Here is a 100,867-nt window from a genome sequence, read left to right on the forward strand (position 1 = left end):
ACCATTAAATCCGTATACCCGAAACCATTAAGGGGGCATTTTGACCAACTCAAACACCCCGCGAACCATCTCAAAGCAAGTCAATAGGTTAATATCAAAATTAAACCTGAAGGCACCACCGGTTTATGTAAAAGTGCAGCCTGAATCAGGCGCGATAGTGAGCGAATGCTTTCCGAATGTAGAACGCAAAGTTCTCTCAAGTGGCGGGAAAATGCTTTGCGGGTGGCAGATTTGGGAGTGGCCAAATGTCATGATAGAAGCAGAGTTTCATGCTATTTGGCAAAGCCCGGAAGGGGACTGGGTCGATATCACACCGAAGCAAGATGAAGAACAGACTATTTTGTTCGCTCACACTCCAAAGCGGCCATATGACGGCAAACGTGTTGACAATGTAAGACTCGCGTTACGTGATGACACCATCATTCATCACTTTATCCAAATATCTGAACTTATCAGCAAAGCTTTACAGGATGGCCGCGAATTCGAGTACGGTTTTATAACTGTACCTGAAGCAAAAATGAAACCACTTATGGAAGCCAAAAGATTTCTATTGGGGGCGCTAAAAGCGGGGTATAGAGATCACGATACGTGTTGTTGCAAGAGTTCTATTAAATACAAGCGATGCTGCGGAAAGGAAATTCAGAAATATATTTCTGAATCAGTTAGATAATATACTTTTCATGAGAAATTTCCAGAATCCCGGCAAACCCTCTTTTAGTATTGTGCTGTATTCTATAAGTTTATCGCCAGCACATTCTTTGTAACCACTTTCGCTGATAAAGTCATGGTTCGAGTGCCTTGATACCCACCTGGATAATAATGCCGTTTTCATCTAGTTCACGCACGGTCAGCACAAGTTGATCTAACCTCACCTGGTCACCAATAACCACCCGGCGGTGGAATCGTTCGCTGATATAAGATGACAGACTTTGTTTTTTATTCTGATCATCCATATTAATGGTATAAAATGCGTCTAAATCTGCCAGACTTACTTCGCCATTCAATACAAAGTCGCCAAAGAAGTTGCTGTTAGTCAAGCCGGAAGTATCCGCTTCACTGGCGAGCACTTCACTAATTTTCTTAACGTCTTTCAGCCTCGCCAACACCATCACGGTATCGCGACTGTTGAACACCGGTTCGTTCACAGGTAGCTGCCATTCGCCATCACGAATGATACCTAAAAACTGCACATCCACGCTGAATTTAAGGTCCTGCCAGCATACGCCACGGATCGGTGACTGATCTTCAACCGCAAACGCTAACACCTCCATCACATCTTTACTGGGGATGGCATCTAACGGCATCGCCTGATCCGGTTCGAGTTCACCTGGCACTTCCAGTTTTAACCACCGGGCTACCGGTACCAGCGTCCAGCCTTGCAATACCAATGAAACAATGACCACCACAAAAGCAACGTCAAAATACAAATGCTCGTTTGGTGCGCCAGCCAGCCAGGGAAACAGTGCAAGAATAATAGGTACGGCACCACGTAAACCGACCCAGCTGATAAAAATCTGATCTTTAATCGGGAATCGAAATGGGATTAAACTAATGAGTACCGCCAATGGCCGGGCAATAAAAATTAATATGCCGGCTAAAATTAGCGCATCAATTAAATGTTCTTTTAAGTTAGATGGTACAACCAATAAACCGAGCATCAGAAACATGCTGATCTGGCTTATCCAGGCCAGGCCATCGTGCATTCTTAAGATATGAATAATTTGCGGTAACCTGGCATTTCCCACCAGATACCCCATCAGATAAACAGCTAAAAAACCGCTACCACCAAAACTATTAGTAATGGCATAGATAAAGATACTACTGGCAACGGCGAGCAAAGGAAAAAAAGCAAAACTTAACGGCAGTCTGCGGCATAAAAACACAAAAACCCGCCCTGCTCCATACCCCATGGCACCACCAACAACAGCTTGCTGTAGAAATGACAACAAAACCAGCCAATCAAGTGTTGCATCCTGGGCTAACACACTAACTAAGGTAAGAGTTAGCATTACCGCCATCGGATCATTACTGCCCGACTCTATTTCCAATGTTGATGCAACCCGTTGTTTTATTCTCAGTCGCTGGGACTGAAATATTGAAAACACCGCTGCAGCATCGGTAGAGCTTAGTATTGCACCCAGCAGAAGCCCTTCAACAACAGAAAGGTTAAGCAAATAGGCTGCTGATAAGCCCACAACGCCACATGTTATAACTACGCCAAGGGTTGCCAACATGGATGCGGGTGCCAACGCCACCCTGAAGCGTTCAGGATGCGTTCGCATGCCACCGTCGAACAGAATAATAACCAGCGCTATAGACCCTATCAGAAATGCGGTTTGCGGATCATCAAACTGAATACCAACGATGCCATCTTCGCCGGCCAACATGCCGACGATAAGAAATATGAGTAGCATTGGCGCGCCCAATCGCGCCGAGATTAAAGTCGCTATAATACTAACGAAGAATAATAACCCGCCAATTAAGATGGTGAGGTTTATCGTGTCCATAAAAACCTCCTTATTTCTTTTTAGCTCTACGCTTTAGCGTTGATTACTTCGTTGACAATAGCTTGTAGCGCCAATAACGGCGAAGTGGCCTGCGTGATTGGCCGACCGATAACCAGGTAGTCGACCCCTGCCTGCACTGCTGCTGCAGGTGTCATAATTCGTTTCTGATCATCTGCATTAGCACTTGCCGGGCGAATGCCAGGTGTCACTAACTGAAAATTTTTGCCAAATTGTTGTTTTAATGCAACCGCTTCCTGGGCCGAACACACGACACCATCTAAACCACTGTTCGCGGCTAATGTTGCCAGTTTTTGTACTTGCTGTGCCGGGGTCAGTGTGATGCCCATTTCAGTCAAATCACTTTGCTCCATGCTGGTCAGCACGGTTACTGCAATAAGTTTTGGTTTGTTGATACCAAAACGTTGTAGCGAGTCTCTGGCAGCCGACATCATTTTACTGCCGCCGCTGGCATGAACATTGACCATCCATACCCCAAGATCTGCGGCTGCCTGCACAGCTTTAGCTACCGTATTAGGAATATCATGAAATTTGAGATCAAGAAATACTTCAAAATGACGACGCTGTAGTTCTGTTACAAACGCAGGTCCAAAATGGGTAAACATTTCTTTGCCCACTTTTAACCGGCACAGCGCTGGATCAAGCTTGGCCACTAGATTAAGGGCTTCAGTCTGATTAGCGTAATCAAGCGCGACCACAACAGGCGTGTTACAAGACATCGGTGTTCCTTTTGCACAGGTAAAATTCTAACGGCCGTCAATACCGGTAATTGGCTCTACTGTCTCCCATTGCTGGCAAGATGGACATAACCAGTATTGCTGACGGGTCTTAAAACCGCAATTGCGGCAACTGTATAACACTTTGTTAGCAAGGTAAGCTTGTACCAGCTCCTCGACGGAAAGCAACGCTTCTGCCGCCGCAGTTGATTGATGCTGACGAACCTGCAACAGTTTCTGAAACAACCGGATACTGGGTTGTTGTTGTAACTTGTCCAGTAAAAACTGTTCTGCTGCCTTAGCTGAGCCATGCTCTGCCAGCCAGTCGGCCAGTAAACCACTTGCCGTCACATTGTGCTGTTTATTGGCTAGCTGGCTAAGCAACTGATACCACTGATCACCTGAAAATTCGCACTGTTGTAACAGTGGCAGTATTTCAGCGCTCCATTGGGGCTTCTGTTTAATAATACTGAGTAATGGTTCCTTTGCCAGATCGCCCTGCTCTGCCGTTAAATAAAACGTAGCCAGAGCAAAACGCGGCCGGATCGCAAGTGGATTAGTTTGAATCAGTTGTTGTAAACGCGCAACGTCGGGTTCGTTATGCATTGCCTCAACGGCCATATTTGCCAGCGCGATTTTCAAAGAGCGTGATTCGCTATTGTTTACTTCAGTCTCAAATGCCCGCGTTTTGTGCCAGTCATGGCTGGCCGTAAAAATACTAAATAATTGCTTTAACGCCGGCTCACGCCAGCGATTGCTGTTTACCAGTGGCGTTGCCAGACTTTCCGCTCGATCATATAGCCCGGCAGAAAAATAATCTTTTGCCAGTTCGTACTCAATTTGCTGTGCCTGAGGTTTAGCTAACTTTAACTGATGAAGCTTTTCATGAATGCGAATGGCCTTGTCCCAATCACCTTTACGGCGAAACAGGTTTGCCAGCGCTAAATAGGTTTCAATGGTAGCCGCTTCGATATCAAGCAGTTCCAATAACTGCTCAATAGCCTTATCTTCCTGATCTGTCAGTAAAAAGTTAAGGCCGGAGGAAAGGTTTCGGGTAACGCTGGCACGGTCTTTTAATTCAGTATGTTTGACGCTATTTCTACCCATAAACCAGCCGTAAGCGGCGGCAACAGGAAGTAACAAAAATAGCAATTCCAACATAAAAGTCAGGTTTTCTCTGGGGTAGTTTTAAGCCAGTTTTTGGTTCGACGGATCATCCTTAACCAGGCCGCAATTATAAGCCCAAGAATGACACCGGTAACTAAAAAAATTATTGCAATATCAACGACTCGCAACTGCAGTTTAATAATAAGAAAATGGATATCTGTTACTTGCTGGTTAATAGCACCAAATACAAACCCTATTACCAGAAAAGCAATAATCAGTATCAGATACAGTAATCTGCTCAAAAGACACTCCGTGTACTGCAATAGCCCTGATTAGGGATCAGGTATTATCTTTGACCCGATCGCGTAACTCTTTACCTGGCTTAAAGTGCGGGACGTGTTTACCGTCTAATTCTACTTTATCACCGGTTTTAGGATTGCGACCAATGCGGGGAGCACGGTAATGCAGTGAAAAACTGCCAAAACCGCGAATTTCAATACGTTCATTCGCTGACAGTGACTGGGCCATCTGTTCCAGAATTTCTTTAACAGATGCTTCGACATCCTTGACTTGAATATGCGGGAAATCGGTTGCTAATTTTTCAATCAATTCAGACTTGGTCATAGACCCTCCTGCAAAACCCAAATGGTAAAGCAAGGGGCAGATGCCCCCTGCTTCGCTAGCAATTAATCCTGCTTCTGAGCAGCTTTAAATGCTTCGGCCATAGCGTTACCACCGAAGTCAGCTTCTTGCTGCTTGGTATTAACGGTATCCATAGCTTCTTTTTCTTCAGCTTCGAATTTCGCTTTGATTGACAGGCTGATTACGCGGTTCTTGCGATCAACACCCATTAAACGAGCTTCAACTTCTTCGCCTACTTTCAGTACTGTTGAGGCATCTTCAATACGCTCACGCGCGATATCAGAAACCCGGATGTAACCTTCAACTGCGCCTTCTAACATCACAGCAGCGCCTTTAGCGTCAACGGCAGTAACTTCACCTTTAACGATAGCACCTTTTTTGTTGTCAGCAAGGTAACCATTGAACGGATCTTCATCCAGTTGTTTGATACCTAAAGAAATGCGCTCACGCTCTGGGTCAACTTGTAACACAACCGCGTGTACTTCGTCACCTTTCTTGAATTCACGAACCGCTTCTTCACCAGTCGCGTTCCAGCTAATATCAGATAAGTGAACCAAGCCATCAATGCCGCCGTCTAAGCCGATAAAGATACCGAAGTCGGTGATTGACTTGATCTTACCGCTAACCCGGTCGTTCTTGTTGAAACCTTTAGCAAACTCTTCCCATGGGTTAGCTTTACACTGTTTCAGGCCTAAAGAAATACGACGACGTTCTTCGTCAATTTCCAGTACCATCACTTCAACAGTGTCACCTAAGTTAACCACTTTAGATGGGTGAATATTTTTGTTAGTCCAGTCCATTTCTGAAACGTGAACTAAGCCTTCAACGCCTTCTTCGATTTCCACGAAGCAGCCGTAGTCAGTTAAGTTGGTTACGCGACCAGTGATGCGAGCACCTTCTGGGTAACGTGAGGCAATAGCGGCCCATGGATCTTCACCCATTTGCTTCAGACCTAAAGATACACGTTGCTTCTCGCGGTCAAATTTCAGTACTTTAACTGGAATTTCGTCGCCAACATTAACAATTTCGCTTGGGTGCTTAACACGCTTCCATGCCATATCAGTGATATGCAGTAAGCCGTCTACGCCACCTAAATCAACGAATGCACCGTAGTCAGTCAGGTTCTTAACGATACCTTTAACTTCCATGCCTTCTTCTAAAGTTTCTAGCAGCTGATCACGTTCCTGGCTGCTTTCTGACTCGATCACCGCACGACGTGAAACCACCACGTTGTTACGCTTCTGATCCAGCTTGATAACTTTGAATTCAAGTTCTTTGTTTTCCAGGTGCAAGGTGTCACGTACTGGACGGACATCTACTAATGAACCTGGCAGGAAGGCACGAATACCGTCGACTTCAACCGTAAAACCACCTTTAACTTTACCAGTGATAACACCAATAACAGTTTCTTTATCTTCGCAAGCTTTTTCCAGGCGAACCCAGGCCTCATGGCGCTTAGCTTTTTCACGAGATAACAAGGTCTCACCGAAACCATCTTCAATAGCGTCTAACGCTACGTCAATGATGTCACCAACGCTAACTTCGATTTCACCGCTTAGCGATTTGAACTGCTCAACAGGGATCGCAGCTTCTGATTTAAGACCGGCGTCAACCATAACAACGTCTTTCAGAACAGCAACAACGGTACCTTTAACAATGGCACCTGGGCGGGTTTCGATGGTCTTGAGGCTTTCCTCAAATAATTGTGCAAAATTTTCAGTCATAGTCACTTTTTCAGTTAAGTGCTCCACTTCGCGTCATGCGTTATGGGGTTGCTAAGTTTACCGGCAACAATCCGTGTTACTGGCTGTCCAAAATGCGGGTTCGGTGTATTAGCTTACTTTAAGCAGCGTATTGCTGTTAATGTAATTAATAACCTCTGCCAGCACTTGTTCAATGGCTTTATTTGTCGAATCCAGCATATATGCATCGGCAGCGGGTTTTAACGGCGCTGTTGCCCGGTTCATATCGCGCTCATCACGCGCCTGGATCTCGTGCAAAAGGGCGTCGATGTTAACATCCAGACCCTTTTGTTTCAACTCTAAATATCTGCGGTTGGCGCGTTCCGCAGGGTCAGCAGTTAAAAATATTTTAACTTCTGCCTGAGGGAACACAACTGTGCCCATATCACGGCCATCTGCTACCAAACCGGGTGCCTCAGCAAAGGCACGTTGCCGACGTAACAGTGCTTCACGAACCCGGGGCAATGAAGCAATTTTTGATGCTTCGTCTGCCACTTCCTGAGTACGGATAGTGTGTGATACATTTTCGCCTTCCAGGGTAACTTTGGTATTACCCTGTTCGTCTGCACTAAACTGCACATCCAGGTGCGCCGCCAGTGGTTGTAATGCTTCTTCGTCATCTGCAGAAATTTGATGATGCATTGCCGCCAGTGCCAGTACCCGATAGATAGCGCCACTGTCGAGTAATTGCCAACCTAACTTCTGAGCCAGTAAACGGCTTAATGTGCCTTTACCTGAGCCTCCCGGGCCATCGATGGTAATTACTGGTGCATGTTGCGGCATCCTACCTCCTAAAGAGCATTAATTTGCTATTTCAAATTTTAAAACCGCCATATTATACAGGTTTTTGCGACAAAAGCTGTGTTTAGTTACGATAAAGATACTACTCAGGGCGCAGTTTGAACAACTGCGCCTGTTCCTATTAACTTTGTATTAGCATTGCAGACTTTTAAATAAGGAAAAATAACCGGGAAATGTTTTTGCCGTGCAATCCGGATCTTCTATGGTCACACTGGTCTCGCTCAATGCCACTAAAGAGAAACACATCGCCATCCGGTGATCGTTATAAGTTGCAATACTGGCGTGCTTAAGCATAGCCGGCGGCGTTACTTTAAGGTAGTCATGGCCTTCTTCTACTTCGGCGCCCACTTTTCGAAGCTCAGTTGCCATAGCAGTCAGGCGATCGGTTTCTTTGACCCGCCAGTTATACACATTTCGAATAACCGATGGCCCACTGGCAAATAACGCTGTGGTAGCGATAGTCATGGCGGCATCCGGAATAGCATTGTAGTCGCGATCTATACCCTTCAGCTCACTACGCGTAACCATAATGTAGTCATCGCCCCACTCGACCTCAGCGCCCATTGCTTGTAGTGCATCGGCAAAATGAATATCACCCTGCACCGCATGTTTACCAATACCGGTAACCTTTATGCTGCCGCCTTTAATCGCTGCCGCCGCCAGAAAATAAGATGCCGATGAGGCATCGCCTTCTACCAGCCAATGGCCCGGCGAGCGGTATTGCTGATTACCTCTGATGTTAAAGCGCGTGTAATCATGGTTTTGCACCTCAACGCCAAAACGTTTCATCAGCGCCAATGTAATATCAATATAGGGCTTGGATACCAGCTCGCCGGTAATGTCTATTTCGCTGTCACCATCAAGCAGCGGCGCTACCATCAGCACAGCCGTTAAAAACTGACTGGAAATACTGCCGTCAATTTGCATGCTGCCACCCTGCAATGCTTTGCCTCTGACGTGTAATGGCGGAAAATTTTCACTGCCGATATAACCAATATCAGCCTGCCATTGACGCAGCGCATCCACCAGGTGGCCAATCGGCCGCTCGTACATTCGTGGCTCGCCAGTTAAGGTAACATCGACATTGGATGCCGCCAGAGCAGCAGTTAGGGGCCGCATTGCGGTACCGGCGTTGCCGAGAAACAGGGTTAACGCCTGCGGATGGTCAAACAGGCCGCCAATGCCATGCACGTCGCACTTAGTGCGACAGGCAGACAATGTGTAGCGGATACCCAGTGCCGTTAATGCATTGAGCATATGTTTAATATCATCGCTATCAAGCAAGTTAGTAATGTGCGTGGTACCTTCTGCCAGCGCCGCTAACAGCAAGACCCGGTTAGAAATACTTTTGGAGCCGGGTAAATGTACTTCACCGGCCATTTTTGCAATAGGCTCAATGGTTAATGTCTTCATCCGTTTACCCGCTCAAATTCCTGCATAAAACTGACCAGTGTCTGGACACCTTCCAGCGGCATGGCATTGTAAATACTGGCCCGCATTCCCCCGACCATTCTATGCCCCTTCAATGCCAGCAAGCCATGTAACTCAGCCTGCTCGACAAACATGTCGTTTAAACGCTCATCAGCCAGGAAAAACGGTACGTTCATCCATGACCGATATGTTTTTGCTACATCATTACTGTAAAAATAACTTTTATCAATATAATCATACAGTAAGCTTGCCTTTATTTGGTTACGCGTTGCCATTTCAGTAACGCCACCCTGCTGTTTCAGCCATTTGAATACTAAGCCGGCTAAATACCAGGCGAACGTGGGCGGAGTATTAAACATGCTGTCATTTTCAGCCGCCAGACGATAATCCAGTACCGCAGGGATAGCCGCAGCTGATGACGGCAGTAAGTCGTCCCTGACAATCGCCAGGGTTAATCCTGAGGGGCCTATATTTTTCTGTGCGCCAGCGTAAATAACGCCATAGCGGCTGATATCTATGGGTCTTGATAAAATAGTGGATGACAAATCTGCAACAATCGGTACTTCCGTTTCAGGTAATCCGGTAAATTCAATACCATCGACTGTTTCATTTGGACAGCAGTGTATAAAGGCGGCGTTGCGGTTAAGTTGCCACTGCTCCGGGTCAATAAGCGTGCGTAGCTTGTCATCGGTATTAGTCCGGATATCCTGCACATTCAACTGGCCGTATTTATGCCCTTCTTCCACCGCTGCTTTAGACCAGGCACCAGAGATAATATAATCCGCAGTGCGGTTACCGGCACTTTCCCTGGCATTAAACAGGTTAAGCGGTACCGCAGAGAACTGACCGCGTCCACCGCCATGCATAAACAGCACTTTATAATTGGCTGGAATAGACAGCAGATCACGTAAATCCTGCTCAGCCTCGGCGGCCACTTTAATAAACGCTTTACTGCGATGGCTTACCTCCATTACCGAGCAACCCTGCTGTTGCCAGTTAATAAATTCCTGCTGTGCCTGCTGCATTACAGCGGTGGGTAACATGGCCGGTCCGGCACAAAAATTAAAGGTAGTCATGTGTTACGGCTCTCTATTCTATTCTCAACAAAGATTTAAAATCAGCTAAAAAAAACGAGCGCTACTGCGCCCGTTTTCGGATGAATTATGACTGCTCAGGATCGTTATCTTGTGCTAACTGACTGTCCTGTAGATCAGGGCCTGCCACATCTGCACTGTTTGCCGTATCTGCAGAGTCTGCATTTTCAGCAGCGGCCGAAATTAAGCCTGCATCATCTTCACTATCATGGGGTAAGTCTTGCTCCTGAATTTCGTCGACTTTCGCTACCCCAACCACTTTCTCCTGCTCCTGAGTGCGGATCAGGATAACGCCCTGGGTGTTACGGCCAACTTCAGACACTTCTTTAACCCGCGTTCGTACCAGGGTGCCACGGTTTGAAATCATCATAATTTCGTCCGTTTCGCTAACCTGTACTGCGCCGACTACCAAGCCATTACGTTCTGACACTTTAATAGACACTACGCCCTGGGTGGCCCGACTCTTCGCCGGATACTCGGTTAGTGATGTCCGTTTGCCATAGCCATTTTCAGTTACCGTTAATACGGCGCCATCCCCTTTTGGAATGATTAATGATACAACTGAGCCACCTTCGCGCAGACGAATACCACGTACCCCGGTAGCCGTGCGTCCCATACCCCGAACTTGATCTTCGGTAAAGCGCACCACTTTTCCATCATCAGAGAACAGCATAATTTCATTGCTGCCATCGGTGATATCGACACCAATCAGGTGATCGCCTTCGTTCAGGTTTACCGCAATAATTCCGTTTGAGCGTGGCCGTGAATAATCGGTAAGCGCCGTTTTCTTAACGGTACCGTTAGCCGTTGCCATGAACACGTATTTACCTTCTTCATACTCACGTACCGGCAGAATTGCGTTAATCCGCTCGCCCTGCTCCAGCGGCAACAAGTTAACAATCGGCTTACCGCGGGCGGTACGACTGGCCAATGGTAACTGATATACCTTCATCCAGTACAAGCGACCCCTGTTAGAGAAACACAAGATGGTGTCATGGGTGCTGGCAACAAGCAGTTTATCGACAAAATCTTCGTCTTTAACCGTGGTAGCCGCTTTACCCTTGCCACCGCGACGCTGTGCTTCATAATCTGACAGTGGCTGATATTTGGCATACCCCAGATGCGAAAGAGTGACGACCACATCTTCTTCAGTGATTAAGTCTTCCATATTAATATCCAGCATATTGTCCTGGATATCAGTACGGCGCGCATCGCCGTATTGGGCTTTGGCCGCCTCTAACTCTTCACAAATCACTTCCATTAATCGCTCTGGGCTAGCCAGAATGTGTAATAACTCAGCGATTACTTCTAATAATTGCTTATATTCGTCCAGAATTTTCTCATGCTCTAAGCCGGTCAGCTTATGCAAACGTAAATCCAGAATAGCTTGTGCTTGCTGTTCCGTTAAAAAATAGAAATTGTCACGAATACCGAAATGCTCTTCCAACCATTCCGGCCGGGCTGCATCTTTGCCAGCGCGTTCAAGCATGGCGCTGACATCACCCAGCTGCCAGCCGCGTTCAACTAGGCCTGCTTTTGCTTCTGCCGGGCTGGCTGAGGTTTTAATCAGTTCAATGATTTCATCGATATTCGCCAGCGCAATCGCCAGACCTTCCAGAATGTGAGCGCGGTCACGGGCTTTGCGTAAGTCGTAAACCGTACGGCGGGTTACCACTTCGCGGCGGTGCAGCACAAAGCATTCCAGCATTTGCTTTAGGCTAAGCAATTTCGGCTGGCCATCATCCAGCGCCACCATGTTAATGCCAAACACCGTTTGCATCTGCGTATTGGAATATAACTGATTAAGCATCACGTCAGATGATTCGCCGCGTTTCAGCTCGATAACAATGCGCATACCGTCTTTATCAGACTCATCACGCAAGGCTGAAATACCTTCAATCCGCTTTTCTTTAACCAGCTCAGCAATTTTTTCAATTAAACGTGCTTTGTTAACCTGGTAAGGCAGTTCGTTAACGATAATGGTCTCTCGACCCGTTTTCTCGTCTGTCTCGATACAGGTTTTACTGCGAATGTATACCTTGCCACGACCGGTACGATAGGCTTCTTCTATCCCTTTACGGCCATTAATTATGGCAGCTGTCGGGAAATCAGGGCCTGGAATAAATTGCATCAGTTCATGCAGCTCAATGTCCGGGTTAGCAATTAACGCCAGACAACCATCAATTACTTCGTTCAGGTTGTGCGGCGGAATATTGGTTGCCATACCAACGGCAATCCCTGAAGAACCGTTGATAAGTAAATTGGGGATCTTAGTTGGCAATACCGCCGGAATTTGTTCCGTGCCGTCATAGTTTGGCACAAAATCGACGGTTTCTTTATCTAAGTCAGCCAGCAGTTCATGCGCTATTCTGGCCATTCTGACTTCGGTGTAACGCATCGCTGCAGCTGAGTCACCGTCAATCGAACCAAAGTTACCCTGACCATCCACCAGCATATAGCGCAATGAAAACGGCTGAGCCATCCGGACTATAGTGTCGTATACGGCACTATCACCGTGGGGGTGATATTTACCGATAACGTCGCCCACTACCCGGGCAGATTTTTTATAGGCTTTATTCCAGTCGTTGCCTAATTCCTTCATGGCAAACAGCACGCGACGGTGAACCGGCTTTAAACCGTCCCTAACGTCAGGTAAAGCCCGGCCAACAATTACGCTCATTGCGTAATCGAGGTAGGAGTTTTTTAATTCCTCTTCGATATTAATCGGAACTATTTCTTTGGCCAGATCTGTCATATAACGCTAATTTCCCTTAAATCAGATAGATAACTCGCTTTTTTCGATGTTATAAACCGCGAGACAACGCAGGATTCTACCACATAAAATGGCAGTTGCCATGCCTGTTATGCTTGCCAAAACCCGTCAGCTATTTGCTGAAACAGATCAAGGCTTTATAATGGCAAAAATTTTTTAAGGCCTGAACCATGACACAAAATACAAATGTTGATCCAGCTGAAATTGCAAAATTTAATGATATTGCCGCACGCTGGTGGGATCAGGAAGGGGAATTTAAACCGCTGCACCTGTTAAACCCTACCCGGCTTGGATATATCAGCGATATGGCCAGTGGTGTTTTTGGCAAATCCATCGTCGATGTAGGATGTGGCGGCGGTATTCTGGCAGAAAGTTTGGCGCGCAGCGGTGCAATAGTTACCGGTATTGATATGGCTGACGATGCCTTGGCTGTGGCCAGGCTGCATGCCCTGGACACAGAAGTTAATGTCAGCTACCAGCAGAGCACGGCAGAACAGTTCGCTGCCAGCCAGCCAGCGGCATTTGATATCGTAACTTGTATGGAAATGCTGGAACACGTTCCGGAACCTGCGTCAGTGGTGCAGGCCTGCGCAGATTTAGCCAAACCCGGTGGTTTATTATTTTTCTCTACCATTAATAAAACGGTAAAAGCCTTTGCGATGGCCATTGTCGGTGCAGAGTATTTATTGCGCCTGGTACCTAAGGGAACTCACGAATTTAATAAGTTTATCCGGCCATCGCAATTGATGCGGGATATTGAGCACGCTGGTCTGGAACTGGTCGATGCTACCGGATTGCATTTTAACCCGTTCAACAATACCTTTAAGACTGGTCCGGGCCTGGATGTAAACTATTTTGTGGTCGCCAGAAAACATGCTAATCACGGTTAGCGCCGGTAATCCTCGTTGATAAGACGTTGGTGCTCACACCAACGTCTGTCAAATAGCCAGTTAAACTTAAAAGCAGCTGCTTAGAACAAATAATTTTATAGGCCAGAAAAAGCTTGCTTCATTTTTGCATTTTCCCCGACAGGCGCTAACAGGTTAGTAGCTACTAACCGAGAATAATACCGGCTTTTTTTTCAACAAACGCTACCCTTGCAAAAGCCCCCAATCCACACTATCTTGTGATCAGTTTTTAATTTACACCTATATGTTGTGCAAAATGGCAGCATCAAGGTACATGTAATGGGCCGTGCGCAAACGGGCTGTCAGTTAATAATAATTATTGAAACGGAACTCTTCAGCGATGACGCAAAAACTCTTTGTCACTAAACGTGATGGACGCCGTGAACCCCTCGACTTAGATAAAATTCACCGGGTTATAACCTGGGCAGCCGAAGGCCTGCACAATGTGTCGGTATCGCAGGTTGAATTAAAGTCTCATATTCAGTTTTATGATGGTATTAAATCTGCTGATATTCATGAAACGATTATTAAAGCGGCAGCGGATCTGATTTCAAAAGAGAGCCCGGATTATCAGTACCTTGCTGCCCGGCTTGCTGTGTTTCATTTGCGTAAAAAAGCGTACGGTCAGTTTGAACCACCGCATTTGTATGATCAGCTGGTTAAGATGGTAGAAGCGAAACGTTATGATCAGCATATTCTGGCCGATTACAGCCGGGAAGAGCTCGACACCATTAACAGCTATATCGACCACAGCCGTGATTTAAACTTCAGTTACGCTGCCGTTAAACAACTGGAAGGCAAATACCTGGTTCAAAACCGGGTAAGCGGCGAAATATACGAAAGCGCCCAGTTTTTATATATCCTGGTGGCGGCCTGTTTGTTCGCTAACTATCCAAAGAGCACCCGCTTAGACTTTATCCGGCGGTTCTATGATGCAACTTCACTGTTTAAATTGTCGCTGCCTACCCCAATTATGTCAGGAGTACGAACGCCAACCCGTCAGTTTAGTTCCTGTGTGTTGATTGAGTGCGGCGACAGTCTTGATTCTATTAATGCGACGTCCAGTGCCATTGTAAAGTATGTGTCGCAACGTGCCGGTATTGGCATTAATGCCGGACGTATTCGTGCCCTTGGCAGCCCAATCCGCAACGGCGAGGCTTTTCATACCGGCTGTATTCCGTTTTACAAGCATTTTCAAACCGCGGTAAAAAGCTGCTCGCAAGGTGGCGTTCGTGGCGGTGCAGCAACCTTGTTTTTCCCGCTATGGCATTTAGAGGTTGAGTCGCTACTGGTACTTAAAAACAACCGCGGTGTAGAAGAAAACCGGGTTCGTCACCTCGACTATGGCGTGCAGTTTAACCGGTTAATGTATACCCGTTTAATCAAGGATGACTACATCACGTTATTCAGCCCCTCAGATGTACCTGGCTTGTACGATGCGTTTTTCCAGGATCAGGAGCAATTTGATAAGTTATATGTGCAGTATGAAGCAGATAGCCGTATTCGCAAAAAACGAATTAAAGCATTAGAGCTTTTTACGTTGTTTATGCAAGAGCGCGCCAGCACCGGTCGTATTTACCTGCAAAACGTTGATCACTGCAATACTCACAGTCCATTTAACCCGAAACTGGCGCCGGTACGCCAGAGTAACTTGTGTCTGGAAATTGCATTGCCAACCAAGCCACTGGAACATGTAAATGATCCAAACGGCGAAATTGCCTTGTGTACTTTGTCCGCCTTTAACCTGGGCACCATAACAGACCTTGCAGAACTGGAAGAATTAGCCGAGTTAGCAGTGCGCTCGCTCGATAGCTTACTGGATTATCAGGATTATCCTATTCCGGCGGCTTACCATGCATCTATAAGTCGTCGTACCCTGGGAGTAGGTGTTATTAACTATGCGTACTACCTGGCTAAAAATGGCGTGAAATATTCAGATGGTTCAGCCAATGGCTTAACGCACCGTACCTTTGAGGCCATTCAGTACTACTTGTTAAAAGCATCAAATAAACTGGCGCAGGAGCAAGGCCCCTGCCCTAAATTTAATGAAACAACCTATGCCGAAGGTATTTTACCGATCGACAGCTATAAAAAAGATCTTGATAAAGTCTGTGCAGAACCATTGCAGCTTGACTGGGAACAGCTACGTAAAGATATTCTGCAATTTGGTTTGCGTAATTCTACCTTGTCGGCCCTAATGCCATCAGAAACGTCGTCGCAAATTTCTAATGCCACCAATGGTATTGAGCCACCGCGCGGTCATATCAGCATTAAGGCCAGCAAAGACGGCATCTTAAAGCAGGTCGTGCCTGAGTACGATCGACTGAAAAATCAGTACGAGTTGCTGTGGGATATTCCATCAAATGATGGCTATCTGAGCCTGGTCGCTATTATGCAGAAGTTTGTCGACCAAACCATTTCCGCCAATACTAATTATGATCCGAATAAGTATGATGGTGGCCGGGTTCCGATGAAGTTATTACTAAAAGATCTGCTGACTGCGTACAAACTTGGGGTTAAAACCATGTATTACCACAACACCCGGGATGGTGCAGCAGATATGCAGGAAGATATTAAACCTGAGCCGGAAGACGACGGCTGTGCAGGCGGCGCCTGTAAAATTTAACATGGAAAAGTCATCGCTCCGTTAAGTTGGAGCGTAATAACAACAGGTTGTGTTTAGTTAGGATATTTACAGCAATGGCGTATACCACCTTTAATCGCGAAATTAATGATCAACTAAAAGAGCCAATGTTTTTTGGCAATGCGGTCAACGTGTCGCGATACGATCAGCAGAAGTACCCTATATTTGAGAGACTGATTGAAAAACAGTTAAGCTTTTTCTGGCGCCCTGAGGAAATCGACGTCAGCAAAGACAGGATTGACTTTCAGAATTTGCCAGACCATGAGAAACATATATTTCTGAGCAATCTGAAGTATCAGACCCTGTTAGATTCTGTGCAGGGACGCTCCCCTAATGTGGCGTTTTTACCTATTGTTTCTATTCCAGAGCTAGAAACCTGGATTGAAACCTGGGCCTTTAGTGAAACGATCCATAGTCGAAGCTACACCCATATCGTCCGGAACATTACGTCTGAACCGCATAAAGTGTTTGATGACATTATGCTTAATGAAAAAATTCTGGAACGTGCTGATGATGTCACCCGCTATTACGATAGCCTGATTGATGGTATTAACCTGTATCAACGCTGTGGTGAAGGCGAGCATCAGATTAATGGCCAGACTGTCAGTATTACCCTGCGGGAACTTAAAAAGCGGCTGTATCTGTGTATGTTATCGGTTAACGTACTCGAGGCGATCCGCTTTTATGTCAGTTTTGCCTGCAGTTTTGCCTTCGCTGAACGCGAACTGATGGAAGGTAACGCCAAGATCATTAAACTGATTGCCCGGGACGAAGCTCTGCACCTGACGGGTACTCAGCATATTCTTAATATTATGGCTGCCGGTGAAGATGATCCGCAAATGGCGGAAATTGCCAGGGAATGTGAAGAACAAGCCTATGCTATTTTCTTAAAAGCCGCAGAGCAGGAAAAAGACTGGGCGCAATATTTGTTTAAAGACGGGTCAATGATTGGTCTTAACAAAGATATTTTGTGTCAATACGTTGAATACATTACTAACAGCCGGATGCAGGCAATAGGCTTAAAGGCTCGCTTTAGTACGACTCAGAACCCCATTCCCTGGATAAACTCCTGGCTGGTGTCAGATAATGTGCAGGTGGCACCACAAGAATCTGAAATCAGTTCATATCTGGTTGGCCAGATAGACAATGAAGTTGATGGTGCTGAGTTCGGCGACTTCGATCTCTGAACTGTAATGCCTGAAATTACGGTTATCGGCCAGGCTGCTATTCAATTCGATGGCAGCCAACCGACCATTTTGCATAGTCTTGAACAGCAGAAACAGGATATAAGCTATCAGTGCCGAGAAGGTTACTGTGGTGCTTGTCGCTGTAAACTGCTCAGTGGCAGCATTCACTATTTACATGAGCCGCTGGCGTTTGTCCGAAAAGGTGAATTTTTACCCTGTTGTAGTATTCCTACCACAGATATTAAAATTGAAATCCCCTGAACCACTGGTATTTTCTCACGTTATATCGCACACTTATCCGGTATTTATCTTGCTTTGAGGCGGGTTTCAATGAAAGTTGCGTTTATGGGTTTATTGTTCAGTTTTTCTGCTTTTGCTATTGAGCCGGAGCAGGCAAACAGCTGGTACGAACAAGCTCAATATCGAAAAATCATCACTGAAATTGATCAGCAGCCCGACTTGAAGAGCAATCCGGATTTGACGGCTGTTTATGTCCAGGCCATGTTCAATTTACGCCAACGCGAAGAAGCAAATACGCTGCTAAATCAGCTCATCGTAGCGTATCCCCGGCATAGTGAGCTACTGTATCTGGCCGGGATCAATAAAATTGTGCTGGCGTCTGATGGCAATATTTTTAATGCCCGGCAACGGACCAGTGATGGCTTGCAATTGTTAGTAAGAGCAGTAACCGAAAATCCGGACAATTATCCGGCGCAACATGCGCTGATCAGTTTTTATCAATCGGCACCGCCTGCGGCGGGAGGCAGCAAAACATTAGCGGCAGAGCAAGCCACATTGCTTGCCAGTGTCAATCCGCTGCAGGGAGCCTTAGCTGAGATCCAACTGTTGATTTTAGAAGCCCGCTTAAGTGAGGCAGTTGCCTTAATTGATAAACATTTGAAAAAAATGCCAAATCAGCCTGATTTACTCGCCACCAAAGCCAGTATTCTGGCCAGACAGGATGCGCATATTGTTGCTCAGCAACTCTACAGTAAGACCGCTGAATTTAGTACTAAGCCAACGCAACGTTACAATGCTCTCTATCAGGTTGGTCGGCTGGCTGTCCTGACCAACGACAATGTGTTGGAAGGTATTACTGCACTGTCAGAATATATTGGTTATTACAAGGATAGTGATCAAAGCCGGCTTAATTGGGCTAAATTGCGTTTAGTTCAACTATTTATGCTGGCTGGTAGTGAGGGACGGGCTGAACTGCTGTTTGCCGATATAGCCAATACAACCAGCGCAGATCAAGACTTTATGGATCTGAAAGATCAGGTGAAAGTTCAGCTTACCACTCCATTGTAACAGCGCTAATAAACGTAATAATCTGCCAGCTACCTGCGATGACTTAGTGTCGGGCAAGGCAGCTGGCGAGTGCCTAGTTTACTGACGGATACCCTCTACAGTGAGATCAAGATAAACCATTGATGCAGCCGGGCCCAGATCATAATTAATACCAAAATCTTTTAAAGCAAAAGAGGTACTTCCGGCAAAACCCGCCCGGTATCCTCCCCAGGGATCACTGCCCTCGCCTATTTTCTTCGCTGCAATAACAACCTCTTTTGTTACGCCATTGAGAGTCAGCGTGCCGTACAAGTCGAAATTTTCACCCTCTTTAGCAACAATTTTAGTGCTGTTAAAAGTGGCTTTGGGGAATTTACTGGCATTAAGAAAGTCGGCACTGCGCAAGTGCTTATCTCGTTCGGCGTGATTTGAATCTACACTGGCAGTATCAATCACAAGGTTAATTTTTGAGTCAGTCAGTTTGTTAGCATCGTAGCTAAACTGGCCATCAAACGTATTAAAACGGCCATACAACCAGCTATATCCCAAGTGGCTGATTTTAAACTGAATAAACGCGTGAGCACCGTCGGTATCAATTTTATAATCTGCGGCATGCGCAGACACACTAAAACCGGCTGTAACAGCGGCAGCAAGTAACAGCTTCTTCATCTTTAAGCTCCTGTTTAATCGTTTTGGGTCAATGGTCGTAATTCGTAGCAACTGCATCATTCGCTATAAGGGCTTAACACTGGCCACGTAAAAGCACGTTTAACACATTATGATCAGCTGACAGAGGTAGTGAACTATTCCGCCCTTGCGTGTAAAGGCAGAATAGCTCAACTTAAAAGAATTAAAATAGCATTTTACGACAGATATCTTTCTACTTTATAGAATAGATCAGAAGGGGATTTAGCACTACGTATCGAGTTTACCGTCACGAATATGTTTTTCACCGCGGGCTTTTGCCAGCGTGACTTGTTTTTGCCGCTCTGCAAACGCTGCTTTTTGTTCTATGGTGGTTTGCGCGACGCAATGAGGACAACTTAAACCCTTAACGTAGTCTGGCGAAGCCATCTCCGCAACCGATAACGGCATCCGACACGCATAGCACTGGTCATAACTCCCCTGCTCCAGCCCATGTTTCACCGCTACCCGCTGATCAAACACAAAACATTCTCCTTGCCACAAACTTTGCTCGGCAGGCACTTCTTCAAGGTATTTTAAAATTCCGCCATCAAGATGATAGACCTCGTCAAAACCCTGCTCTTTTAGAAACGCAGTAGATTTTTCACAGCGAATACCACCGGTGCAAAACATCGCCACCTTTTTATGTTTGTTTGAATCAAGATTTTCGGCTGCCCACTGTGGAAATTCGCGAAAAGTGGTCGTGTTCGGGTTGATGGCATTTTTAAAAGTGCCGATAGCAACTTCGTAATCGTTTCGGGTATCAATTAACAAGGTATCCGGATCGCTGATAAGTTGATTCCAGGCATCGCCTTTCACATAAGTACCAACAATATGCGCCGGGTTTATCCCCTCAACCCCCATCGTCACAATTTCAGTTTTTAGTTTTACCTTAGTACGGTAAAAAGCCGGTTCGTCGGCAAAAGACTCTTTGTATGAAAGGTTGGCGAAACGCGGATCAGATGCAAACCATTGGTTTACCGCATCAATGCCTTCACGGCTGCCACAGATAGTGCCATTTATTCCCTCGGCAGCCAGAAGCAAGGTACCTTTAACTTCGTTTTCGGCCATAACTTGATAAAGTGGCTGACGTAAATCCTGATAATCAGGCAAATTGACAAATTTATATAGTGCTGCAACAACAAACATAATTAACCTCTTGCAACGCTGGATCGTAAATCCAGAGCAAATTAATGACGGCCGGTATTATAGCGATCCTTAACCAGCAGGCCAAGCCGGCCTGCTAAATTAACCGCCCTTAGCTCCGCCAAAACTACTGAGCAGCAACTGCGCCGCCAATAGCAGCAACAACACCCCCATCAGCCGGTCAAACCAGTAACCTTTCAGTAATAGAAAACCGCGGATTTTGCTATTAGTCAGCACAAAAGACAGCAGACAAAACCAGGCAGCGGTTGCTAATGCCATATAAACACCATAAATCAACTTGAAGCTAAAGGGGGTTTCGGCAGAAATGACCACGGCAAACAGAGAAAGAAAAAACAAGGTGGCTTTGGGATTTAATCCATTGGTAATAAAACCCGCACTGAATGCCTTAAGACTTGCGGGCGTGGCTTGCCGTTCAAGTTCAATAACGTCCTTGCCCACCGGCGCCTTAGCGCGAAGCGCGCCCTGAGCCAGATACAGCAAATAGCACGCCGCTAATACCGTGAGCAGTTGAAACAACCAGGGGGTGGTTTTAATTAACACACCGATCCCTACCAGAGAGTATGTAACATGCAGCAAAATAGCCACACCAATACCAAGGCTGGCAAAAACAGCGGCCCTGCGACCATAGCGCACCGCATAACGAAGCACAATTGCAAAATCTGGTCCCGGGCTGGCAACCGCAAGCAAATGTACCGAAGCAATAATTAAAAATTCCGGCCAGAAAGACATGCTAACCCTGCATCAAAAAAAGCCCATTGTAAGCAACACATCAGCTTAACTCCAGCAAACCATTAGCGAAACGGCTATAAAAAGCGATCTTTAAAGCGCCCCCACTGGTAAAACATCTGCTGCCCCTGTCGTCGCAATGCTGACATCGGGAAAGCAGGCAACGTGCTTTGATAAATGGGCAATGCAGGTAACGTTTCCCCGGCAACCAATTGGGCCAGTCGTTCTCCTGCTAGTGCACTGAATGATAGCCCACTTCCGCAATAACCCGCAGCATAAAACAGATTGGGCTCTACAGCACAGACTCTGGGTAAATCATCAAAAGACACGCCAACCCAACCACTCCATTGATATTGATAAGTAAGATTTTCCAAACCAGCAAAGCAATGTTTTAACGCCCTCAGCAACCGACGGGGGTATACAGGGTCGGAAGCAGCTTTGCCAGTAATGGCTCCCCGGCCACCAAATAAAATCCGGTTATCCGGCAGCAACCGATAATAGTACTTCAGCATGCGGGTATCCATTATAATGCTGTTTTGCTGCCAGTTGAGCTGCAGTAACTGGCTGGTACTCAGTGGTTCGGTTACGATTACGCTGCTAAGCACCGGCAAGCAGCTCTGATTAATACCGGGGTACAATCCTCTTGCGGTGTAAGCGTTGGTGGCTAATACCAGGTTACGGGCAGAAATAACTGCCTGCGGAGTGATCACTTCAAAACCTTTGCTAACGCGTTTAAAGTGGGTTACCGGGGTTTGCCCAAACAGGGCTACGCCAGCTTCAACAGCCATTTTTGCATAGCCCTGCACTAAGGCAAGTGGATTTACACCATAGCAATCCGGAAAATATAGCGCAGCATCTGCCTGCTGATGATTCACTATCTGTTGCAACAATTGTGATTTATCAAAAAACTGCACCGGATAGTCAAAATTCTGGTTTAAAAAATCCGCTTGCTGCCTCAGTGTTCTGGCCATACCGGATTTATGGGTCAATTTATAATAGCCGCCAGCTTGCGGTTGACAGTCAATATTTCCCAGCGCAATAAGCTGGTTTACCCGCGATATCGCCGCGCCATATTCCTGGTGAAACACTCTGGCGGTGTCAATACCAAATCTACTGGCCAGCTGAGCTAAACCCAGTCTGCCTGTTCCCCTGAGCACAAAACCACCATTACGACCACTGCATCCCCAACCTGGCTGCAGGGCATCGACCATCACAACATCACGCTGATACTTTTTTGCCAGCTCATATCCACAGTTTAACCCGGTGTAGCCGGCGCCAATCACTAATGTATCGCAACGGATATCTCGCTTAAGTGCCGGATAGTCTGGGCTTGCCTGTGTTGCAGCTTGCCAGTAGCTACCGATATCAGGTTGGTTGCTGTTAAGTGTGGTATCAATATAGGGGTCGTACATCAACTCAGCTCCGCGAAGGGCAATACCATTTCTGCTGCGGTGCAGTGGCATTGGTTTCCACATATTGGACACAGATAACCGGTAGTCTGGCTCAAATGCAGCCAACGATCTGCATGAACCTGCAAAAGTGCTGCGCCGGCCTTAGTAAAATAGCGTTGGGCGGCATTGCCTGGGCTTTGCTGCCAAATGTGAGCGAGGCCTGCAGTCGCACCCTGCTGCTGTAATGACTTAACAGATGCACGCAATAGCTGTGTGCCAAGGCCTTGTCCTTGTAACTCAGGGGCCACTGCAACAGACTTAAAATAGGCCATTTGTGTTGGGGAAACTGGCCATAGCGGAACTGAACACCACTCATCTAAAGGCCATTGTCCCGCAGCAAAACTTAGTCGATATCCCACTACCCTGTTGTCAATCAGCGCGACATAACTGGCATTAATATTGTGCTTAATGCCCCGTTGACGCAACTCAGTTAATTTAGTCAGATCAAGATAATTCTCACCATGAACCTGATTTGCAAGTAACACCACTTGCGACAGGAACACCTCGTCCATAACGGCTATCGATTTCATAAAACTCCGTTACAGCTGACCAGCAGCTGAGTATTTTAACAATCCGTTCCCAATTACTCGACCAACCGCCGGTAAACTGCGATGGACAATAGCATCATTTTAAAATATGGTTAATTTAGCGCTATTGTGCAGTAAGCGTTATCTAGTGAAACTCAAAAAAATAATCCAGGAAAACACTATGAAACACAACAATAAATACCACCCGGTTGCGCATGCAGTTAAGTATGCCATAGCAACCACGTTTGCGTTAGGTATAGTCAGTGGTGCCGTTGTTGCACAGGAGACCAGTGACACTGCGACAAAAGAGCAGAAAATTGAAAAAATTGCAGTAGTTGGCAGCCGTTCAGCTCCCCGCTCAATTGGTGACTCACCGGTACCTGTTGATATTATTGGTGGTGATGAACTCACTAAAAGCGGCAGTTCAGATATGCTGAACATGATAACAACTACGGTTCCTTCATTAAACGTACATTCCAACCCGATCAGCGACGCCGCTACACTGGTTCGTCCGGCCAACCTGCGAGGTTTGTCAGCTGACAGTACCCTTATTTTGACCAATGGTAAGCGTCGCCACAAAGCTTCAGTTATTGCCTTTTTAGGCGGTGGTATAAATGATGGCGCCCAGGGCGCTGATATTTCTGTTATTCCGGGCATAGCACTAAAGCAGGTAGAGATATTGCGGGATGGCGCTGCAGCGCAATACGGCTCTGATGCCATTGCCGGGGTCATCAATTTTGTATTAAAAGATGCGGCTGACGGCGGAAGTTTTGAAGTTAAGCATGGCGAATATTATGAAGGTGACGGTACCTCTACCGAATACGCCGCTAATATTGGTATGCCATTAACTGACGACGGTTTTGTCAACATCAGTGCTCAGTATAAAAACTCAGACGCGACCAGTCGCAGTGTGCAACGCCCGGATGCTTTAGGCTTTATAGCTGCTGGCAATAACTTCATTGCCCCATTAACTCAGATTTGGGGCTCTCCTGAAATAAAGGATGATATTACCATTTTTGTAAACACCGGCCTGGATTTGGGCAACGGTGGCCAAGCATATATGTTTGGTAACTACTCAGAGCGCGATGTGACTGGTGGTTTTTATTACCGTAATCCACATAACCGGCCCGGTGTGTTCTCTAATGACGGTGGCGAAACCCTGCTAGTGGCGCAACTTGACCCTAACATCGCTTGCCCAACGGTAAATATTACCACTGGCAACGTGCTGAATCAGGCTGACTATGCGCTGATTGCGGATCCTAATACCCCTGTAGGACAAAACTGTTTTGCCTTTAACGAATTATTCCCGGGCGGTTTCACTCCGACTTTTGGTGGTAATGTTACTGATACTGCCCTGACCGCAGGTACCAAAGGTGAATTTAAAAACGGTTGGCTAAAAGACATTATGTACGACTTTAGTGGCTCGGTTGGCCGCAATGAGTCAACGTACGAAATGACCAATACAGTCAATGCCTCTCTTGGCCCGGATACCCCTACAGAATTTAACCCAGGTAAGTATATCCAGCTTGAAAAAACCTTCAGTGCAGATTTTGTCAAGTTTGTTCCTGCAGGCTTATACGAAGATTTAACCGTTGCTTTCGGTGCGCAGTGGACAGAAGAAAGCTTTGAAGTCGTATCAGGGGATGTCGCGTCCTTTACAGTAGGTCCTTATGTTGATCAGGGCTTTAGTATCGGTTCGAATGGCTTCCCGGGTTTTAAACCGGAAGATGCCGGCGTTTATACCCGCAGAAACTATGCTGCCTATGTTGACATGGAAGCAGAAATGACTGAGGAGTTGTTGCTTGGTCTGGCACTTCGTTATGAAGACTATGATACTTTTGGTGACACCACCAATTATAAAATCACCGGCCAATATCGCTTAAATGATGACTGGGCATTACGGGGCTCTACCAGCACGGGTTTCCGGGCGCCAACCGTCGGTCAATCTAACGTTAGTAACGTGCAAACTAACCTTGAATCTGGTGTGCTGGTAGATTCAGCATTGCTGCCTCCAACCAACCCTATTTCGTTACAGTTAGGCGGAAAGGAGTTAACGCCTGAAGAGTCAACCAGTTATGCATTTGGTGTGGTTTACAGTGGTAATAGCTTCTTTATCACGCTGGATTATTACAATATTGAAGTGACCGATCGGATCAGTCAGTCCAGTAAAATTAACCTGACTGATGACGATCGTGACGACTTACGCGCTGCCGGAGTCAGAAACGTTGACTCTATCCAGCAGGTCAGCTTTTTTACCAATGACTTTGATACCACCACACAGGGTATCGATTTAGTGGCAAACTATGCAATGGACCTGCTGAATGGCCGAAGCACTTTCAGTCTGGCTTATAACTGGAACGAGACAGAAGTAGATCGGATCAGTACGCCACCGGAGGGTCGACCTGCCATTACCGGGCCTGACAAAGTCTCACGTCTTGAGAATGACCTGCCCAACCACAGGGCTACTCTGAGCTGGAACCAGAGCTGGGACGACTGGAGCTTTTTTGCACGGGCTAATTATTATGGTGAATATCAAGGCGTCCACGTAGACTGGGTCGGCTCACCTGAAGAGCCTGGAACTGAAGTAAATGCAGCAGCCAAGGTAACGTTCGATGCTGAGGTAAGTTACTACTTTACCGACAACATCATGCTTTCGGCTGGCGCTCAAAACCTGTTTGACGCAGAGCCAGAGAAATTGCAGTTAACCCAGGCGGGTGTTGCCAACAATGAATTTGGTGGTAAATACTACGAAACATCACCTATGGGTATTAATGGTGGCTATTACTATATCCGTGCAACGTATAAATTCTAATTGAATTTTATACGGTAAATAAAAAACGCCCTCAGCTGAGGGCGTTTTTTTATTAGATCATTCCTGTGGTAACGCTTGTAACAGTGCCTGTAACGGATGTCTGGGTTTATCGCCAACCAGCCGCTTTACCTGGCTTCGACAGGAAAAGCCTGTCACCAGTGTATTGGCAACACCATAATGTTCAATCGGTGAGCGCCAGCTCATGTCAAACAAGGTTTTGCTGTTGTTCAGGTTTTGCGCTTCATGACCATAAGTCCCCGCCATACCACAACACCCAACACTTACCGGCTTTAGACCAAGCCCTGCCTTATTGAATATTTGCTGCCAGGATTTTTCTGTTTCGGGTAATGCCGTTTTTTCAGTACAGTGCGCCAGCAGCGCAAAATCGCTCGCGGTATCAGCTTTTGGAAGTGTTTGGTTTACCAGCCACTCGTGTAACAGTTGCACGTTAAAATCGCCGCGTTTATCAGCAAGCGTTTTGGTATATTCATCCCGATATACCAGAACCAGAGAGGCATCTAATCCGAGCATGGGCACGTTAAGCAGCTGTAGCTGGTTTAAAAACTGTGCTGCGTTGCTCGCCGTGTTAGCAAACTCGCGTAAAAAGCCTTTGACGTGTTGTGGTTTACCATTAGGTAAAAACGGCAACAGCACAGGATCAAAGCCAAGCTTTTCCAGTAATCGCAAGGCATCGGCCACTAATTCAGCTTCATAAAAGCTGGTAAAAGGATCCTGAACCAGCAATACCGTTTTCGCGTTGGCCGCCGGCGGGTTTTGCTGTAAGCGGGTTAAATCAAACCGGTATTTTTCGCCGATCTGCTGTGCCAAAGTAGGCACCGACAGTAATGGCGTGTCTACGTAACCTACTGTTTTCTTCAATATCACTGCAGTAACATCACGTTTTATTACAAAGTTAACCAGTTTAGGAAATTTAGCCAGTACGGGTGCGGTGCGTTCAATATTGCCGACAATATAATCTTTAGCCGGACGCAGATAACGACTGTGGTACAGCTGCAGAAAGCGCGATCGAAACGATGGCACATCAACTTTAACCGGACATTGACTGGCGCAGGCTTTACAGGCCAGACATCCTTCCATCGCCTCCATTACCTCATGAGAAAAATCCGGCTCACCCTGATTTTTGGCCAGGCTATTTTTAACTTTTTGCCACAACTCACCAAAACTCTGTTTTTTAACAGTCAGTTGCCGCTCGTTTGCCAGTACATCAAAACCCTGCTGCTCGGTTAGGCGTAACCATTCGCGCATCAACCCAGCCCGGCCTTTTGGACTGTGACGCCGATCTTTGGTTACCTTGCTTGATGGACACATCGGCGAGCTTTCTTCATAGTTAAAACACAAGCCATTGCCGTTGCAGTTTAAACTACTGTCAAAGCTCTGCTTAACATTGACTGGTATTTGTCGATCAAACCAGGCTCTTTTCTGACCATCAACGGATACGAGCTGGTCGGCACTATAATAAGGTGTACAGATTTTTCCGGGATTCACCCGATTACGTGGATCAAAAGCAGCTTTAATTTTTCGTAATTCATTAAACAACTCATCACCAAAAAAAGCTGGCCCATATTCGCTTCGATAGCCTTTACCATGTTCGCCCCACATCAGGCCACCATACTTGGCCGTGAGCGCGACAACCTGGTCTGAAATGGTCCGCAACAGCTTTTCCTGTTCAGGATCGCACAAATCCAGCGCCGGGCGCACGTGCAGCACCCCGGCATCAACATGGCCAAACATGCCGTAATGCAGGCCGTGGCTGTCGAGCAATTGGCGAAATTCCATGATAAAGTCTGCCAGGTTTTCTGGTGGTACTGCGGTGTCTTCAGCAAAAGCAATTGGCTTTTGACTGCCCTTGGTATTTCCCAGTAAGCCTACTGCTTTTTTGCGCATGGCATAAATGCTACCGATCGCGGCGGCATCGTATGTGAGCTGATAGCCAATGATGCCATCGGTTTTATTGGCGATAGCAAGATCCAGTTTTGCGATCAGAGCTGCTACTTTTTGTTCAATATCGGCGCTATCCTCACTGTTATACTCAACCATATTCAGGCCTTGCATATCAGTGTCGGGTACGTCGGCAATTAATTCCTTTACCTGATGCCAGATAATATCGTTACGCGCTAAATTCAGTACTTTACTATCGACCGTCTCAACCGAGGTCGCCTGAGCGGCCACCAGAAAAGGCGCGTTTCTCAGGGCACTTTCAAACCGGTCATATTTGACATTTAACAGGCATTTAAATTTAGCGATGGGCGTAATGTTTAACTTTGCTTCAGTAACGAAACCCAGTGATCCTTCAGAGCCAGTGATAATTCTGGAGAGATCAAATTCGCTTAAATCATCATTAAACACATGCTCTAAATCATATCCGGTTAAAAAGCGGTTTAATCGTGGAAATTTTTCCAGGATTTGCTCCCGGTAATCCCGACAACTCGCCAACACCTGACGATAAATATGACCAATGCTGTTAGGCATCTGTGCCCGGTGCTCAGCTTCAAAAGTGGCCATTTTATGCGTTTTTAGCACATTACCATCGATAAGTACCGTTTTAAGCGCCAGCACATGGTCACTGGTTTTGCCGTAGACCAGAGAGCCCTGACCGGACGCGTCAGTATTAATCATGCCACCAATAGTGGCCCGGTTAGAGGTTGATAGGTCGGGTGCAAAGAAGAAGCCGTAGGGCTTTAAAAACGCATTAAGCTGATCCTTAATCACCCCAGCTTGTACCCTTACCCATCGCTCTTCAACGTTAATTTCTAAAATGGCGCGCATATGCCGTGACAAGTCTATCACCACATGCTCGGTCAGGGCCTGGCCATTAGTGCCAGTGCCGCCGCCACGTGGACTGAACTTTATATGGCAAAAACTGGAAGTTTGTGCCAGCGAAGTAAGGATCACAATATCGTCGGTTGTTTTGGGTAGCAGAACTGCCTGCGGTAACGCCTGATAGACACTATTATCAGTGGCTACTGCTAAGCGACTGCCGTAACTGGTCTCTATATCACCGTTAAAACCAGCCGCCAGCAGCGCTCTGCCAAAGGCGACGATGCTGGCGTCCAGCGCCAATTCCGGGTTTAACTTAGGGATCATTAGCTGTTCGTTACTCCATATGGCCCATTTTCGCGGCTTTGGTTGCCAGATAGCGATGGCTGTGGGCGGTGGTTTTTACCCGATGCTGTACTCGCTCCAGGATATTCACCCCCGCATCGCTTAAGGCTTTTAATTTGCGTGGATTATTGGTCAGCAAACGTATTTGCTGGATACCCAATTGGGTAAACATTTGCGCCGCAATATCATACTCCCGCATATCAGGTAAGAAACCAAGAATTTCATTAGCTTCAACCGTATCCAGACCTTTGTCCTGCTCAGCATATGCCCTGATTTTATTAATAAGACCAATACCCCGGCCTTCCTGACGCAGATACAATATACAGCCCCGGCCTAAATCGGCAATTTTGCGCATTGCGGCTTCCAATTGCGGACCACAATCGCAGCGCAGACTAAACAGGGCGTCACCTGTTAAGCATTCTGAATGAACCCGCGCTAACAGCGGTTCATGTGTTGTAACATCCCCCAGCGTTAAAGCAACGTGTTCTTTGCCATTGTCAGCGACAAAACCATGTAGTCTGAACTCTGCAAACGGTGTTGGTAAAATAGTGGAGGTGACAAGTTTAATAGTCATTTTACATCTCAGCGACAAAGGCGCGGTAACAAAGATAAATTGGGCCTGAGCTTGATTAATCCAAGTGGCGATCTACGCAGATTATAACAGGCTGGTTTAACCTAGCTACAGCAATATGTCGTTATATTATCACAGGAGCGCAGGGGGATCCGTCAGAAAACAGCAACTGGCCGCTCAATTAAAGGATTAGCCTGATCCAAAGCCACAAACTCGGGTACAATACTGCGCGCTATTACTTCATTATTCACTCAGGACTTTTCATGCTGCGTTTTTTTGAGCGACTTACCAAACCCTTCCCTGCGGCTGAGCCGGGCCAACCACCCCGTGGTTTATTGGCATTTTGCCGACATTACACCAAGGGAATGGAACGTTCGTTGCTTTTTATGTCACTGTCTTCAGCTATTCTGGCCATTTTGGAAGTGTCACTTTTTAGTTTTATGGGCCAGCTCGTTGACTGGTTGGTGGCCAATGATCCTGATAATTTTTTTACTGATGAACGCGCTACACTAATCTGGATGGCGCTGGTGACTCTGGTTTTACTGCCCCTGATGACGTTTATTCACTCTGCCATTGTCCACCAGACGCTGCTAGGCAACTATCCTATGTCTATTCGCTGGTTGGCACATCGTTATTTACTGCGCCAAAGCGTCAGCTTTTATCAAAACGATTTCGCCGGACGAATCGCTACTAAAGTAATGCAGACTGCGCTTTCTGTGCGGGAAACGGTAATGAAACTGCTGGATGTGATGGTATACGTGCTGGTTTACTTTGGTGCCATGTTGTTCTTTGTTGCTGATGCCGATCTGCGCTTAATCTTGCCGATGCTGCTCTGGCTGGTGCTCTATATTGCACTGCAGTTCTATTTTGTACCGCGGCTTAAACGGGTTTCTACTGCACAGGCTGATGCCCGCTCAGAAATGACCGGTCGAATCGTTGATAGCTACACCAATATCACCACCATTAAATTGTTTTCGCATACCAACCGCGAAGAAAGTTACGCTAAAGACAGCATGGATGTTTTTTTGCAGCCTGTTTACCAGCAAATGCGGCTTGCCACCGGTCTTAGCGTCTCGGTGCAGAGCCTTAATTACATTTTGGTGTTCAGTGTTGCGGCCTTATCCCTATATTTATGGGCCGGCAGCGCGATTACCGTAGGTGCTATTGCTATCGCCATAAGCCTGGCGCTACGTTTGAATGGTATGGCGCAGTGGATTATGTGGGAAGTCAGTTCGCTATTTGAAAACATTGGCACCGTGGCTGATGGTATTGCCACCCTGTCACGGCCGATTGAAGTAAATGATGCAACCAATGCCGGTAAATTAATCGTACCTCAGGGTAAAATCGAGTTTAAACAGGTTGGCTTTAATTATGGTAAACAACCGGTCGACGGCGGTAAATCGGCCGTGTTGCAGCAACTTGAGTTAACCATTAAACCCGGCGAAAAAGTCGGCTTAGTCGGCCGCTCCGGCGCGGGAAAATCTACTTTAGTGAACCTGTTGCTGCGCTTTTATGATATTGAAAGTGGCACTATCCTGATCGATGGTCAGGACATCAGTACCGTCAGCCAGGAAAGTTTGCGCCAGCATATTGCGATGGTAACTCAAGATACCTCGTTGTTGCATCGCTCTGTGCGGGAGAATATTGCTTATGGTAAGCCCGATGCCACTGAAGAAGAGCTGATATTAGCTGCAGAGCAAGCCGAAGCCACTGAATTTATCAGTGACTTAACCGACCCTAACGGCAATAGTGGTTTTGATGCCCAGGTTGGCGAGCGTGGCGTAAAACTCTCAGGTGGCCAGCGCCAACGCATTGCGATTGCCAGAGTATTACTGAAAAACGCGCCTATTCTTATTCTGGATGAAGCGACTTCGGCGCTGGACTCTGAAGTTGAAGCCGCTATTCAGGCCAGCTTAAATAAACTGATGGACGGCAAAACCGTCATCGCTATTGCGCACCGCTTGTCAACTATTGCTCAAATGGACCGATTAATCGTGCTGGATCAAGGTAATATCGTTGAACAAGGTAGCCACAGCGAACTTATCGCCAGTGGTGGCATTTACGCCCAGCTGTGGGCGCATCAAACTGGTGGTTTTATTGGTATCGATTAAGCGGTGCCCTGCACCGCTGTATTGGCAAACCGTTATTGAATTTCTAAATCATTGTTGACAGCGTGCACGCCTGGCGTGCCTCTGGCAATGGCTTCAGCAAGTTGTCGTTGCTCCTCGGTAGCGACGTTACCATGTAATCTGACATCGCCTTTATCAGTTTCGACCTGAATATTAAGGTTTTCAAGACGCTGCTCAGCTCGAATCGACGTCGACACTGCCGTGGTTATATTCAGATCATCATACATGCCTTTCTCGGGTGCTATGGTCAGCCCCGCTTCATCAGTAGGCGCTTCAATACTTTGGCGCTCCCGCTCACAACCTGTCAGCAATGCTGCACTTACCAGCAGTGTGGCCAGCATACCCAATGTGTATTTAGCTGCCTGCATAATTAACTCCCTCTGTTTAGTCGTGTTGTCGCTTTGCCTGTTAAGTATGGTTTAATCACAATGACTTCGCAAAGTTAATGCAGCTTTGTCGCCTGAGTATAAAAAACCCGGCTAGATAGCCGGGCATTTTTATGATGCGAGTTGTCGTTCATTAGTTTATTTTATTTTGACTCTGACGATTTTAGCGCTTGCTGATCTGCCAGCCGCTTTTCCCAGAAAGTCGCATTTTTGATACCCAGCTTCACCGGATCAAATGTTACCGGACCACCCGCTTTCTTTTGATCTTCATAATCGCGTAAACAGAGGATTGCAGGCTTAGCCACAAAAAAGATAGCCAGAATACCCAGAATGTTAATCCACGCCATTAAACCGACCCCAATGTCGCCAATACCCCAAATGTAGCCTGAGCTGTTAACCATACCATATGCCACCATTGCCATAATAACCACTTTAACCGCCACTAACGGAATGGTGCCCTTAAAATAGCGGTTTAAATACGACACGTTGGTCTCGGCAATGTAGTAGTACGCCAGAATAGTAGTAAAGGCAAAAAAGAAAATCGCCACGCCAACGAACGCCTGACCAAACTGACCAAATACATTATTTAAGGCCATTTGGGTAAAGGCGGGTGAAGCGACCTCGGTTGCAGCATCAATATTCTGAACAATAATACTTCCGGCGCCGGTAGCAGCGTTAAAATCTTCAGTCTGAATATTATATTGCGAGGTAATTAGAATCATCAACGCCGTAGCGGTGCAGACGAACAAGGTATCGACGTAAACAGAAAATGCCTGAACCAAGCCTTGTTGCGCCGGGTGATCTACCTCTGCTGCTGCAGCAGCATGCGGTCCGGTGCCCTGACCTGCTTCGTTAGAATAAATTCCTCGTTTTACACCCCAGCCAATCGCGGCGCCCATGCCGGCCTGAGCGGTAAATGCATCAGAAATAATTAAACTGAAAATACCCGGAACTTTATCCAGGTTTAAAAATACAACAATCAGTGCCATGACAATGTAACCCAGCGCCATAAAGGGCACGACTATCTGCGTGAAGTGGGCAATACGTTTAATGCCACCAAAGATAATGAACGCCAGTACAATCAGGATTATTGCCAGTGCCACCAATTTAAAGGTACCCACCTCACCAAAACTGGTTACCACCATATTGCCTTCACCAAATACCTGGGTAAACGCATTGCCAACGGCATTCGCCTGTACGCCTGGTAAAAATACGCCACAGGCAATAATGGCAGACACGGCAAATAATATCGCCAGCCACTTCTGGCCCAGACAGCGTTCAAAATAATACGCCGGGCCACCACGATACTGGCCGTCTTCTTCAACTTTATAAACCTGACCGAGTGTTGACTCAGCGTAAGCAGTGCTGGCACCTAAAAAAGCCACGACCCACATCCAGAACACTGCACCCGGGCCGCCAAAGCCAATAGCCGCAGCAACGCCGGCAATGTTACCTACACCAACCCTGCCAGACAACGACACAGCCAATGCCTGAAAAGAAGAAATCCCTTTATCTGATTCGTTGCTGTTAAACAGCAGCTTGCACATTTCTTTAAAATGTCTGACCTGTGCAAAACGTGTGATAACGGAATAAAACAAACCGGCACCAAGACACAGAAATATCAGTGCCGGGCTCCAGATAATACTATTTACGGTGCTGACCAAGGCTTCCATCAGTTTCCCCTGTAATTATTGTTGTTGGATTTAATTATTATAAACTAGCGTTAATTTGCCATAACATCAGGCTAATAGCTATGTTTGGCAGCACCAGCGCGGCACGAATAGCGGTTTTTTAACCAATTTTCACTGATGTAAAGCCTTTCCTTATATCAGCCAATAAAAAGCCCCGCGTGGCAGGGCTTATTTAAGCGTTACACCGAGTAAGTACGGTTAGTGTTTAGCAAACTTTTCTGCCAGGTACAGCCAGGTTTCTAATACGGTATCTGGGTTTAACGATACGCTATCAATACCTTGCTGCATTAACCAACCAGCGAAATCTTCATGATCTGACGGGCCCTGACCGCAGATACCAATGTACTTGCCTTTGGCTTTGCAGGTTTTAATGGCCATTTCCAGCAACTTATATATGGCCGGGTTACGTTCATCAAACAAGTGAGCAATTAAGCCGCTGTCACGGTCAAGCCCCAGAGTTAACTGAGTTAAATCGTTTGAACCAATTGAGAAACCATCAAAGTACTCAAGGAACTCTTCCGCCAACAATGCATTAGATGGCAGTTCACACATCATGATAACCCGCAGCCCATTTTCACCCCGCTTCAGGCCATGCTCTGCCAGTAATTCAATTACCGCTGCAGCCTCTTCCAATGTGCGAACGAATGGGATCATCACCTCAACGTTAGTAAAGCCCATAATATTGCGCACCCGCTTTAACGCTTCAACTTCTAACGCAAAACAATCGCGGAAGTCTTTAGAGATATAGCGTGAGGCACCGCGAAAACCAATCATCGGGTTTTCTTCATGCGGCTCGTACTGTCGTCCGCCGACCAGATTGGCATATTCGTTAGATTTAAAATCAGACATCCGCACAATGACTTTTTGCGGTGCAAAGGCACACGCCAACGTTGCGATCCCCTCTGTCAGCTTAGCAATATAAAACTCAACCGGATCGCTATAGCCTGCAATCATCTGACTAATGGTCGCTTTAAGCTCAGGGGTCTGGACATCGAAATTTAACAGCGCTTTAGGATGTACGCCGATCATCCGGTTGATAATAAACTCCAACCGGGCCAGACCAATACCGGCGTGCGGCAATTTCGCAAATGAGAACGCCCGTTCCGGGTTGCCCACATTCATCATAATTTTTAAATCCAGTGCCGGCATCTGATCTACCCGGCTACTAACCACTTTATATTCAAGTTTGCCGTCATAAATGAATCCGGTATCGCCTTCGGCGCAAGATACCGTAACCTGCTGGCCTGTTTTTAGTTTACTGGTAGCATCACCACAGCCTACAACCGCTGGTATTCCTAACTCTCTGGCAATAATTGCGGCATGACAGGTACGCCCGCCGCGGTTGGTCACGATTGCCGATGCGCGCTTCATAATGGGCTCCCAATCCGGGTCCGTCATGTCTGTTACCAGCACGTCACCAGGCTGAATTTGATCCATCTGTTCAATGCCTTTAAGCACTTTAGCCGTGCCAGCGCCAATCCGCTGGCCAATTGCCCGGCCTTCTACCAATACCGGCGCCGTGCCTTGCAACTGAAACCGTTCCATACTGTTGCTGTCTTCGCGGCTTTTGACTGTTTCCGGCCTGGCTTGCACAATATATAACTTGCCGTCATTACCGTCTTTCGCCCATTCAATATCCATGGCCCGGCCATAGTGTTCTGCAATAATCACTGCTTGCTTTGCCAGCTCTGTCACTTCAGCATCCGTCAAAGAAAACTGCTGACTGCGCTCAGTAGCAATATCAACAATTTTCACCTGTTTGCCGTGGTCCTCTTCTGCTGAATAGACCATTTCAACTTTTTTACTGCCCAAATTCCGTTTCACTACCGCTGGCCGACCGGCCGCCAGCGTCGGCTTATGCACATAAAACTCATCAGGATTTACCGCACCCTGTACCACCATTTCGCCAAGACCATAAGAAGAGGTAATAAAGACTACATCTTCAAAGCCGGACTCAGTATCGATACTAAACATAACACCGGATGAGGCAATGTCAGAGCGCACCATTTTCTGTACGCCAGCCGATAAAGCAACCCCACGGTGATCGTATCCCTGGTGCACCCGGTATGAAATGGCCCGGTCATTAAACAACGAAGCAAACACATGCTTTATGGCGGTAATAACCGCATCATAACCACGAACATTTAAAAACGTTTCCTGCTGCCCCGCAAAAGAGGCATCAGGCATATCTTCCGCTGTAGCAGAGGAGCGAACGGCAAAAGACACATCGTGTGTCGGGTCGGCATGTAATTGCTGATAAGCGTCGCGAATCGCCTGCTCTAACTCTGGTTGAAATGGGGTATCGATTACCCACTGCCGAATTTGGGCACCGGCTTTACTCAGCGCAGTAACATCATCGACATCCAGGCCATCGAGCACTTGATATATGCGCTCGTTTACGCCGCTTTGTTCAAGGAACTGATTAAAGGCATCCGCGGTAGTGGCAAATCCGCCCGGCACCTGCACCCCGGCATTAGCCAGGTTACTGATCATTTCACCGAGGGAAGCATTTTTACCCCCTACCCGATCCACATCATGCATACCCAGCTTTTCATACCAAATCACAAATTCTTGCACAGTTCGTCTCCATTTTTTGTTGAAGGGCGTGTAAGCTTACCAGCAGCATTACAAAGCAAAGTGATTTTACACTCTGGCTGAGATTAATTAAAACCCTAATTTACATGTAATTTTATAACAACAAATTGGAGATTACCTTGCGGACAGCTTTCTACATATCTGATGGAACCGCCATTACTGCAGAGGTATTTGGCCATGCCTTACTTACTCTTTTTCCAGCACAATTCGAGCATATTACGATACCATTCGTCGAATCAGCTGATATGGCATTGCAGGTCAAACAGAGAATTAATGATCGGTATAAAACAACGGGAGTAAAACCGCTTATTTTCCAGACGTTTGTAGATGATAATTTACGGCATATTATTAACAGCAGTGACGGTATTTGTTATGACTTTTTGAACACCTTCGTTGAACCTATTCAGCGCGAGTTAGGCGTTGCGCCCGTACCGAAAACACATCGCACGCACAGCATGCATGAGAAAACCTACGATTTCCGCATTGACGCCGTCAATTTTTCGTTGGCCAATGATGATGGTGCCAATATGAAGAATTTTGACCAGGCAGACATTATATTGGTTGGCGTAAGCCGCTCAGGTAAAACCCCTACCAGTCTATACCTGGCTTTACAATATGGCATAAAGGCCGCCAACTATCCGTTTGTGGAAGAAGACATGCAAGCGCTGCGCCTGCCACCAGAGCTGATGCGAAATAAAGATAAGTTGTTTGGGTTAAGTATTACCGCTGAACGACTGAGTCAGATCCGGCAACAACGCCGTCCTGACAGCAGGTATGCGTCAATCAGGCAATGCGCTGCAGAATTAAATGAAGTGGAGGCATTATACCGCCAGGAGCAGATACCTTTTCTTAATTCAACGCATTTGTCCATCGAAGAGATATCAGCGAAAATTATTGCCAAAACCGGATTAAAACGTCACAAATATTAAAACAGGCCCGCTGTGGGCCTGTTTTATGTGCTACCGGGCTGGTTAAAATAAGCCTGTACAGAAGCCGTTCGGTTGCCGACGCGACTTGAGATAGCTATTTGCAGTAGCTACTTGCAATAGCTACTTGCGACTGGCGCTAAGCGTGTCGGCAATTAAAAAGGCTAATTCCAGTACCTGATCTGCATTTAACCGCGGATCGCACTGCGTAAAATAACGTTTGCTTAAGTCATGTTCACTTAAGCCGTAAGCGCCACCGGTACATTCCGTCACATGCTCACCGGTCATCTCAAGATGAATACCGCCGGCATGGGTTCCCTCCGCTTTATGAACTGCAAAGAAATTCCGGATTTCCCGTAAAATAGCTTCAAAATCACGGGTTTTAAAGTCGTTGCTGGCCTTGACCGTATTACCGTGCATCGGATCAGAACTCCAGACCACGGTGCGCCCTTCTTGCTTCACTTTACGAACCAGCGCAGGCAGTTTATCGGCAAGCTTGTCTGCACCCATTCGGGTGATCAGGGTTAATCTGCCAGGCGTGTTGTTTGGGTTTAGCGCATCAATTAATCTGATTAACTCATCAGGTTGCATACCTGGCCCAATTTTAACCCCTACCGGATTATGAATACCCCGAAAAAATTCCAGGTGGGCATGATCTAACTGACGGGTACGCTCACCAATCCAGACCATATGCGCAGAACAGTCATACCAGTCACCAGTAAGGGAGTCGCGACGGGTCAGCGCTTCCTCGTAATTAAGCAACAAGGCTTCGTGTGAGGTATACAGCTGGGTCTCACGAATCGAGGGCGAGTTTTGGGCGGTAATGCCGCAAATCTCCATAAAGCGCAAGGCTTCCTGGATACGCTGCGCCACGTTATGATAGCGATCTTTTAACGGATTAGATTCAACGAATCCCATATTCCATTTGCTGACCTGATGTAAATCGGCTAACCCCCCCTGAGCAAAGGCCCTGAGCAAATTAAGGGTAGCAGCAGAATGATGGTAAGCCGTCACCAGTCGGTTCGGATCTGGTTGGCGGGCAGCCTCCGTAAATTCAAAACTATTAACAATATCGCCCCGGTAACTCGGTAAGGTGATGTCATTTATGGTTTCGAGATCACTGGAACGAGGTTTAGCGTACTGCCCTGCCATACGGGCAACTTTAACCACGGGCAAACCACCGGCATAAGTTAATACCACCGCCATTTGTAACAGCACTTTAAAGGTGTCACGGATTTTCGGCGCATTAAAGTCATTAAAGCTCTCAGCGCAATCCCCACCCTGCAGCAAAAACCCTTTGCCATTAGCCACTTGTCCTAACTGCGTATGTAAATCTCTGGTTTCCTGCGCAAACACCAGCGGTGGATAACGGTGCAACTGTTTTTCAATTTGCGCCAGTAAATGCGGATCCTGATAAGACGGTTGTTGTTGTATCGGCAGAGCTCGCCAGCTATCTGGCGTCCAGGTGGTCACGATGCGTTTCCTATACGTTGAAGTAATTACACGGTGCCAAGTTATAGACTTCCGGACGTAAATTCAATCCTGAATTCAGAGTTTTTCGCTCTAATACCCGCGTAATCGGAATAAGCCGGGCTAAACCATTATTTAGGCTGCACCTCAGGCGCCATTATTAACTTGTCGCAAGATTGTTCGATTAAATCCAGTACCAATTCGAAACCTTTACTACCGCTGTAATAGGGATCCGGAACTTCAGCTACCGACGGATATTCCGGATGAAAAGAGAGAAATAATTTAATTTTATGCTGATGATCCGGCGGACAGCGCCGCTTTAATTCCGCTATATTCTCATTATCCATTGCCAAAATAAGATCAAAGTCAGCGAAATCCTGCTCAAATACCGGACGCGAATAAAGACCGCTAAAGTTGTATCCTCTGGCAATACCGGCCTCAATGCTGCGGCTATCAGGCCGATCGCCCCGGTGAGAAGCACTGGTGCCGGCAGAATCAATCTCAATATTAAGTTGTTGCTGCAAGGCTTTTTGCTTTAATACCGCATGAGCAGTTGGCGATCGACAAATGTTTCCTAAACACACAAGCAGAACTTTTTGGCTGCGCATGGTTGCTCCTTAACGTAGATGTTGCAATTAAACTGAAAAATTACACCCGGTGCAATAGTTAAAAAAGCGGTTTTCTTGCTGCTTTATTTTAACTTTAGCGGGCGACAACAGTTGCAATTGACAGCCACGCGGTACAGTATATTAGAGTCGTTTTAGTCAATGGTGAAGACTAAAGTCGTTTGGAGGTGAAAACAATGGAACGGTTTTCCAGACTGATAATACTCTCAGAGCGCCAGCAATTGCATAATACCGCGATGCTCGCCCAGTCGGTTGGGATAAAAGTACAGCAGTGCAGTCGCACCGACTTTATTCAGCAACCGGTTAAATCAGGTGTATTGGTAGGTTGCCAATTTACCAGCCATGATCTTACCAAAAAAGGTCTGTCGAACGAATTATCGACCCTAATGCAGCGTTGTCCGGTTTTTATTTTTCAGGCTGAGCGAGCGCTAATTGACCCGGCATTTGCAGTTCACAGTGGGATCAGAGGCTTGATCTACCGTGATGAACAGTTAGACCGGGTATTAACCGCATTGAAAACCCTGATGTCTGGTCAGTTATATTACTCTCGGACGGTGATGTCGGACGTGGTCGATCTGCTGATTAATAAACCTAAAAAAATGATCACCGAAGTCACAGCCAGCGCTAACGCTCAACTAACCCGACAAGAGAAACGGATAATAGGATTGGTTGCACAAGGCGCCCGCAATAAAGAAATTGCAGAAGTACTAAATATCAGCGCCCATACTGTCAAAGCGCATTTGTCAGCCATTTTTAGAAAAACACAGGCCCGAAACCGGGTTGAATTGCTGCGTTGGTTGCAGCAATCCAATCTGATATTAGAAAGTCAGCCAGAGCTTGCAAGATTGGCCTGATCATCAGTTCGCCAGAAACCACGTTCCAAACCTATACTGATTAATTCAACCACGGCACTTTCCATTGCCTGCTTTACGCAATACTGTACCGGTTCATTAGTTGAATAGCCGCCTTCCATTTCAACCAGTCTGTTCAGCGAGACATATCGGAACAAACCAGCACGCAACTCTTGAGAAAAGACTTTTTTAGTTGTAGAGACAGAAAGCAATACCTGGCCGGTGTAGACATCAATTGCTCGTAAATAAACCGTAACCTGGTCTTCGCGATAAAGTTCTGACAAGCCCAGACCAAAATACTCAGCGCCAATTCCACCTGTCGTTAAGTTCGTCTCATAACCAATGATGCCGCCCTCGAAAACTAAACGTGCCTCTTTCAATGGTGGTAATTCCGTTAATTTTTTATTCGAGCCATGTATTTTCCGCTCAGTAAGCAAGTTCTGTAGCCCCTCCCGCTCCAGCGGTGCAAACCAACCACTGTCAAGCAGGATCTGGGTTAGCATTGAGGTTGCGCCCTGAGTTACTGCGGTAGAGAAACTTGATACATTGCCCTGAGGTTTGTACTGACCGGTTTGATCCCGAAAAGCATAGACAGAAACCGGAATTTGTTGCCGCGGCTTTGCTTGCTGTTGCAACGACTGCATTGTACTGCTAATCGAATCGACACTGGCTGGCGTAATACTGAGCTCCGGTTTTGGTACCAGAGAACATCCTGCAATAGCAGATATCATGAGTAAAATAATTACTGCTTTCATTACTAACCCCCAATCACAGGAATAGTAATGATCGTAACTTCACCGGTATCCAGGTTAGTAATATTGACAATAACACTGCCATCGGTGCCGGTCGTGATCTCAACAAGAAACTCACCCGTGTTGTAAATGCCATCAACCAGGTCACCATCCGCTATTCGCCTGGTCAACGAGTTTATAATGTTTCGCTCCAATGCTTCCTGGAACTTGTCTACAAAAGATAATGTTGGCCTCTCTTCACTAAAACTGTTCTGGCTTTGGGCTTTTTGCAGCAAAAAGTTTCCATTTAGCGGATTGCCACCAAAGCTGGGATTAATGGGGGTATAGACTAATTCAGTTGCACTTGCGCAGGCAGATGCCAGCAGGAATAGCAGTACTGCAGTTTTTTTCATTATTATTCCCTTTAGTATATTTCTTGTTCCTGATCACCCAGTAGCATGCTGGCCTGAATATTCGCCAATTCATTAATACTGCGCAAAATAGCTTGTTCGGCCATCTCTTTTACATTGTTATAGCGCCGGCCAAAATAGGTTTGATAAACGCGTTGCTGGTTCATTTCCACCCACAGAAATGTACCTGCCTGCGGATAGACTTGTTCATAAATAACCACCGACACGCCTTCAGTTGCCGGCATATCACGCCAGTAACCAGAATAATAGAACATAAAGTCTTTGCCAAAACGCGAGATGGTGCGGTCAATCACTAAGCCGCTTAATTCGATATCATTCGCTGCTACTTTAAGCGGCAGCAGCAAACATAACAGCAGAAAAATTACTTTCATATGCCTATGGCGGCCAGTGGCCGCCCTTTCGTTTAGTTTTGAGTAACGATCGCGGTATTAAAGTCACCCTGCTGAGTAATACTCATGATATTACCATTGCCATACTGCTCACCTAACACCAGGTTGTCGTTACCAAGCTGACTTATTGCTACAGTACCATTCTCTCCGGAAAGTGCAAAGTATCCATCATTGCCGGCTACCCAGTTACCATTGCCCTCTTGTAAAATGTCAGCAAAGTTACCGCTACCCTCAACCAGCATATCTACCAGGTTGAGATCCCCATCCTGTGCAATAGCAATACTGTTTTCTACAACCACAACCTCACTGGTAATAAATACTTCGTTCATATTACCCATTTGATCAACACTGATATCGTTATCAATACCAACCACATCAACTACAGCAAAGTTATCATCGCCCCGCTGCATGATGTCAGTGTTATTATCAAAACCAAACAAGGCTACACCGGCAATATTGTTGTTACCGCGACTGTATATATCTGCACTGTTGCCATCCATACCCAGCACCATTTCAGCGGTGTTCATGTCACCATCCTGATAAATCGTTAAATCGTGATTGTCACCGTCTGTCGCTACTACCGCATAGTTCTCAGTGCCATCTTGGCGAACATCAATCAGGTTATTATTGCCAACCAGACCCAGTGGCGCTTCCACCAGATTGCTGACACCAGTTTGATCAATCAGGATCCAGTTGGTGTCGCCGGTTACAGGTTCCACCAGAAAAACGTTATCGGTTCCATCCTGTTTAACATCAATCAGGTTGTCGTTGCCAGTAACATTGGTTGCGATAAAGGCATTTAGCATGCCTTCCTGCTGCACATAAATGGCGTTGTCATCACCAGTTAAACCAATTACACCACCGACGTTCTGGTCTCCAAACTGCTCCGCTTCAAATTCATTGGCATTACCTGCTGCGCCGAGCATAGCTGCTTCGTTACTATCTCCTTCCTGATAGCTGTAAAACATGTTGTCATTGCCGGTAAAGTCGGCATTCGACCAGTTGCTGTTACCGCTTTGCTCAATTTCGGCAACATTCATGTCGCCGACTAAAGTAGCGAAGGCTTCGTTTAAATCACCCGCCTGAAAAACAACGGCATCATTAACATTACCTTCTATAATAATTGCCGCCTGATTGTAAAATCCGTCCTGGGTAACCGTAACGATGTTATCATTACCAATAATATCGCTGGAAGCGATGTGCCAATCGGCGAATTGTTCCATCCGCACCGAGTTATCGTTGCCAGTATTAAAACTGTAGGCTTCCAACCACAGACCATTCTGCAAAACACTGCCATAGTTTAATTCACCAACTTGCTCAATAATGGCGAGATTGGCGTTGCCACCCGTATTGGTTTGAGTTATTTCAGCAGTATTACCTTCTCCAGAACCGGCTGCTGAGCTTTGCAGAATAATAGCTTCGTTCTCTGCCATGACATTTCCTGCAAAACACAAAGCAATTGCCATACCTAATAGATGTTTACGCGGTTTAATAAGGTTCATGTGATTCTCCCTGAGTCTCTTATTAGTATTGAATTATTGAGATTTCAGCTCCGTTGCCAATCTGTTCAATCGAAAAACTGCGGTTTCCCCATTGCTCTAACTGGATCAGGTTGCTCTCTCCCTGCTGTAAAATATCAGCACTGTTGTTGTTACCAAACTGCCGGATCTGTGCCTGATTACCGCTGCCATACTGCTGCAGAAAAATCTGGTTAAGCACACCTTGTTGTAATAAAACAGCATAATTAGCATCGCCACCTTGCGTTACATCAGCAACATTCAAATCGCCCAGCTGAGTAATATCAACTCCATTAGCTAACGCATGACGCTCAATTAGTGAAGTTAACTGTACTGAAACATCTGCAAACGCCCACCCGCTGGTTGCGACTCCAACCATCAGAATTAACACCTTAACATTTACATTTAGCACAAATATTCCTTCATTCATTATTACAACTTCCAGACTAAAGAGATATTTAAAAGCCACAATAGGACAAATGTTTTATTTTTTATTACAATTCATCAATCGCAAAAATAATTTATATTATATTAAATACAGCATCTTACGATCGCCTGGTTAACATGTGACCGCCCTTAGCTACTAATCCATTAGTACTATTTTTATTCATATATGAGCAAATTGTTAATATTCATGCTAATGCTTATTAGTGCAGTAAGTAAGCATATTTTTTACAAATAATTAAAATAGGAACTACTATGTCCAAGCAAAAAATTCTGGCGTTAGCGGTTACCGCAGCGCTGTGTTCCGGTTCAGCATTCGCGGCGAATAACGCTGCACAGGCCGATGATTCTATTCTCATCATGTTCAAACCTGGCGTATCCAAACAAGAACGTGTTTCTATTGTAAAACGCAGCGGTGCCAGTCTGCGGCAGCTCGATACTCAGGGACGTGACATTAAAATGCGGCATATTGCGGATGGGCGCATTGCCAAAATCAAGGTTCCTAAAGGCATTAATCGTGATTTCTTAATTAAACAACTTGCCTCCAACCCGGCGATTGAAGTAGCTGAACCGAATTATCTGGTAAAAGCATTAGCAGCCCCTCTTGCGGTTCCTAATGATCCCCGATTTGGTGAAATGTGGTCGTTAAACAATACCGGCCAGAATGGCGGTACGGCAGGTGCCGATATCGGTGCTGTTGCAGCCTGGGATATCACCACCGGTAGTCGTGACGTGGTTATAGGCGTAATCGATTCAGGGATGGATTACAATCATCCCGATTTAATTCCAAACCGCTGGGAAAATGACGGCAGCTATCCTGGACACCCATATGGTTATTCAACGTTAAACGAAAATAACGATCCAATGGACAGCGATAGCCATGGCACACATGTTGCCGGCACTATCGGTGCTGGTGGAGACAATGGTATTGGTATAACCGGTGTCAACTGGAACGTAACGTTACTGCCTTGTCAGTTTCTTGGTCCCACGGGTGGTAGTACAGCAGGTGCTATCGAATGTATTGATTACTATACCGACTTAAAAACAAATTACGGTGTAAACGTTAAAGCGACGAATAACTCCTGGGGTGGTGGTGGTTTCTCTGAAACATTGCGCGCCGCCATTCAATCAGGTGGCGATGCCGGTATTTTATTTATTGCGGCGTCGGGCAATGATGGCGCTGATGCTGATGTCAGCCCCATGTATCCGGCAGGATACGATCTTGATGTTATTGTCTCAGTAGCCTCTACCGACCGGCTGGATAATTTATCAGTATTTGCAGTCGGTGCGTCTAATTACGGCGCAACGTCAGTGGATCTGGGGGCACCAGGTTCAGATATTTTATCAACTGTTCCGGGCAACAATTATGCGGTGTTCTCTGGTACATCAATGGCCTCGCCTCATGTAGCCGGCGCCGCAGCAATGTTATGGTCTATAAATCCTGACATCACGCCACTTGAGATGAAAGCGATTCTGATGGACAGTGGTGATGAACTTGCTTCTCTTGATGGTAAAACGGTTTCTGGCAAGCGTTTAAATCTGGTAAACGCGCTGGCAGATGCGGACCCGACCCCGAGTTTCCGCTTAGCATTATCTCCCCGCAGCCAGCAGATAACCGCAGGTGATACTGCTGAGTTTACTCTTGACGTTGGTAATCTGGCCGACTGGATGGGCGATGTAGAGCTGAGCGTCAGTGTCGACCCAAGTATTGAAGGCGTCAGCTTATCAGCTGAAACCGCACAACCGGGTGATACGGTTACTGTCTTGGTACCGACCATGGCTGAAACGCCATGGGGCGATTATCTGGTTACTGTAACGGGTATTGATGCAGCAGACCCTGCAGTAGTTAAAAGCGTGTCTGCAACACTGGTCGTATTGCCGCAAGGTCTGGCTGATTTCAGTTTTGAGAACACGAATCCTGTTGCTATCCCTGATAACAACGCCACTGGTATTGAAAGTGTTATCAACGTACCAAATGAAGGAACCGTATTTAACGTTGAAGCTGGCGTTAATATCACCCATACCTGGCGTGGCGACCTGGTTGTTAGCCTGACATCTCCGCAAGGCACAGAAATCACCCTTCATAACCGTAGTGGCGGCAGTGCAGACGACTTAGTTGAAAGCTGGACCGTCGACACCTTTAATGGTGAGCCGATGCAGGGTGACTGGACCTTAAATGTATCTGATAATGCCGGTGCCGACTTAGGCACGTTAAACAGCTGGAACTTGACGATTACTGCACTTGGCGGTGACGTGGTCGATCCTGATCCGGTGGCACCCGCCGCAGACTTTAGCTTTGTTGCATCCGGACTGAATGTCGATTTCAGTGATAGTTCTACTGATGCTAATGATGATATTAGCAGCTGGAGCTGGGATTTCGGTGATGGTGCGGTATCTGATGTACAAAACCCAAGCCACACGTACGCGGCAGGAGGTAGTTATGAAGTTACGCTGATGGTTACAGACAGTACCGGCTTAACTGACATGACAAGCCAGATGGTTACCCTGGTTGAGAGTGATATTAGTCTGACATTGCATCGGGCAATCAGAGCTCGTACCGGCTCTACCATCGTTGACTTACGCTGGACGGGTGCCACAGGAAACCTGGATCTGTATCGCGATGGTGATTATATCGAAACAATCGAAAACGATGGCAGACATCGTGACCGGTTTAATTCGATGGCGGCTTCAGCAACCTATACCCTGTGCCTGGAAGGCACGATGGTATGCTCAGCTGATTTAACCGTAGATTTCTGAAATTCCATTTCTTCTGACTCTTAAGGCAGCTTCGGCTGCCTTATTCTTTAGTTGATCCTTACCGTAGAGCGGCTAGTATAGAGGATATAATTCAGCAGTAAGGAATCAGCGTGCTAGCGCAATTACATCAGGTTGAACACAGTCTTAATCAGGTTATTCTTGGTAAACAACAGCAAATTCGCCTGGCGTTATGTTGTTTACTCGCTGAAGGACATTTACTGCTCGAAGACCTTCCCGGCCTTGGCAAAACCACCCTGGCTCATGCGCTCGCTAACAGCCTGGGTCTGAGTTACCGGCGGGTGCAATTTACCAGTGATTTACTGCCCGCAGATTTAACCGGTATTAGCATATATGATACCCGGTCACAACAATTTCACTTTCAGCCGGGTCCGGTATTCTCTCAGGTGTTACTGGCAGATGAAATTAATCGCGCCAGCCCGAAAACCCAAAGTGCCTTGCTAGAGGCGATGGAAGAGCGCCAGGTTAGTACGGATGGTCAAACCCGGCCATTACCCAGTCCTTTCTTTGTTATTGCCACCCAGAACCCGTTATTTCATGCCGGAACCTCTGCATTACCTGAATCGCAGCTAGACCGTTTTTTAATGCGTTTGTCGTTAGGTTTTCCGGAGCGGGCCGCTGAACATCAGTTGCTTGTCGATGATAGCAAGGGCTCGCGTCTGCAATTTTTAACACAACAACTGGACAGCAATACGCTGCAAAGCCTGCAGCAACAACTTAGTTCGGTTAATGTCAGTGATGCCGTTATTGATTACTTACTCAGCTTGGTAGATGCCAGTCGCACTCGCAATGATATGTTGCCGCTATCGCCGCGCGCCTCCAAAGCCCTGTTAAGAGCAAGCAAAGCTCATGCTTTAATCACTGGCCGTGATTTTGTCACCGCCGATGACGTGCAGCAGGTATTCCCATCGGTGGCAGAACACCGGCTGGATCCACGTTCCAGTGCGGCAAGTCATTCGCATAGCGAACTATTACTTGAGCAAACTGTTTGCCCGTTATGAACCACCTGAAACGAGGGTTACAGCAGTGGTTTCGTAAGCAGTTTAATAATTGGCTGAATAAGCGACAACCACCAGCCAGAGAAGTCACCCTAAGCCAGAAGATCATTTATATTCTGCCCAGCCGCTTCGGGCTCTGGTATATTTTGCTGCTTATCCTGCTGTATTTACTAGGAACTAACTATCAAAATAATTTAATTTTATTAATGAGTTATATGTTGGTATCGGTGTTGCTTTTAGCACTGACGTTAGCCTGGCGTAACTTACACCACATTACAGTGAGCTGTGCGCCGGTGTTAACGGCTTATGCAACAGAAACGCTGATGGTGCCGGTATCATTACAAACACCGGATCCAAAACAGCAAATACAATGTTATTTTACTTCTAAGCAGCAGCCGTCGGTGCTTGCCGATGTCAATATGCGGGCAATGGTGCCGCTGGTGGTAGAAAAACGAGGTTATTTTCCATTACCACGGCTTACCATTCATAGTTATTATCCATTTGGTTTATTTAATTGCAAAAGCATGCTAATGCTTGATTATCATTTCTGGGTATTTCCAACACCGCTACCATCAGAGTCGGCGGATGCCTTGGCTGAAAATAGCGGTAATAAAAACCAGGTTGCAGAGGATTACGACACGATCCGTAGCTACCAGGCTGGAGATAGCTTAAAACTAATGCTGTGGAAGCGGCTGGCCCGTGATCCAGCCAACCCGGTTGTCAAACATGCTCCCAGCGTACCTTTACCAGAACCTGACTGGATAACCATTCCAGCGGTTACCGGGGCAGCCCTTGAGTTAGCGCTGTCAAAGGCCTGTTATACGATGTTGCAACTGGAACAACGCAGTAAACCCTATGGTCTGCGGATACGAAGCAAAAGTATCAGTCCGTCCTGTGGCCAGCAGCATTTACAACGCTGTCTGCGGGAGTTAGCGTTATGCTAGTGCTATTAAACCGCCAGGCGATAGTCTCTTTTAGTATTATTTTACTGGCCATCATTGTATTACTTCATCAGGCGTTACCGCTATGGTACAGCGCTATTTTAGTGCTGCTGCTGGGGTACCGCTGGCCGTTGCAGCGAAGCGGGAGCAAGGTTAATAAGCTGAAACGCGTCAATATAATTGCGGCGCTCATCCTGCTGTTATTGCTTATCAGCCTGAAACAAAGCGGTGTTTTTCACTTTATGTTACAAATATTGCTGCTGTCTGCGGTAAGTCGCATGGTGTTGATCCGTCAGCGTCATGATAGTCATCAGTTGCTCTGGGTACTGTATTTCCTGTTGGCCTGCTGTTTTATTTTTTATCAGAGTATATTGTTAAGCTTGCTCATTCTTGCATTGTTGCTTTTCACTCTTCATCAGCACTATCAACTTTACGCCAGCAAACAACTTCGACTGCAGTGGTTACAGCTGGGAAAAGCGTTATTGCTTACGTTTCCAATATGGATCTCATTATTTCTATTGTTCCCGCGCTTACAACCCTTGTGGCGGATCCCAACGGCAGACTCAGCAATAACCGGCCTGGCAGATAGTCTGGATCCTGGAAGCATTGAGAATCTGGTCCAAAGCGACACACTGGCGTTCCGGGCAATTTTCAGTGGGCCACTGCCGGCAAGACAGCAGTTATATTGGCGCGCGAAAGTATACGAAAATTTTGATGGTCGTAGCTGGACCGTGAACAAGCGGTTTGAAACTCGTCAAACAGTCACCCCACCAATTAATGAGAATAGCCTCGTTCAACGGGTTGATTATCAGATTATTACTGAAGTCAGTAACCAGCGAAGTGTGTTTGCACTGGGCGTACCGCTGCAACTAACCAATACTGTACGTCCTGTTGCTGCTTATCTTGCTGAAGCCCGCCGTCCCGTAAGCCAGCGCCTGAGCTATCAGGTTAGCAGTGACCTGTCAGCGATACCTGAAGATCATGCGACAGAGCCGCAACTGAATACCCGTACCACCAATGCCAACCCAAAAACCCGGGCGCTCGCTATCGAGTTGGCAAATAAAACGCAGTCAACTGCCGAATTAATCGGGCAAATAGGTGAGCTATTTCGCCAGCAACCTTATTTTTATAGTTTAAACCCACCTCGCCTGGGTGAAAACAGTATTGATGCCTTTTTGTTTAATACCCGCAGCGGATTTTGCAGTCACTACGCCTCGGCAACGGCAGTACTATTACGAGAAGCTGGTGTTCCGGCCAGAGTGGTCGGCGGTTATCAGGGTGGTGTCTGGCATGACGAACAGCAATATCTGGAAGTAAGGCAACGAGAAGCTCATGCCTGGGTCGAATATTTCGATAGCGGTGCCTGGCAACGATTTGATCCCACCGCCGTTATTGCACCCGAGCGCGTGCTCGCAGGACTGGATGCCGTGTTATCAGCAGAGGAACAGGACCAGTTACAGGCCAACTGGCGGCGTTTTTCTGCAGTTAATTACATCAATCAGCAACTGTTACATCTGGACTATTACTGGTCAGTTTGGGTATTAGGATTTGACGACAGCCAGCAATACAACCTGTGGCAACAACTAAAAGCGATTAGCAAGCTGTTGGCAATACTGAGTGGGATTGTCGTATTAATGATAGGAATATGGTGGTATCTGAAATATCAGCGGCAACCGGAAAAGTTTCCCGCGCCGGTTCGTTTAGTCAGGCGCTATTTGGGCAAGCTGATCCAGCATAAACCAGCAGGTCAGCATTTCAGCCAGTTTATTAATCAGCTGAAAATCCACAACCCGTACCACGCCCCCTTACTTGATAAGATAGACTCGTTGTATCAGCGGGCATTATTTGCCAATGATCCCGCCGCACTACTGCAGTTAAGAAAGCACTTAAAAGCTAATACAAAAAAACTTAACCGGTTAAACTGGCCGCAATAGCAGGCCAGTTAACGTTGACGGGTGATTACCGAGTGAGATTAGCGGGTAGCCAGAATACGCAGGGCCGTCTGGATATGCTCTGCGCAGTGCACGCCCAAGTCGGTTAAATAACCACCATCAGTCTGGGTGAGTAACCCTTTAGCATGTAAGCGGGCAATGGCATCCCGGGTTTCATTATCTGCATCCTTATGAACTTTCAACCCTTCCATTTGTGAGTCAAGGTTATATAAATTCAGAATTTTTATCTCAGCATTCAGCTCAGGTGTTACTGGCATAGCGTACATCCTCTGTTGTTAGCAGATTCAAGATAGCCGTTATCGACAAATATTGGCAGCCTTTTCTGCACAATTTTATCGATTTACCGGCGTTCTGCGCAGGGGACATTGCCATTCCCGAAGACTCTGTCAGCCAGCGTCGCTCAAAATATGTTTTTTTCCAATAAGTTTATCCCTTAAGTTGCTCAGTCAGCGCTTGCAGACAAAGTGCAATGTTTTCATGCCGTGCACCATAGCCCATTAACCCAATACGCCAGGTTTTTCCGGCCATCTCGCCAAGGCCGGCGCCAAGCTCCAGATTATAGTGCTCAAGCAGCGCAGTTCGCAGCGGAGCATCGTCCACACCTTGCGGTATATACACTTGGTTTAATTGAGGCAAGCGGTATGGCTCTGCTACCACAAACTGCAGACCCAGCTTCGTTAAGCCTTCAGCCAGCAACTTATGCATGGTCTGATGGCGCTGCCATGCTTGCTCCAGCCCTTCACTTGCCAGTATGCGCAGCGCTTCATGCAGTGCATACAAGCTGTTAACTGGCGCGGTATGATGATAACTGCGTTTGCCCTGGCCGCTCCAGTAGGCCATCACCAGACTTTGATCTAAAAACCAGCTTTGTACCGGGGTTTTACGCTGCTGAATTTTAGCAACAGCACGTGGCGAAAACGACACCGGCGACAAGCCCGGTACACAGGATAAACATTTCTGACTACCTGAGTAAATGGCATCAATGCCCCACTCGTCCACTCTGAGCTCAACGCCCCCTAGCGAGGTAACGGCATCAACAATAGATAGACAATCATATTGCCGGGCTAAGACACACAGGGTTTTAGCGTCACTCAATGCACCGGTAGACGTTTCAGCATGTACAAAAGCAACGAATCGCGCATCAGGATGTTGTTTTAGTGCATCCTCAACATGTTGCGGGTTGACCGGCTCACCCCAGGCGTTGTCCACACACACCGCAACACCGCCACAGCGCTCGACATTCTGGCGCATCCGCTCACCAAATACGCCGTTACGACAGACAATAACCTTTTCACCGGGTTCTACCAGATTTACAAAGCAGGTTTCCATGCCGGCACTGCCGGGCGCAGACACCGCGATGGTCATTGGGTTTTGCGTTTGAAAGGCGTATTGCAATAGTTGCTTCAGCTCATCCATCATGCCAATAAACAGCGGGTCTAAATGGCCTACTGTCGGCCTGGCTTGCGCAGCCAGTACCTGCGGATAGACATCGGAGGGCCCCGGGCCCATTAAAATACGGCGTGGCGGATTGAATGTGGCAATGGCAGGGGCTGGTAACAGTGCCTGCGGTGTTGTCTGTTGCTTTGCCTGTTGCATAAAAACTCCGGCTAATGATTTTGCTTACCATAGCAAAACCAGCGGTTCATGCCACTACTGTTCGGCTATTGCCGCTATTCAAAGGATTAATAGTAACCGATTGCTACTTTTGCCTGGCGTATTTAACTGCAAAAGAAAAAGGCCCCTGCTGCGGGACCTTCTGTTACCGTGTAGCGATGATAATAATTAGAACTCGCGGCGGTTTCGCAGCGCTTCAATCCGTTTTTCCAAAGGTGGATGGGTCAGCAGCAACTCAGACTTTGGTTTTTTACCGGCAATACCAAAAGCCATTAAACTGCCTTCCAGCCGGCTTTCATGGTTATTTTTAAGTCGTTCCAGTGCCGCGACCATTTTATCTGGCCCTTCTAAGCGCGCCGCACCGGCATCGGCACGGTATTCACGCTGGCGTGAAAACCACATGACAATAATGCTAGCCAGAAAACCAAATACAATTTCCAGCACGATAACAATACCAAAATAAGCAAAAGTACCCAGCTGCTGATTGTTATTGCGGATGGCACCGGCAATTAAACGGGCAAAGAAAATAACAAAGGTATTTACCACGCCCTGGATCAGGGTCAGGGTGACCATATCGCCGTTAGCAATGTGCGACACTTCATGGGCCAGTACGGCTTCCACTTCATCTTGTTTCATATTGCGCAGCAAGCCGGTACTTACCGCCACTAGCGCCGCATTGCGGTTCATCCCGGTAGCAAACGCATTCATCTCTGGCGAATCATATACCGCTACCTCCGGCATACCGATACCCGCTTTCTGGGCCTGACGCTCGACAGTACGCATCAGCCATTGTTCGGTAGCATTACGAGGCTGGGTAATAACCACCGCGCCGGTAGAACGCTTAGCCATCCATTTTGACAACGCAAGCGATATAAAAGAGCCGCCAAAACCAAATATGGCTGCAAAAACCAACAACCCGCTGATACTGCTGTGATCTATTCCTAAAAAGCTGAAAACGATATTCAGTACAATACTCAGTACTACAATAACCGCCAGGTTCGTTGCCAGAAACAGCAAAACTCTTTTCATATAACCCTACCTCAGTGACTTAACTGCTATCAATATATGGGCTGCTAACTGAATTTCAAATTAAGCCGTGCCGAAAATTTGTAAGAAAACATGTTTGCCTGCACGCATTTCGCTACAATAACGGCCGAAACTGCCAATTCAATCGGAGAACGTCATGCAATTATTACTATTAAGCAGCTCGCGTGCCCACAACAGCGAGTATCTGGCGCCTTATATGCCTTGGCTTAAATCGCAGCTAAAAGGCATAGACGAACTGCTTTTTATACCTTATGCCGGCGTTACTATTAACGGCGATGCTTATCTTAAGCAAGTTGCCAGCGCCTTAGCGCCATTAAACATAAAAGTCACTAGTTTGCACCAGCATTCACAGCCCAAAGAAGCAATTAGCAAAGCACAAGCGATTGCCGTGGGTGGCGGCAATACTTTTCAGCTACTTAATAAGTTATATCAACAAGATATCGTTAAGCTTATAAGGCAACGCGTAACCTGTGGGGTGCCGTATATTGGCTGGAGCGCCGGTTCTAACATTTCGGGTCTGAGCATTCGCACCACCAATGATATGCCGATTGTTGAACCGGCATCATTTAACGCATTACAGCTATTACCGCTGCAGTTAAATCCGCATTACAGCGACTATAAGCCTGAGGGGTTTCACGGCGAAACCCGCGATATGCGCCTGGCAGAGTTTATGGTGTTAAACCCGTCTACACCGACTATCGCCTTACCGGAAGGTACTGCATTACAACGTAATGGCGATAGCTTAACCCTGCTGGGTAGTGGCGGCGGTTATTTATTTAAAGGCGGCGAGAAAACAGTAATAGCGGAAAACAGCGATCTATCTTATTTATTAAATTAGAAAAAACGACGTAAAAAAGCGGGAACGAAAGCAAATCGGCGCAGATGGTCGGTTACAATATAGGCTACGTTCTGGTAGTGGTAACGCAGCTTGCATAAATACTGTTGTAGAGCTTAGCTTATATTGCGACCTGAAGTTTTAAGCAAATTTCTGGCTAAATTCACACCCAACTGCGTTTGATCTTCTGGGTCATACGGCACCACACCTAAACACGGCGTGCTAATTCGCTGCTGTAAATCAGCAATATTTTGCGGTAAAAGCGCCATATCCGGATCGATACAGTTGGCAACCCAACCCACCAGAGTGCAGCCGCTGCGGGCAATTTCCCGCACCGTTAGCATGGCATGGTTCAGGCAGCCTAGTTTCATTCCCACCACCAATACTACCGGCAGTTGGTGCTCGGCCACCCAGTCAGCTAAGTAACGCTCGTTACTAATAGGCAATAGCCAACCACCTGCACCTTCAACTAATAACTGTTGTATAGGTAACTGTTGCCAGCTGGCCAGCGTCTGACTAAGTGTTGCTTCGTTAATTGGCTGCTGTTCGTTAATCGCCGCCAGATGCGGTGCGACCGGCGCCTGATAGCATATCGGATTCACCACATCATAGGGTAACGCGATACCAGATTGACGCCGTAGCAGTAACGCGTCACTATTGCAGCCCTGCGCGTCGGCTCCCGCGGCTATTGGCTTTACCCCCGCAGCAGTGATATCGAGAGCTTTGAAACCTTGCAATAGTATACTGCAGACATAACTCTTGCCAGCATCCGTGTCGGTACCGGTAACAAAGTAACAATTAGCTGGCATTCTTAGTCCCCGTAATAAATAACACCTGATAACTGGCCGGTAAACCCTGGGCCGTCCGATGCTTTTCATAGGCCGCAGCAAGCTTTTGCCAGTAACCTTTGCCGGTTAAACCGGTTGCACTTCGCCCGGCAACCTGATTAGCGCCTAAAGCTTTTAACTCGCGTGCCAGGCTTTTTACGTCAGGGTAATACAATGGGTAGTTTCGCTGCTCAAAGTGCCAGTTAACCTGTGACACGGTGCCAGCTGCCTTAATCAGTTCAGCTTCGGGTAAAAATAGCTGAGTATGCGCCCTGCTATCCAACGTCGCAAAAGCCGCCTGTAGCTCCTGCAACGTGCCCTGCACCAAAGTGGTGATAACCAACTGGCCGCCCGGGGCCAGCACTCTGGCGGCCTCGGCCAAAACGGCTTCAGGCCTTTGGCACCACTGCAGCATTAAACTGGAAAACAACTTATCAAACTGTGCTGTGGCCAGCGGCAAAGCTGCGGCGTCGGCCTGAATATAAGCCGTGGCTAAGTGTAAACTCCGGGCCTTGCTTAACATGCCAGCACTTAAATCGACGGCGCTAAATTCATCACAATAGTTTTTTAACTCAGGGTGGATCCAGCCCGGACCGCAGCCTAAATCGAGCAATTTACCGCTATGGTTGGCGGATAACATCGCAAGTGCGGTTAATGCCACCTGCTGCTGTAAACGCGCAGCATCAGCGTAGCTCTCGCATGCCTTACCAAAGCTGTCAGCCACCTGTTTTAAAAAAATACTTTCGCTTTGAGCTGCAGGCTCACATAGGCGGGGTGTTAAACGGGAGATCATGACAACAAACGCCTCAATTGCTGCACCAGCAGCGCAATATCCTCATCACTGTGCTGGCTGCTCAGGGTAATTCTTAAGCGGGCGCTACCAACGGGTACCGTCGGTGGCCGGATGGCGGTTAGCCAGATGCCGACTCCTTTTAACTGCTCGCTGGCCTTAGCTGCCTGCTCGCTGCTACCGAGCACCACTCCCTGAATGGCGGTATCGGAAACCATAATGGGCAAATCTGCGGCCAGCTTTCGGAATTTCTGAATGTTGCTGTGAAGCTTATCGCGCCGCCAGTTTTGCTTGCGGCACAGTGCGATACTTTTTACAACCGCAGCACAGGTTGCCGGCGATAACGCCGTACTGTAAATATAGTGCCGGCCAAATTGTTCAATATAATCGATAACTGTTTTGCTAGCGCCGAGAAACGCCCCGGCCACCCCCAATGCTTTGCCAAAATTGGCCATCAGGCAGAACAGCTCGTTGTTTGCTACACCTTGCGCCGGCCCGCTGCCCTGACCTTCCGTGCCTTTAACGCCCAAACCATGCGCATCGTCCAGCAGCAGTGGTACCCTGTGCTGCTGACACAATCTGTGCAACGCTGCCAGATCGGGGCTGTCGCCGTCCATGCTGAAGACGCCTTCAGTTACCACCATCGATTGTGGCTGTTGTTGTAATAAACGCGCCAACGCGCTCATGTCATTGTGGGCGAAGCGTTTCATGTTCGAAGCACTATGTAAGGCACCGTCTATCAGCGAGGCGTGGCTGAGTTTATCCAGCAATAAGGTATCGTCTTTTGCCGCCAACGTGTGCAACATGGCCTGGTTAGCGGCAAAACCAGAGGAAAATAACAGTACACGCTCCACGCCAAGCCAGTCACTGAGGGTCTCTGTTAACTGGCGGTGAATAGCATGCTGGCCGGTGACCAACGGTGAGCCACTGCTACCAGCACCGAATTTCAGGGCGCCGTCAGCATAAGCCTGCAATACCTCAGGTGCGGTAGCCAGTCCCAGATAGTCGTTACCGGAGAAATTAAGGTATGGCTGACCGTTAATAGTAATAAGCCGACCATTGTAATGTTCAACCGTAACAGGCTGGCGCATCAGCTGCCGGCCCTCGCGATCAGTAACAGCCTGTTGCAACTGCGCCAGTTTATTCTGCAGCATCGTTACTTAGCCGCTTTTCTACTGCGCTGCCATTATTACAGTGCAGCACGGTACAGCGGCGGGTTAGCCTGCTCGTTTAACGCATCGGCCATTGCCAGCTCGTGCGCTTCGTCTGAGACATCAGCACGCTGCTCTGGTTTAATGCCCAATTTGGCAAATAGCTGCATATCAGCATTAGCTTCCGGGTTATCGGTCGTCAGCAGTTTATCGCCGTAAAAAATAGAGTTAGCGCCGGCAAAAAAGCACAATGCCTGCATCTGCTCGTTCATGCGGGAGCGACCTGCCGACAGCCGAACGTGACTTTCTGGCAACATAATACGTGCGACGGCAATGGTGCGGATAAACTCAAAGCCGTCTAAATCTTCCACATTTTCCAGCGGAGTACCTTTTACTTTAACCAGCATATTAATGGGTACACTTTGCGGATGCTCCGGCAGGTTGGCCAGTTGCATCAGTAACGCAGAACGATCATTGGCACTTTCACCTAAACCAACAATACCGCCACAGCACACCTTCATGCCGGCATCGCGCACATGGCTTAGGGTGTCGAGACGATCCTGATAGGTGCGGGTGGTGATAATTTCACCATAAAACTCCGGGGAGGTATCCAGGTTATGGTTGTAGTAATCCAGGCCGGCCTGTGCCAGGGTCTGGGCCTGGCTGTTGTCGAGCATGCCTAACGTCATGCAGGTTTCCAGGCCCATGGCTTTCACGCCCTGCACCATTTCAATAATATACGGCATATCGCGCTGCTTCGGGTTACTCCAGGCCGCGCCCATACAAAAACGGCTGGCACCCTGCGATTTCGCTGCAGCAGCTTGCGTCAGCACCTTTTCCACTTCAATTAAACGCTCACGCTCTAACCCGGTATTGTAATGGCCGCTTTGCGGGCAATATTTACAATCTTCGGCACACGCCCCGGTTTTAATCGACAGTAAGGTGCTGATTTGCACTTCATTCGGGGTAAAATGCTGGCGATGCACCGTTTGCGCCTGAAATAATAAGTCATTAAACGGTAAGGCATAAAGTGCATTTACTTCAGCGAGAGTCCAGTTGTGTCGAACCTGAGCGGTGGCAGCTTGCATAGGGCGTATCCATTGTTGTTATGCGGTTTTTCGGCTAGTCTAACCGCCGGCTGCAGCTTGTCAACGCTGACCACCGCAAAAACTTTACTACTGGTTAATTTATGAGCATTAATTTATGAGCATTTGTTATGAAAGTTAACTTAGCATTTGATCGCGAACATATCTGGCATCCTTACACATCAATGCTCAATCCTTTGCCGGTGTATCCGGTAAGCCGGGCCGAGGGTTGTGAACTTATTCTGGAAAATGGCCAGCGTTTAATTGACGGTACCTCTTCCTGGTGGGCCGCTGCGCACGGTTACAACCACCCGGTTTTAAATGCGGCGGTCACTGAACAATTACAAAAGATGGCCCATGTGATGTTTGGCGGTATTACGCATCAGCCGGCTGTCAGCTTGTGTCAGCAGCTGGTGGAAATAACCCCGGCGGCGCTCACCAAAGTATTTTTAGCCGATAGCGGTTCGGTCGCAGTCGAAGTCGCCATCAAAATGGCGCTACAGTATTGGCTGGCAAGTGACACACCAGAAAAAACGAAACTGATCAGTCTGCGTAAGGGGTATCACGGTGATACCTTTGCTGCGATGGCGGTCTGTGATCCGGTAGATGGCATGCACGATATGTTTAGCGGCGTGCTGAATAAGCACTTTTTCCTACCGTCACCGGCCAGTGCTTTTGCGGGGGAATTTAACCCGGCGGATATGGCGCCGCTTGCAACATTGCTTGAACAAGAGCACCAGCAGATAGCGGCACTAATTCTGGAGCCGATTGTTCAGGGCTACGGCGGCATGCGTTTTTATCATCCTGAGTATTTACGTCAGGCCCGTGTATTGTGTGATCACTATAAGGTGTTGCTTATAGCTGATGAAATTGCCACCGGCTTTGGTCGCACCGGTAAATTGTTTGCCTGCGAGCATGCCGGCATTACTCCGGATATTATGTGTTTAGGTAAAGCCTTAAGTGGCGGCTATATCACCCTGGCTGCTACCCTTTGCACTGATGAAGTGGCACGCGGCATAAGCCAAAGCGCCGCGGGCGGTTTAATGCATGGCCCTACTTTTATGGCAAACCCGTTAGCCTGTGCAGTGGCCAATGCCAGTGTCGGTCTGATCCGCGCACATAAATGGCCTGCGCAGGTCGCCGCAATTGAGCAGCAGTTGCAGCACGAGTTGGCCCCTTGCAAAGCCCTGCCAGCCGTGCAAGAAGTGCGGGTACTTGGTGCCATTGGTGTATTGGAAATGCGGCAAAAAGTTGATGTTGCCAGGTTACAGCAGCAATTTGTTGAGCTGGGAGTATGGATCAGGCCGTTTAACAATCTTATTTATATTATGCCGCCTTTTACCATCAACCCAGCGCAGTTAACTACATTGACCTGCGCCATGGTCACTGTAGCCAAAGCGTGCAGCTAGTATGTTCTGTCTGACTCAGCGCAGGATATAGAACAGCATGCCACTGGAGCTTAGTAACAAAAGAATAATATTAAAATGTAAATGATCGCTGCGCCGTTTCAGTCGCATGCGGTTAAGCACTATACTAACGACACTGACCAGGACACTACCCCACAACAAATACACTAACCAAAACGTTAAGCGGGGGCGCCAGTAGTCACGAATATCCAGCCCCAGATAGCGTACCAGGCCTGTATCCATTTCCGGCCGGGCATAATGGCTGACCACAAGAGCAGAGAAAAATAACAACCAGGCAATAATCGCCAGATATTTAAATGCCCGGCACAATAAGTCAGGGCCTTCCCGTCGCTCAAACTCTGGCCCGCCCTTATCTGGTCCCACTTTATTATATGCTGTCATTTTTGGCTTCCTTCCAACTTTTACTTGTTTTCAGCTTGTGGCAAAGTATGATTACAGCTTTCATAAATATAGCCTAGTTATAACACCATCTGGAGTTTGTTGCATGACGCATGCCGTAGTTAAAGATGTGTTGGCCGGTAAGTACCAAGCCGGTTCACAGATCACCGTTAAAGGCTGGATCCGCACCCGGCGCGATTCTAAAGCCGGTATTTCTTTTTTAGCTGTGCACGATGGCAGCTGTTTTGATGCGGTGCAAGCCGTTGCGCCATCTGATCTGGCTAATTATGAAAATGAGATTAGACGTTTAACCACCGCCTGTTCGGTCATCGTTACCGGTGTTGTCGCGCGCTCTGAGGGCCAGGGGCAGGCTTTTGAAATTCAGGCGACAGAGGTGGTGGTGGTCGGCTGGGTTGAAAACCCGGACACCTACCCTATGGCACCAAAGCGTCATAGCATGGAATACCTGCGCGAGCATGCGCACCTGCGGGCACGCACCAATGTAGTGGGCGCGGTTACCCGGGTTCGCCATTGTTTAGCCCAGGCCGTGCATCGTTTTTTCCATGAGCAGGGTTATTACTGGATCAGCACGCCTATTATTACCGGATCAGATACCGAAGGTGCTGGCGAGATGTTCCGGGTCAGTACCCTGGATATGGAAAACCTGCCCCGCAACGATAAAGGCAAAGTAGATTACAGCCAGGATTTCTTTGGTAAAGAAACCTATCTGACTGTTTCTGGCCAGTTAAATGGTGAAACCTATGCCTGTGCTATGTCTAAAATTTACACTTTCGGCCCAACTTTTCGGGCTGAAAACTCCAATACCAGCCGCCATTTAGCAGAATTCTGGATGATTGAACCAGAAGTAGCCTTTGCTGAACTGAAAGACATTGCCCAGCTGGCTGAAGACATGCTGAAGTACGTGTGTAAAGCGGTGCTGAACGAGCGCGCGGATGACATGGCGTTTTTTGCAGAGCGCATTGACCCGACAGCGGTCAGCCGTTTACAACAGTTAGTGGATTCTTCATTTGTGCGGATGGACTACACCGATGCCATTGAAATATTGCAAAACTGCGGTAAAACCTTCCAGTATCCGGTGCAGTGGGGCGTAGATTTGCAATCTGAGCATGAGCGTTATCTGGCTGAAGAGCATGTCGGCGCACCCATTATTATGCAAAACTACCCGAAAGACATTAAAGCCTTTTATATGCGTTTAAATGACGACGGTAAAACCGTAGCGGCCATGGATGTACTAGCACCCGGTATTGGCGAAATTATCGGTGGTAGCCAACGGGAAGAGCGGCTGGAGCAGTTTGATAAACGGCTGGACGAAATGGGCCTGAACAAAGAAGACTACAGCTGGTATCGTGATCTGCGCCGCTATGGCACTGTGCCCCACGCCGGTTTTGGTCTGGGCTTTGAGCGCCTGGTATCTTATGTAACTGGTGTAGGTAATGTGCGAGATGTCATCGCCTTCCCGCGAACACCAGGCAATGCAGATTTTTAAAGGCTTAGCTAATTTTCTAAATAATAAAAAGGGAGCGTTAACAGCTCCCTTTTTAATTATCGTAAAATAGTATTAACCGCATGCATTTTCAGCAACAGCGAACATCAGAAGTAAGAAAAAAACGCTTCCGGATCCGGATCATTTCGCACTGGCGCGTTTCCTGCCGCGGTACCTAAATATAAAAAGCCTACAATTTCATCATCTTCACCGACATCAAGCGATTGCTTGACGAAATCTTGCTGGGCATAGCTGCCAGTACGCCAAATGCCACCAAACCCCTGGGCAAAAGCGGCCTGTTGCATTGCCATTACGGCACAAGCAGCAGACTGCACTTGCTCTGGGCCTGGCACCTTAGGGTGCTCAGTAACTTTAGCGATACAGACAATGACCATAGGTGCGCGCAGTGGCAACTGCCTGGCCCGCTCGTGCATCTCAGGGGAAATACCCGGCGCGTCTTCAATCGCCGCCTCTGCAAATACGTCACCTAAGCGGTTAAGGGGCTCCTTGCCGGTAACAATGACAAAGCGCCATGGTCGTAAGCCACCATGATCGGGCACCTTAAGCGCCGCCCGTTTAATTAGCTCCAGCGCGTCGCCGCTGGGTGCCGGCTCAGTTAACCGTGGTGTGGAATATCGGGTGGTTAATAGCGTCAACGCATCCATAACAAAACCTCTTTAAACAACTCTGCTATCAGGCTAGCAAACTTTATTCAGTAAGCACATGAGAAAATTTTAACTACACTGCTGTTTGCTCAGTCGCTCGCCACAACGCCGATATTTACAGCGATATCACCCGCTTTGCCAGGCAAACTTTATAACGTGGCCGCAGCAGCATCGACCGCCTGCTGATACAATGCCAGATACTGTTCACTGGCATCACTCCAGCTAAAACTCTGTGACATCGCACGCTGCTGTATTTTTTTATACGCTGGTTGATCCTGATACAGCGTCAAAGCCTGGCGTAATGCCTCAAGCAACGCTTCAGTGTTCGGCTCGGCAAAACCTATGCCTGTCGCCATGTTGTTAGGCCAGGGCACTACCGTGTCTTTCAAACCGCCGGTCAGTCGTACCAAGGGTAAGGTACCGTAGCGTAAACTGTATAACTGATTCAAACCACAGGGCTCAAACAAGCTAGGCATCAGGAAAAAATCACCTGCGGCTTCAACCTGATGTGCCAATTGTTCATTAAAGCCTTCAATAAAGCGAAACTTGTCAGGAAACACCACCGTAAGCTGATGTAATTGCTGACAATAACTGGCCTCACCACTGCCGACAATGACCACCTGCACCGGATAATGGCTTAGTACATGCTTCAATGCCGGGATCAGGATATCGTACCCTTTCTGGCCGGTAACCCGGCTAACGGCTACCAGCAGCGGCCCGTTGCTCTGGGTTAACTGACACTGTTGCTGCAGCTGACGTTTGCACGTCGCTTTGCCCGTTAAATCACCGGCATTATAGTTAGCACTTATGCTCTGGTCCGTGGCCGGATCCCATAACTGATAATCACAGCCATTTAAAATACCGCTAAAATCGAGCTGGCGCTGCTGATACCAGCCAGCCAGGCCGTTAGCTGCTGGCTCACTGAGCAACTCGTCCCGATAGCCCTGACTTACCGTATTAATTTTAGTGGCATATTGCAGTGCGATTTGCAGAAAGTTCAGCTCGTGATAATACCCATCCTGTGCCGCTTGTTGGTGTATGGGCAACCCCAGTTGCGGCGCCCAGCCGGCGTCACATTGCTGCTGATAAGCTCCATTGTGGATGGTAAAAACGAAAGGCACCCCCACCAAACTATGCGGTGAATGTAGCCGCTGATTGTGCTGCTGATGCTGATGCAGGTAAAATGCCGCCGGGGCACTTTGCCAGTCATGGCCATGCAACACATCAAACGCTTGCTGGCGGGCAGCCCATGCAATGGCTACCTTGCAAAAAAAGGCAAAACGCAGCGGGTTATCAGCGTAGCCGTGCTGACCGTCATCATAGGGTCTTTCCCGGGCAAAAAAATCGTGATGTTCAACTAAATGTAACGCAACACCGTGTAATTTGGTTGAGCGTACCGCACAGCCATACTGCTGTCCCCCCAGCTCAACAAATACCGAGGTTTCAGCTTCCGTTGCCACATTGTATAATGCGCCATACCGTGGCAGGATAACGCTCACCTGATGGCCAGCTGCCAGTAAACTACTGGCCAGGCCGCGACACGCGTCAGCCAGGCCACCGGTTTTAATTAAGCCTTCATATTCACTGCAAATAAACAGAATACGCAACACAGAATCCTTAGTTGTTTACTCAGACGTCATCTTAATTTAAACGTCATCAAATCCGATCTTCGCGCCTTTTGGTATCACAACCACCCCACCTGGTGAGATATGAAAGCGGGCTTTATCCTGCACCGGATCTTCACCAATAATAGTGCCCGGGGCAATCTTGACGTCTTTATCGATAATGGCGCGGCGAATACGACAGCCACGACCGATATCGTTGTTACCCATTAATACACATTTTTCAATGTAACTGTGGCTGTGTACATGCACGTTGTAACCGAGTATCGACTGATACACGATAGCGCCACTGACAATGCAGCCTGACGCCACCATAGAGCTTATTGCCTGGCCGGTACGGTTAGTTTCGTCATGCACAAATTTAGCCGGTGGCATCGGTGGCGTATAGCTGCGAAGCGGCCAGTAACGGTTGTATACATCAAACGGTGGGTTAATCGAGATTAAGTCCATATTGGCTTCATAGTACGAATCTATGGTGCCAACATCGCGCCAGTAACCGGCACTGCTTTCTGACTCGCCCCGAATGCGGTTGCTGGAAAAGTCATACACGTACACTTCACCCTGCGGATATAAGCCGGGAATAATATTGTGGCCAAAATCGTGTTTCGAGTCATCCTCTTTGGCATCAGCCACCAGCACATCAACCAGGCATTTTGCTTCAAAAATATAGTTTCCCATCGACGCCAGAACAAAGTCCGGCCGGCCCGGGATAGTTTTCGGATTGGCTTTTGGTTTCTCTTCAAAACCAATCATTTTGCCGTGCTCGTCTACTTCAATAACACCGAACTCGTGCGCTTGGCTTACCGGCACCGGAATAGCTGCCACAGTTAACTTGGCTTTGTTATGGCGGTGAAAATCGAGCATTTGCCGCACATCCATTTTATAAATATGGTCGCCACCAAATACACACACATGTTCAGGGTCTAACCCTTCTATTAAATGCAAATTCTGGTAAATGGCATCGGCAGTACCTAAATACCAGTGTTTACCGGTTTGCATCTGTGCGGGTATCGGGTCAATAAAACGGTTGGTTAAACCACTCACCCGCCAGGCACGACCTAAGTGCTTCATTAACGAGTGCGATTTAAATTGGGTAATAACGAAAATCTGCAATAAGTCGGAATTAACAAAATTGTTTAAAACAAAATCGACAATTCGGTAGTTGCCGCCAAATGGCACTGCTGGCTTAGCACGAATACCGGTAAGTGGCGCTAAGCGGGTTCCCTCGCCCCCGGCAAGCACCATGGTTAACACACCTGACATAGAGACTCCCTGTATTGACTTGGTAATGTGAGAAAAACACAAGCAAAGCTAAACTCGCCTATACCCACGATAGCAGCATTGATAAATAAAGCACCAGAAAAGTAGCGACATTAAGAAATTCAGTTGTCGATTGCTCAATGTTTAATAAATGCGGTGGCACTGCTCAAGGGCGTGTCGACGTTATAAATTACATATAGCACATAATTAGCTACAAAAATATTACACCATACTGTCAGGATTTATTACACCGAACCTCAGCGCCTCAGTGAGAGAGTCATAACTCTATGTTTTAAATTAATTTAAATCGTTGGCATAAAACCTGCTTTGTAGGGCTTGGCAAAAGCCATGTTGTAAACTTTAAAATGGCATTAATTAGATGAACAAAACAATAAAATTATTCACTTTACTATTTTTGATCACTTTTTTTGCCGGTACTGCTAAAGCGGCGTTAATAACAAATTTTGAGCTTGAATGCACTTCATGCGGCAGATATGGTGATTTTACTTTGATGTGGCAAACAACGTCTGATGCGACATTAGCTGCTGGTTTTGTCGATTGGGCACCAGGCTTATTTTTCAAAGTTGATATTCCAGAACTAAACGGTGTTTTTTGGGCGCATACAACTTCGTACGGCGGTGGCTATAATTTTTCCGATAATAATTTTTATGTTGCTATGGCACCGGGAAATGTCATTTTTGACGGCCCAACTTCCGCTCCGGTTTGGAGAGTAGGTGTTTATGAAGATATTGTGAATTATTTCGAGCCAGGCACAAACCAGGGTTTTTCTCGCCTTACAATAAGCAATGTTTCAAATGCAGTTGATGTGCCAGAGCCAGGCTCTATTGGTGTACTTGCACTTGGTTTGATGTTGCTAAATTTAACCAGACGAGTTCGTTTTAACCGTAAAGCCTGATTACTAATTACGATTTCGAAGTTACGTCACTTACGAAAAGTGTAGGCAATGTCAGCCAAGTTTGACTGGCATTGCGTTAATCACGTCCATACACTGTTTCTGGCAGCACTCTTAAGACAGACCACATAGAGTGTGCAGCAACCCGTTGCTGGTAATTTTTAAAAAGTAAGGCTGCTCCGATTAAATAGCTCCGCCCTTTTTATTTGTTGCTGCGTTATTGTTGCCCGATTCAACCTCCGCGTTTAATGCTTCGACTTTCTCAGTGGCCGTGCTATCCGCCTTACTGTTAGACGCTTCAGGTGTTGGCTGAACATTTGATTCAGAGCCCGCGAAAGGTAGCGGCGTAAGCGGGAATATTACAGCGACATTGGCATGCGGTATGACTTTGACCTGTTGCTGAACATATATAAATAAATAACTACTGGTACGGGCAATAACCTGTACCTGATCGAATTGCAGCGTATTCACTGTGTCCTGTACCGGGTATATTAAGCTGACATGAAACTTCGGCTGCTGGCCACTTTTAATTGCTGCAGCAAGTTTTGCAGACTCCTCCTTGGCTGCGTTGTACAAAAATAACAGCGGTATAATCACGAAAATTAAATTGTACCGTTTAAATTGTACCGGATTATAGTACTTTTCTGACCATAGTGCGTACTTACGTATATGCCGCCTAAGGTAACGATCTATCGCAAATAACACCACCAAAAACACCAGCCAACCAATAACATTAAGTATAATCCAGGGATGGGTTAATGCCGCCAGCATGAAGTCTGACAACTCCAGGTAAGGCAAAATATTGAAGTCAAAAAGTGAAAATAGTCGGTTGGAAAACAACATACCCAATATGCTGCAGAGTAAATAGCCAAACGTAAGTACCATACTGGGATGGCGCAGCATAAAAATACTAAACTGACGCAACATTGAGTCTAAATGAGCATCATACAACTCACCCTGCAAAGGGGTTGCCGTAACGGGTACCGAAATATCTGACGCTGTTGTCGTCTTTTTTTTAGATGTCGTCACATCGTGACCTCCTGAAAAAATATGTCTGTTATCAAACATTAATTTCAGTAAGTACACAAGTGATCAGCAAAATTAGCAGCAAAATCGACACACATAAACAAAATTACTGAGCAACATTATCAATAAAAAACCGCACCAGACAGGTACGGTTTTTTTATGTTAAATACTTACGCTTAGGGCTTAAGTATATGGCTTACCTTGTATCAGCCAGCGCTTAAATTTGCGCGGCTAATTCTGCGCCCTGGCGAATGGCGCGTTTGGCATCTAACTCGGCGGCGACGTCTGCGCCGCCAATTAAATGGTTGGGGATGCCACGTTCGGTTAAGCCTTGTTGCAACTCCCGCAGCGGCACCTGGCCGGCACAGATAATAACGTTATCCACGTCCAGACAACGCTCTTCGCCGCCGATTTCCAGCCACAGGCCGCTGTCATCAACCCGCAGATAGTTAACGCCACCCATCGATTCTACGCCTTTCTTCTTTAACGAAGCGCGATGAGTCCAGCCGGTGGTTTTGCCCAGGCCTGCACCTACCTTAGTGGTTTTACGCTGCATTAAGTAAATTTTACGCTGAGCCGGCTCTGGTAAACTGTCGGGTAATAAGGCGCCACGACCTTCATAGCTTTTATCTACGCCCCACTCTTTTAACCAGGCATCAGGCTGCAGCGTCAACGAATTCTCTTCAGTCAGGTATTCTGCAACGTCAAAACCTATACCACCGGCGCCGATAACCGCCACGTTTTTACCAACTGCTTTGTGGTCGCGCAGCACATCCAGATAGCTAAGCACCTTCGGATGATCTTGCCCGGCTAACGCAATATCACGCGGCACAACACCGGTGGCCAGAACAACCTCGTCAAAACCTGCTTCTGCCAGGCTTTCAGCCGTTTGCTCTGAGTTTAAATGTAATTTAATAGCGTGCAATTGCAGCATCTTGCCAAAATATCGCAGCGTTTCGTGAAACTCTTCTTTACCCGGAATTTGCTTGGCGTAATTAAACTGACCACCAATTTGGTGCGACTTATCAAATAAATGTACCTGATGGCCGCGCTGTGCGGCATACACGCTAAAGGCTAAACCGGCCGGCCCGGCGCCGATGACAGCCAGCTTTTTAACGTTAGCAGCAGGAGTAAAGTTAAGCTCGGTTTCATAACAGGCCCGGGGGTTAACCAGACAGCTGGCGCGTTTGTTCTGAAATACATGGTCCAGGCAGGCCTGGTTACAGGCAATACAGGTATTAATTTGATCGGCATTATCAGCAGCCGCTTTGTTTACAAAGTCGGCGTCAGCTAAAAACGGCCGGGCCATACACACCATATCGGCCTGACCATTGGCCAGAATGTCTTCGGCTACCTGCGGGTCGTTAATGCGGTTAGTCGCTATTACCGGAATACTCAGCTCTTTTTTAACCCGTTCGGTTATCCAGCTAAAGGCGGCACGTGGTACCCGGGTGGTAATAGTCGGTACCCGGGCTTCATGCCAGCCAATACCGGTATTAATCAAGGTGGCGCCCGCTTCTGCGATGGCCTTACCCAGTTCAACCACCTCTTCAAAGGTATTACCGTCTTCGACTAAATCAAGCATTGATAAGCGGTAGATAATAATAAAGTCGCTGCCGCATTGTTCGCGTACTGCTTTTACGGTTTCAATGGCAAAGCGGCTGCGATTAGCAAAGCTGCCGCCCCACTCGTCTTTGCGCTGGTTTGTGCGCTGACAAACAAACTGGTTTATCAGATAGCCTTCCGAGCCCATCACCTCTACGCCGTCATAGCCCGCTTTTTTTGCCAGTTTCGCGGCATAAGCAAAATCTTTAATGGTGCTGGTAATTTGCCGTTTTGACATCTCTGCCGGTTTAAATGGGGTAATTGGCGATTTAATTTTACTGGGGGCGACATTAAACGGGTGATAACCGTAACGGCCGGCATGTAGTAACTGTAAACAAATTTTCGCATCATGCTGATGCACGGCCTCTGTGACCTGACAATGCTTTTTAACCTGCCACCAGTGGCTAAGCTGGCTGCCAAAGGGTACCAGATTGCCGCGAAAGTTCGGGCTGATACCGCCGGTAATAATTAAGCCTACGCCACCTTTGGCGCGCTCGGCGTAAAAGGCAGCCAGTTTCGCAAAACCGTCTTTTTCCTCTTCAAGGCCGGTATGCATCGAACCCATAATTACCCGGTTTTTCAGGGTAGTAAAACCTAAATCCAGTGGTTGTAATAATTTTTGATATGCCACCGCAGCCTCTCTGGTCGTACCTGTAAAATAGGAAGAATGTAGCCGCTTTGGCTGGTGATAGCAAGTGCTAAACATTTACTTACAAATTGCATTTAGTCTTTGCCGGTAAATTGGTTAGCATAGCAGGATTACCATAATACTATTTTGTAATCTATACAGGAATTTACTATGTCTGAACCACGAAAAGGTCTTATACGCCGCTTTTTTGGCGCTATCTGGAAGGTTTTTAAAGCCTTCAAAGCCGTTGTGCTTAATCTGCTGTTTATCTTTATCGTCGCCATTGTGTTGGTTGCCATGTTCAGTGGTGAAGACGAAGTAAAAATTGCCGATACGGCCGCCCTGGTGCTTAACTTAAATGGCGATTTGGTAGAAGAGAAGCGCTGGGTTGACCCCTTTGCCAGCGCAATAAATGAAAGTCTGGGTGCGGGCGAAGAGTTACCAGAGATCCTGGTATCGGACGTGGTTAAAGTGATAGAAACGGCCACTACTGATAATCGGATCCAGGCGATGGTGCTTGATGTATCCGGTTTGGGCTCTGCCTCACTGGATAAAATGCAGCGGGTCGGTGTCGCCATTGACGACTTTAAAGCCGCTGGTAAAAAAGTGTTCAGCCACGGTGCCTACTACGGCCAGACTCAGTATTACCTGGCAAGCTACGCCGATGAAATCAGCTTAAGCCCGATGGGTGCCGTGCTCCTTGAAGGCTATGGCAGCTACCCGATGTACTATAAAGATGCATTGGAGAAACTAAAAATAAATACTCATGTGTTTCGGGTGGGTACTTACAAATCTGCGGTAGAACCTTTTTTACGCAGTGATATGTCTGAAGCGGCCAAAGAAGCCAATATTGCCTGGTTATCTGGTTTATGGGATAGCTACAAGCAAGACGTAAGCAGCCGTCGTGGCTTTGACATCAGCAACTTTGATGAAACCTATGAAGCCTTGTTCCAGAAACTACAAGCCGCCGATGGCGATACCGCTCAGTATGCTATTGATAATGGCTTTGCAGATAACCTGGCGACCCGCGAGCAGTTCAGACAGAAGCTAATTGATATTGTGGGTGAAAACGACAAGCATGTGTATAACCACGTTGGTTTTGATGACTACGCCAAGTACGCGATTGCCAACACAAACTTTGTTAATCCGTTAACGTCAAAAGTAGCGGTAGTCGTCGCGCGCGGTATGATTGTCGATGGCAGCGCTAAAGCCGGAACCATTGGTGGTGATTCTACTGCGGCATTATTACGCAAAGCACGTTTTGACGATAAAGTGAAAGCCGTGGTACTGCGTATTGATAGCGGCGGCGGTAGTGCCTTTGCTTCGGAAGTAATTGGCCAGGAAATAAGCCTGCTGCGTGAAGCTGGCAAACCGGTTATCGCCTCGATGGGCGCGGTAGCAGCCTCCGGTGGCTACTGGATTGCAGCCCCTGCTAATGAAATCTGGGCCTCGCCTACCACTATTACTGGTTCAATCGGCATTTTCGGCCTGTTACACACTGCCGAAAATTCTTTAGCTAGCCTGGGTTTAAATGTTGACGGTGTAGGCACGACTGAATTAGCCGGTTTATCTTCTGGTTTACCGCTTTATCAGGGCCTTACCGACAAAGCTAAAGACATTATGCAATTATTGATTGAGCGTGGTTACACTGAATTTTTAACCATGGTTGGCAGTAACCGTAATATGTCAATATCTGAAGTTGATGCCGTAGCACAGGGCCGCGTATGGACCGGCAGTACCGCACTGGAGCTTGGTTTAGTTGATAGACTGGGTACCTTTGATGACGCCATCGCGGCGGCAGCTGAGAAAGCCGGTCTGGACAACTACGATGTTCAGGTCATTACTCAGGAATTGAGCCCTACAGAGCAAATGCTGAAAGAGTTGTTTGGTACCGCTCAGGCCAATGGCTGGTTACCACAAACGCAAGTCTCACCAGAGCAGCTGATGCTGCAACGGGTGGGCAAACAGTTACGCAAGGACTTGGTTATTCTGAACCAGTTTAACGATCCAAATGGTATCTACTCTTACTGTGTAACCTGCAGCATTAACTGACAGTTACCTTAATCTCTATTACAATGCCCGCTATCTTGCGGGCATTTTTTTGGATTATTGCTTTAATGAACCACACGAACGAACAGAAGACGATTACCAGAAAACGCATTTATGTAGCCTATACCGGCGGTACTATTGGTATGCAGCAATCCAGCCAGGGGTTTGTGCCGGTACCGGGCTTTTTGTCGGCCACCGTAAAGCAAATGCCGGAATTTTTTCATCCGGATATGCCGCTATTTGACATTCATGAGTATCACCCGGTTATCGACTCTTCAGATATGACGCCGGCCCATTGGCAGCATATTGCTAATGATATTAAACATCACTACCAGCAATATGATGGTTTTGTGGTACTGCATGGTACCGATACCATGGCCTATACCGCATCAGCACTGTCTTTTATGCTGGAGAACCTGCAAAAGCCCGTTATTATAACCGGCTCGCAAATTCCGTTGGCGCAATTGCGTTCTGACGGTCAGGTTAACTTATTAAATGCATTATATCTGGCCGCTAACTACCCTATTGCTGAAGTGGCGTTATTCTTCAACAACCAGCTGTTTCGGGGAAACCGTGCGACGAAGGCTGATGCCGATGGCTTTAATGCTTTTGCCTCGCCTAATTTTTTACCCTTGCTCGAAGCTGGTATTAATATCGATCTGATTGAAGGTAAAGTAAGCCCGGTGGCAGGACAGGTTGCGGATTTACAAGTAGCCGCAATTACGCCGCAACCGATTAGCGTGGTGACCTTGTACCCGGGGATCAGCACCGATGTGATCAGTAATATGCTGCATGCGCCGGTGCGGGCACTTATCATCAAATCATTTGGGGTGGGTAATGCGCCGCAGCGGCCAGAGCTATTACAGGTGCTGCAAAGTGCCACAGAACGTGGCCAGATCTTGGTTAACTGTACCCAGTGTTTTAAAGGTAAAGTGAATATGGATGGCTACGCTACCGGTAATGCGTTAAAAACCAGTGGCGTAATTAGTGGCTATGATATGACCCTGGAAGCCACGCTGACGAAACTGCATTACCTGTTAAGTCAGCAGTTAGATGCCGCTCAGATCCGTCAGAAAATGCAGCAGAATTTACGCGGCGAGCTAACCAATCAGGGCGCCTGAGCGCCCTGTTCGCTTACTCACTGATAAATAATGGTTTAACCCGTGGCACTAAACTCAGTTCTTGCTGCATAAGCGGACCAAATGCCAGCCAGTGTTGTAAAAGGCTATTTTTGTCAGTCACTTCACCAGCGTTGTGTTTCAGGGTAAGTAAGGTTAGTTGCACCTGCTGACGCTCAGTACGCTCCGACTCAGGACCCGTTTGTCCACTGATTATCTCCAGTGCCTGTGTTATCCCTTTGCGATCAAGTCCCAGCGCACCGGCTAACCCTGCTTGCGGCTTAAATTGCTGCGGCCAGTTTTCGCTGCTGCAATCAGGATCTGCCAGGCAAGTAAACAGCGCGATAATATCTTGCTGTGCGACCTGACTGGCCTGTTGCTGGATTAGCAACTGTACTTGCTGGCGCAAATTATCCCGCTGCTTGCGGGCACTGGCAATCACCCCGACATCCAGCTGCTGCAACTGCTCATTTACGGCCGTTAATTCGCTACTGCTGCTGGCGGGTGTTAATGCTTGCACCGTCTGCGCAATGTCACTTAACGCCGTGCTAAGCGCTTGCTCCTGGGCCAACTGCTGCTGCTGCTGCTCAGCAAACACCGCCTGGCGTTGGCTGAAGAAGTCATCGCACACTTTACGAAACTGCTGCCATAACTGCTGATCAAGTTTTTTACCGGCATAACCCAATATCTTCCAGCGCTGCTGCAACTCTTTTAATATTTTACTGGTTTGGTTGCTATCGCTAAGCGTCACGGCAGCGTTTGCTTCAGTAAGCAGCGCGTTTTTTTGTTCAGCAACCTGCTGCTGAAATTCAGCAGCCCGGTCTTTTAACACATTTAGTGCGGCCTGATAACGCTGCTGTACGCTAAGGTAATCCTGGCGTTTAACCGGGCCGGCTTGCTGCCAGGCCTGGGTCAGCGATTTTAAGCCACTTTCCAGGGCAGCGGCATCTGGTTGCGCTGCCGCTAGCTGCTCCAACTCAGTGATAATCTGCTCTCGAGCGGTCAAATTCGCCGTTTTTATTGCATCCTGCTCGGCAAAATACACACGGCAAGGCGCGTAGGCCTGCTCGCAGGCAGTATCAAACGCAGCATTTAGCTCAGCGTCCTGCTCAGCGCCGGCTTTACCAAAACTACCCCATTGCGCCCGGGCCTGTTTTACCTGCTCTGCCCGGGCCGGAATATCCGCTGGTTCAGCCAGAGCCAGTTGCTGCATTTGGACCAGAGCCTGCTGCTTTCGCGGCGTAGCAATATATTCCTGCCAGTCAGCCAGCTCGGTGATCCGGGTACTCACCAGCTGATAATCTGTAGCCAGCTTTTGCTGCTCAGTATTATTTAGCTGAGCATAATCGGCAGTTATCCCTTTGAATAAGCCAAACAGTATTTTGTAGCGGCCTTGTTGATCAAGCCGTTTAAATTCTGCAATTTTACTGCGACACTGGCGTACGGCACGTTCTGATTGATTGGTAGCTGCGGCAATCGCCTGCTGCCACTGGTGTTGTAATTCCTGCTTTGCCGTTAGCACAGCCTGTGGCACTGCCAATGGCAAATCGGCCGTGATATCGCGCCATTGACGTTTATACAATTGCAGTTGCTCTTTGACAGCGTCAAGCTCAACCGGGTCATCTGGCACAGACTGAGCCGCCCAGTCACTGACTAACCGCGATGCCTGACTTAACTTCTCAGCGGTTTGCGGCAAACTGGTTAGCTGCTTTGCCAGCGTGCTATGTTGTTGCAATAGCCGTTGTCGCTGTGTCACGTTCAGCTCACTGGTGTCGGCAATTTGTCTGGCGATTGTGCCTAACTGTTCGCCTACCGTTTCTGCTGCACTAATATCGACCCTGGCTAACGCATCACTTAACTGACTGGCAACCTGACCTAATGCCTCGGTAAAGCGCAAGGCGTGCTGTTCAGCAGCTGCCATACAGGCGGCTTCAGCCTGAGCCTCTGCCAGTTGCTGTAATTGAGGCGCCAGCCAGCTTTGCAGCTTTTCAATCAATTGCTGATATTTATCGCTGAAACTGGCCGCTTCAGCTGCGGGCAAGCAGCTTAGTTGCGTAGAACATTGCTGCCACTGGTTTTGCAGCTCTGCCAGTTGCGCCGGAATATCTGCCGCGCCAAAACGATCACGTAGCGCATTAAGCCGGGCCAGCAGTAAGGTGATTTCTTTGCGTAATTTTACAGGACGTTGTTGTTGCTCAGAGCGCGCTGTTAATTTTTGTTCCAGCTGCTCGGCAAGTTCACCACTTAGCACTTTGCTCAGTTTATCAAGCTGTTTCGGGTCATCGAGCGTTGCCAGTAATTGCTGTTTCTGGGCAATGGTAAGCACCGCCTCGGTTAACGCTTTGGCGTTTAACTCCGGTCGGTTTAGCCGCTGCAATACGATAAACAGAATTTCAGCATCACTTTCCTGCTCTGCCAGTTGTTCCAGTAAGGTAGTGCGATTGCACTGCGCGATAAATTGACGTTTCAGCTGACTGTTAATTTGCTGGGTTAGCAGCATGGTCAACAGTTGCTGCTCTGCCTGCTGACGTAACCGCTCGCTGCTATCCTGTTTACTGGCCTGCCACCATAGTGAAAAATCATTCAGATGTTCCAGAGCACTGCGACGCACCGTTTCACTACTGTCGTTAAACGCCAGCTCGTGTAATATTTCTTTGTGCTCTCGCTGACTGGCGGACAGGCTGGCAATAGCGTGTTGACGTACAGCATGGTCGGGATGTTGCCACTTCGGTTTAAACCAGTTCTTAAATATCATCGTGTCCGAACCTTGCTATTGCATCACTGTTAAATTGCTTCTTAAGTTCAGCTTTGCTTTTTTGGATCAGCTGACCATCGGCGCCTACTGTAAATAACTCATCTGACTTAAGCACTGTCGCCTGATATGCCAGCACCAGTTGCAGTGTTTGAGCCTTCTGCTGTTCACTTAACACATTACCATCTGCCCAGCGCCCTGTGGCAACGGCATCTGCCAGTTTTTGATAGGTGTCAGGCGCCATTGCGCCAACCAGTGCTTTAAAATCCATAGCCTTATTTTCGCTTTAATAAAATAATACGGGCCCGGGAGACGACGTACCAGCAGAATCCAATGCCGATAGCCGCGTTAGATACATACTGGTTATAGTTATGATTAACGGGCTGCCACCAATACAAAATACCAAAACCAGCTAAAAACAATACCATCGCCAGCATTGACTGGTTCATCAGTGATTGCATTTTCCGGTTTTTTCTATCCCGTTCAATCGCTGCCAGTTTCTCTGGCGTGTTGCTGGTAAGATCGCCACCACATTTACTGCAACTGGCGGCTTTATCAGAAATACGTTGCCCGCAGAACGGGCAGGAAATAATGGCCATAATACTTTACTAACCTTATCGCTGCTGTCTTAACGAAGTTTGTCCACTACCTGTAAAATGGCGCTTAAACTGTCCTGCCCCAGCTTCATGGAGCGAATATCAGACCAGCCAAAAGCCTCATCGGGTAAATTGGCATTGTCTTTAAACGGCATTTCTACCGTGTACGCCAGACATTTAAACTGTTCAGCTACCCAAGCGGTGGCAACGGTTAAATTAGCCTGACCCGGCGCATCTTTATCATAACCATACTTGACCTGAAATTCCGGAGTTACCGTCAATAATGCGGCTTTGAAGTCTTGCTCCAACTGCTGCATATGGTCATTGTACGAAGGGACCCCTTCGGCACCGGCAACAAAGTTGTAGGGTAAGTTTTCATCGCCATGAATGTCGAGAAACATATCCAGGCCGGTTTCCAGCATTTTCTGGCGAACCAGATAGACTTCCGGGCTGTGGTCCAGCGTCGGGTTTTGCCATTCACGGTTCAGGTTGGCGCCAGCAGCATTGGTGCGCAAATTACCGCGCACACTGCCATCGGGGTTCATATTAGGTACAATGTAGAAAACCGCTTTGGCCAGCAAGCTGCGCGCCACACCATCATCTTCATCCAGTAAGCGGTCGAGCAGACCTTCAATAAACCACTCGGCCATAGTTTCACCCGGATGCTGGCGAGCCGTGATCCAGATTTTCTTTTTGGTGTCATCCGGCTCGCCAACTACCAGTAAGCTCATATCACGACCATCTAGCGTTTCGCCCAAATCAACCAGCTGACAGTTGTAGTCGTTTTGTGCCTGATGCAGTAAATCCTGATGCCGCTCGTAGCTGTATGGCGCAAAGTAGGCGAAATAAACCGATTCTGCTTCAGGGTAATGATTAATGGTTAGCGCTTTGCCATCATATTCCGTTTCTACCCGGAACCAGGTTTGGCGATCGTACGAGGCAACCGCCTGATAATCTTGCCAGCCATCAGGATAAGCCGAGCCCGCTGCATTAGTAAGGGTTATTTTGTGCAGCTGTGGATGCGGACTGTTTAACCGAAAATGAAACCATTGGTAAAAATCAGAATTGTTGTCTTTACGAATAGCCAATTGAATGTCAGCCGGATCATCGGCTTTAATTATCTCGATGTTTCCACTGTCAAAGTTGCTGGTGATTTTCATATTTCAATTCCTGTTTTACTGTCAATTTCTGGTGTACAAAGGGGCAAAGCCTAACATAGCCAATATTGGCTGAACATGGTTCTCAGGGCTCGTCCCGCAGAAAAATGATGTTACTAAAACCCATTTTGGTAAAGGCTTGCTGCCGGAAATTCTTTATAGCGGCTTTATCCTTCGCCGTTTTTGCTACCTGTTGCTCCATAGCAAGAAAGCTGCTTAAATCGATACCCTCTGCTGCCGCTACCGCCTCGTATAAATCAACAAAACGATCGTAACTAAAGGCAATAACCTTGCTGGTACCTTTAAAGGTATATTGTACTTGTCTTGCCACTTAACCTCCCTGCCTGGCAGGCCTGCGGCACAACCAGATTGAAAAACCGATCATAGCGCAGCCAATGCTTAAGCGCACTAAATCTGTATCGCGCTGCCAAATGATAACATTAACCAGTAGCCCGGCCGGAATAAGCGCATTGTTCATCACTGCCAGCATACCGCTCGATACCTGCGTCGCACCTTTATTCCAGCCATAATAACCAAGACCAGAAGCGATCAGTCCCAGCCACAACAGCACCGCCCAGTGCACAGTCGTGGTTGGATACTCAGCACTCCCTAGTAGCAACCAGGCAGGTAGTGCTACCAAGACGGCGCCGGCATAAAACCAGCCAAACAACTGATGCTGTTTAATACCCGGGTGGCGGGCCATCAACCTTTTATAGCCGACCTGGCCTAAAGCAAAACAGATATTAGCACCCTGCACTACCGCAAAGCCGGTCCAGTAATGTGCACTTACCGATTGATAGCGCATTAACGCTGCGGCCAACACGGCAATGAGCGCCGCTACAAAAAATTGTGGATTAAAGCGTCTGGCAAGCACGTCGTGTAACAAGGTAATGTACAACGGGGTAAAAATAGTAAAAACCAATACCTCTGCCACGGTTAACAGCAAAAATGACTGATAGTAAAACAGATACATCACACCCAGTTGCACCGCACCAAACGCCATAACCGGCCATACCAGGCGGGCAGCAAAACGATGTCTAAGTAACAAAGGGCTGAATAACAGCAGCGCCAGGGTTATCCGGGTTAACACGGCAAAATACGGGTCTACCTGCCCGGCCAGATACACGCCAATCAGGCTGAACGAAAAAGCCCACAGCACGGTGACACTGAGTAAATAAGCCATTATTGCTGCTGTTTAACCACAGGGGTGGCATACAATTTGGTCATCAGTTCCTGCGCTCCTGGCGGCACACTTTGCAATCGTTGTTGCCATTGCTCAATGGCTTGCTCGGTGGCGTCTGGCTTAGCATTACCTGCAGCCAGGGCATTGATCGGGTAACAGCGATAACGTTGCCAAATCTGCTGGTCAATCTCGGCGGCAGCAGCATCCGGATCATCTGGCAAAGCGCGCACAGGGTTAGCAAACGCGACATGCACTTTGCCTTTGTAACCCACTATGCCTTTAATAATGGCATCAATATCTTCAAATTCCGTTTTCTGATAGTTACCTTGGGTCTTTTTCTGCCAAAGTTCATTTATTTTATCGGTGTCGCAAGGATCGTACTCATAGGAGATACATACCGGCACGATATTCAGGCTTTGCAGATACTCACTGAAACTCAGGCCCTGTTTTTTTCCCTGCATGTAAAACATTTTTAAGATGGTCGGATCGGTCTGATCATTTCCGTCTTTGGCCCTTCCTTCACGTTGGGCAATCCAGACCGAATGCTGCTCGTCCAGAGAGTGTTTTATATATGCAGAGAGCTGGGTCAGGTTTTTCAGCATTTCGCGCGGCCCTTTCGCGCCGCGTTTCACAATAAAGCTTTTATTTAACTTCATTAATTCTGTGGCGCAAGCTTTGCGCAATAAATTGTCGCCTATAGCGATGCGCACCGTGGCAAAACCCTGTTGGTGCAAACACCAGTTTACCAGCGCCGGATCCATGGCGATGTCACGATGGTTTGATAAAAATAAGTATGGCTGCTTTGGGTCTAAATTTTCAAGACCGGAATAAGTGACTTTATCGGTCGTACTGGCAATCATTCGGTCCATAAAGCCGGCAACCTGCAATTGCACTGCCCTCACCGACTTTAATCTGGCCCAGCGCCGCTTTAACCAAAGTCGCACCAGCGGCGACAGTAACCAGCCAAAAGGTCCGGACAACCGCGGAAAACGATAATGCAGGATAGCCTGAATAAACTCACGGTCAGCAATTAAGCGCGCGATAGCCGGAGCGACTTCGTTATCATGATATGGCCGGATGTCGGCAAAAGGATCCTGCTCCACTAGTACTCAGTTCGGTTAGTTAAAACAGCGGCCTATTTTACTGAGTTAGCAAAATTTCACCAGTACAGAACGCATTTTTCTCATATAAGTGCGAACTCAGCAGTTCAATAACCAGATTAGGCCCACATAACGCAAATGGCCGCCAGCACAATAAACACCAGTCCCAGATGGTCATTTCGCACCAGCTTCTCTTTCAAAACAAAAGTTGAAATAAGTAGCATAAATACTACTTCAACCTGGCCGAGTGTCTTTACTAATGCAACCGATTCCAGACTCATCGCGGTAAACCAGCCAACCGAACCGATACAGCTACAGAAACTGACCAGCAACGTCAGTTTAGGTCGTTGCCATAATGCCAGCAATGTATTCCGGTCTTTCAGACTTAACCACGTTATAAGCAGAAAGGTTTGCAATACGATAACCAGCAGTAACACCCAGGCAGCACCATGCAAAAAAGGCAAGCCCAGCACCAGGCTGGCTTGCCTTACCCAAAGCGACGTTAATGCAAAGGCCAGACCGCTGCCAAGCCCTAGCAACATCACCGGCCAGGACAACCGGCGCAAACTGGCGCCACTTAATAAAAATACCGCAAAGCCCCCGAGCGAAACGCCTAACCAGGCTAATGGCGTTAGTGCTTCGCTAAAAAACATGACACCAAGCACCGCTGCCAGCACCGCCTCACTTTTGGCCAGGCCGGCGCCAATAGCATAGTTGCGCAGCATAAACAGCTTAACCATTAACGAGGTTGCCGGGATCTGGGCCAGCGCCGCACCAATAATATAGCCCGCAAAGTTACCGTTAACTTGTGGAAATGGTGCCGGTTGCCACTGGTAAAGTACCCATAAATACATCGCAGCCAATGGTGAGGCCCAGATAAAGCGCGCCAGAGTTACCCCCGCCACTTTTACTTCTTTGCTTAGTTGCTTTTGAAATGCATTGCGCCAAGCCTGCATAAACGCAGCCAGCAAAGTAAAGGGGATCCACAGCACAGTTGCAACCTAAAGACGTAAAGATGGCTATACTAGCAAGCAAGTGGCAGTTTTAATAGCCGCGCTTGGTAATAATGGTTATTGAACATACTTATGGCCGCCACTTAAAGCCGCCATTAAAAAGTCTTAACCATTCAATTTTCGACAATTGGCGAAAATTACTGCAGTTAGCGCATCGAGCATTGCTTTCTGGCGGGGAATCATTATGATACGCCCTACGTCGGTACGTAGCGCAGCTTGGTAGCGCACTTCGCTGGGGGTGAAGGGGTCGGAGGTTCGAATCCTCTCGTACCGACCATTAAATACCCACAAAAAAACCACTAATTTTAGTGGTTTTTTTGTTTCAGAAAGCAAGTTCAGCATATAATCCAATCATTATTTATATGACATCAGCCTCTAAAGTCGTCTTAATTGTTTTGATAATCTGTCAATTTTGCTATCCAACGCGCGAATGTCGGTATCGTATTTCGCTGATATTGCCGCTATCTCTTTTGACACGCTATCTTCCCACACAGCGCCAGCCAAATTATTATTAGCTTGGAGCTTAGACTGCCGCAATTTTGTAATTTCAATATCGCGCCGGCTTTGTAACCTGGCTTTTTGCCCTTTTAGTTTGGTTATTTCACTCTGCAAATCACGTTTTACCTGAGCATCCCTTTCCCTTGTCGGAGTTTCTGACGGGCGTTCAGTTAGCTGTGCGCGCTGCGGCGGGTTGTACTGGACATCAAACGGCAAAACCCAAATCAGGCTAATGAAGGCAATGATGAGTTTCATTAATACACCTTTAAATTCCTTTGATTGAACCAATAATAAACGATAGAACGTAAACAACCAGCAAGTCATATCCGTAACTAACCGATATTTTTTAACAGGAGTGCTCCATAATGCTAAAAACCGCCACATCCCTTTTGCTTGCTGCAATAGTTAACCTGGGCTTTATCGCGACAGCTGCGGCAGATACCTTTACCCTGCCGTCCTTACCTTACGCTGCTGATGCGCTGGCACCAGTGATAGATAAAGATACCATGCAAATACACCATGGTAAGCACCATCAGGCCTATGTGAATAACCTCAATGGCCAGGTTAAAAACTTTCCTGAATTAGCAGAGTTGCCACTGGAAGCCATTATGGCGCGGATGTCACGCTATAACAACGCGGTACGGAATAACGGCGGTGGCCACTATAACCATCAGTTGTTCTGGCAGGTTATGGCCCCACCAGGCCAGGGCGGTCAGCCTTCGGCTGAACTGCAAGCCGCGATTAACCGTGACTTTGGATCGTTAGTTGCGTTGCAAGAAGCGTTTAATCAGGCGGCTGCCACCCGCTTTGGCTCTGGCTGGGCTTGGCTTATTCTCGATGAAAACAACAAGCTGGTCGTAACGTCAACACCAAACCAGGATAATCCGCTGATGGATGTGGTTGATGTGCAAGGCACCCCGATATTGGCACTGGATGTGTGGGAGCATGCGTATTATCTGCAATACCAGAATAAGCGTGGTGACTATGCCACCGCCTGGTGGAAGCTTGTTAATTGGAATAAAGTAAACACGTTATTCAATACTGCCAGCAACTAAACTGTTTTTAATGCCATAGCCGCGGTGCTGCGTTACACTGCGGCTTTTTTATAGCTGGAATACCTTTATGGCACTTAAAGCGACGGTTTTTAAAGTTCAGCTGCAAATCGCAGATATGGACCGTAATTATTATCAGGATCACAGCTTAACCCTGGCCCAGCATCCATCGGAAAATGATGAGCGGATGATGGTGCGTTTATTGGCATTTATGCTTAACGCCTCTGACAGCCTGACGTTTACCAAAGGGCTAAGTGCTGAAGAAGATCAAGCCGAGTTGTGGGATTGCGACTTAACCGGCAACGTGAATTTGTGGATCGAGTTTGGCCAGAGCGATGAAAAATGGTTACGTAAAGCATGTGGCCGGGCGCGTCAGGTACAATTATTTTGCTATGGTGGTCGCAGTGTGCCGGTGTGGTGGAAAAATATTGAAGCTGCCTTACAGCGTTATCAAAACCTGCGGGTTATCGACATTCCTGAAGCGGCAGTAAAGGAAATGGCCGCATTAGTCAGCCGCAATATGCAGCTGCAATGCAATATCAGTGAGGGCCAGATTTGGTTATCTGATGCCACTCAGAGTGTGCTGATTGAGCCGGTAGTGCTGAAACACGGGCCATAACCGGCCTAGCGGACCACTGACAAAAGCTGGCGTTATGTTAATCTTGGATCAGATTCAGTTACCATCGGCTGCTGTTGCTGCTGGTCAATGAACGCCAGTAACGCCGGATACTCATCCAGCTCCAGCAGCTCTCGAAATAAAATCCAGTCAAGCAGGCTGTACAGTGCTATTGCCGGATAGTTCCAGTTCGCGAACTCAGCATTAGCGGCCTGTTGTTCCAACACATACATAGACGTGGCAATACGTTCACGCTGCAGGTTAAAAAATAGCTTGTCGTCGTTAGTATCCAGACCGCTGCGGCTGCATTGGTATAGCATGACCAATGAGTCATTTACAGCATTGATCACCGTCAGCTGATTCTCCTGATACCAGCTTAGCGCTTCAACTTTGACCGCGGCTTTGGTTTTCGCCACCAGGTAACGAAAGATCACCCCGGAATCAAAAATAACATTGCCATCAGCTACCAGCATAGGAACACGCAATGTAGGGTTCATAGCTGCCAGTGTTTCACGATCAGCACCTTCCAGAATATTAAGCCTGATAAACTCGCAGGGGGTATCTGCCAGAAACAGGCGGATCCGCCTGACGTAAGGTGAAGTTTGTGAACCGTATAATTTCATTGTGATTCCTTTAACGCTGTCGCGGTTCGGACCGCATTTAAATTAAAACCGGTAACCAGCATAGTCCCGATGATAACAATACCGGCCCCTGCCAAGGTGTGCCAGCCTATCGTTTCGTTTAGAAATAAGTGGCCCCACATTACACCAAACACCGGGATCAAAAAAGTGACGGTAAGGGTGGGTGTCGCACCAATATCCTGCACCAGCCTGAAGTACAGTAAATAAGCCACACCGGTGCAAAGCACACCTAATGCCAATACCGAGAGGAGCGTATGCGTTGCTGGTTGAGTTTCAGTCAGCGGTATAAACCACAACAGCGGCAGCAACCATAAGGTAGCACCCCACATATTGCCATGGGCATTTATAAAGGCCGGTACTGGCCTGGCCTGCCGGGTATACCAGGTAGCAATACCATAACAACAGGCGGCGCCTGCAGCCGCTGCGATAGCAGGTAATGCAGCGCTGTCTGCCACGATTGGATCGAAACCAACCAGAATAGCCACACCAGCAATCCCCAATAATAAACCTGCTACCACTTTGAACGTCATGACCTGCCTGAAAAACAACCAGCCAATGATCGCTCCCCACAACGGCGCGGTGGCATTTAGCACGGCCAGTAAAGATGCGGTTAGTGTTTGCGCTGCATAAGCAAACAACAAAAAAGGTAAGGCGGTATTAAAAAAGCTAAGCACCATAAAGTGGCCGGCATACTGACGAATAGGCAGACTCCGTCGATAGCCTATGGCCACCAGCGCCAGAAACAGTGATGCCAGCAACACCCGGCCAAACATTAACCAGGCAGGCCCAAGTTCAGGCACGGCAAGACGCATAAACAGAAAGGATGCGCCCCAAATTGCGGCCAGACTTAGTAAACGAATAATACTGGCAAACGCCACAGTACAGCTCCCTGCAAAAAAACTGAGTAAATCTCTAAAAATCAGCAATTATTTAACAGCATGATATTGCCAAGCTATGCAATTTTATTGCATAATAATCCCGCTTCATTTTTGCTTTATAGCTTTATGTTTTTGACCCACGCATTGTCGTGGGTTTTTTAATTTTAGTAAGCTGGCGTTACTTAGCCTTTGTCATCATGGCCAATCCGGCTGGCGTCAGCGCCGGTTTGCTGCCGGTATTTCGCGTCTGCCCGGGTGTTATAGGGTCGGTCCGCCGGGGTTGTCATTAACTCAAAGTTAAGCGCACCAATTTTCATATGCGGACGCAACGCCAATGGCAATTTTCCGCTGTTATAAAATTCCAGCACGATATTGCCCGACCAGCCCGGATCAATACGATGCGCAGTAACATGCACCATTAATCCTAAACGCGCTAAAGACGAGCGGCCATCGAGCCAGCCCACAATGTCTGACGGTAAGCGCACGGACTCCTGCGTGACACCCAGCGCTAACTCGCTGGGATGCAGAATAAAAACCTGATCATCTGCTATATAAATTTCATCGCTCATTACTGAATTAAGTGCAGCATCTACTTGCGCCCGCGGGCCACTCAGATCAATATAAGGAGCAGCATGGGCCTGAAATACTCTGAATTTGTTCCCCAGTCGGATATCAACGCTAACTCCGCTGATCATATCGACATCTGGCGCCGGGGTTATGCCTATTTTACCTTCAGCCAGGTAACGCTCTATATCGCGGTCACTCAATCTCATGCTTAGTCATCCGTTATTACAATTTCTACCTGTTGCGCGGTGGCGCCGGTGATATTAGTTAACATTTTGCCGCTGATTGTACGGTAAATCTCGGCAATTGGCTGCAGCTTTAATACTGCGGGTTCGCCCTGATCAGCATGTTCGCGAATTTGTCGCTCAAGCGGTAACTGACCAAGTACCGGTACCTGGTAACGCTCAGCCAGCCGCAGGCCGCCCGCGGTACCAAATATATCATCGGTTTCGCCACAATGCGGACACAGGTAATAACTCATATTTTCTATCAGGCCCAGTACCGGAATATTAACCTGTTTAAACATAGCAATGGCTTTACCGGCATCAGTTAATGCCACATCCTGCGGAGTAGTTACAATCAGAGCACCACTTACTTTCAGCTTTTGGGCCAGGGTAAGCTGAATATCGCCGGTACCCGGTGGCATATCAACAATAAGAATATCCAGCTTTGGCCATAAGGTCTCATTAATTAGTTGTAACAGTGCCTGACTGGCCATTGGCCCTCGCCAGACCGACGCCTGTTCCGGATCGACCAGAAAACCGATTGATTGCAAACTGATGCCAAACGCTTTTTTTGGGTTAAGGAGCTTGTTGTCTGGCGAGTCGGCTCTGGCACCGGCCAGGCCAAGCATTAACGGAATAGAAGGCCCGTAAATATCCGCATCCAGCAAGCCGGTACGCAGGCCCATGGTTGCAAGGGTGCTGGCCAGATTGACCGCCGTAGTAGACTTACCTACTCCGCCCTTGCCTGAAGCCACCAACACTATATGCTGAATATTGGCCATAACAGGTTCCGTTACCCGCAGTCCCTCCAACAGGGTATCGAGCGCAACTGTCTCTTCGTGGTAGTTGCTATCTGGTTTCGTGTCGCCCGATACTGCTGGCTGCGGTTTTATTGCCGATTTTTTTAACCAATTGAACATTGTTGCTCCAAACTAAGCTACAAACTATGCTGCAAAAGAAACTAATTCGCAGTTAACTGCGACAATTTTGCTGCATACGGTCTTTGGCGGATGCGATTTTAAGCTGGCTATTGTATCATTCAGCAATATTTTTTCAGTTATTTATGCAAAGAGCCCTCCCGATGTCGCAACGGAAAATTTTAATTACCAGTGCTTTACCCTATGCTAACGGCCCTATCCATTTAGGCCACCTGCTTGAATATATTCAAACCGATATCTGGTCACGCTTTCAAAAAGCCCGGGGCCACGAATGCTACTATGTATGCGCCGATGATGCTCATGGCACTCCTATTATGCTTAAAGCGCAGCAACAGGGGATCGCGCCGGAGCAAATGATTGCCCAAACTAAAATTGAGCATGAAGCCGACTTTGCCGGTTTCGCCATTGGTTTTGACAATTATTATTCTACCCACAGCGAAGAAAACCGGCAGTTTGCCAGCCTGATTTATCAGCGACTGGATGACGCGGGCCATATAAAACGTAAAACCATCAGTCAGTTGTATGACCCACAAAAAAATATGTTTTTGCCGGATCGCTTCGTCAAAGGAGACTGCCCGAAATGTGGTGCACTTGATCAAAATGGTGATAGTTGTGATGTCTGTGGTGCCACATACAGCCCCACCGATGTTAAAAACCCGCGCTCTGTTGTATCAGGTGCCACCCCGGTATTGAAAGACTCCGAACATTACTTTTTTGATTTGCCGGCGTTTAGCCAGATGCTACAGGACTGGACCCGTAGTGGTGCCCTGCAGGAAGAAATGGCTAATAAATTACAGGAGTGGTTTACCGATGGCCTGCAAATGTGGGATATCAGCCGCGATGCCCCCTATTTTGGCTTTGAGATCCCAGGCGCCCCCGGTAAGTTTTTCTATGTCTGGCTGGATGCACCTATCGGCTATCTGGCCAGCTTTAAACATTATTGCGATAACAACAATATAGATTTTGACAGCTTCTGGCGGCAAGACTCCAGCGCTGAGGTTTACCATTTTATTGGTAAAGATATTATTTATTTTCATAGCTTGTTCTGGCCTGCCATGCTGGAAGGCGCCGGTTTCAGAAAGCCCAACGCAGTTTTTGCGCATGGTTTTGTTACCGTAAATGGCGCCAAAATGTCTAAGTCTCGCGGCACCTTTATTAAAGCCCGTACCTACCTGGATAACTTAAATCCGGAATATTTACGCTATTATTTTGCCTCTAAGCTAACATCCGGCATTACAGATTTAGATTTAAATCTTGAAGATTTCACCCAGAAAGTAAATGCTGATTTAGTCGGTAAAGTGGTGAATATTGCCAGTCGTTGTGCCGGCTTTGTTAGTAAGCGCTTTGACGGAAAACTGGCAGCAAGCATTGCTGAACCCGATTTATTACAAGAATTTGTTAATGCGGGTACCAGCATTGCTGACAGTTTTGAAAAGCGGGAATTTGCCAGAGCCATCCGCGACATTATGGCATTGGCCGATAAGGCAAATCAGTATATTGATAACAAGGCGCCCTGGGTCCTGGTAAAAGACGAAGCACGCCAACAAGAAGCCCATGATGTATGTTCAATGGGCCTGAATTTATTCCGGGTATTAATGCATTATTTAAAGCCGATACTGCCGGTAATGGCGCAAGAAGTAGAAGCCTTTTTAAATACAGAACTCAGTTGGCAGAACTATCAGACCCCACTGCTTAACCATAGCATTAACCCGTTTAAAGCGTTAATGCAGCGGGTTGACCCGTTAAAAGTAGCCGCTATGGTGGCTGATTCAACCGAAAGCCTGCAACCTGCAGCGCTAAACCAGCCGAAAGCTACACCGGACAAGGCAGCCCCGGCAGCGGCCACCAACGAAGCGACAACCTCGCAACGTAGCGTTCGCGAACCTATCAGTGAGACCATCAGTATTGACGACTTCGCTAAAATAGATTTGCGGGTGGCTAAAATCATTAGCGCCAATGCCGTCGAGGGTGCAGATAAACTGGTGCAATTGCAGCTGGATATTGGCGAAGGTGAAACCCGTCAGGTATTTGCCGGCATTAAAGCGGCTTACAAGCCTGAAGATTTAGTAGGCCGAAGCACCGTTATGGTGGCTAATCTGGCTCCTCGTAAAATGCGCTTTGGTCTGTCAGAGGGTATGGTACTGGCAGCCGGCCCTGGTGGTGGCGATTTATTTATCTTAAGCCCAGATGATGGTGCACTTCCGGGTATGCGGGTAAAATAAGCCAATGCTAAACCCAATGCGCAGTTTCTCGTCATTATTTGCCACAACCCTGATCATGGTGTTAGGGGCTGGCCTGTTAACCACTTATCTGGGGTTATCACTGGCGGCTGACGGTGTTGCGCAGCTGTGGATCGGCGGCATGATGTCAGCTTATTATCTGGGATTGGTAGTAGGCTCGAAACTGGGTCATAAACTTATTGGCCGGGTTGGCCATATCCGAACCTTTGTCGCAAGTGCCGGCATGGTGACGGCCTCTGCATTAGGCCACGCTTTAACCGATGATCTACAGGTATGGCTGGTATTACGCCTGATGGTAGGTACCGGCATGATGTGTCAATACATGGTGCTGGAAAGCTGGCTTAACGAACAGGCTGAAACGAACCAACGGGGGACCGTATTCGCCAGTTATATGATTGTCTCTTATGTTGGGATGGTTGGCGGCCAGACCGTGCTATCGTTTTTTCCTGAACTCGGCTTACAGCCTTTGCTATTGGTTGGCATTTGTTACGCGCTGTGTATTGTACCTATAGCATTGACGAAACGGATCCACCCAGCGCCGTTACATCCTGCGCCATTGAAAATTCTACCGTTCTGGCGTCAGGTACCGCAATCACTGACGACCATACTGATGGCCGGCGGGATCTCAGGCTCATTCTATGGTCTGGCACCGGCATTTGCGGCTGGTTCTGGCTTGTCGACAAAAGAAATTGCGGTATTTATGTCAGCCACCATTTTCGCCGGATTACTGGCTCAGTGGCCCATGGGTAAGCTGTCGGATAAAATACCGCGCAGCCGGCTGTTACGGGTAAATAGTGCGTTACTTGGACTCATCGTACTTGCCATGGCGGCTCTGCCGATAACAGGCCCACTGTTAATTGGCATGACCTTCTGCTTTGGCATTCTGGCATTTACCCTTTATCCACTGGCCACGGCGCTGGCCAATCAACATATAGACGCCAACGAGCGAGTGGCCTTGTCCGCAACAATATTGTTAACCTTTGGCATTGGCGCCACCATAGGCCCATTGATCGCGTCAGGGTTAATGCAGTTATTGGGTAACAGCATGTTGTATGGCTATATGTCACTTGCCTGCCTGGTTCTGTTTATCCGGCTGCAGCGGGTTAATTACAATCAGAAAATGGCCAAACGTATGTTGTCTCAACAATCATCGTCTGATTACCAGGTAGCATCAGGTGATTTAGTGTCATCGCCTTTGGCTGCGGCACTTGATCCGCGGGTCGACGAGGATTTAGTGCAACAACAAATGCGGGATGATGCGATCCCTGCTGCAGAGAATGAGTCAGAGCACGTTGCGAAGCCTGCGGATACTGCTGAAAATACAGAAAATACTGATGAAGACCCATTGGACGCAAAAGATAGTTCATTGTCAGAACAAAGCTCTGCGCCAGTGAAACCAAATTAACGGCTAGTTTTGATTTATCACCGCTTTATTCCACAGGTTCTGATTTTTGGAGTAAGAAAAATATTCTCTCGGGTGCCAGCATTTAGGTAACAAAGCCATAGTTTTGCGCTCTTCAAAATTAGAGACCAATTTACTTAAAATCTCCAAAAGCCGCTCCTCAGTGACCCGCTCCAGCTTTTTCCGGGCCAGTGGATAATATAAATTATTCTCTACACTCACCACACAGCCCTGAGCAGACACATTATAAGTCAGATTACGGGTAACCATGCGGCAGATTGGCATCTTAGGGTCCTGTGGATATAAACCGGTTACAATGGCATATTCGTAACGATCTAAATCCTGACGATCTGAATCTTTTGGAATATAGGTTATACCAAACCCCTGCGGAAACACCCCGGAGATCTGAAGCAAGCCAGATACCGCTACCGGGCTGTAAACGCCCTTTTCCACCCCTTTTTCCAACACTAAACCGACTTTTGGTAATGATTCGTAGCTATAGTTTGCTTTAGTCGACAACACCACCGAAGTATAGATTTGCGGTATTTTTAATAAGTTTCCAACACCATGCTCAGGCTTTATGGCATTTTTCAGCAGAAATATCAGCAACGCCTGCTTTTCACGCTCAATTTGCAAATACCTGTCGCGTTGTTCTTTGGAGTTCCCCTGATAAACTCCAATACCAATTGCCTGCACCACAAAATTTAAGCTTTCCCGATAACTGATTTTTAAAAGCTCGGTTCGCTCGTCATTTTCCAGCACCCTAAATTCATCCAAATCGCCAACAGCGCCTTTAAGAATAAGTTGTGCGTCGGGGTGGCAACTACCAATATCCTGCAGCAGAGCCGCCATCAGCAAAGGTACTTGCACATCGTCTCGAAACGGTTGATATTCGTCCTCAGCAGCAGTCTGCTTAGCAGCCTGATAACGCTGAACAATAAAGGGTTGGGTTATTTGGTTATCGAGTAACAACCGCTCTAGTAAACGAAGGCTGAGCAGTGCTTTATAGAGATGCTTACTTTTTTGATTTGTTGGCGCGATATGCTTACCAACAGTCGGTGACATCAGCTGAATTGTGCCTAGCATCTTAGCGGTCTGAATATTGGTTTCGTCATAAGAATCGCTTTCAGACAGGGCCAGAATATCCAAACATAAACGCCGTAACGATTCATAACGAATTAGCTTGTCTTGCTGTTGCTGATTATTGAATAATTCCTGCTCGTTTTGCACCTGTTGCAGGTTTCGCTCGATCAGCGCCTGGTCGCCTTTATTAGCCTGGGCTTGCCGGTTCTTAAACAGAAATACTTGCTGCTCAAGCTCGGCCTGTTGCTGTTCCCGTTCAGCAGCGCCTCTAAACCATAGTGTTGCCTGCTCAAACAACGAGTCGGCTACCGGTGTATCGTCGTAAATTCGGTTTAACAGGGCTTTGACCGCTTTTGTAAAATTGGATTTACCTACAGTTCCAATTGACATTGTTCGTATTTATCCTTATTTGCTTACCCTGAGCAACACTATACATTGTCGCCCCATTTAAGACTTTACAATGTCAACACCAACTTGCCAATATTAATATTATTAATCATTACGTTATGAGCATCTTGTGCGTTTTCCCAGCTATAGCCTTCACTAAGCAATGGTGACAATCGGCCATCTTGCATATGTGAAGCAAAAGCCTTAGTAAAGCTGGCTGTTAATGTTGCTTTATATTCATTACTTCTGTTTCTAAGGGTGCTGCAGAGCAGCTGGCCTCGTTTCTTAAACAGCGGTGCCATGTCAAAATGCTCAATCATCCGTCCGCCCATCAGGGCATAGACAATAATAACGCCATCGACGGCTAAAACTTTAATGTTATCTTTAATATAAGCACCAGCAACAGGATCAAGAATAATATCAGCACCTGCTGGCCAACATTCTGCCAACTCATCGGAAAAACGGCGTTGTCGATAGTTTATGGCGATATCAGCACCGAGGTGCAAACAGGCAGCGGCCTTCTCTGGCTGACCAACCGTAACCGCTACGTTAGCTCCCGCTAACTTCGCTAATTGAATGGCGCTGGTACCCACACCACTGGCGCCCGCGTGCAGCAATACTTTATTACCCGACTGCAAGTTACCCAGCGTAAAGAGTAACTGATACGCGGTTAAAAACGTTTCAGCGGCTGCTCCGGCTTGTTCCCAGCTCCATGTTGCTGGCTTTTTGATCGCATGATTGGCTTGCAACAGGGCATACTGAGCATAACCGCCGCCGGCGACAATACCAAACACTTCTACTCCCATCCACTTTTCATCGGTTTGTGTAGCAACCTGCACCACAACACCGGCAACCTCGAGCCCAAGAATATCGCTCTCGCCCGGTGGTGCTGGATAATGCCCCTGGCGTTGCATTAAGTCTGCACGATTAACCCCGGCTGCTTTTACTTGTATTAACAGCTGGCCGGCGGCAGGCGTGGGCACGGGTTGCTGCTCTATCAACAGAGTGCTGTTTTTACCCGGTTGTTGCACAGCAATAACCTGCATTAGCGGAGGAACATCTGCCATAACACCTCTAATTGTCAGCCGCTGACAGTTTTTACTTTAGCTTTGCTGTCAGCTTCTCTAAAATGCGGTTTTTAGTCTAGCACAGTGTAACCAAACGAATGAGCAAGCAAACTGCAAGTCCGGCCATAATTCTGGCCCCCGGTCGGGAAAAAGCATTGAAACGGCAACATCCCTGGATTTTTTCAAATGCCATAAGTCAGGTTATTAGTACCCCTAACAGTGGAGACATTATTGATGTGCTAAGCAGTAAGGGAGAATGGCTGGCAACTGCCGCATACTCTCCCCGCTCGCAGATCCGCGCCAGAGTTTGGAGCTTCGTGCAAAACCAGCCAATAGATGAAGCATTTTTCTTAAGCCGTCTGGACGACGCCTGGCAGTTACGACAACAGCTGTTTAATCAAAGCACTACCAATGCTGTCAGACTCATCGCTGGCGAATCTGATGGTTTGCCCGGCATTACTATCGATAAATACGCCAATGTATTGGTCTGTCAGTTATTATCGGCCGGCGCCGAGGCCAGTCGAAAGCCTCTGCTGGCAGCCCTGATTAAACGGTTTCCTGAGCACAGCATTTATGAACGCTCTGATGTCGATGTCCGCAAAAAAGAAGGGCTTGAGCCAGTAACCGGCTGGCTTCATCTGCCCCGGGAGGACGGTGAGGTTGTTATTCAGGAACATGGTATGGCATTGCTGGTTGACGTTATTAATGGCCACAAAACCGGGTTTTATCTGGATCAGCGGGCCAGTCGTCAGGCAGTAAAACGCTATGCCAAAGGTAAAACCGTTTTAAACTGCTTTAGTTACACCGGGACTTTTGCGGTGGCGGCATTGCAAGGCGGCGCCAGTAACGTCACGAATGTTGATTTGTCTGAGCTGGCGTTAGCAACGGCTGAGCGCAATGCCAGTTTAAACCAGCTGGATTTGAGCTTGCTAGAGCAAAGCAAAGCCGACGTATTTAAGTTGCTTCGACAATATCGGGAACAAGGCCGCCAGTTTGATCTGGTGATCCTGGATCCACCAAAATTTGCCGACAATAAGTCGCAAATGGCAGGAGCATGTCGCGGCTATAAAGATATCAATATGGTAGCAATGCAACTGGTAAAGCCTGGTGGTTTACTCTTTACCTTTTCCTGCTCAGGCTTAATGGAAGACAGTCTGTTTCAGAAAATAGTTGCGGATGCCGCTTTAGATGCCAAGCGGCAATGTCAGTTTTTAGAACGCCTACAACAAGATAGCGATCACCCGGTGCTCAGCACCTTCCCTGAGGGCCATTATCTGAAAGGGCTTATCTGCAAAATTGCCTGATACAAGCAATTTTGCTAAAAACTAACCTGCTGAGAAAAGTGGGTTAGTTTAATTCCATAAACGCCAGGCCAATCTGATAGCCATCTTCGCTTTCCTGTGCGCACCTTACCACTTTGGCGGTGGCATCGAGTGGCGGGATACTGGCATTGTTAGATTCCAGGCGCACTTTGATCAACGTGCCCATCTCTAACGGTTCGTCAATGTCAACTGACATACCCGAGGCACTAAGGTCACGACAAACCCCATCTATAGTTCGGCCTGCTTCAGGATCATTTAACAGTAACTGCACATCTGCATTTACCATCATTCTGAAATAATGCCGTCCATCGCCTTTTGTTAACATAACTTTCCCCTGTCAATACAACAATACTATTTATAGAACTTTCCTAACGGTGTGTAAAGTACCATCTGGTGCCAGCGGCTTCAGAGATAATCGACCACCGGCTAATTTTTTAACTCTGCTACGGCATGCAGTATACGCTTTACCGACACCGGATAAGGCGTGCCTAATTGCTGAGCATGTAGTGATACCTTAAGTTCCTGCAACATCCAGTAAATGTCCTGCAGTGGCGCGGGTACAATGGCTGCGCCAGCGTATTTTCCCAATAAGTTGTTATAAGCATCTGCTGCTTTTTGATACTCATGCATCAATAACCGGTCTCGTTGTGGATCAACCGGTAACTTTTCCAACCGTTTTAACATGGCTTGTAAATAGCGGAGAATATCGGCTAACCGGGCCGCACCGTGGCTGCTGACAAAACCTTTAAAGACTAATTCATTCAGTTGCTGCTTAATATCGCCCTGTGATTGAATATGCGCTAAATCCACTTTGCCTTTTAAACGCTTCTGGATATCGTGGCCAAGCGTTAAAATTTGTTCAACCTGCAATGCTATGGCCACGACTGTATCACCCAGTTCGGCTCTGACTTTTTCGCGCAGCACATTAAATTGTTGATCAGTGGTGGGCAAAGCATCTTTTGCAATCAATGCATCAACACCGGCAGCTATGCAGTCGTCAATTAGCTCCAGCACCCGGCCAAACGGATTAAAATACAAACCTAATTTTGCTTTATTAGGTAACGACTCCTGCAAGTACTTGACCGGTGACGGCACGTTTAGCAGTAGTAAACGCCTTAGCCCCTGTAACGTCACTTGCCTTGCCTGTTGCGGATTATCTAACAGCTTAATTGAAACCGAATCGCGCTCGTCAACCAGGGCTGGAAACGCTTTAATTTCGTATCCTGCCTGTAATTTAACATACTCTTCTGGCAGGGTTCCAAAGCTCCACTGCGTCAGGTTTTCCTGTTCAATGCCCTGCTCGGCTACCTGACTAAGACTTTGTTGCACCTCGCCTTGCAAACCCTGCTTTAACACCGTCAGAGACCGGCCTTGTTGCAGCGTTTTACCGGCTTCATCCACTACGTTAAAGTTCATGGTTAAATGCACAGGTATAGCGAATAAATCCCAGGCATCATCCGGGATCGTCACGCCCGACATTCGCTTTAAACGCTGACTTACCACTTCAATGAGTTTGCCTTGCTCGGGCGCTATTAGCTGCATTAACGCATCAGCATAGTTTGGCGCCGGCACAAAGTTTCGTCGATACTGCTTTGGTAGCGCTTTGATTAACGCCACCAGCAGTTCATGGCGTAGTGCCGGAATAAGCCAGTCAAAACCGCTGTCCTCTATCTGATTGAGTAATGCCAGCGGTATAATGACACTAATGCCATCATCCGGCTCGCCCGGTGCAAAATGATAGTTCAGCGGCAAGGTGACGTTACCCTGATGCCAGCTCTCAGGAAACTTATCGGCCGTAATATCGCTGGTATCACGATTAAGCAGACTGTCGGGATCAAAGTTTAAAAAATCAGGATCAGCTGCGCGTTGCTTTTTCCACCACTTTGCAAAATCGATGCGGTTATTTGCCCACTGTGGGATTTTCTCTGCATAAAAGGTGGCCAGGGTATCTTCATCAACCAGAATATCCCGTCGACGCGATTTTTCCTCCAGTGCCGTCACATCGTCAATTAATCGCTGGTTAAAACTCAAAAATGCGTCGTTAGTGCCTAACTCCTGATTAACCAGTGCCTCGCGGATAAAAATGCTATGAGACACCGCTTCATCTATTTTACTGTATAGCACGGCCCGTTTTGGCACGATAACCAGGCCATAGAGCGATACTTGTTCAAATGCTACCACCGCACCACGTTTTTTCTCCCAATGCGGCTCGCTGTAACTACGGCTGACTAAATGAGCTGCCAGTGGCTCAATCCACTCTGGTTCAATTTTTGCCAGACTACGGGCATAAAGTTTACTGGTTTCCACCCATTCTGCCGCCATTACCCATTTGGGCTTGCGCTTGAACAGGTGACTACCCGGAAAGGCATAAAAGCGCGTTTGCCGTGGTCCCAGGTAATCGGCCTCTGTATCCTTAAATCCCACCTGTCCGAGTAAACCGGTAAGCAATGCACTATGCAATTGCTGATAGCCTGGCGGGCTGCTATTGAGGTTAAGCCCTTGCTCTTTTGCTAATTGGCGTAGTTGGCTAACTAAATCCTGCCACTCCCTGACGCGCAGATAGTTCAAAAATTCCTGGCGGCATAACCGCCTGAATTGATTATTGCTCAGCTCATCCTGCTGTTGTTGCAAATATGCCCACAGTTTTAACCAACTGCTGAAATCCGAGTCGGGATCGGCGAAGCGACTATGGCATTCATCGGCTTTCTGTTGCTTGTCCAGCGGCCGTTCGCGCGCGTCCTGAATTGATAGCGCTGCAACAACTACCAGCACTTCCTGCAGCGCCGCAGTGCTGCTTGCCGCCACCACCATCCTGGCCAGCCGTGGATCGATAGGTAGTCGGGCGAGTTGTTTGCCAAGAGCCGTTAAGCTTAATTTTTGTTTGCCACGCTGGGGCTCTATTGCACCGAGCTCTTCCAGCAATTTGATACCGTCATTAACAAAACGGCTATCTGGGCGCTGTAAAAACGGGAAAGCGTCAATATCGCCAAGCCCCAGAGCCAGCATTTGCATGATAACGGAGGCTAAATTGGTCCGCAGGATCTCCGGATCCGTAAACTCCGGCCGACCAATAAAATCTTCTTCGCTGTACAACCGGATACAAATACCTGCGGCCACCCGGCCACATCGTCCCTTGCGTTGGTTGGCACTAGCCTGGCTAATGGCCTCGATAGGCAGTTGCTGTACTTTTGAGCGGTAGCTGTAGCGGGATAACCGCGCCGTACCAGGGTCAATAACGTAGCGTATACCCGGCACCGTCAATGAGGTTTCAGCAACGTTCGTTGCCAACACTATTCGCCGTCCGGTATGGCCCTGAAATATCCGGTTTTGTTCTGCAGCACTTAATCTGGCATATAGCGGCAATACTTCGGTGTGGGGTAGCTTGAGCTTCTCCAGCGCATCGGCAGTATCCCGTATTTCGCGTTCACCGTTTAAAAAAATCAGAATGTCGCCTGGCGGCTCCCGGTACAATTCTTCCACCGCATCAAAAATGCCTTGCAACTGATCGGCATCTTTATCCTCTTGCTCAGTAAACGGACGGTATCGGGTTTCCACCGGATAGGTACGGCCAGACACTTCAATAATCGGCGCATCAAAAAAGTGTTTTGAGAAACGTTGCGGGTCAATAGTGGCCGAGGTAATAATCAGCTTTAGATCCGGCCGCTTTGGTAACAACTGCTTTAAATAACCCAATAAAAAGTCGATATTGAGGCTGCGCTCGTGGGCTTCATCAATGATGATAGTATCGTACTGATTTAAGAAGCGATCTTGCTGCATTTCCGCCAGCAACACCCCGTCTGTCATCAGTTTTACCAACGTCTGATTTGTGGTGTGATCGCCAAAACGGATTTTATATCCGACCTGCTGGCCGGCCTGACAATTAAGCTCCTGTGCTATGCGATCCGCAACACTTCGCGCCGCCAATCGCCGTGGTTGAGTATGGCCAATAGTGCCGGCTACGCCGCGCCCAAGTTCAAGGCATATTTTTGGTATTTGCGTGGTTTTGCCCGAACCCGTTTCACCAGCAATAATGACCACCTGGTTGGCAGCAATGGCAGCTTTAATATCCTCTTTACTGGCAGCAACAGGCAACTCCGGCGGGTAACTAATCGCTGGAATAGCGGCTTGACGCTGTTGTCGCTGGACCACAGAACGCTGAATATCCGCCGCTATTTTTTGCAACACCGGTTGCAGTTCGGCGTTCCCGCTGATTTTTTTACAGTTCGCCAGGCGACGACGCAGCCTGAATTGATCCTGCAGCAGGCAATCGTTAAGTTGGGAATATAAAGATGAAACAGTTACTATGGGCTCAACAGACAAAATAACACCCTCAGAAATCAGAGGGCGTTATGCTACCAAGCTAGCGGGGTTTAGGTCTAGCGTTATACAACGCGTCGATAGTGAGAATGTAATTCTTTGTCAATTGCAGCTAACACGTCAGACCGGGTAATAATACCCAGTAATCCGCCATTATCATCCACTACCGGATAAAGCTTGGGCTTTGTTTTAAGCATCATCTGGGCTAGGTCGATAATGCCGTCATACGGCTTTACTGTTAATACCTCAGCGTTCATCACATCGCTGACCCGGGCTGATTGCTGATCATGGTAAGTTGACATCAGCATTCTGGCCAGACAATCCTGCTCAGAAACGAAACCGACAATTCTGTTGCTGGTGTCAACGACGGGCCCACCGGTCTGGCGGCCTTTAATCAGCAAAGCCACTGCCATTTCAACCGGCATATCAACCGTAAACGTTACCGGATGACGATGCATATAGTCAGCTACTTTCAGTAAGTCCATACGTTCCCCTCTAATCCATCCAACTTAAGGCTGCACCTGTTAATTAGTCTAGCCAATAATGATTTAATTGCCCGCTTTTTCACTTTCATCGGCGAATATTTCAATTACTGTACCAGCCTGGTCACGCTTAGCCCGATACATTCCTGGCGTGTTAAATGCCCAGCTAAGCTCGCCCTGTGCATCCACTACAATAACACCACCGGTCCCGCCTGCTTGTAATAACTCTGCAATAACTTCTTTGGCGGCCAGCGCTGCATTTTTACCCTGATATTTAACCCTGGCACAGATATCTGACGCCACATTGTAGCGAATAAAATACTCACCATGGCCGGTGCCCGAGACGGCACAACTGGTATTGTCGGCAAAGTTACCTGCGCCAAGTACCGGAACATCGCCCACCCGGCCCCAACGTTTCGCGGTCATACCACCGGTTGACGTTGCTGCAGCAAGGTTGCCTTTACTATCAATCGCAACTGCGCCAACAGTGCCCATTTTCCAGTTTGGATCAGGCACAATTGCTGCCTGATGTGGCAAGGGTTGCTGGGCCTGCTTGGCCCGCTTTAATGCTTCATAGCGAAACTCGGTATTAAAATAGCGGTTATCTACTTGCTCTAACTGTTGGGCGAGTGCAAATTGTTCTGCGCCCTTGCCCGTTAACATGACATGATCAGATTTCTCCATCACCGCGCGGGCAAGTAAAATTGGATTTTTTACTGTGGTAACACTGGCAACCGCACCGGCATTCCGATCGTGACCTGTCATTATGGCGGCGTCCAGTTCATGGGTTTCATCCCAGGTATACACCGCGCCTTTTCCGGCATTGAACAAGGGGGAATTCTCCAGCACGGTAACAGCAAGCGTTACAGCATCCAGGCTACTGCCCCCTGCAGCAAGTAATTCATACCCTTTGTTTACAGCCTCAGCTAAGGTAGCTTCGTAGTGTTTTTGCTGCTCGTTGCTCATCTGACTGCGTTCAATAGTGCCGGCGCCGCCGTGTATAACGATACCAACAGGCACATCAGCAACCGCATAACTTGCAGTAACAGCCGCCAGACTCAACGAGACAGCTTGTATTAGTGTTAACTTCATATCGAGAACCTTATCTTATTTGTTGTCTTTAAGACTATGCTGCCTTAGCCAATTAGTCGAAGCTAAACTCGATAAAACCGCGTAGCACTGCGACAAGCGCTCAGATATTTTATAGCACTTAACGGATGCAGCCAGATAGCAACTTGCTATAATGTCTGAAATTTTTATCGCAAAGTATCTACTTATGACCGATGCCAGTCTGTATTTTTATGATTTTGAAACCTGGGGCGCAGATCCAAAACGCGATCGTCCCGCGCAATTTGCGGGTATTCGTACTGATTTGGAATTAAATGTTATCAGTGAGCCCGACGTGTGGTACTGCCAGCTGGCAAATGATTATTTGCCCCATCCGCAAGCGGCGTTAATTACCGGACTTACCCCGCAACTTTGCAATAAAAAAGGCCTGAGCGAAACCGATTTTATGCAGAAAATAGCGGAACGGTTTAGTGAAGCGAACACCTGCGTTCTGGGTTATAACAGTTTGCGCTTTGATGACGAGGTAACACGCTACAGTTTATACCGTAATTTTTATGAGCCGTACGGCCGGGAATGGCAACATGGTAACAGCCGCTGGGATTTAATTGATGTGGTTCGCGCGTGTTATGCGCTGCGACCAGAGGGTATCAACTGGCCGCTTCGTGACGACGGCAGCCCAAGCTTTAAACTGGAGCATTTAACCGAAGCCAATGATCTGACACATAGCAAGGCACACGATGCGTTGTCAGATGTGTATGCCACTATCGCTATTGCAAAGTTAATTAAAGAAAAGCAGCCTAAACTGTTTAGCTATTTATTTGAGCTTCGTAAAAAAAATAAGGTTAGCGAACTGATAGATGTGGCAGGGCTAACACCACTGGTGCATGTGTCGTCTAAGTTTCCTGCAGGCTCAGGCTGTGTTAGCTGGATAGTGCCACTGGCCTTTCACCCTACCAACAAAAATGCGGTGATTTGCTACAATCTGCAGGCTGATCCTAAACCGTTACTAGATGATGATCTGGCAACGCTCACCACCAAACTTTATACCCGCAGTATTGATTTGGCCGAAGGTGAACAGCGGCTTGGCTTAAAATTAATTCATTTAAACAAATGCCCGGTGCTGGCTAATGCTAAAACACTCAGTGTCGAGCGTGCGACTGAACTGGGTATAAACCGCGCACAATGCCTTGATCATCTTGAATGGTTTAAACAACATCGGCAGTTGCAACAAAAAGTGCTGGATTTATACCAACAACCGTCTGATTATCCGAGTGAAACCAATCCAGATTATCAGCTTTACAGTGGTTTTATCAGTGATGCAGATAAACACAAAATGCAGCAGCTGCATAGCTTGCCCCCAGAGCAACTAGGCATAAATGCCCCACTTTTTGCTGATGAGCGCTTAAACAGTTTATTGTTTTTGTACCGGGCACGGAACTATCCACAAAGCCTGAATGATACTGAACAGCAAAAATGGCAACGCTATCGAACTGATAAACTGATGCATGGCGTGGACAATCCCAACCTGACCATGGAAGCCTTCAGCCTGGTACTGGAGAACCTGGCACATGAACATGCCAGTGATGAGCAAAAAATGAAGATTTTAAAAGCATTGTATTTGCATGTACAAAATTTGTAACGCAAGCTTACATCAAAGAACAATACAGTAGATCTCAGCAAATTAAACAGCCCTTCTCGATATCAATATCGAATGGCGACAAAACTGCCGGGAGCAGTTTTGGACTGCCGCAGGCAGGTCACAATGGGACGAGCCCCAGGGATGGGGCAAGCAATGCCACCAGCACAGCGCTGTGGCTGGCGTGGGAGTGTCGTACCAGCGGTGTACTACATTGCTCAGCCCATCCCTGGGGTCGCCCTACTCTCGCATGGCGACTAAAACGCCGGGAGCGTTTTAGGACGTAGCGAAGCGACGGCCCGAAGGGCGAAATACAGGGAAGTGTTTCGCAATGCCA

85 protein-coding genes and 1 tRNA gene are annotated in these 100,867 nt (G+C 47.5%); 27 read left to right on the forward strand and 59 right to left on the reverse strand.

The features are described from left to right. Window positions 1–40 precede the first annotated feature (40 nt). The gene (locus B2X65_RS14720; protein ID WP_233079392.1) at window positions 41–670 is read left to right on the forward strand and encodes a zinc chelation protein SecC; all 630 of its coding nucleotides are present in this window, start codon (window positions 41–43) and stop codon (window positions 668–670) included. Between the two features lie 112 nt (window positions 671–782). Here B2X65_RS14720 and B2X65_RS14725 read toward each other — a convergent pair whose 3' ends face one another. The 10 genes from B2X65_RS14725 to gyrA all read right to left on the reverse strand — a co-directional run bounded on the left by B2X65_RS14725 (window position 783) and on the right by gyrA (window position 12,813). After that, the gene (locus tag B2X65_RS14725; RefSeq protein ID WP_290613850.1) at window positions 783–2,507 is read right to left on the reverse strand and encodes a potassium/proton antiporter; all 1,725 of its coding nucleotides are present in this window, start codon (window positions 2,505–2,507) and stop codon (window positions 783–785) included. A gap of 26 nt (window positions 2,508–2,533) precedes the next feature. Further along, window positions 2,534–3,244 carry an orotidine-5'-phosphate decarboxylase gene (pyrF, locus tag B2X65_RS14730; protein ID WP_290613851.1) on the reverse strand — a complete coding sequence of 237 codons (711 nt, stop codon included), beginning with the start codon at window positions 3,242–3,244 and terminating at the stop codon, window positions 2,534–2,536. A gap of 27 nt (window positions 3,245–3,271) precedes the next feature. Beyond that, window positions 3,272–4,348 (reverse strand): N-acetylglucosaminyl transferase, encoded by a 1,077-nt coding sequence (locus B2X65_RS14735; RefSeq protein ID WP_290613853.1) that lies wholly within the window; start codon window positions 4,346–4,348, stop codon window positions 3,272–3,274. A 59-nt stretch (window positions 4,349–4,407) separates the two neighbouring features. After that, a complete protein-coding gene (locus tag B2X65_RS14740; protein WP_290613855.1) occupies window positions 4,408–4,650 on the reverse strand; it encodes a DUF1049 domain-containing protein in 243 nt (80 codons plus the stop codon). Between the two features lie 37 nt (window positions 4,651–4,687). Next, complete coding sequence (gene ihfB, locus B2X65_RS14745) at window positions 4,688–4,972, reverse strand: integration host factor subunit beta (RefSeq protein WP_290613857.1); 285 nt, start codon at window positions 4,970–4,972, stop codon at window positions 4,688–4,690. Window positions 4,973–5,034: 62 nt separating this feature from the next. Next, entirely contained in the window at window positions 5,035–6,714 is a 1,680-nt protein-coding gene (rpsA, locus tag B2X65_RS14750; RefSeq protein WP_290614003.1) for a 30S ribosomal protein S1, read from the reverse strand. A 108-nt stretch (window positions 6,715–6,822) separates the two neighbouring features. Beyond that, window positions 6,823–7,515: a (d)CMP kinase gene (gene cmk, locus B2X65_RS14755; protein ID WP_290613859.1), complete on the reverse strand. Its 693-nt coding sequence runs from the start codon at window positions 7,513–7,515 to the stop codon at window positions 6,823–6,825. Between the two features lie 150 nt (window positions 7,516–7,665). Next, on the reverse strand, window positions 7,666–8,946 hold the full coding sequence (aroA, locus tag B2X65_RS14760) for a 3-phosphoshikimate 1-carboxyvinyltransferase (RefSeq protein WP_290613861.1): 1,281 nt from the start codon (window positions 8,944–8,946) through the stop codon (window positions 7,666–7,668). After that, the gene (gene serC, locus B2X65_RS14765) at window positions 8,943–10,040 is read right to left on the reverse strand and encodes a 3-phosphoserine/phosphohydroxythreonine transaminase (protein ID WP_290613863.1); all 1,098 of its coding nucleotides are present in this window, start codon (window positions 10,038–10,040) and stop codon (window positions 8,943–8,945) included. The genes aroA and serC overlap by 4 nt, the downstream gene beginning before the upstream one ends. Window positions 10,041–10,125: 85 nt before the next feature. Next, complete coding sequence (gyrA, locus tag B2X65_RS14770) at window positions 10,126–12,813, reverse strand: DNA topoisomerase (ATP-hydrolyzing) subunit A (protein ID WP_290613865.1); 2,688 nt, start codon at window positions 12,811–12,813, stop codon at window positions 10,126–10,128. 188 nt (window positions 12,814–13,001) lie between these two features. On the opposite strand from gyrA, the gene ubiG reads away from it, so the two are divergent. From ubiG to B2X65_RS14795, 5 genes are all read left to right on the forward strand, one after another. After that, the gene (gene ubiG / locus B2X65_RS14775) at window positions 13,002–13,721 is read left to right on the forward strand and encodes a bifunctional 2-polyprenyl-6-hydroxyphenol methylase/3-demethylubiquinol 3-O-methyltransferase UbiG (RefSeq protein ID WP_290613867.1); all 720 of its coding nucleotides are present in this window, start codon (window positions 13,002–13,004) and stop codon (window positions 13,719–13,721) included. Window positions 13,722–14,079: 358 nt separating this feature from the next. Further along, window positions 14,080–16,365 (forward strand): class 1a ribonucleoside-diphosphate reductase subunit alpha, encoded by a 2,286-nt coding sequence (gene nrdA, locus B2X65_RS14780; protein WP_290613869.1) that lies wholly within the window; start codon window positions 14,080–14,082, stop codon window positions 16,363–16,365. 74 nt (window positions 16,366–16,439) lie between these two features. Next, window positions 16,440–17,570: a class Ia ribonucleoside-diphosphate reductase subunit beta gene (gene nrdB, locus B2X65_RS14785; protein ID WP_290613871.1), complete on the forward strand. Its 1,131-nt coding sequence runs from the start codon at window positions 16,440–16,442 to the stop codon at window positions 17,568–17,570. Window positions 17,571–17,576: 6 nt separating this feature from the next. Continuing rightward, complete coding sequence (gene yfaE, locus B2X65_RS14790) at window positions 17,577–17,831, forward strand: class I ribonucleotide reductase maintenance protein YfaE (RefSeq protein WP_290613873.1); 255 nt, start codon at window positions 17,577–17,579, stop codon at window positions 17,829–17,831. A gap of 69 nt (window positions 17,832–17,900) precedes the next feature. Beyond that, window positions 17,901–18,878, forward strand: a complete 978-nt coding sequence (locus tag B2X65_RS14795; protein ID WP_290613875.1) for a hypothetical protein — start codon at window positions 17,901–17,903, stop codon at window positions 18,876–18,878. Between the two features lie 78 nt (window positions 18,879–18,956). Here the strand turns inward: B2X65_RS14795 and B2X65_RS14800 are convergent, their stop codons facing one another. The 5 genes from B2X65_RS14800 to B2X65_RS14820 all read right to left on the reverse strand — a co-directional run bounded on the left by B2X65_RS14800 (window position 18,957) and on the right by B2X65_RS14820 (window position 23,415). Next, window positions 18,957–19,526: a YceI family protein gene (locus B2X65_RS14800; RefSeq protein WP_290613877.1), complete on the reverse strand. Its 570-nt coding sequence runs from the start codon at window positions 19,524–19,526 to the stop codon at window positions 18,957–18,959. Window positions 19,527–19,772: 246 nt separating this feature from the next. Then, complete coding sequence (locus B2X65_RS14805; RefSeq protein WP_290613879.1) at window positions 19,773–20,690, reverse strand: rhodanese-related sulfurtransferase; 918 nt, start codon at window positions 20,688–20,690, stop codon at window positions 19,773–19,775. Between the two features lie 99 nt (window positions 20,691–20,789). Then, window positions 20,790–21,437, reverse strand: a complete 648-nt coding sequence (locus B2X65_RS14810) for a LysE family translocator (RefSeq protein ID WP_290613881.1) — start codon at window positions 21,435–21,437, stop codon at window positions 20,790–20,792. Between the two features lie 74 nt (window positions 21,438–21,511). Then, the gene (locus B2X65_RS14815) at window positions 21,512–22,897 is read right to left on the reverse strand and encodes an NAD(P)/FAD-dependent oxidoreductase (protein ID WP_290613882.1); all 1,386 of its coding nucleotides are present in this window, start codon (window positions 22,895–22,897) and stop codon (window positions 21,512–21,514) included. After that, window positions 22,846–23,415, reverse strand: a complete 570-nt coding sequence (locus tag B2X65_RS14820) for a GNAT family N-acetyltransferase (protein WP_290613884.1) — start codon at window positions 23,413–23,415, stop codon at window positions 22,846–22,848. Before B2X65_RS14820 ends, B2X65_RS14815 begins: the two co-directional genes overlap by 52 nt. 178 nt (window positions 23,416–23,593) lie before the next feature. Between B2X65_RS14820 and B2X65_RS14825 the strand changes: the two genes are divergently transcribed. Next, window positions 23,594–26,224 carry a TonB-dependent receptor plug domain-containing protein gene (locus B2X65_RS14825; RefSeq protein ID WP_290613886.1) on the forward strand — a complete coding sequence of 877 codons (2,631 nt, stop codon included), beginning with the start codon at window positions 23,594–23,596 and terminating at the stop codon, window positions 26,222–26,224. Window positions 26,225–26,281: 57 nt separating this feature from the next. Here the strand turns inward: B2X65_RS14825 and ydiJ are convergent, their stop codons facing one another. Both ydiJ and ribA read right to left on the reverse strand, forming a co-directional pair. Beyond that, a complete protein-coding gene (ydiJ, locus tag B2X65_RS14830; RefSeq protein WP_290613888.1) occupies window positions 26,282–29,329 on the reverse strand; it encodes a D-2-hydroxyglutarate dehydrogenase YdiJ in 3,048 nt (1,015 codons plus the stop codon). A gap of 10 nt (window positions 29,330–29,339) precedes the next feature. Then, the gene (ribA, locus tag B2X65_RS14835; protein ID WP_290613890.1) at window positions 29,340–29,921 is read right to left on the reverse strand and encodes a GTP cyclohydrolase II; all 582 of its coding nucleotides are present in this window, start codon (window positions 29,919–29,921) and stop codon (window positions 29,340–29,342) included. Window positions 29,922–30,181: 260 nt separating this feature from the next. Between ribA and B2X65_RS14840 the strand changes: the two genes are divergently transcribed. Next, window positions 30,182–32,029, forward strand: a complete 1,848-nt coding sequence (locus B2X65_RS14840) for an ABC transporter ATP-binding protein (RefSeq protein WP_290613892.1) — start codon at window positions 30,182–30,184, stop codon at window positions 32,027–32,029. A gap of 32 nt (window positions 32,030–32,061) precedes the next feature. Here the strand turns inward: B2X65_RS14840 and B2X65_RS14845 are convergent, their stop codons facing one another. From B2X65_RS14845 to ppsA, 3 genes are all read right to left on the reverse strand, one after another. Further along, the gene (locus tag B2X65_RS14845; protein WP_290613894.1) at window positions 32,062–32,415 is read right to left on the reverse strand and encodes a BON domain-containing protein; all 354 of its coding nucleotides are present in this window, start codon (window positions 32,413–32,415) and stop codon (window positions 32,062–32,064) included. Window positions 32,416–32,576: 161 nt separating this feature from the next. Continuing rightward, a complete protein-coding gene (locus B2X65_RS14850) occupies window positions 32,577–34,106 on the reverse strand; it encodes an alanine/glycine:cation symporter family protein (RefSeq protein WP_290613896.1) in 1,530 nt (509 codons plus the stop codon). 216 nt (window positions 34,107–34,322) lie between these two features. Further along, window positions 34,323–36,701, reverse strand: a complete 2,379-nt coding sequence (ppsA, locus tag B2X65_RS14855) for a phosphoenolpyruvate synthase (protein WP_290613898.1) — start codon at window positions 36,699–36,701, stop codon at window positions 34,323–34,325. 137 nt (window positions 36,702–36,838) lie between these two features. Here ppsA and ppsR point away from each other — a divergent pair, with 137 nt between their 5' ends. Beyond that, window positions 36,839–37,648 (forward strand): posphoenolpyruvate synthetase regulatory kinase/phosphorylase PpsR, encoded by an 810-nt coding sequence (gene ppsR, locus B2X65_RS14860; protein WP_290613900.1) that lies wholly within the window; start codon window positions 36,839–36,841, stop codon window positions 37,646–37,648. A gap of 120 nt (window positions 37,649–37,768) precedes the next feature. Here the strand turns inward: ppsR and B2X65_RS14865 are convergent, their stop codons facing one another. Beyond that, window positions 37,769–39,121, reverse strand: coding sequence for a class II 3-deoxy-7-phosphoheptulonate synthase (locus B2X65_RS14865; RefSeq protein WP_349678721.1), 1,353 nt, complete (start codon window positions 39,119–39,121; stop codon window positions 37,769–37,771). Between the two features lie 125 nt (window positions 39,122–39,246). Then, window positions 39,247–39,723 carry a low molecular weight protein-tyrosine-phosphatase gene (locus tag B2X65_RS14870; RefSeq protein ID WP_290613904.1) on the reverse strand — a complete coding sequence of 159 codons (477 nt, stop codon included), beginning with the start codon at window positions 39,721–39,723 and terminating at the stop codon, window positions 39,247–39,249. Window positions 39,724–39,917: 194 nt separating this feature from the next. Between B2X65_RS14870 and B2X65_RS14875 the strand changes: the two genes are divergently transcribed. Beyond that, the gene (locus B2X65_RS14875; RefSeq protein WP_290613906.1) at window positions 39,918–40,595 is read left to right on the forward strand and encodes a response regulator transcription factor; all 678 of its coding nucleotides are present in this window, start codon (window positions 39,918–39,920) and stop codon (window positions 40,593–40,595) included. On the opposite strand, the gene B2X65_RS14880 is transcribed toward B2X65_RS14875, so the two are convergent. The 5 genes from B2X65_RS14880 to B2X65_RS14900 are packed head-to-tail and all read right to left on the reverse strand — an operon-like array spanning window position 40,568 to window position 44,072. Beyond that, window positions 40,568–41,347 carry a CsgG/HfaB family protein gene (locus B2X65_RS14880; RefSeq protein ID WP_290613908.1) on the reverse strand — a complete coding sequence of 260 codons (780 nt, stop codon included), beginning with the start codon at window positions 41,345–41,347 and terminating at the stop codon, window positions 40,568–40,570. The genes B2X65_RS14875 and B2X65_RS14880 overlap by 28 nt on opposite strands. 2 nt (window positions 41,348–41,349) lie before the next feature. Continuing rightward, a complete protein-coding gene (locus tag B2X65_RS14885; RefSeq protein ID WP_290613910.1) occupies window positions 41,350–41,736 on the reverse strand; it encodes a curli assembly protein CsgF in 387 nt (128 codons plus the stop codon). An 11-nt stretch (window positions 41,737–41,747) separates the two neighbouring features. Next, window positions 41,748–42,125 (reverse strand): curli production assembly/transport protein CsgE, encoded by a 378-nt coding sequence (locus B2X65_RS14890; protein WP_290613912.1) that lies wholly within the window; start codon window positions 42,123–42,125, stop codon window positions 41,748–41,750. A gap of 32 nt (window positions 42,126–42,157) precedes the next feature. Next, window positions 42,158–43,645, reverse strand: a complete 1,488-nt coding sequence (locus B2X65_RS14895; protein ID WP_290613914.1) for a hypothetical protein — start codon at window positions 43,643–43,645, stop codon at window positions 42,158–42,160. Window positions 43,646–43,667: 22 nt separating this feature from the next. Next, window positions 43,668–44,072 carry a curlin subunit CsgB gene (locus tag B2X65_RS14900; protein ID WP_290613916.1) on the reverse strand — a complete coding sequence of 135 codons (405 nt, stop codon included), beginning with the start codon at window positions 44,070–44,072 and terminating at the stop codon, window positions 43,668–43,670. A gap of 287 nt (window positions 44,073–44,359) precedes the next feature. On the opposite strand from B2X65_RS14900, the gene B2X65_RS14905 reads away from it, so the two are divergent. The 4 genes from B2X65_RS14905 (at window position 44,360) to B2X65_RS14920 (ending at window position 50,752) form a co-directional block, all read left to right on the forward strand. Further along, a complete protein-coding gene (locus tag B2X65_RS14905) occupies window positions 44,360–46,861 on the forward strand; it encodes a S8 family serine peptidase (RefSeq protein WP_290613918.1) in 2,502 nt (833 codons plus the stop codon). A 110-nt stretch (window positions 46,862–46,971) separates the two neighbouring features. After that, a complete protein-coding gene (locus B2X65_RS14910) occupies window positions 46,972–47,880 on the forward strand; it encodes an AAA family ATPase (RefSeq protein ID WP_290613920.1) in 909 nt (302 codons plus the stop codon). Beyond that, entirely contained in the window at window positions 47,877–48,821 is a 945-nt protein-coding gene (locus tag B2X65_RS14915; protein WP_290613922.1) for a hypothetical protein, read from the forward strand. The genes B2X65_RS14910 and B2X65_RS14915 overlap by 4 nt, the downstream gene beginning before the upstream one ends. Then, window positions 48,815–50,752 carry a DUF3488 and transglutaminase-like domain-containing protein gene (locus B2X65_RS14920; RefSeq protein ID WP_290613924.1) on the forward strand — a complete coding sequence of 646 codons (1,938 nt, stop codon included), beginning with the start codon at window positions 48,815–48,817 and terminating at the stop codon, window positions 50,750–50,752. Before B2X65_RS14915 ends, B2X65_RS14920 begins: the two co-directional genes overlap by 7 nt. Before the next feature lie 38 nt (window positions 50,753–50,790). Here B2X65_RS14920 and B2X65_RS14925 read toward each other — a convergent pair whose 3' ends face one another. From B2X65_RS14925 to htpX, 3 genes are all read right to left on the reverse strand, one after another. Then, window positions 50,791–51,027, reverse strand: a complete 237-nt coding sequence (locus B2X65_RS14925; RefSeq protein ID WP_290613926.1) for a TIGR02647 family protein — start codon at window positions 51,025–51,027, stop codon at window positions 50,791–50,793. Between the two features lie 169 nt (window positions 51,028–51,196). Further along, on the reverse strand, window positions 51,197–52,279 hold the full coding sequence (locus B2X65_RS14930) for a pyridoxal-phosphate-dependent aminotransferase family protein (protein WP_290614004.1): 1,083 nt from the start codon (window positions 52,277–52,279) through the stop codon (window positions 51,197–51,199). Between the two features lie 273 nt (window positions 52,280–52,552). Beyond that, a complete protein-coding gene (gene htpX / locus B2X65_RS14935) occupies window positions 52,553–53,413 on the reverse strand; it encodes a protease HtpX (RefSeq protein ID WP_290613927.1) in 861 nt (286 codons plus the stop codon). Between the two features lie 154 nt (window positions 53,414–53,567). On the opposite strand from htpX, the gene pepE reads away from it, so the two are divergent. Next, window positions 53,568–54,269 (forward strand): dipeptidase PepE, encoded by a 702-nt coding sequence (gene pepE, locus B2X65_RS14940; RefSeq protein WP_290613929.1) that lies wholly within the window; start codon window positions 53,568–53,570, stop codon window positions 54,267–54,269. A 113-nt stretch (window positions 54,270–54,382) separates the two neighbouring features. Here pepE and bioD read toward each other — a convergent pair whose 3' ends face one another. The 4 genes from bioD to bioB are packed head-to-tail and all read right to left on the reverse strand — an operon-like array spanning window position 54,383 to window position 58,122. Further along, window positions 54,383–55,075 (reverse strand): dethiobiotin synthase, encoded by a 693-nt coding sequence (gene bioD / locus B2X65_RS14945; protein ID WP_290613931.1) that lies wholly within the window; start codon window positions 55,073–55,075, stop codon window positions 54,383–54,385. Next, entirely contained in the window at window positions 55,065–55,886 is an 822-nt protein-coding gene (gene bioC / locus B2X65_RS14950) for a malonyl-ACP O-methyltransferase BioC (protein WP_290613932.1), read from the reverse strand. The genes bioD and bioC overlap by 11 nt, the downstream gene beginning before the upstream one ends. Next, a complete protein-coding gene (locus tag B2X65_RS14955; RefSeq protein ID WP_290613934.1) occupies window positions 55,883–57,037 on the reverse strand; it encodes an aminotransferase class I/II-fold pyridoxal phosphate-dependent enzyme in 1,155 nt (384 codons plus the stop codon). Before B2X65_RS14955 ends, bioC begins: the two co-directional genes overlap by 4 nt. Before the next feature lie 35 nt (window positions 57,038–57,072). Continuing rightward, window positions 57,073–58,122, reverse strand: a complete 1,050-nt coding sequence (gene bioB, locus B2X65_RS14960) for a biotin synthase BioB (protein ID WP_290613936.1) — start codon at window positions 58,120–58,122, stop codon at window positions 57,073–57,075. A 128-nt stretch (window positions 58,123–58,250) separates the two neighbouring features. Between bioB and bioA the strand changes: the two genes are divergently transcribed. Next, window positions 58,251–59,528, forward strand: a complete 1,278-nt coding sequence (gene bioA, locus B2X65_RS14965; RefSeq protein WP_290613938.1) for an adenosylmethionine--8-amino-7-oxononanoate transaminase — start codon at window positions 58,251–58,253, stop codon at window positions 59,526–59,528. Window positions 59,529–59,543: 15 nt separating this feature from the next. Here bioA and B2X65_RS14970 read toward each other — a convergent pair whose 3' ends face one another. Continuing rightward, on the reverse strand, window positions 59,544–59,927 hold the full coding sequence (locus tag B2X65_RS14970; RefSeq protein WP_290613940.1) for a hypothetical protein: 384 nt from the start codon (window positions 59,925–59,927) through the stop codon (window positions 59,544–59,546). 103 nt (window positions 59,928–60,030) lie between these two features. On the opposite strand from B2X65_RS14970, the gene asnS reads away from it, so the two are divergent. After that, a complete protein-coding gene (asnS, locus tag B2X65_RS14975) occupies window positions 60,031–61,431 on the forward strand; it encodes an asparagine--tRNA ligase (RefSeq protein WP_290613942.1) in 1,401 nt (466 codons plus the stop codon). Between the two features lie 104 nt (window positions 61,432–61,535). Here the strand turns inward: asnS and B2X65_RS14980 are convergent, their stop codons facing one another. The 3 genes from B2X65_RS14980 to glgC form a co-directional block, all read right to left on the reverse strand. Further along, window positions 61,536–62,093 carry an NAD(P)H nitroreductase gene (locus B2X65_RS14980; protein WP_290613944.1) on the reverse strand — a complete coding sequence of 186 codons (558 nt, stop codon included), beginning with the start codon at window positions 62,091–62,093 and terminating at the stop codon, window positions 61,536–61,538. A 149-nt stretch (window positions 62,094–62,242) separates the two neighbouring features. After that, the gene (locus tag B2X65_RS14985) at window positions 62,243–63,700 is read right to left on the reverse strand and encodes a glycogen synthase (RefSeq protein ID WP_290613946.1); all 1,458 of its coding nucleotides are present in this window, start codon (window positions 63,698–63,700) and stop codon (window positions 62,243–62,245) included. A 39-nt stretch (window positions 63,701–63,739) separates the two neighbouring features. Next, window positions 63,740–64,978, reverse strand: a complete 1,239-nt coding sequence (gene glgC, locus B2X65_RS14990; RefSeq protein WP_290613948.1) for a glucose-1-phosphate adenylyltransferase — start codon at window positions 64,976–64,978, stop codon at window positions 63,740–63,742. 376 nt (window positions 64,979–65,354) lie between these two features. Between glgC and B2X65_RS14995 the strand changes: the two genes are divergently transcribed. After that, the gene (locus B2X65_RS14995) at window positions 65,355–65,891 is read left to right on the forward strand and encodes a PEP-CTERM sorting domain-containing protein (protein ID WP_290613950.1); all 537 of its coding nucleotides are present in this window, start codon (window positions 65,355–65,357) and stop codon (window positions 65,889–65,891) included. Window positions 65,892–66,071: 180 nt separating this feature from the next. Here the strand turns inward: B2X65_RS14995 and B2X65_RS15000 are convergent, their stop codons facing one another. Together B2X65_RS15000 and B2X65_RS15005 are read right to left on the reverse strand one after the other, a co-directional pair. Continuing rightward, complete coding sequence (locus tag B2X65_RS15000) at window positions 66,072–66,917, reverse strand: hypothetical protein (protein ID WP_290613952.1); 846 nt, start codon at window positions 66,915–66,917, stop codon at window positions 66,072–66,074. A gap of 214 nt (window positions 66,918–67,131) precedes the next feature. Continuing rightward, window positions 67,132–69,150 carry an NADPH-dependent 2,4-dienoyl-CoA reductase gene (locus B2X65_RS15005; protein WP_290613954.1) on the reverse strand — a complete coding sequence of 673 codons (2,019 nt, stop codon included), beginning with the start codon at window positions 69,148–69,150 and terminating at the stop codon, window positions 67,132–67,134. Between the two features lie 168 nt (window positions 69,151–69,318). Here B2X65_RS15005 and sppA point away from each other — a divergent pair, with 168 nt between their 5' ends. Further along, a complete protein-coding gene (sppA, locus tag B2X65_RS15010) occupies window positions 69,319–71,199 on the forward strand; it encodes a signal peptide peptidase SppA (RefSeq protein ID WP_290613956.1) in 1,881 nt (626 codons plus the stop codon). A 65-nt stretch (window positions 71,200–71,264) separates the two neighbouring features. Beyond that, a complete protein-coding gene (ansA, locus tag B2X65_RS15015) occupies window positions 71,265–72,317 on the forward strand; it encodes an asparaginase (RefSeq protein WP_290613958.1) in 1,053 nt (350 codons plus the stop codon). Between the two features lie 13 nt (window positions 72,318–72,330). Here the strand turns inward: ansA and B2X65_RS15020 are convergent, their stop codons facing one another. The 8 genes from B2X65_RS15020 to B2X65_RS15055 all read right to left on the reverse strand — a co-directional run bounded on the left by B2X65_RS15020 (window position 72,331) and on the right by B2X65_RS15055 (window position 80,094). Further along, window positions 72,331–75,069 (reverse strand): DUF349 domain-containing protein, encoded by a 2,739-nt coding sequence (locus B2X65_RS15020; RefSeq protein ID WP_290613960.1) that lies wholly within the window; start codon window positions 75,067–75,069, stop codon window positions 72,331–72,333. After that, window positions 75,059–75,337 (reverse strand): DUF1315 family protein, encoded by a 279-nt coding sequence (locus tag B2X65_RS15025; protein WP_290613962.1) that lies wholly within the window; start codon window positions 75,335–75,337, stop codon window positions 75,059–75,061. Before B2X65_RS15025 ends, B2X65_RS15020 begins: the two co-directional genes overlap by 11 nt. A gap of 4 nt (window positions 75,338–75,341) precedes the next feature. Next, a complete protein-coding gene (locus B2X65_RS15030; protein ID WP_290613965.1) occupies window positions 75,342–75,665 on the reverse strand; it encodes a zinc ribbon domain-containing protein in 324 nt (107 codons plus the stop codon). Window positions 75,666–75,694: 29 nt separating this feature from the next. After that, window positions 75,695–76,822, reverse strand: coding sequence for a M14 family metallopeptidase (locus B2X65_RS15035; protein ID WP_290613967.1), 1,128 nt, complete (start codon window positions 76,820–76,822; stop codon window positions 75,695–75,697). Between the two features lie 82 nt (window positions 76,823–76,904). Beyond that, complete coding sequence (locus tag B2X65_RS15040; RefSeq protein WP_290613969.1) at window positions 76,905–77,150, reverse strand: DUF2960 domain-containing protein; 246 nt, start codon at window positions 77,148–77,150, stop codon at window positions 76,905–76,907. Beyond that, window positions 77,151–78,002 (reverse strand): EamA family transporter, encoded by an 852-nt coding sequence (locus B2X65_RS15045; protein ID WP_290613971.1) that lies wholly within the window; start codon window positions 78,000–78,002, stop codon window positions 77,151–77,153. Further along, window positions 78,002–79,105 carry a 1-acyl-sn-glycerol-3-phosphate acyltransferase gene (locus B2X65_RS15050; RefSeq protein ID WP_290613973.1) on the reverse strand — a complete coding sequence of 368 codons (1,104 nt, stop codon included), beginning with the start codon at window positions 79,103–79,105 and terminating at the stop codon, window positions 78,002–78,004. The genes B2X65_RS15045 and B2X65_RS15050 overlap by 1 nt, the downstream gene beginning before the upstream one ends. Before the next feature lie 116 nt (window positions 79,106–79,221). Continuing rightward, window positions 79,222–80,094 carry a DMT family transporter gene (locus B2X65_RS15055; protein WP_290613975.1) on the reverse strand — a complete coding sequence of 291 codons (873 nt, stop codon included), beginning with the start codon at window positions 80,092–80,094 and terminating at the stop codon, window positions 79,222–79,224. Between the two features lie 221 nt (window positions 80,095–80,315). Between B2X65_RS15055 and B2X65_RS15060 the strand changes: the two genes are divergently transcribed. After that, window positions 80,316–80,392 (forward strand) — tRNA-Pro (locus B2X65_RS15060). Between the two features lie 98 nt (window positions 80,393–80,490). Here the strand turns inward: B2X65_RS15060 and B2X65_RS15065 are convergent. Next, entirely contained in the window at window positions 80,491–80,868 is a 378-nt protein-coding gene (locus B2X65_RS15065; protein ID WP_290613977.1) for a hypothetical protein, read from the reverse strand. Between the two features lie 107 nt (window positions 80,869–80,975). Here B2X65_RS15065 and B2X65_RS15070 point away from each other — a divergent pair, with 107 nt between their 5' ends. Continuing rightward, entirely contained in the window at window positions 80,976–81,668 is a 693-nt protein-coding gene (locus B2X65_RS15070) for a superoxide dismutase (protein ID WP_290614005.1), read from the forward strand. A gap of 67 nt (window positions 81,669–81,735) precedes the next feature. After that, window positions 81,736–82,284: a YaeQ family protein gene (locus tag B2X65_RS15075; protein ID WP_290613979.1), complete on the forward strand. Its 549-nt coding sequence runs from the start codon at window positions 81,736–81,738 to the stop codon at window positions 82,282–82,284. A gap of 32 nt (window positions 82,285–82,316) precedes the next feature. On the opposite strand, the gene B2X65_RS15080 is transcribed toward B2X65_RS15075, so the two are convergent. The 4 genes from B2X65_RS15080 to apbC all read right to left on the reverse strand — a co-directional run bounded on the left by B2X65_RS15080 (window position 82,317) and on the right by apbC (window position 85,508). After that, on the reverse strand, window positions 82,317–82,904 hold the full coding sequence (locus tag B2X65_RS15080; RefSeq protein WP_290613981.1) for a glutathione S-transferase family protein: 588 nt from the start codon (window positions 82,902–82,904) through the stop codon (window positions 82,317–82,319). Then, window positions 82,901–83,800 carry a DMT family transporter gene (locus B2X65_RS15085; protein ID WP_290613983.1) on the reverse strand — a complete coding sequence of 300 codons (900 nt, stop codon included), beginning with the start codon at window positions 83,798–83,800 and terminating at the stop codon, window positions 82,901–82,903. Before B2X65_RS15085 ends, B2X65_RS15080 begins: the two co-directional genes overlap by 4 nt. 182 nt (window positions 83,801–83,982) lie before the next feature. Further along, window positions 83,983–84,573 carry a dCTP deaminase gene (gene dcd, locus B2X65_RS15090; protein ID WP_290613985.1) on the reverse strand — a complete coding sequence of 197 codons (591 nt, stop codon included), beginning with the start codon at window positions 84,571–84,573 and terminating at the stop codon, window positions 83,983–83,985. Between the two features lie 2 nt (window positions 84,574–84,575). Continuing rightward, entirely contained in the window at window positions 84,576–85,508 is a 933-nt protein-coding gene (gene apbC, locus B2X65_RS15095; RefSeq protein WP_290613986.1) for an iron-sulfur cluster carrier protein ApbC, read from the reverse strand. A gap of 161 nt (window positions 85,509–85,669) precedes the next feature. Here apbC and metG point away from each other — a divergent pair, with 161 nt between their 5' ends. Both metG and B2X65_RS15105 read left to right on the forward strand, forming a co-directional pair. Beyond that, on the forward strand, window positions 85,670–87,748 hold the full coding sequence (gene metG, locus B2X65_RS15100) for a methionine--tRNA ligase (protein ID WP_290613988.1): 2,079 nt from the start codon (window positions 85,670–85,672) through the stop codon (window positions 87,746–87,748). Between the two features lie 4 nt (window positions 87,749–87,752). Beyond that, on the forward strand, window positions 87,753–89,171 hold the full coding sequence (locus B2X65_RS15105; RefSeq protein WP_290613989.1) for an MFS transporter: 1,419 nt from the start codon (window positions 87,753–87,755) through the stop codon (window positions 89,169–89,171). 3 nt (window positions 89,172–89,174) lie between these two features. On the opposite strand, the gene B2X65_RS15110 is transcribed toward B2X65_RS15105, so the two are convergent. Further along, window positions 89,175–90,641 (reverse strand): hypothetical protein, encoded by a 1,467-nt coding sequence (locus B2X65_RS15110; protein ID WP_290613991.1) that lies wholly within the window; start codon window positions 90,639–90,641, stop codon window positions 89,175–89,177. Between the two features lie 65 nt (window positions 90,642–90,706). Further along, window positions 90,707–91,705, reverse strand: a complete 999-nt coding sequence (locus B2X65_RS15115; protein WP_290613993.1) for an NAD(P)H-quinone oxidoreductase — start codon at window positions 91,703–91,705, stop codon at window positions 90,707–90,709. A gap of 98 nt (window positions 91,706–91,803) precedes the next feature. Between B2X65_RS15115 and B2X65_RS15120 the strand changes: the two genes are divergently transcribed. After that, the gene (locus B2X65_RS15120) at window positions 91,804–93,009 is read left to right on the forward strand and encodes a class I SAM-dependent rRNA methyltransferase (protein ID WP_290613995.1); all 1,206 of its coding nucleotides are present in this window, start codon (window positions 91,804–91,806) and stop codon (window positions 93,007–93,009) included. 43 nt (window positions 93,010–93,052) lie between these two features. Here B2X65_RS15120 and B2X65_RS15125 read toward each other — a convergent pair whose 3' ends face one another. The 4 genes from B2X65_RS15125 to B2X65_RS15140 all read right to left on the reverse strand — a co-directional run bounded on the left by B2X65_RS15125 (window position 93,053) and on the right by B2X65_RS15140 (window position 98,918). Next, window positions 93,053–93,352 (reverse strand): PilZ domain-containing protein, encoded by a 300-nt coding sequence (locus B2X65_RS15125; protein WP_046559155.1) that lies wholly within the window; start codon window positions 93,350–93,352, stop codon window positions 93,053–93,055. A 101-nt stretch (window positions 93,353–93,453) separates the two neighbouring features. Next, window positions 93,454–97,347, reverse strand: a complete 3,894-nt coding sequence (gene hrpA / locus B2X65_RS15130) for an ATP-dependent RNA helicase HrpA (protein ID WP_290613999.1) — start codon at window positions 97,345–97,347, stop codon at window positions 93,454–93,456. A gap of 62 nt (window positions 97,348–97,409) precedes the next feature. Then, window positions 97,410–97,829 (reverse strand): CBS domain-containing protein, encoded by a 420-nt coding sequence (locus B2X65_RS15135; RefSeq protein ID WP_290614000.1) that lies wholly within the window; start codon window positions 97,827–97,829, stop codon window positions 97,410–97,412. Between the two features lie 63 nt (window positions 97,830–97,892). Beyond that, the gene (locus tag B2X65_RS15140; RefSeq protein ID WP_290614001.1) at window positions 97,893–98,918 is read right to left on the reverse strand and encodes an isoaspartyl peptidase/L-asparaginase family protein; all 1,026 of its coding nucleotides are present in this window, start codon (window positions 98,916–98,918) and stop codon (window positions 97,893–97,895) included. 184 nt (window positions 98,919–99,102) lie between these two features. On the opposite strand from B2X65_RS15140, the gene sbcB reads away from it, so the two are divergent. Beyond that, complete coding sequence (sbcB, locus tag B2X65_RS15145) at window positions 99,103–100,533, forward strand: exodeoxyribonuclease I (protein WP_290614002.1); 1,431 nt, start codon at window positions 99,103–99,105, stop codon at window positions 100,531–100,533. Window positions 100,534–100,867: the final 334 nt, after the last annotated feature.

The sequence above is a fragment of the Arsukibacterium sp. UBA3155 genome (assembly GCA_002364615.1).
Lineage (GTDB): Bacteria > Pseudomonadota > Gammaproteobacteria > Enterobacterales > Alteromonadaceae > Alishewanella.

Bases quoted from the DNA above. Each gene is read 5' to 3' on its own strand.
- B2X65_RS14725 (WP_290613850.1), bottom strand. From the start codon at position 2,507: ATGGACACGATAAACCTCACCATCTTAATTGGCGGGTTATTATTCTTC.
- pyrF (WP_290613851.1), bottom strand. From the start codon at position 3,244: ATGTCTTGTAACACGCCTGTTGTGGTCGCGCTTGATTACGCTAATCAG.
- B2X65_RS14735 (WP_290613853.1), bottom strand. From the start codon at position 4,348: ATGGGTAGAAATAGCGTCAAACATACTGAATTAAAAGACCGTGCCAGC.
- ihfB (WP_290613857.1), bottom strand. From the start codon at position 4,972: ATGACCAAGTCTGAATTGATTGAAAAATTAGCAACCGATTTCCCGCAT.
- rpsA (WP_290614003.1), bottom strand. From the start codon at position 6,714: ATGACTGAAAATTTTGCACAATTATTTGAGGAAAGCCTCAAGACCATC.
- cmk (WP_290613859.1), bottom strand. From the start codon at position 7,515: ATGCCGCAACATGCACCAGTAATTACCATCGATGGCCCGGGAGGCTCA.
- aroA (WP_290613861.1), bottom strand. From the start codon at position 8,946: ATGAAGACATTAACCATTGAGCCTATTGCAAAAATGGCCGGTGAAGTA.
- serC (WP_290613863.1), bottom strand. From the start codon at position 10,040: ATGACTACCTTTAATTTTTGTGCCGGACCGGCCATGTTACCCACCGCT.
- gyrA (WP_290613865.1), bottom strand. From the start codon at position 12,813: ATGACAGATCTGGCCAAAGAAATAGTTCCGATTAATATCGAAGAGGAA.
- ubiG (WP_290613867.1), top strand. From the start codon at position 13,002: ATGACACAAAATACAAATGTTGATCCAGCTGAAATTGCAAAATTTAAT.
- nrdA (WP_290613869.1), top strand. From the start codon at position 14,080: ATGACGCAAAAACTCTTTGTCACTAAACGTGATGGACGCCGTGAACCC.
- nrdB (WP_290613871.1), top strand. From the start codon at position 16,440: ATGGCGTATACCACCTTTAATCGCGAAATTAATGATCAACTAAAAGAG.
- yfaE (WP_290613873.1), top strand. From the start codon at position 17,577: ATGCCTGAAATTACGGTTATCGGCCAGGCTGCTATTCAATTCGATGGC.
- B2X65_RS14795 (WP_290613875.1), top strand. From the start codon at position 17,901: ATGAAAGTTGCGTTTATGGGTTTATTGTTCAGTTTTTCTGCTTTTGCT.
- B2X65_RS14800 (WP_290613877.1), bottom strand. From the start codon at position 19,526: ATGAAGAAGCTGTTACTTGCTGCCGCTGTTACAGCCGGTTTTAGTGTG.
- B2X65_RS14805 (WP_290613879.1), bottom strand. From the start codon at position 20,690: ATGTTTGTTGTTGCAGCACTATATAAATTTGTCAATTTGCCTGATTAT.
- B2X65_RS14810 (WP_290613881.1), bottom strand. From the start codon at position 21,437: ATGTCTTTCTGGCCGGAATTTTTAATTATTGCTTCGGTACATTTGCTT.
- B2X65_RS14815 (WP_290613882.1), bottom strand. From the start codon at position 22,897: ATGCCACTGCACCGCAGCAGAAATGGTATTGCCCTTCGCGGAGCTGAG.
- B2X65_RS14820 (WP_290613884.1), bottom strand. From the start codon at position 23,415: ATGAAATCGATAGCCGTTATGGACGAGGTGTTCCTGTCGCAAGTGGTG.
- B2X65_RS14825 (WP_290613886.1), top strand. From the start codon at position 23,594: ATGAAACACAACAATAAATACCACCCGGTTGCGCATGCAGTTAAGTAT.
- ydiJ (WP_290613888.1), bottom strand. From the start codon at position 29,329: ATGATCCCTAAGTTAAACCCGGAATTGGCGCTGGACGCCAGCATCGTC.
- ribA (WP_290613890.1), bottom strand. From the start codon at position 29,921: ATGACTATTAAACTTGTCACCTCCACTATTTTACCAACACCGTTTGCA.
- B2X65_RS14840 (WP_290613892.1), top strand. From the start codon at position 30,182: ATGCTGCGTTTTTTTGAGCGACTTACCAAACCCTTCCCTGCGGCTGAG.
- B2X65_RS14845 (WP_290613894.1), bottom strand. From the start codon at position 32,415: ATGCAGGCAGCTAAATACACATTGGGTATGCTGGCCACACTGCTGGTA.
- B2X65_RS14850 (WP_290613896.1), bottom strand. From the start codon at position 34,106: ATGGAAGCCTTGGTCAGCACCGTAAATAGTATTATCTGGAGCCCGGCA.
- B2X65_RS14870 (WP_290613904.1), bottom strand. From the start codon at position 39,723: ATGCGCAGCCAAAAAGTTCTGCTTGTGTGTTTAGGAAACATTTGTCGA.
- B2X65_RS14875 (WP_290613906.1), top strand. From the start codon at position 39,918: ATGGAACGGTTTTCCAGACTGATAATACTCTCAGAGCGCCAGCAATTG.
- B2X65_RS14880 (WP_290613908.1), bottom strand. From the start codon at position 41,347: ATGAAAGCAGTAATTATTTTACTCATGATATCTGCTATTGCAGGATGT.
- B2X65_RS14885 (WP_290613910.1), bottom strand. From the start codon at position 41,736: ATGAAAAAAACTGCAGTACTGCTATTCCTGCTGGCATCTGCCTGCGCA.
- B2X65_RS14890 (WP_290613912.1), bottom strand. From the start codon at position 42,125: ATGAAAGTAATTTTTCTGCTGTTATGTTTGCTGCTGCCGCTTAAAGTA.
- B2X65_RS14895 (WP_290613914.1), bottom strand. From the start codon at position 43,645: ATGAACCTTATTAAACCGCGTAAACATCTATTAGGTATGGCAATTGCT.
- B2X65_RS14905 (WP_290613918.1), top strand. From the start codon at position 44,360: ATGTCCAAGCAAAAAATTCTGGCGTTAGCGGTTACCGCAGCGCTGTGT.
- B2X65_RS14915 (WP_290613922.1), top strand. From the start codon at position 47,877: ATGAACCACCTGAAACGAGGGTTACAGCAGTGGTTTCGTAAGCAGTTT.
- B2X65_RS14920 (WP_290613924.1), top strand. From the start codon at position 48,815: ATGCTAGTGCTATTAAACCGCCAGGCGATAGTCTCTTTTAGTATTATT.
- B2X65_RS14925 (WP_290613926.1), bottom strand. From the start codon at position 51,027: ATGCCAGTAACACCTGAGCTGAATGCTGAGATAAAAATTCTGAATTTA.
- B2X65_RS14930 (WP_290614004.1), bottom strand. From the start codon at position 52,279: ATGGGCCCGGGGCCCTCCGATGTCTATCCGCAGGTACTGGCTGCGCAA.
- htpX (WP_290613927.1), bottom strand. From the start codon at position 53,413: ATGAAAAGAGTTTTGCTGTTTCTGGCAACGAACCTGGCGGTTATTGTA.
- pepE (WP_290613929.1), top strand. From the start codon at position 53,568: ATGCAATTATTACTATTAAGCAGCTCGCGTGCCCACAACAGCGAGTAT.
- bioD (WP_290613931.1), bottom strand. From the start codon at position 55,075: ATGCCAGCTAATTGTTACTTTGTTACCGGTACCGACACGGATGCTGGC.
- bioC (WP_290613932.1), bottom strand. From the start codon at position 55,886: ATGATCTCCCGTTTAACACCCCGCCTATGTGAGCCTGCAGCTCAAAGC.
- B2X65_RS14955 (WP_290613934.1), bottom strand. From the start codon at position 57,037: ATGCTGCAGAATAAACTGGCGCAGTTGCAACAGGCTGTTACTGATCGC.
- bioB (WP_290613936.1), bottom strand. From the start codon at position 58,122: ATGCAAGCTGCCACCGCTCAGGTTCGACACAACTGGACTCTCGCTGAA.
- bioA (WP_290613938.1), top strand. From the start codon at position 58,251: ATGAAAGTTAACTTAGCATTTGATCGCGAACATATCTGGCATCCTTAC.
- B2X65_RS14970 (WP_290613940.1), bottom strand. From the start codon at position 59,927: ATGACAGCATATAATAAAGTGGGACCAGATAAGGGCGGGCCAGAGTTT.
- asnS (WP_290613942.1), top strand. From the start codon at position 60,031: ATGACGCATGCCGTAGTTAAAGATGTGTTGGCCGGTAAGTACCAAGCC.
- B2X65_RS14980 (WP_290613944.1), bottom strand. From the start codon at position 62,093: ATGGATGCGTTGACGCTATTAACCACCCGATATTCCACACCACGGTTA.
- glgC (WP_290613948.1), bottom strand. From the start codon at position 64,978: ATGTCAGGTGTGTTAACCATGGTGCTTGCCGGGGGCGAGGGAACCCGC.
- B2X65_RS14995 (WP_290613950.1), top strand. From the start codon at position 65,355: ATGAACAAAACAATAAAATTATTCACTTTACTATTTTTGATCACTTTT.
- sppA (WP_290613956.1), top strand. From the start codon at position 69,319: ATGTCTGAACCACGAAAAGGTCTTATACGCCGCTTTTTTGGCGCTATC.
- ansA (WP_290613958.1), top strand. From the start codon at position 71,265: ATGAACCACACGAACGAACAGAAGACGATTACCAGAAAACGCATTTAT.
- B2X65_RS15020 (WP_290613960.1), bottom strand. From the start codon at position 75,069: ATGATATTTAAGAACTGGTTTAAACCGAAGTGGCAACATCCCGACCAT.
- B2X65_RS15025 (WP_290613962.1), bottom strand. From the start codon at position 75,337: ATGGATTTTAAAGCACTGGTTGGCGCAATGGCGCCTGACACCTATCAA.
- B2X65_RS15030 (WP_290613965.1), bottom strand. From the start codon at position 75,665: ATGGCCATTATTTCCTGCCCGTTCTGCGGGCAACGTATTTCTGATAAA.
- B2X65_RS15035 (WP_290613967.1), bottom strand. From the start codon at position 76,822: ATGAAAATCACCAGCAACTTTGACAGTGGAAACATCGAGATAATTAAA.
- B2X65_RS15045 (WP_290613971.1), bottom strand. From the start codon at position 78,002: ATGGCTTATTTACTCAGTGTCACCGTGCTGTGGGCTTTTTCGTTCAGC.
- B2X65_RS15065 (WP_290613977.1), bottom strand. From the start codon at position 80,868: ATGAAACTCATCATTGCCTTCATTAGCCTGATTTGGGTTTTGCCGTTT.
- B2X65_RS15075 (WP_290613979.1), top strand. From the start codon at position 81,736: ATGGCACTTAAAGCGACGGTTTTTAAAGTTCAGCTGCAAATCGCAGAT.
- B2X65_RS15080 (WP_290613981.1), bottom strand. From the start codon at position 82,904: ATGAAATTATACGGTTCACAAACTTCACCTTACGTCAGGCGGATCCGC.
- dcd (WP_290613985.1), bottom strand. From the start codon at position 84,573: ATGAGATTGAGTGACCGCGATATAGAGCGTTACCTGGCTGAAGGTAAA.
- apbC (WP_290613986.1), bottom strand. From the start codon at position 85,508: ATGTTCAATTGGTTAAAAAAATCGGCAATAAAACCGCAGCCAGCAGTA.
- metG (WP_290613988.1), top strand. From the start codon at position 85,670: ATGTCGCAACGGAAAATTTTAATTACCAGTGCTTTACCCTATGCTAAC.
- B2X65_RS15105 (WP_290613989.1), top strand. From the start codon at position 87,753: ATGCTAAACCCAATGCGCAGTTTCTCGTCATTATTTGCCACAACCCTG.
- B2X65_RS15110 (WP_290613991.1), bottom strand. From the start codon at position 90,641: ATGTCAATTGGAACTGTAGGTAAATCCAATTTTACAAAAGCGGTCAAA.
- B2X65_RS15115 (WP_290613993.1), bottom strand. From the start codon at position 91,705: ATGGCAGATGTTCCTCCGCTAATGCAGGTTATTGCTGTGCAACAACCG.
- B2X65_RS15120 (WP_290613995.1), top strand. From the start codon at position 91,804: ATGAGCAAGCAAACTGCAAGTCCGGCCATAATTCTGGCCCCCGGTCGG.
- B2X65_RS15125 (WP_046559155.1), bottom strand. From the start codon at position 93,352: ATGTTAACAAAAGGCGATGGACGGCATTATTTCAGAATGATGGTAAAT.
- B2X65_RS15135 (WP_290614000.1), bottom strand. From the start codon at position 97,829: ATGGACTTACTGAAAGTAGCTGACTATATGCATCGTCATCCGGTAACG.
- B2X65_RS15140 (WP_290614001.1), bottom strand. From the start codon at position 98,918: ATGAAGTTAACACTAATACAAGCTGTCTCGTTGAGTCTGGCGGCTGTT.
- sbcB (WP_290614002.1), top strand. From the start codon at position 99,103: ATGACCGATGCCAGTCTGTATTTTTATGATTTTGAAACCTGGGGCGCA.